Source organism: Roseovarius mucosus DSM 17069, assembly GCF_000768555.3.
GTDB lineage: Bacteria > Pseudomonadota > Alphaproteobacteria > Rhodobacterales > Rhodobacteraceae > Roseovarius > Roseovarius mucosus.
In genome coordinates, this window is the sequence record NZ_KN293980.1 from 263326 (window position 1) to 370399 (window position 107074).

Genomic DNA, 107074 nt, shown 5'->3' on the forward strand with positions numbered 1-107074 from the left:
AAACCCTGGGGACAAGGCAGTGCATCGCCCCCCATAGGTCGGGAGAAACCAAATGATCCAGATGCAGACCAACCTGGATGTTGCTGACAACTCCGGCGCTCGCCGAGTTCAGTGCATCAAGGTTCTGGGTGGTTCCAAGCGTCGATACGCATCCGTGGGCGACATCATTGTCGTCTCGGTCAAGGAAGCCATCCCGCGCGGTCGCGTGAAGAAGGGCGACGTCCGCAAGGCCGTCGTCGTGCGCACCGCCAAGGAAGTCCGTCGTGAAGACGGCACCGCCATTCGTTTTGACCGCAACGCCGCCGTGATCCTGAACAACGCAGGTGAGCCGGTTGGTACCCGTATTTTCGGGCCGGTCGTTCGCGAGCTGCGTGCCAAGAACTTCATGAAAATCATCTCGCTCGCCCCGGAGGTGCTGTAAGATGGCTGCCAAACTGAAAAAAGGTGACACCGTGGTCGTTCTGTCCGGCAAGGACAAGGGCCAAAAAGGTACGATCACCAATGTTGACCCGAAATCTGGCAAGGCCGTGGTTGAAGGCGTGAACATGGCGATCCGCCACACCCGCCAGAGCCAGACCAGCCAAGGCGGTCGCATCCCCAAGGCGATGCCGATCGACCTCAGCAATCTGGCGATTGTCGACAAGAACGGCAAACCGACCCGCGTTGGCTTCAAGATCGAAGGCGACAAGAAGGTCCGTTATGCCAAGACCACGGGGGACGTGATCGATGCTTGATACCGCAACCTATACCCCGCGCCTCAAGACGCATTTCCGCGAGGTCATCAAGCCTGCTCTGAAAGAAGAGTTCGGCTACAAGAACGACATGCAGATCCCGCGTCTTGAAAAGATCGTGCTCAACATCGGCTGTGGTGCCGAGGCTGTTCGCGACTCGAAAAAGGCGAAGTCGGCACAGGAAGACCTGAGCACGATCGCCGGTCAGCGCGCTGTCGTCACCAAGGCCCGCAACTCTATCGCCGGTTTCCGCGTTCGCGAAGACATGCCGCTTGGAGCCAAGGTCACACTGCGTGGCGACCGTATGTATGATTTCCTCGACCGTCTGATCACCATCGCGATGCCGCGTATCCGCGACTTCCGTGGGGTTTCGGGCAAGTCGTTCGATGGGCGTGGCAACTATGCCATGGGCATCAAGGAACATATCATCTTCCCCGAAATCAACTTCGACAAGGTCGACGAAGTCTGGGGGATGGACATTGTCATCGCAACCACGGCGAAGACCGACGCTGAAGCCAAGGCGCTGTTGAAGCAATTCAACATGCCCTTCAACAGCTGAGCCGGGGGAGGATAGATCTATGGCTAAGAAATCAATGGTCGAGCGCGAGAAGAAGCGCCAAGTGCTGGTGGATCGTTTCGCCAAGAAACGCGCCGCGCTGAAAGTGATCATCAATGACCAGAGCAAGCCGATGGAAGAGCGTTTCCGCGCCTCTCTCAAGCTTGCTGCACTGCCGCGCAACAGCTCGGCCACACGGCTGCACAACCGGTGCCAGCTTACGGGCCGTCCGCACGCGTATTACCGCAAACTCAAAGTGTCCCGGATCATGCTGCGCGAGCTCGGCTCGAGCGGGCAGCTGCCCGGCGTCGTGAAATCGAGCTGGTGAGGAGGTCAGAGATATGAACGATCCTATCGGCGATATGCTCACCCGTATCCGCAACTCGCAGATGCGTGGCAAGTCCACCGTGATGACCCCCGCCTCGAAAATGCGTGTGCGCGTTCTCGATGTTCTGGCATCCGAGGGCTATATCCGTGGCTATGAGATGACGCAGGATGCCAATGGCCATCCCGCTATCGAAATCAGCCTCAAATACTACGAAGGCACGCCTGTCATTCGCGAAATGAAGCGGGTTTCCAAGCCCGGTCGTCGCGTCTATCTGGGCGTCGATGACATTCCGCAGGTCCGTCAAGGTCTGGGTGTGTCGATTGTCTCCACCTCCAAGGGTGTGATGTCGGATGCAGCCGCGCGCGCAGCCAATGTTGGCGGCGAAGTGCTCTGCACTGTCTTCTAAGGAGACCTGGTCATGTCACGAATTGGTAAAAAACCCGTTCCCCTGCCCTCCGATGTCACTGTGACGCTGTCGGGACAGAAGATCGAAGTCAAAGGCCCCAAGGCAACCAAGACCTTTACCGCGACGGATGATGTCACCATCACCGTCGAGGATAATGAGATCTCGGTCACGCCGCGCGGCAAATCCAAGCGCGCGCGCCAGCAGTGGGGGATGACCCGTACGGTCATCGCCAATATGGTGCACGGCGCTCGGGATGTCTTCAAGAAAGAGCTGGAAATCCGCGGTGTGGGCTATCGTGCCCAGATGGCGGGCAACGTGCTCAAGCTGAACCTCGGCCTCAGCCATGATGTCGATTTCCCCATTCCGGACGGTGTGACCGTGACCGCGCCCAAGCAGACTGAGCTTGTGGTCGAAGGCACGGACAAGCAGCTCGTTGGACAGGTCGCGGCCAATATCCGCGACTGGCGGCGTCCCGAACCCTACAAGGGCAAGGGCATCCGCTACAAAGGCGAGTACATCTTCCAGAAGGAAGGCAAGAAGAAGTAAGGACGCGACAGATGGCAAACAGCAAAAGAAAACTGTTCCTCAAACGCCGCCTGCGCGTTCGGAACAAACTCCGCAAGGTCAATGCAGGGCGCGTGCGCCTCAGCGTTCACCGCTCCAACAAGAACATCAGCGTGCAGCTGATCGACGACGTCAACGGTGTGACGCTCGCCGCCGCCTCGACCCTCGAAAAGGATCTGGGCATGGTGGGCAAGTGCAATGTCGAGGCTGCCACCAAGATTGGCACCGCGATTGCCGAGCGGGCCCAAAAAGCCGGCATCACCGAGGCCTATTTCGATCGGGGCGGCTTTCTGTTTCACGGGCGTGTCAAGGCAGTTGCCGACGCCGCGCGTGAAGCTGGCCTGAAGATTTAAGGAGACGAGAGAATGGCAAGAGAAGACAACCGCCGCGACCGTCGCGAACGCGAGGAAGCCCCGGAGTTCGCCGATCGTCTCGTCGCGATCAACCGTGTGTCCAAGACGGTCAAGGGCGGTAAGCGCTTTGGCTTTGCGGCACTGGTGGTCGTGGGCGATCAAAAGGGCCGGGTAGGCTTTGGCAAGGGCAAGGCTAAGGAGGTCCCCGAGGCCATCCGCAAAGCCACCGAGGCGGCCAAGCGCGCAATGATCCGCGTGCCGCTGCGCGAGGGCCGCACCCTGCACCACGACATGGAAGGGCGTCATGGCGCCGGCAAGGTCGTGATGCGCACAGCTCCGCATGGTACTGGCATCATTGCCGGTGGCCCGATGCGCGCCGTGTTCGAGATGTTGGGAATTCAAGACGTAGTCGCGAAATCGACCGGCTCGCAGAACCCCTACAACATGATCCGCGCCACGCTCGATGGTCTCCGCAAAGAGACCAGCCCGCGTATGGTGGCGCAGCGCCGTGGCAAGAAGGTGGCCGACATCCTGAAAAAGGGTGACGAAGCGCCGGTTGCCGAAGCGGCAGAAGCGTAAGGAACGGGACAAATGGCAAAAACCATCGTCGTCAAGCAGATCGGCAGCCCGATCCGCCGCCCTCAGGATCAGCGCCAGACCCTCATCGGTCTGGGTCTGAACAAGATGCACAAGACCCGTGAGCTCGAGGATACCCCCTCGGTGCGTGGCATGGTCAACAAGCTGCCGCATCTGGTTAAGATCATCGAGGAGCGCGGTTAAACCGTCGCAGGCTGAGATATCTCAGCCAGTAAAAATCAGAACGCCCCGGTCCGTGAGGATCGGGGCTTTTTGCGTGATGCGGTGGGGTCATCCTTTAGTCGCGTCCGACCAGAATCAGCGCCGGGCTCTGGCATGGTGCGTGATAGGTTCAGAGCCGGGGTTGATCCGGGGGTTTGAATCCTCGATCACCCATCCGCATCGCTTTGAGGAGGAAGGCCGATGTCTGACCAATGTTCCGGTGGTTGCGACCACATCCATACCCATACCAAACATGCACCGATCGACAATCACACCTGTCACTGTTCCGTTTGCAAGAGTGTGACGGGCCAGGACACGACCCATGTGGTGTTCTACAACCACGGTGATGTCGTGGTGGATAACGAGGCGGGTTTGAAGCGCCAGCCATTCAACGCCAACAACCCCGATGGTCCGCTGGAGCTATGCACCTGCGGCACCTGCGGCGCGCCGATCATGCTTGATGACAAGCAGCACCGAATCCGCGTGATCGTGCCCAACCTCATGGGCTATGGCGACAAGATCGCCTCAGCCAGCTATCATGCGTTCTATGACCCGGCGACGGGCGTGCCCAAGCCCGATGATGGCCGCCCGGTCTATGTCGCGTTGCGTCCCGATTTCGTCTGGCCCAACCCGTCCTGACCCGACCCAAGGCCGGGGCGCAGGTCAGCCCCGGCCATGCGGCGTCTCGAGGTTCAGAACCGGGTTGATCGGAATGATCCGGTTGGGGTTTATCGTGTCATGGCTGTAATGATAGTGGCGTACGATATGGTCGAAATTGACCGTCTCTGCCACACCCGGCCATTGATAGAGCTCGCGCAGATATCCCCACAAGTTCGGGTAATCGACAATGCGCGCGCGGTTGCATTTGAAGTGCAGGTGATAGACCGGATCAAACCGGATGAGGGTGGTAAAGAGCCGCCAATCGGCTTCGGTCACGCGGTCGCCCATCAGGTAACGAGTCTGGCCCAACCGCTCTTCCAGCCAATCGAGGCTTGAAAAGAGGGGATGCACGGCACTGTCATAGGCCTCTTGGCTGGTGGCAAAACCGGCCTTGTAGACGCCGTTGTTGACGGTGTCATAGATGCGCTCATTCACCGGCTCAATCTCGGCGCGCAGGTCTTTAGGCCAGAAATCCAGAGTGTTGTCGGTGATCCCGTCGAAGGCGGAATTGAACATGCGGATGATCTCGGCGCTTTCGTTCGAAACAATGGTTTCGCGCTCTGTGTCCCAGAGGATCGGCACCGTCACACAGCCTGAAATCTCTGGGTCAGCCTTGAGATAGATGTCGCGCGCGTAGGGCAGACCATAGAGCCGGTCGCCAGTCGCGCCGGAGAAGTCGGTGCGGAATTCCCAGCCCTCCGAGAGCATGTCGGGATGTACGACAGAGACGTCTATGTGATCCTGCAAGCCCTTGAGCGCGCGAAAGATCAGCGTGCGATGCGCCCAGGGGCAGGCCAGCGACACATAGAGGTGATAGCGTCCGCTTTCCGCCTTGAAACCGCCATCGCCCGACGGTCCGGCGCTGCCGTCCGACGTGATCCAGCTGCGGAATTTCGCGGTCGAGCGCACGAATTTTCCGCCTGTCGAACTGGTGTCGTACCATGTGTCTTGCCATTTGCCGTTGACCAGTTGGCCCATGTCATCTCTCCTCTTTCAGGCCAATCTAGGGTCACTGGCATGGGCGGGTAAGCCGCAGCACCGCGCAGCGCCCGTGCAGAGCTGCACATGTCGCGAACGGGGTCGTGGGCTTCGTTTCTTCGTTTGCAGCACCGCGAGCCTACGCCTATAAGCAGTCCATGACGAAGCCCGCGACCGGGCCGGAAAGGTGTGCGACGATTGGCTGACCCATGTCGGGAGCGGATCGCGCATCGTCGGGGCCGACTGGTCCGTTCGCCCCTTTTCGCCCTGTCGCGCGACCGAGGAAAAGGGGACTGCCATGCGATTCGCCACGATTCTGACTGTGCTCTTGAGCGGCACCGCTGCCTATGCCCATCCGGGCCACCTGGCCGAGGTGGCGGGGCATGGTCACTGGTTGGGGGCCGCGGCCCTTGGGGCGGCGATTGCGATAGGCCTTTGGTCCGGGCTGCGCGCGCGTAAGGAGCGGGCAGAGACAGATGAAGCCGAAGAAGAGAGCACTGACGAAGCGCCGCAGGAGGCATGAGCATGGTCAAAACAGGTGTGATGATCTGCGGGCACGGCTCGCGGAGCCAATCGGCGGTCGATGAATTCAGCGTATTGGCGGATAAACTGCCGGGCTATCTGCCCGATGACTGGCTGATGGAATACGGCTATCTCGAATTTGCCAACCCGGTGATCCGCGACGGTCTGGACCGTCTGCGCGCGGCGGGCTGCGAGCGGATTCTGGCGGTGCCGGGGATGCTCTTTGCCGCCATGCATTCCAAGAACGACATTCCCACGGTCCTTAATACCTATGCCGCCACGCATGGGATCGAGGTGCGCTATGGTCGTGAACTGGGGGTGGACCCAAAGATGATCGCCGCTGCCGGGGCCCGCATTCGCGAGGCGATTGACCGCGCCAATGTGAAACATGGCGAGGTTGGCTTGCATGACACCTGCCTCGTGGTGATCGGGCGTGGCGCGTCGGATCCGGATGCCAATGCCAATGTCGCCAAGATCGCGCGGCTCTTGCACGAAGGCATGGGCTTTGGCTGGTGCGAGGTGGGCTATTCCGGTGTCACCTTCCCGCTGGTCGAGCCGTGCCTGCAGCATGTGGTCAAACTGGGCTACAAACGCGTGGTGGTATTTCCCTATTTCCTGTTTTCGGGCATTCTGATTGACCGCATCTACGGCTTTACCGACCGCGTCGCGGCCGAGCATCCGGGCATGCAATTCGTCAAGGCCGGCTATCTCGGGGACCACCCCAAGGTTCTGGAAACCTTTGCCGAACGTGTGACAGAGCAACTGAGCGCCGTGCCGCCGCCCAATTGCGGCACCTGTCAGTATCGCACGCAAATCCTCGCCATTGAAGGCGGGGCGGTGCAACGCATCACGCCTGAACAGCGCGCCGCCTTGGCCGAGGCGCGGGGCACCGGGCATCCGGCGTTTGGTGATGTGCCGCCGCCGACCTGCGTCATGTGCAAATACCGGACCCAGATTCTGGGCTTCGAGGCCGAGGTTGGGGCGGTGCAGGAAAGCCACCATCACCATGTCGAAGGGCAGGGCGCCTCTGCGCCCGGCTCGAACGTGGCCGATTGCATGCTCTGCGATACCTTCTGCACGGGGCTATGCCGGTTGGAGGCGCAGGCCAAGCACCACCATGATCACGGGCATCACCATCACCACGATCATGATCATGCACATGACCACGGGCATGATCACCATCATGATCACGACCACCACCACGCGCCCTATCCCCATGCCCGCCATCCGCATGGGCCAGAGAGCGCGCGGCGGACCAAGGCCTAGGCTCGGCTTCTTCTTGGTGAAAATACTCCCGCCGAGGGCTCTTACGCTCCCGGTATTTGCAAAGGCATGACAGTGCGCCCATATGAAAAAAACCCCTCTGCCATCTACGAGATGAGCTTTGCCACAGTGCGCCAAGAGGCGCGGCTCGATCGGTTTGGCCCCGGCATGGAGGCGCTTGCGATCCGGCTCATTCATGCCTGCGGTATGGTCGAGGTGGCGGATCGTCTGGCGTTTTCCAGCGGGGCCTATGCTGCGGGCCATGCCGCCTTGCAGGCCGGTGCGCCGGTGTTTTGCGATTGCGAGATGGTGGGCGCGGGCATCATCCGCCGCTACCTGCCGCAAGACAACGAGGTGATCGTCACGTTGAATGACCCGCGCGTGCCGGGAATCGCTGCGGGGATTGGTAATACGCGCTCGGCGGCGGCGGTGGAGTTGTGGGCGGAACGGCTGGAGGGTGCCGTGGTTGCGATCGGCAATGCGCCGACCGCGCTCTTTCATCTCCTCGAATTGCTCGACGAGGGCGCGCCGCGCCCGGCGCTGATTCTGGGTTTTCCGGTGGGGTTTGTTGGGGCCGCTGAGAGCAAGGCCGAACTGGCGGACAACCCGCGCAGTTGTGAATTCGTAGCGCTGCGCGGACGGCGCGGTGGATCGGCGATGGCGAGTGCCGCAGTCAATGCCCTTGCCGCAGGATTGCCAGAGGTGCGCGCATGACCGGCAACGTGGACCCTTGGCTGCATATCGTTGGCATCGGCGAGGATGGGATGGCCGGGCTCTTGCCCGCAACCCGCGCCATTGTCGAGGCCGCAGAGGTGATCGTGGGCGGCGAGCGGCATCACCAATTGTCAGAGTCTGTGACGGCAGAGCGCATCGCCTGGCCATCGCCGTTTGACGCGCTGACAGATCTCCTGACCGGATTGCGCGGTCGGCGTGTGGTGGTTCTGGCCACGGGCGACCCGCTGTGGTTCTCGGTCGGTGCGCGGATCGGTCGTTCTTTGGCCCCCTCCGAGATTGTTTATCATCCGCAGCTTTCGGCGTTTCAGCTTGCCGCGGCGCGGATGGGCTGGAGCATGGCGGACCTTGAGACGCTGACGGTGCATGGGCGCCCCGTCGAGCAGATGATCGCCTTCATTCAACCCGATGCGCGGCTCTTGATCCTGACCACGGGGGCCGAAACGCCCGGGCAGATCGCCAAGTTTCTGACCGAACGGGGGTTTGGGCAATCGCGGATGACGGTTCTGGCCAATATGGGCGGGGCCGAGGAGGCGCGATTTGACGGGTTGGCCGAAAGCTGGGCACATGTGGTGCCACCGTTTAACACGCTGGCCGTCGAGTGTGTGGCCGCCCCCGAGGCCGCGTTGTTGCCCCGCGTGCCGGGACTGGCGGATGATCTCTTTCAACACGACGGCACCATGACCAAGCGCGAGGTGCGCGCCGCCACGCTGGCCAAGTTGATGCCGATGCGTGGGGCGCTGTTGTGGGACATCGGCACCGGCTGCGGTTCGGTTGCGGTAGAGTGGATGCGCGGCGCGCGCTATGCGCGCGCGATTGGCATCGAGCCGCGCGCGGATCGCCGCGCGATGGCGGCAGCGAATGCATTGGCGCTTGGTGTGCCGCGACTGGAGTTGATCGAAGGTCGTGTGCCCGAGGCGTTGACCGGGCTTGAGGCCCCGGATGCAGTTTTCATCGGCGGCGGGCTGTCGGAGGCAGTGTTCGAGGCAGCTTGGGGCGCGCTGCGGCCTTTGGGACGTTTGGTGTGCAACGCCGTCACCTTGGAGAGCGAGGCGGTGTTAGTGGCGCTCTACAAGCAACACGGCGGCGAGTTGGTGAAATTGCAGGTCAATCGCGCAGAGCCAGTGGGGGGGCTGACGGGTTGGCGGCCACTCATGCCGGTCACGCAATGGAGCCTGGTGAAGCGATGAGCGGTGGGCGTCGGAATTGAGTATCTTTGGAACGATGAAAGGCGGGCGCGCGCATGGCCGGTAAGCTCTTTGGCGTAGGCCTCGGACCGGGCGACCCCGAGCTGATGACGCTCCGGGCGCATCGGCTGATTTCGGCTGCGCGCGTGGTGGCCTATCCGGCATTGGCGGGAGGTGAGAGTTTTGCCCGCGCGATTGCCGCCGGAGCGATTGCGCCGGGCACGCGCGAGATCGTGATGGATGTGCCGATGACGGTCGAGCGTGCGCCCGCACAGGCGGCCTATGATCGAGGCGCGGCCGAGATTGCCGAGGCCCTGGACGAGGGGCAGGATGTGGTATGCCTCTGTGAAGGGGATCCGTTTTTCTATGGGTCGTTCATGTATCTCTTTGCCCGCCTCAGTGGGCGCTATGAGGTCGAGGTTGTGCCCGGTGTCACCTCAATCGCCGCCTGCGCGGCGCGGGCGGGGCGGCCCTTGGTGGCGCGCAACGAGCGGCTGACAGTGCTGCCGGGCCCGCTGCCCGAGGCGGAGTTGCGGGCGCGGATCGAGGGGGCCGAAAGCGTAGCCATCATGAAGGTGGGGCGGCATCTCTCCAAGATCCGGGCGGTGATCGACGACCTGGGGCTGACTGCGCATGCCGTCTATGTCGAACGCGCGAGCCTGCCCGAAGAGGTGGTCTGCCCGCTGGCGCAAGCGCCTGAAAAGGCACCGTATTTTTCAATGATTCTGCTCACGAAAGGGGCCGATCCATGGCTGTGAGACCTGTTGTTCTGGCGCTGAGCCGCTCTGGTGAGGCGGTGGCACATCGCGTGGCTGATCTGATCGGCGGCGATGTGCATGGCCGCGAGGGGCGTGTGGAACAGGCGGCGGCCTGGTTTCCCAATGCACTCGATCATGCGCGGGACCTCTTTACTGCCGGGGTGCCGGTGGTGGGGGTCTGTGCCAGCGGCATCTTGATTCGGGCGGTCGCGCCGATGTTGAGCGACAAGCGGGGAGAGCCGCCTGTGGTTTCGGTGAGCGACGATGGGTCCGTGGTGGTGCCGCTCTTGGGGGGGCACCGGGGGGCCAACCGGCTGGCGGCGGTGATTGCCGAGGGTCTGGGCACAGTTGCGGCGGTGACGACGGCAGGCGATGTGGCGATGGGCGTGGCCCTCGATGCGCCGCCCATGGGCTACCGTCTGGCCAATGCCGAGGATGCCAAGGCGGCAATGGCGGCGATGTTGGCGGGTGAAGGTGTCAGCGTTACTGGGGAAAATATATTTAATATCAAAGATATGGGTGGATCGGTCGAATTGGTGGTGACCGAGGCTCCGGTTGCGGGCCATGATCGCAGGCTCGTCTATCATCCACAGCGTTACGCCCTCGGTTTGGGCTGTGCGCGGGGGTGCGAGACCGAGGAACTCTGGGATCTGGTCTGTCGGATCTTGGACGAGGCCGGGATTGCGCCGGGGGCGGTGGCCTGTGTGGCGTCGATTGACCTCAAGGCCGATGAAAGTGCCATGAATGCGGTCGCGCGGCGGTTGGGTGTGCCCTTCCGCCTGTTCAATGCGGCGGAGCTGGAGGCCTACGCAGGGCAATTGGCGAACCCGTCCGAGGTGGTCTTTGCCGAGGTTGGATGCCACGGCGTGTCCGAGGGTGCGGCCCTGGCCTGTGGTGGTCAACTGGTTGTAGAAAAACGAAAAACTGCCAATGCAACCTGTGCGCTGAGCCGGTCCGAGGCGGTCATTACCGAGATGCCGGGGCGGGCGCGCGGGCGTTTGAGCGTGCTGGGCATTGGCCCCGGACAGGCAAGTTGGCGGACGCCGGAGGTGTCGCGGCTTGTCGCTGAGGCTGACGAGTTGGTGGGGTATGGCCTTTATATTGACCTCTTGGGACCCTTGGCGGCGGGGAAGGCGCGCAGCGATTTTCCGCTGGGAGGCGAGGAGGCGCGGTGCCGTTATGCGCTGGAACAGGCAGGGCAGGGAAAGAACGTTGCGCTGATTTGTTCAGGAGATGCAGGTATTTACGCGATGGGGGCGCTGGTTTTCGAGCTCTTGGATCGCGGGCCGGAAGCGCAGGGGGTGAGTGACGCGGCGCGGCGGGTGGAGGTTGTGTGCTCGCCCGGTGTGTCGGCACTTCAGGCGGCGGCGGCGCGGGCGGGGGCCCCTCTTGGGCATGATTTCTGCACGATTTCGCTCAGTGACCTATTGACGCCGCGCGAAGATATCATTCGGCGATTGAATTCTGCGGCAGAGGGCGATTTCGTGATCGCTTTCTATAATCCGGTGTCCAAGACGCGGCGGACTTTATTGTCCGAGGCGCGGGATATTTTGCTCAAACACCGCCCGGCGGATACGCCTGTGCTGCTGGCAAGTTCGCTGGGGCGACCGGAAGAATCCTTGCGATACAGGCGCTTGGCCGATTTGCAGGTGGATGAGGTGGATATGTTAACGGTTGTTCTGGTCGGGTCGTCCAACAGCCGTCTGGCGCAGTTGGGCGAGGGGCCGCGCATGTTCACGCCGCGCGGCTATGCGCGCAAGATTGATGGCGATCTGGCCGAGGTCAGAACAGGGAAGGCATTGAAATGACTGTCTATTTCATCGGTGCAGGGCCGGGTGATCCGGAGCTTTTGACCAAGAAGGCAGAGCGCATCATCGGGCAATGCCCCGTGTGCCTTTATGCCGGGAGCCTTGTGCCCGCCGAGGTTGTGGCCGGTGCGCCCGAGGGGGCGCTGGTCATGGACACCGCGCCGATGACGCTGGAGGATACCCATGCGGTCATTTTAGATAGCCATAACAAAGGCTTGGACGTGGCTCGGGTGCATTCGGGCGATCCGTCACTCTATGGTGCGATTGCGGAACAAATTCGTAAACTTCGGGCTGATGGCATTGATTATCAGATCATTCCGGGGGTTCCGGCCTATGCGGCGGCGGCGGCGGCGTTGGGGCAGGAATTGACGGTGCCGGAAATCGCGCAAAGCATTGTTTTGACACGGGTTTCCATGAAATCCACGTCGATGCCCGAGGGCGAGACTCTGGAGAATTTCGCGCGCACTGGGGCGACGCTGGCGATTCATCTTGGTATCCGTAACCTACGGGAAATACATAGAATTCTGGCGCCCTACTATGGCGATGACTGCCCCGTCGTGGTGGCCTATCGGGTGGGGTGGCCGGATCAGATGTTTATCCGGGGCACGCTTGCGGACATTCACGCCAAGGTTCGCGCCGAGAAGATCACCCGTACAGCCTTGATTCTGGTGGGAAAAGTTCTGGGCGAGATCACTGATTTCAAGGATAGCGCGCTCTATGATCCGGGTGTGCCGCATGTGCTGCGGCCCAAGGTGGCGGCGAAGGTGTAGACCTTACGATTCGTAAGGTTTGTAAGGGGATTTTGTAAGGTCGGCGTTTTCTTCGCGCGGAGCAAGGCCGAAGGCCGCCGCGCGATCGCCGACCCGCCCCCCGGGGCGGCGATTGGCTGAGGTTCTGGCACCCACGGAGGTAGGGCAGGCTTTGCTGAGATAAACTGCCCCTCACACGCGTCGGATCGCCACCCCGCGGGTCGGCGACCGCGCGGCTTAAGGAAAGCTCGTGCGCCCGTGAAATTTCATTTGATTTTTTCACGGAATCGGAGCAGCGTGAAAATTGAGCGGAAATTTTCACGAGACCTTCCATGCAGCAGAGTCAGATCGACGGGATGCGCAGTCTTGGCGCGGACCTGCGCGCGTTGCGCAAGGCGCGCGGGCTGACGCTGGCGGCACTGGCCGAAATGCTGGGACGGTCGGTCGGGTGGCTGTCACAGGTCGAGCGTGATCTGTCGGAGCCGTCGATCAGCGATCTGCGGCAGGTGGCCGAGGTGTTGGGCGTGCCGATGTCGCTGCTGTTCGGTCACGCGAGCGCGCCCGCCGAGGAACAGGGCTATGTGGTGCGGGCAGGCGCGCGGCGACCGATGGGATCGGGCGAGGAAGGGTTGATCGAGGAGTTGCTCTCGCCGGACCTGACCGACGATTTCGAGGTGATCCATTCGACCTTTCGCCCCCGGTCCAAGATGCAGCGCTCGGCGCAGCGCCCGACGCAGGAGGTGGGCTATATCCTGTCCGGGCGGCTGGACCTGAGCATCGGCGGGCGGAAATTCACCGTTGGCCCCGGCGACAGTTTCCGGTTTCGCGGCGAGCACTATGCCTGGGCCAACCCCTATGACATCCCTTGCGTGGCGATCTGGGTGATCGCCCCGCCGGTCTATTGAGGGGCGCGCCATGAGCTATCACGCTTGGACCGTCTTTGCGCTCTTCTGGGTGGTGTTCGTCACCACGCCGGGGCCGAATGCGGTCAATTGCATCACCAATGGCATGACGATCGGGTTTCGGCGCAGCCTGTGGGGGGTGTTGGCGATTCTGACGCAGGCGACGCTGTTCCTGAGCCTGTCGGCAGCGGGGATCACGGCGCTGATTGCAGCCTCGCCGGTGGCGTTTCAGGTGGCCAAGCTGATCGGGGCGGGGTTCCTGATTTACCTGGGCGTGCGCGGTTGGATCATGGCGCGGCGACCTGTTGAGGCGGGGGAGGCCCCGAAAGGCTCGGTCTATTGGCGGGCGCTGGCGATTGCCACGATCAACCCCAAGAGCGTGGCGGGGTATCTGGCGGCGTTTAGCCAATTCGTGCAGCCCGATGTGCCGATTGGCGCGCAGATGTGGGTGATTTTCCCCACGGCGCTGAGCCTGACGACGCTGAGCTATGTGGGCTACACCGCGCTTGGGGCGGGGCTTGGCCGGGCGGCGCTGGGGGCTGTGTTCAATGTCTGGCTGCGGCGGGGGATGGCCGCCTGTTTCGTGATCTATGGCGTGGCGCTGGGCAGCGCCGTAACTCCGGGGAGAGGATGATGCACAAGGGATCGTGTCTGTGTGGAGATGTGACATTTACGGTCAACGCCGCGCCTGAAGGGGCGAGTGCCTGTCATTGCGGGCAGTGCCGCAAGCAATCGGGGCATGTCTGGGCCTCGGCCTATGTGGCGCGGTCGGATTTGAGCATTTCGGGACCCGTGAGCTGGTACGCGGCGAGCGACATCGCCAAGCGCGGCTTTTGCCCCAGGTGCGGCTCGTTCCTGTTCTGGGCCGCGCATGCGGAGGACACCATGAGTTTCGCGCTGGGGGCGCTGGAGGCGCCGACCGGGCTGCGCTTGGAGAAGCACATCTTTGTCAAGGACAAGGGTGATTATTACGACATCGCGGACGGCGTGCCGCAGAAGGACTGAGGGAGAGGGACATGGCGGAATTTCCGGGCACGGCGCGGGTTGTGATCATCGGCGGGGGCGTGGTGGGCGCGTCCTGCCTCTATCATCTGGCAAAGGCGGGGTGGCGCGATTGTGTGCTGCTCGAAAAGAACGAGTTGACCGCTGGCAGCACATGGCATGCGGCGGGCAATGTGCCGACGTTTTCGACAAGCTGGTCGGTGATGAACATGCAGCGCTATTCCACCGAGCTTTATGCACGCCTCGGGGCCGAGGTGGACTATCCGATGAATTACCACCAGACCGGCTCGATCCGTCTGGCGCATAGCCGCGAGCGCATGCAGGAATTTCAGCGCGCGCGGGGGATGGGCAAGTATCAGGGGATGGATCTTGATATCCTCGGGGTGGACGAGATCAAGGCGCGCTATCCGTTTCTGGAGACGCATGACCTGCAAGGCGCGCTCTATGATCCCAATGATGGCGATATTGATCCCGCACAGGTGACGCAGGCCTTGGCCAAGGGCGCGCGCGACATGGGGGCGACGATCCTGCGGTTCACGCCCGCCACGGGCGTGCGGCGTGAGAATGGGGAATGGATCGTCGAGACCGAGAAGGGCGAAATCCGGTGTGAGTATGTGGTCAACGCCGCCGGATATTATGCGCAGCGGGTGGGCGAATGGTTCAAGCCCTATGGCGGGCGCACGGTGCCGATGATGGTGATGAGCCATCAGTATCTTTTGACCGATGAAATCCCGGAACTGGAGGCGTGGAGCCGGGAGCAGGGGCATAAATTGCCGCTCTTGCGCGATGTCGACAGCTCTTACTACCTGCGGCAGGAAAAATACGGTCTGAACCTTGGGCCCTATGAGCGCAATTGCAAGGCGCATTGGGTGAAGCCCGAGGATCCGATGCCGGAGGATTTCAGCTTTCAGCTCTACCCCGACGATCTGGAGCGGCTGGAGTGGTATATCGAGGATGCGATGGCGCGGGTGCCGTTGCTGGGGCAGGCGGGGATTTCCAAGGTCATCAATGGCCCCATTCCCTATGCGCCCGATGGTCTGCCGCTGATCGGGCCGATGCCGGGGGTGCCCAATGCGTTCGAGGCCTGTGTCTTTACCTTTGGCATCGCGCAGGGCGGCGGTGCAGGCAAGGTGCTGGCGGAATGGGTGACGGAAGGCGCGACCGAGTGGGACATGTGGGCCTGTGACCCGCGCCGCTATACCGATTACACCGACCCGGACTATTGCATCGCCAAGGGGATGGAAGTGTATGGGCATGAATATGCCATGCATTTCCCGTGGCACAGATGGCCCGCGGCACCGGATCGCAAGGTGAGCCCGGTACATGACAAGGTGAAGGCATTGGGTGGCGTCATGGGCGTCTACAATGGTTGGGAGCGGGCCAATTGGTTTGCCAAGCCCGGCGACGACACCTCGGAGGCCGCGACGCAGACCTGGGACCGCGCGGGCCCGTGGGAGGCGCGCATTCGCGAGGAATGCGAGGCGGTGCGCGATGCCTGCGGCGTGCTCGATCTGCCGGGGTTCACCCGGCTCTGGATCGAGGGGGCGGGGGCCGATGACTGGCTGCGCGGCTTTGTGACGGGGGGATTGCCCAAGGTGGGGCGGATGAACCTGGTTTATGTGGCCGACACGCGAGGGCGGATCGTGACGGAGTTTTCCTGCATCCGGCTGAAAGAGGACAGTTTCGTGCTGATCACGGCGGCCACCGCGCAATGGCATGACGGCGAATTGGTGCGAAAGGCGCTGCCCGAGGGGCTGAGCCTGCGCGAGACCACGACGGAGCGCGATGCGCTGCTTCTGGCGGGGCCGAAAAGCCGCGAGATCCTGGCGGGGCTGACCGATGCCGATCTGAGCCTGCCGTGGCTGAGCCATCAGCATGCGACCGTCGCGGGGCAAAAGGCGTTTCTGATGCGGGTGAGCTTTACCGGCGAATTGGGCTGGGAAATCCATGCCGAGAATGCGGCGATCCCGGCGATCTATGAGGCGTTGATGGCGGCGGGGGTGAAACCCTTTGGCATGTTCGCGCTGAATTCCTTGCGGATCGAGAAGGGCTATCGCGCGTGGAAAGGCGATCTGAGCACCGATTATTCGATGCTGGAGGGAGGGTTGGACCGGTTCGTCAAACTGGACAAGCCGCAGGATTTCCCCGGCAAGGCGGCGCTCTTGGCCGAGAAGCAGCGGGGGGTGAAGAAACGCTTTGTCACGCTGATCGTCGACGCCAAGGCAGCGGATGCGCCCTATATGTCGACGCTCTGGCATGAGGGGCAGATCGTGGGCGAAACCACGAGCGGGGCCTGGGGCTACCGGGTGAAGGCCAGCGTGGCCCTGGGCATGTTGCGCAACGATCTGGCGGTGCCGGGAACCGAAATCGAGGTGGAGATTTACGGGGAACGCTGCCGCGCGGTGGTGCAGCCCGACGCGCCCCTCTGGGATCCGGAGAATGAGCGGTTGCGGGCATGACCCTGCCTGAGACCATGTGCGGCGTGTATCTCACCCGTCATGGTGGACCTGAGGCCTTGGCGTGGCGCGCGGATATTCCCGTGCCACGGCCCGGCCCCGGCGAGGTGCTGGTGCGGGTGCGGGCGGCGGGTGTCAACAACACTGACATCAACACGCGCGAAGGGTGGTATGCGGCGGCGGTGGCAGGGGCCACCGGCGAGACTGCGGACGGTGTGGAGAGCGGCGGCTGGGCGGGCGCGCTGGCGTTTCCGCGTATTCAGGGCGGTGATCTCTGTGGCGAGGTGGTGGCACGCGGCGCGGGGGTCGAAACGCCTGCGCTGGGTGCGCGCGTGACGTGCCCCATCAACATTTCGCGCCCGACCGAGGAAAATCCGGTCGGGTTCATCGCGCTGGGTTCTGAGATTGACGGGGCCTTTGCGGAATACTGCCTGATGCGCGCCGATGACCTCTATGACGTGAGCGATGTGCCGCTCTCGGATATCGAGATTGCGGCGCTGCCATGCGGTTTTGGCACGGCGCTGGGCCTCTTGGATCGGGCGGGGGTTGGGCCGGGGCAAGAGGTGTTGATCACCGGGGCGTCGGGCAATGTCGGCCTTGCGGCGGTGCAGCTTGCGGCGGCGATGGGCGCGCGCGTGACGGGGATGGCCGCCGCCGTCAAGGCGGCGGTGTTGCGCGAGGAAGGCGCGGCAGAGGTGATCGCGCGCGACGCGCCCTTGCCGCAGGACCGCTATGACGCGGTGATCGACCTTGTGGGCGGTGCGGGCGTTGCCGCGCTGATTGATGCGTTGCGCCCCGGCGGGCATTATGCCGTGGCAGGGGCCATTGCCGGACCGATGATCACGGTTGATCTGAGGCGCATTTATCTGCGCGACATCACGCTGCATGGCTGCACCTATCAGGCGCCTCAGGTCTTTGCCCGGTTGATCGAGATGGCGCGCGCGGGGCGCGTGCGCCCTCGCATTGCCGCCACCTACCCGTTGCGCGACATCGCCCGCGCGCAAGCCGATTTTCAGGCCAAGACCCATGCTGGGAAATTGGTGCTTTTACCCCCGGAGGACAAAGAATGACCGCAATCACGCTGCTCGATGGCTCTATCGGGCAGGAATTGGTGAAACGCTCGGGCGACCGGGCGACGCCGCTCTGGTCGACGCAGGTGATGATCGACCACCCCGGATTCGTCCGGTTGGTGCATGACGATTATTTCGCGGCGGGGGCCACGGTGGCCTCGACCAATACCTATGCGGTGCTGCGCGACCGGCTGACGCGCGTCGGATTGCAGGATGAGGTGGCGCAGCTGACCGATGTGGCGGTATCGGCAGCGGTGGCGGCACGCGATGCCCATGGCTCGGGCCGGGTGGCCGGAGCGATCGGGCCTCTGGTGCAGTCCTATCGGCCTGACCTCTGCCCGCCCGCCGTAGAGGCCGCAGCGCTCTATGCGGAGAATGTGGCGTTGCTCAGGGATCGGGTGGACCTGATCCTGCTGGAAACCATGGCCTCGGTCGATCAGGCGCGCGGCGGGTTGATGGCGGCGGGGCAGAGCGGCCTGCCGGTGTGGTTGGGGGTCACGGTGATGGATGACGACGGCACGCGGCTGCGCTCGGGCGAGGGCTTGGGCGATTTGGCCGCGTTGGTGGCCGAGTTTGCGCCCGAGGCGGTGTTGATCAACTGCACGCGGCCTGAATCCGTGGCGGCGGGGCTGGAGATCGTACGCGGGTTCGGCGTGCCTTCCGGGGCCTATGCCAATGGCTTTACCTGCATCAGCGCGGGCTTTCTGGGGGCGGCGCCCACGGTGGATGCGCTGGAGCAGCGCAGCGATTTGAGCCCGGACGCCTATGCCGATTTTGCCATGGGCTGGGTCGCGCAAGGGGCCAGCATCGTGGGCGGCTGCTGTGAAGTGGGGCCTGCGCATATCGCGGAACTGGCACGGCGGCTGCGCGCGGCCGGGCATGACATCGTCTGAGACTTTCATCGTTATATCATGGGGTTATGAATGACCGATCTTCCAACTCAGGCCCGTGTGGTCATCATCGGCGGCGGCGTCGTGGGCTGTTCCGTGGCCTATCATCTGACCAAGCTTGGTTGGCAGGATGTCGTCCTGCTGGAGCGCAAGCAATTGACATCGGGCACCACCTGGCATGCGGCCGGGCTGATCGGGCAATTGCGTGCCTCGGCCAATATGACACGGCTCGCGCGGTATTCGGCAGAGCTCTACACCGGGCTTGAGGCCGAGACCGGCGTTGCCACCGGGTTTCGGCAAGTGGGATCGGTGTCGGTCGCGCTGACGGGTGAGCGGCTGGAGGAACTCAAGCGCAATGCCGCGATGGCGCGCGCCTTTGGCGTGCCGGTCGAGGAAATGAGCCCGGCCGAGATCAACGCGCGCTATCCGCATCTCAACCTTGACGGGGTCACGGGCGGTGTCTGGTTGCCCACGGACGGGCAGGCGGACCCCGCGAATATCGCGCTGGCGCTGGCCAAGGGCGCGCGCAACCGCGGCGCACGGGTGCAGGAGCGGGTCAAGGTCACGGGGATTGCCCGCGCGGGGCGGCGCGTGACCGGGGTCGATTGGCAGGGCGAGGACGGCAGCGCGGGCCATATCGCCTGTGAGGTAATCGTCAATTGCGCGGGCATGTGGGGGCATGAGGTGGGCCGGATGGCGGGCACCAATGTGCCGCTGCATGCCTGCGAGCATTTCTATATCGTGTCCGAGCCGATCGCGGGCCTCACGCAATTGCCGGTCCTGCGGGTGCCCGATGAATGCGCCTATTACAAGGAAGATGCCGGCAAGATCATGCTGGGCGCATTCGAGCCGGTGTCAAAGCCCTGGGGGATGAATGGCATCCCCGAGAGTTTCGAATTTGACCAGCTGCCCGAGGATTTCGACCATTTCGAGCCGATCCTGGAAGCGGCGGTGAACCGGATGCCGATGCTGGCGGAGGCGGGAATTCACACCTTCTTTAACGGTCCGGAAAGTTTTACCCCCGATGATGCCTATCATCTGGGGCTCTGCCCCGAGATGGACAATGTCTGGGTTGCCGCCGGGTTCAATTCCATCGGCATCCAGTCGGCCGGGGGGGCGGGCCATGCGCTGTCGCTCTGGATGGATGCGGGAGAGCGGCCATTTGATCTGGGCGATGTGGATGTGGCGCGGATGCAGCCCTTTCAGGGCAACAAGCGCTATTTGTTCGAGCGCTCCAAGGAAACCTTGGGTCTGCTCTATGCCGATCACTACCCCTACCGGCAAAAGGCCACGGCGCGCGGTGTGCGGCGCACGCCGTTTCATGCGCAACTCTTGGCCCAAGGTGCTGTCATGGGTGAATTGGCGGGCTGGGAGCGGGCCAATTGGTATGCGGAGGCCGGGCAGGAGCGGGAGTATCGCTATAGCTGGAAGCGGCAGAACTGGTTTGAGAACAGGGCGGCGGAGGTGCGGGCCATTCGCGGGGCCGTGGGCATGTACGATATGTCGAGTTTCGGCAAGCTGCGGGTCGAGGGTCGCGACGCCGAGGCGTTTTTGAACCATGTCTGCGGGGCGGATATGTCGGTGGCGCCGGGACGGATCGTCTATACGCAGTTCCTGAATGCCAAGGGCGGTATCGAGGCGGATGTGACGGTGACGCGGCTGAGCGAGACCGCCTATCTGGTGGTGACACCGGCGGCGACGCGGCTGGCGGATGAAACATGGCTGCGGCGGCATGTGGGCGAGCGCGCGGTCGTGATCACCGATGTGACGGCGGGCGAGGGCGTGCTGGCCGTGATGGGGCCGAAGGCGCGCGACCTCATGCGCGCGGTCTCGCCTGACGATTTCTCGAACGCTGCGCATCCCTTTGGCCATGCCCGGCAGATCGAGATCGGGATGGGTGTCGCGCGGGCGCATCGCGTGTCCTATGTGGGCGAGTTGGGATGGGAGATCTATGTGAGTGCCGATATGTGCGGCCATGTGTTCGAGGTGCTGCATGCGGCGGGGGCGGACCACGGGCTGAAACTCTGCGGAATGCACGCGATGGACAGTTGCCGCATCGAAAAGGCGTTCCGGCATTTCGGCCATGACATCACCTGCGAGGATCACGTGTTGGAGGCGGGGCTTGGCTTTGCCGTGGCCACGGGCAAGGCCGATTTCATCGGGCGCGAGGCCGTTCTGGCCAAGCGCGAGGCGGGGTTGGAGCGGCGGTTGGTGCAGTTTCGCCTGACGGACCCCGAGCCGATGCTCTATCACAACGAGCCCTTGCTGAGGGACGGCGAGATCGTGGGCTATCTGAGTTCGGGCGCCTATGGGCATCATCTGGGCGGTGCGATGGGCCTCGGCTATGTGCCTTGCAAGGGCGAGAGCGCGGAGCAGGTTCTGGCCTCAAGCTACGAGGTCGATGTGGCCGGGGTCAGGGTGAAGGCGGAGGCGTCGCTCAGGCCGATGTATGATCCCAGATCCGAGCGCGTGAAGGCGTGAGCAGGGTGGGGGGCCAGCCCCCCACGCCCCCCGAGGTATTTCGGGCCAGATGAATGTGGGAGTGGTCATGGCGGGGCGAGTCGTGTAAGGCGCGGCCATGACTGATTATGATCCGCCGACCGATCCGCTTGAGGTGCTGCATGACGATCACGAGATCGTCGTGGTGAACAAGCCTGCGGGCCTCTTGAGTGTGCCGGGCAAGGGGGAGCATCTGGCCGATTGCCTGATGGCGCGGGTGCGCGATGTGTTTCCCACCGCGCTCTTGGTGCATCGGCTGGACCGCGATACGTCCGGCGTGATGATCTTTGCGCTGACGCCGCATGCGCAGCGGCATCTGGGGCTGCAATTCGAGAAGCGGCAGGTGCGCAAGACCTATGTGGCGCGGGTCTGGGGGCGGATGGAGCCGGAAACCGGCGTGGTCGATCTGCCGCTCATCGTGGATTGGCCCAACCGCCCGTTGCAAAAGGTCTGTCACGAGACCGGGCGCGCGGCCTTGACCGAATGGCGGGTGCTGCGCGCAGGCGACGAGGAGAGCCGGGTGCGGCTGAGCCCCAAGACCGGGCGGAGCCATCAGTTGCGGGTGCATATGCTGGCGCTGGGCCATGTGATTTTGGGAGATCCGCTCTATGCGAGCGGGGCGGCGCGGGATTTTCCGCGCCTGATGCTGCATTCCGAGGAATTGCGGCTGCGGCATCCCGATGGCGGGGCCGGCGTCAAGTTTCGGGCGGCGGTGCCGTTCTGAGGCCGATGTGGGTCACGGTGTGACATAGCTCCAATGCGGTGGCCAGATGCGCCGCCCGTCGATGAATCGGCCCCGCTTGGGTTTCGCGTGAACACGGTTTATGAAGGCCTCCGCGTCAAGAAAAAGGGCCGGGCAAAGATGCCCGGCCCGATCAAGAGAGGATGTTGCGAGGGGGTTAACCTTGCCATTCTTTCATGGTCTCGAAGTCCCCGACCGTGAGGCTGGTCGTGGCTTGGATGGACGACGTCACGCTGTCCGCGTCATGGCTGAGGGTGATGTCGTCAAAGTCTACGGCGACCGGCTTTTCGCCCAGCCCGAGAAAGCCGCCAACATCGACGATCACATGCTCGACCTGACCATCATCGGTCACGACAATGTCCGAGATTTCGCCGACATGCTCGTCTGCGCTGTCATAGAGTGCCACGCCTTGAAGATCCTCGGCGGTGAGGGCCGCGCGCTCGTCGCCGGACAGTTCCGGCATGGTTGCGGCGTCGGCAGTGGTGGTTGTGTCCGCCGTGGATCCAGCGTTGGCCTCTGGGTTCGCCTTGGTCCCCGACTGGCCGGTGGTCATGTCAGAGGACTCGGTCGCGCTTGGGGCGGTCTGATCGGTGGTGTCCGACTGCGCCAGAACCGGCATTGCGCTGAGTGCGACGATTGCGGTGGTTGCGAGAATGCGTTTCATGGATGAGCTCCTTTGTCCTGCATTGATGAGAGGCCGCAGAGAGGCGGCCCTCTGTCAATCCAACCGTCAGAGGCGCGCAAGGTTTCAAAAAATGGTCAAAATATACTTGTGAACCTGAAGGAACTTTGACGGCTGTCGCGCGTTTTCCGGTGACGTGCCCCCGCCTGCTGCGGGCTGGCCTCTGCGGGGTCCAGATGTGGCGCGCCCTGCAAGATTGGAGTTTGGAACATGCTTGAGATTACTGGCATTGGCGGGATCATTCTGTTGATCCTCGATATTTGGGCTATCATCTCTGTTGTGGGGTCGGGGGCGACCACGGGCAAGAAGGTGCTTTGGGTGGTGTTGGTCCTGTTGCTGCCGCTTTTGGGCTTTATTCTGTGGCTCTTGTTCGGGCCGCGCTCTGGTCGGGTGTAATGCCGTCCTTGTGCCAAGGCCGAGGGCATCTCGTCTTTGGTGTCGTCGCGCTTTTCAGGGAACCGAACGGGGGAAGGCGCGTTACAAGACCATGGTCAGCGTGATGCGCTGACCGTCCGGAGCCTGACTGTCATCCCCCAGATGCAAGCCAAGCTCTGCCGCACCCGGCCCGTGTCCCTGGGGTGCGTGCCCCCGCCTGTCCCGGCGGGGGCATTTACGACAGATCGTCCGGGAGACCGGCCTTGGATTCAACCTCTGATCGGCAGGACCATGACCCAGAGCAGGCCCGCGCAGGGTGATACAGCGGCAGATGCGATCACAGACCTCAAGGTTCTGATTACCGCGGAAGAGGCGTATCCGGCTTTGGAGCGCGCCTTTTTGCAGGCGCAAACCGAGATTTCGGCCTGTTTCCGGGTGTTTGACCTGCGGACGCGATTGCGCTCTGCCGAGGCGCGCGCAATCGGTGCCACGTGGTTTGATCTTTTCGTTCACACGCTTGATCGCGGGGTGTCGATCCGTCTGCTGGTCTCCGATTTCGATCCGATCGCGGCGGTGCATCTGCACCGGTTGGCATGGCAAACCCTGCGTCAAATCGCGGCGGTACGGGAAATGGCGCAGCCAGAGGCGCGGCTCGACTTTACCGTGGCGCTGCATGAGGCCAAGAGCGGGCTATTGCCGCGCGTGCTGTTCTATCCGTTGGTGCGGATGAAACTCCGCGAGATGGTGGACCGCTGGTGCCACATGACCAAACCGCAACGCGAGCGGTTCCGGGTCGAGACGCCGCGCTTGCGCAGCCTTTGCCGTGTGGATGCGCGGGATCAGCTCTGTTTTCCGCTGCGGTTGATGGACCTGCACCCGGCGACGCATCATCAGAAGCTGGCGGTGTTCGACCGCCGTCTGGTTTATATCGGCGGTCTCGATCTTAATGAGCGGCGGTATGATACCAAGCGCCATCGCCAAGAGCCGCACCAGACCTGGCATGATGTGCAGGTTCTTGCGACGGGCCCGGTTGCCGAGGCAGCACAGGCACATCTGGAGGGGTTTCTGGCGGCGGTTGCGCGTAAATCCGCGCCGCCGCCCTCTGTGCCGGGATTTTTGCGCACGCTGTCGCGCCGCCGGTTGAGCGCGCCGATGCGGTTGTCACCGCATACGGTGCTGCGCGAGATAGAGCGCGCGCATATCGCGGCGATCGCCAAGGCGGAGCGGCTGATTTATCTGGAAACGCAGTATTTTAGGTATGTGCCGCTGGCGCGGGCCTTGGCGCGGCGGGCCCGGCAATGCCCGGACCTGCGCCTGATCCTTGTGCTGCCAGCGGCCCCTGAGGAGGTGGCGTTTTCGAGTGATCCGGGGCTGGATGGGCGGTTTGGCGAGCATCAGCAGGCGCGCGCGCTGGCCTATCTCAAGGCGGCGTTCGGGCCTGAGCGGTTGGTGATCGCGTCGCCGGTGCAGCCACGCGCCAGCGACAGCGCCGCGCGTGATGCGCTGGAGGGCGCGCCGCTGATCTATGTGCATTCCAAGGTTTCGATCTTTGATGAGGCGGAGGCGATAGTTTCTTCTGCCAATCTCAACGGACGCAGCATGAGATGGGACACCGAAGCGGGGCTGCATGTAACCCGGAGCGATCAGGTGGCCGAGCTTCGGGCAAGGGTCATGGGCTGTTGGTTGCCAAAGGAGGCGGATGCATCGTTTCTGGATCTCGAAACGGCCTTTGGTGCGTGGCAGGACATGGTCGGTGGAAATAGTGTGTTGCCGCCCCGGCATCGTGCGGGATTTCTGGTGGATTACGATTCCGATGTTGCCAAGGCGATTGCCATGCCCTTGCCGGGCATGCCCGAAGAGGTGGTTTAAGGCCCGCTCTCGTGTGGTTTGCCGTCAACTGCGAAGATGTCGAGCAGGGCCAGGGCGATGACCAGAACCGGAATGGCGATGATGCCGCCAATGGGACCCCACAGCCAGAGCCAGAATACCAGCGATACGAAGATCAGGAGCGGGTTTACAGAAATGTGGCGTCCGACGAGGGCGGGCGTTGCGAACTGGGCCTCAAGCATGTTGAGCGCCAGAAAGATCGCAGGCGGCGCCAGAACCATCAGGTCGTCAAAGGCCACGATGCCCGCCACGAGCAGCCCCGCAGTTACGGTCATTGGCCCCACGTAGAGCACGAAATTAAGCAAGGCCGCGACCATGGCCCAGACGAAAGGCCCCGGCAGGTTGATCAGCAAGAGCGCCCCGCCCAAGGCCGCGCCAAGGCCGGCATTTATACTGGAAATCGCGAGAAAATAGCGGGCCACCAGCCGCTCGGCATTGGTAAAACGGCGGAGAAGGTCGGCGGTATCGTCCGGAGTGCCGATCCAGAGCGACAGCCACGCATACATGCCTTTACGGGTCAGCAAAAAGAAGAAAAGCGTGCCGCAAAAGACCAGCACCTGCGCCAGAACCAGAGGGGCCATGAAGAGCGCACTTGTGATACTTGGTATGCTGCCGCCTTCTCCGGTGTCCTTTGCGGGGTTTGGAGCGGCCCCAAGTGCGGCCTCGACCTCTCGGTTGATTTCTTGCAGGCCGCGAATGAGGTTGCTGAATTCTGCGATGATCGAGCGGAGTTCGTATTGGATGCGCGGCAGTTCTTCGGCGATCTGCCAGATCACGGGTTCGGCCAGGATGGCGAGGATGCCAATGGCCGAGACCCCGAGGATCAACACGGTCGAGGCGGCAAGACCTGGGGAAAAGCCGATCCGTTCGAAGACATCCGTGACAGGGGCGAGCATGACCCCGGTGACGATGGCCAAGGTCATCGGTGCGAAGATATCAGCGCCGATCTTGAGGGCGGCAAAGCTTAGGATGAGTGCGATCACGATCACCGCCATGCGAAGAGTCGGATCATCGTTGACGGATAATCTGTGCATGACGATGAGAACGCATGAGCGCGCGATTGGTTCCGTGGCGCAGGAAATTGACCCTGTGACGGTGTTAGATCAGCGGGCGGGTCATTGGCGTGCGGTCGCGGTCAAGTTGCGCAATAGCGCAAAGACGGTCACGGTCATGGACCGTCAGACGACCGTTCTGCCATGTGGCGGCCCCCTGTTCGCGCAGGCGTTTGAGCATCTTGTTGACATGCACCACCGAGAGGCCAAGTGCGTCGGCGAGATCCTGTTGCCGGTAGGGCAGGGGCATGTCCGCGCCACGGGTCAGGCCAATCGCCGCGCCGCGATCGAAGAGACGCACAAAGGCGCGCGCGATGCGCTCGATCCCGCTCATATGCCCGAGGATCGCGAGGCTCTCGCCCAGGAGGTGCTCTTCGACGGCGGCAATCCAGGTCAGGTCATAGGCGCGGTCGGGATGGTCGCGAAAGAGCGCCCAGAGGCGTTTGCGGTCAAAGACGCAGAGTTTCATATCTGTTGTCGCCTCGACGGAATGTTGCATTTCCTGCATCACCCCCGCTTGTAACCCGATGAAATCGCCGGGCATCACGAAGTTGATGACTTGTCGTTCGCCCGAGAGCAGGGTCTTGTAGCGCAGGCCCATGCCGCGCAGGGCGGTGTAGAGCTGCGGGCTGTTGGAGGCCTCCATCATCAGGGTGGAGCCGCCTTCAACCTCAAGCTCGCCGGTTTTGAAACCCTGCATGAAGGCCACCTCAGTGTCCGTCATTGGCGCAAAGATGGCGCGGCTGCGCAGCGGGCAATTCTGACAATCTGTAACCATGCGAAAACTCCGTCGAGATGTCATAGTTTAATGCAGAAGGTCGGATTATGTTCCAGAATGAGGGATGTTTGGACCTGATACGATGAAAGAGCCCCTTATGCCCTATGATGAGACGACGCAGCCGGAGCCGCCGGTCTATATCGTCTTGGACAGCAACATATTGATTGCAGAGGATCTTTGTGGCGCGCTTCAGGCAGTGGGCCCCTGTCGTGTTCTCAATGTGCCGCACCCGGATGAGTTGATTCGCGTGCTCGACGGAGAGGCGCGTATTTCGGCGGCGTTTCTTGAAATGCGTTATGATCAGGTGGTGGAGGCGGCGCTTGACCGCGCGCTCGCCCGGCGGGGTGCACGGATCGTGCTGACCATGGGCGAAGACGACGAGATCAAAGTTGCCAAGCAAGGCTGGGCCATGCTTGTGCGTCCCTTTACCGATGACATGGTGCGCGGTGTGTTGCCCCCCTTGGTCAAGGGTGCGTGACGCGCTGAGGTCTGGTAAAGGGTCTTAGGAGCGTGGCGCGCGTGCGGCGCGACCGGCCTGCAAGCCGACGGCAAAGGCCTCGGCGACCTGCAGCAGCGGTTCTCTGGCAGCGGGGGGCGGCGGGGCGGTCTCTGCGTCGGTTGAGTGACTGCCAAAGGCCAGGAAGCACATGCCAAGGAGCAGATAGAGCCCCCCAATCACGGCATGGGCGATAAGCGCGCTCTGATATGTGGCGATCAGAATCCAGAGCGCCACGGTCAGAAAGGCCAAGCCCGCCATACCAAATATGACACCTGCCACGGTAAAGGCCGCCGCACGCGCCGTATGGCGCGCCCGACGGCGGATGTCAGAGACAAGGCCGCTCATCGGTTATTTCCGGCCTGTCAGGAACCCGAGCAAAAAGCCCACCCCCACCGCAAGGCCAACTGCGGCCGCGGGCTGGTTGCGCACGGCATCGGCCGCCTGTTGGCCCATGTCCTCGGCGCGGTGTTGTGCTGCGTGCAGCTGTTCGGAGCTGGCGTCGCGCAGCTGTGACACCTTGCGGCGTGCGCCATCCACCGCCGCATCGCGGGTGGTTCCGCCAAGGCCTGCGAGGGTTTTCGAAATGGCCGAAATATCCTCTCGCAGTGTCGAAATCTGCTGGGAGAGGTGATCCATCTCGTCTTGCGGCGATGTGTCGGCGGATTTTGCCTGTGCCATTGGGGCGTCCTTTCATGTTGTTTCATAATGCTCAACGCAGGCGGGCGCGCGATGTTCCGGGCATTCTGGAAAAAAGCGTTTTTGAGGGAAAAGACGGTGCTGCGGGAACCAAACAGGGCTGTGCCCGTTGGGTTAGCAATCGAAACCTTGTTGCTTTGAAAGGAGATTCCGATGCTTTATTGGGCACTTGTCTTTTTGGTGGTCGCGCTGATCGCCGGTGTTTTGGGGTTTGGCGGCGTTGCCTCGGCCTCGGCGGGGATTGCGCAGATCCTGTTCGTGATCTTTCTTGTGTTGTTTGTCGTGGCGATGATCGCACGCGCCTTGCGTGGCCGCGCGCCGTGAGTGAGACGGCATAGGACCCCGCGCCCATCGCGCGGGGTCTTTTTCTGGCCAGATCAGCCCTGAAGTGTTTCGGTGCTGGCAAAAAACATGGCTTGGCTCACGGCGGATTGCACCTGTTCCTCGCTATAGGGTTTGGTGATCAGAAAGGCCGGTTCCGGCCGTTCGCCGGTCAACAGGCGCTCGGGGAAGGCGGTGATGAAGACGATAGGCCGATCGCCAAGCTCTTTGAGGATGTGATTGACCGCGTCGATACCGGACGATTTATCGGCCAGTTGGATATCGGCCAGGATCATATCGGGCGGGTCGCGGCGGGCGAGTTTCACGGCCTCATCGCGGGTGCGGGCAATGCCGGTGACGTCATGGCCCATGTCTTCGACAATGGCGCGAATATCCATGGCGATGATCGCCTCATCCTCGATGATCATGATCCGCCCGCTGATCGCATTGGTCATTTCGGTGCGCGCGATGGTCAAGAGCGTGCTGACCTCGTCTGCCGTGGCGCCGATGATCTGGGCGATGTCAGACACGCGAAACCCCTCGATGCTGTGCAGCAACAGCGCCTCGCGGGTGTTCGGGGTGAGGGTGGACAGCCGCCATTGCGCGCGCGCCTCGGGGGAAGAGGCACCGTCGGCCTCGGCAATGGGGGCACCGGAGGACATCCATATCTGATGAAAGGCGTGGAAGAGCGCAGGTTTTGGCGCAAGTCCGGTGTTGAAGACAGTGCGATCCTCGAGCAAGGCCTCGAGCGTGGCGAGCGCGTAGTGATCGCCTGTCTGCTGATTGCCGGTCAGGGCGCGTGCATAGCGCCGCAGATAGGGGAGGTGTTCGGCGATCTGAGTGCTCAGGTCCGGCTGGCGCGGTGTGTCCATCATGTCTGTCCTCAAAAAAGTGTCCTTTGAGGGAACCAAACGCCGAGCTGCGTGTTATGTTCCCGACCGGGTGCAGAAAAGTGCCGTTCTCTTAGTGGCAGATGAATAGGCGAAATGGAAAAGAATCGCAGGACCAAGAAATTGACTGAAACGATCGACGAGAATCTCCGGCGTGCCTATGCGGACACGGCCAAGGAGCCCGTACCGGACCGCTTTATCAAGCTGCTGGAGCAGTTGCGCGAGCAAACGGACGAGAAGCAAAAGCCGTCTGGTGACGACTCGTGATGGATGATCAGACGCCCCGAATGGACCCGCGCGACGAATTGATCGGGCATTTGCCTGCAATGCGCGCCTTTGCGTTGAACCTGACGCGCAATTCCGCGACGGCGGATGATCTGGTGCAGGACGCGGTGGTCAAGGCCTGGGGAAATTTTGACAAGTTCAAGCCCGGCACCAATCTGCGCGCGTGGCTGTTCACCATTCTGCGCAACACCTATTATTCCCTGTATCGCAAGCGTCGCCGCGAGGTTGAGGACCCCGATGGCAAGATGGCTGGTCAATTGTCGGAGAAGCCCGCGCATGACGGGCATCTGGCAATGACGGATTTCCACGCGGCCTTTGCGCAATTGACGGATGAGCAACGCGAGGTTCTGATCCTGGTGGGGGCCGAAGGGTTTTCCTATGAGGAGGCCGCCGAAATGTGCGGCTGTGCGGTGGGCACGATCAAGAGCCGAACCAATCGCGCGCGCAAGCGGTTGGCGGAGTTGATGCATCTGGATGATGAGGACGAGTTGGAACTGACCGATTCCGCGACGATGGCCGTCGTAACCGGAACCTCTGTTGCATGAGGTCGCGCCTGGCCGCGCTGAGCGGGCTCTGGACGCCTAATCTGGCGCTGCAATTGGGTATTGGGCTGAGCCTTGCCATTCTGCCGCTTGGGTTTGTGTCGGTCTATCAGACCTACAAGGTTCTGGAAGAACGGCAGGCCCTGTCGGAAACCGCGCTCTTGGAGCAGACCCAGCAGGCGGTGTCGGAGAGCCGCGACATCATCCAATCCGCGCTGAGCACGGCCGAGACCCTGGCGATCACGGTGTCGGTCTTTGATACCGAGGAGGAGACCTGCGATGCGGTGATGGCGCGGGTTGTGGAAGAGAGCCCGATCTATAGTTTTGCGGGGTTTGTCGATGACACGCTCTCGCTGGTCTGTGCGTCGAATGGCGGGCGGCAAGATCTGAGCAATCTGGCGTCCATCCGTTCCGAGCTTACGGGGCGGCGGACCGAAATTCTGATGCATCCGCTGGAATTCATCGGGGGGATTGCCACGGTCAGTGTTGCGGTGCCGGTATTCGCGGCGGGGCAATTTCGTGGAACGGTCTGGATCGCGGTGCCGATCAGTGCCTTGAATGACCAACTGTCGACGGTGGTGCCCGATGTCGATCTGGTGCTGTTTCAATCCGAGGGCGAGATTGTCGCCACCGCGGAATTTTCGGATTTTCGGCGCTCGGTTTTGCCTGCCTCACATGGGCTAGAGGATCTGGCCGACAGCGGGCGGCAGACGTTTCGCGACGTGAATCAGGATGGTATTACCCGCGATTTTGCGGTGGTGCCGATTGTGGGTGACCGGGTGCTGGCGCTGGGCAGTTGGGAGCCGCGACACAAGAGCGGATGGCTGCCGGGATATGAGGGCACCTTTGCGCTCTATCTGCCGCTGGCGATGTGGGTGATCACGATCATCGTGGCCTATATTGGGGTCAATCATCTGGTGATCCGGCATGTGCGCCGTCTGCGATCCTGGATGCGGCTATATGCGGCGGGACGCGGTGACCTGGACAAGGCCCGGCTCGACAATGCGCCCGAAGAGTTGGAGGTGGTGGCCGAGGCATTTCGGGCGATGACGCGGCGGCTGTCAGAGCAGGAGCGGCGGCTGGAGGAAGACCTGAACGAAAAGACCGTGCTGTTGCGCGAGGTGCATCACCGGGTCAAAAACAATCTTCAGCTGATCTCAAGCATGCTCAACATGCAGATTCGCGCGACGGGCAGTCTTGAGGCCAAGCATCTCTTGCGGCGGGTGCAGGATCGGGTGATGGCGCTGTCGGCGATTCACCGATACCTTTATCTGGCGCGCAAGCTGTCGCTGGTGCGGGCCGACACGCTGCTTGAGGATATCATTCAGCAATTGGTTATCGTCGGAACCTTGGACGACAGGGGGCGGCAGATCGCGGTGACAACCGCGCTGGAGCCTGTGGAAATCAGTCCGGATCAATCGGTGCCCCTGTCCCTCTTGACGACAGAAGCCGCGATCAACGCCGTGAAATATTGCGGCATGTCGCGTGGCACCGATGCCTGGATCAACATTGCGTTGAAATCGGTCTCGGAGGACAGTTTTTGCCTGAGCGTCGTAAACTCGCGTGCGCCAGATGGGCACCCTGCGGAGGAGGCTGAGGTCACGCCGATTGATGGGTCGGGGCTGGGATCGAAGCTGATCGAATCCTTTGTGGCTCAGTTGAACGGCACGCTTGAGATTTCCCCGCAACCGGACCGGTATGAGTTGCATGTTGTCTTTCCGATGACATGGCCCACGCAGGACGAGGACGACGCCTGAGTTTGCCGGAAATATGCGTGGCGGACGGAACCTAATAGGGTGTTCTGCGTTGTCTTAGCACAAGAAATCAAACGGAGATCGCAATGACACGTGCAAAACTTTCCCTCATTTCGCTGCTCTTCATGGGCGTTCTGGCAGGCTGCGAGACGGTCGAGGGTGCCGGTCGCGATATCGAGGATGCCGGACAGGCGGTGACGGGTGCATCGCAGGATGTGCAGAGCTAACCGTTTGATCCGACCCTGTGAGACATATGAGGCGCGCATCTGGTGGATGGGCGCCTCAGTTGCATTCAGGGGGGGGCACGGTCAAGTAATCACGAGCGTTGCGACGCCGGTCGCAGCCCCGATGGCCAAGAGCATCCCGAGCAAGACCAAGAGACCGTCGCCGACAAACATGCCGACGGCGAGGGCGGTAATCACCACGCCCAAGATCGAAGAGGTGAAGGGGATCAGTTCGAGAAAAGGCATCACCGCGCCGAGGATCAGGCAGAAAAGCTGTGGCAGGATCACCAGCGGTTCTGTCACCAGAATGTGCAGACGCCGGCGCGTGACCCGGTCAAGCCAACGCGCGGGGATGCGAAACCAGCGATAGACCTCTCGCACCCGGCTTGTGCGCAGGCGGGCGGCGCGGCCCCAGTGTGGCAGCCAGAGCGATGAGCGGTGGACCATCTGCTGCAAAGAGACCGCCGCGATGATGAGCCCGCACAGGGTGGTAAAGCCCGGCACCCCGCTGAGCGGCGAAACCAGCGCCAAGGCAGGCAGGATCAGCAGGGGTGCGAAATTGGCCCGTCCGAGCGTATCCACGATATCCCCCACGCTGGTGTAATCCCCGGTCAGGGCATCCCATCCCTGCTCGACCAGATCGGCCGCTGTTTCATGATCTGGCGCTGCGTTCTTTGGCATGTTTGGCGCGGTGCTCCTGCTCTGGCCCGTATCGGGCCCGTATCTGACCCGTCGTCGTTGCCCGGTAGAATAACGCCGTAATGGCCATGTGGTTCCGGCGTTGGGGTGAGTTCGCGCGGCGCAGGTCCTGGCGGAGTATTCAGGTTTTTGGGAACCATACCAGAGGGCGCGCGTTCTTAGACCACATCACGCCACAAGGGCGTGCGTGTCACCGGCCCGCCGCATCTGATGCATTGCGGGTTTGATACGACCCATAGAAGGAGACTTTGCAATGAAACGGCTTCTCACGACAGCACTTTTCACCGGGATGACCTTGGCCAGCGTTGGCCCAGTTCTGGCCATGGACAAGACCCTCTCGGGCCTTGATGTCAAGGTTGATCTCAGCGCCTACGCGGACAACAATGTCCTGAAATACTGGCCGACCCTAGAGGCGGACCTGGCCACGGCAATTGCGTCGAAAGTGACGCTGGACGATGCCGCCGACGCGCCAAGAATCGCGGTTGAGATCAACAAGGTGGCGATTGATGGCGATACAATCCTGCCGGATACCGGCGAGTTCAACCAGCTGGAGGGGACGGTTTCGACCTTTGAAGGGCTCAACGATGCCGTTGCCGTCAATGCCGATAGTCTGGAGAACCCCGACAAACAGATCGGCAGCTATGCGTTGCAAATGACGGCTGTCACAGGTGATGCCCCGGCCCCCGAAGGCTGGGTCACGATCGAGCCGTCGCAGGATGATTTCTATGCGGCGCTGGTCGATGCCTATGCAACAACCGTGGTCGAGCGTCTGGACGATTGATCCGGTCTATACCGGCAATAAGGGTCGTGGCGCAGGTCTGCGCCCCGGTTTGAGCCGGTAGGCCAAAAGCAAAAAGGGCGGCGGCATATCAGTCGCCGCTCTTGACCATATCGGCACTGTTGCACGCGCCGTGCACAGCCCATGGCATCGGGTTTCTTGAACCCATTTTCTGAGTAGTGGTGAGCCGTGCAGGATTCGAACCTGCGACCCACTGATTAAAAGTCAGTTGCTCTACCAACTGAGCTAACGGCCCACTAGACGCGCTATCTAGAAAGAGCGGGGCGGGGGGTCAACCCCGAAAGTGCAAGATAATTCTGCGATCTGCTGGATTCGTCTCTCGGGCCGGTTTATATGCGCGAGCATGAGCCAAGCAGACAACACCGGATTGCCCTTTTTCAAGATGCATGGGCTGGGAAACGATTTTGTCGTGCTGGATGGGCGTGGCCGCGATCTGGGGCTGACACCTGCGTTGATCATGGCCATCGCCGACCGGCATCGGGGAATCGGGTTCGATCAGTTGGCGGTGATAACGCAGGGCATGGGTGATGCGCATCTGACGTTCTACAATGCCGATGGCTCGACCTCGGCCGCCTGTGGCAACGCCACGCGCTGTATCGCGCGGCATCTGATGGAGGAGAGCGGCAAGACGCGGCTCGATCTGAGCACGGCGCGGGGTGCGCTGGTGGCGGTGGATGCAGGCGGCGGCCTGACCTCGGTCAATATGGGACAGCCGCAGCTTGACTGGGCCGAGATTCCGCTGGCTGAGGCAATGGATACGCTGGAACTGCCCATCGAGGGCGGGCCGGTGGCCACGGGCATGGGCAATCCGCATTGCACGTTTTTTGTCGCGGATGCCGAGGCGGTGACGCTGGAGCAATTCGGGCCGCGCTATGAGCATCACCCGCTCTACCCTGAGCGGACCAATGTGCAGGTGGCCACGGTCATTGGCGCGGATCACATTCGCATGCGCGTCTGGGAGCGGGGGGTTGGCGTGACGCTGGCCTCTGGCTCGTCGTCCTGTGCAACGGCGGTGGCGGCGGCGCGGCGGGGTCTGACGGGGCGTGCGGTGCGGATTGATCTTGATGGGGGCACGATCCATGTCGACTGGCGCGAGGATGGCGTCTGGATGACCGGAGAGACGGCGCATGTGGCAAGCGGCGTTTTCACGCCTGCGTTTCTGGTGGCCCACCGATGAGCGCAGCGCCGAAATTCACCACGCTGGGCTGTCGGCTCAACGCCTATGAAACCGAGGCGATGAAGGAATTGGCGGGCCAAGCTGGCCTGGGCAATGCGGTGATTGTCAACACCTGCGCGGTGACATCCGAGGCGGTGCGCAAGGCGCGGCAGGAAATCCGGCGCTTGCGGCGCGAGAATCCGGGCGCACGGTTGATCGTGACCGGCTGTGCCGCACAGACCGAGCCCGAGACCTTTGCCGCGATGGCGGAAGTGGATGCGGTGATCGGCAATACCGAGAAGATGGCGGCGGATACATGGGCGCGGCTGGCCGGGGATTTCATCGGCGAGACCGAACGGGTGCTGGTCGATGACATCATGTCGGTGCGCGAGACGGCGGGGCATCTGATCGACGGGTTCGGCAGCCGCAGCCGCGCCTATGTGCAGGTTCAGAACGGCTGCGATCATCGCTGCACCTTTTGCATCATCCCGTTTGGCCGGGGCAATTCGCGCTCTGTGCCTGCCGGTGTCGTGGTCGAGCAGATAAAGCGGCTGGTGGGGGCGGGCTATAACGAGGTCGTGCTGACCGGCGTGGACCTGACAAGCTGGGGGGCGGATTTGCCCGCCGCGCCGAAACTCGGCGATCTGGTGATGCGGATTCTGCGCCTGGTGCCGGACCTGCCGCGCCTGCGGATTTCGTCGATCGATTCCATTGAGGTGGATGACAACCTGATGCAGGCGATTGCCACCGAGCCGCGTCTGATGCCGCATCTGCATCTGAGCCTGCAACATGGCGATGATCTGATCCTCAAGCGGATGAAACGGCGGCATTTGCGCGAGGACGCCATTCGCTTTGCCGAAGAGGCGCGACGCTTGCGTCCCGAGATGACCTTTGGCGCGGATATTATCGCAGGCTTTCCGACCGAGACCGAGGCGGCATTCGAGAACTCGCTGCGGCTGGTGGAGGAGTGTCACCTCACGTGGCTGCATGTCTTTCCCTATTCCCCGCGCCCCGGCACGCCAGCCGCCCGGATGCCGCAGGTCAAAGGCCCGGAGATCAAGGCGCGGGCCGCGCGGTTGCGCGCGGCGGGTGAGGCGCGCGTTGCCGCCCATCTGGCCGAACAGCAGGGGCGCGCCCACGCGGTGCTGATGGAGGCCCCGCGCATGGGCCGTACCGAGCAATTCACCGAGGTGGTTTTCGAGAGCGACCGCCCCGAAGGACAGATCGTGCAGGCGCGTGTCACGGGCTGGCAGGGCGGACACCTGACCGCGGCCTGAGCGCGCAAGCCCAAGCCAGAGCGCGCGGGGCAGGGTGGCGCCGGGTATTTGCAGAACAAGGAAAGCCGGGGGCCTTGCCAAAAATGCCACAATTCGGGGGCTAGGCCCTTGGTTTTGCTGGACCTGAGGGCAGGGCTTAGTTAGATTTGAGGAAACGGGACGCGAATGATCCCGAACCTTGAGGCAGTATCAGATGTTTCCCGAGCGGTTTGCGAACCTACCGGCCTATGCGTTTCCGCGCCTGCGGAGCTTGCTCGACGCCCATGCGCCGGGGGGCGAGGTCGTGCATATGACGATTGGCGAGCCGAAACACGCGTTTCCGCGCTGGATCGTTGATGTCATTGCGGAAAATGCCGATGGGTTCGGGTCCTATCCGATCAACGAGGGCATGCCCGCGCTGTTGCAGGCGGCAAGCGACTGGGTGGGGCGGCGCTATGGCGTGACGCTTGATCCGGCGAGCCGGATCATGGCGCTGAATGGCACGCGCGAGGGGCTCTATAACGCGATGATGGCGCTCAGCCCGGAACTGAAGGGCGGCAAGCGCCCGGTCGTGCTGGCGCCAAACCCGTTTTATCAGGTCTATATGGTGGCGGCGCTGAGCGTGGGGGCGGAACCGGTTTTCCTGAACGCCACCCATGAGACCGGGCATTTGCCGGATTTCGCGGCGCTGCCCGAAGAGGTTTTGAACCGGGTCACGGTGGCCTATCTGTGTTCGCCCGCCAATCCGCAAGGCACGGTGGCAAGCCGGGAGTATTGGGCCGATCTGATCCGGCTGGCGGAGCGGTATGATTTCCGCATTTTCGCCGATGAATGTTATGCCGAGATCTACCGTGACACGCCCCCGGTGGGTATTCTGGAGGTCGCGCAGGAGATGGGTGCGGACCCAGAGCGGATCGTGGCCTTTCACAGCCTGTCGAAGCGGTCGAACCTGCCGGGGCTGCGCTCGGGCTTTGTCGCCTCTGGCCCCAAGAACATCGCGCAGATGAAGCAGTTGCGCAATTATGCCGGATCGCCCTTGCCGATGCCGTTGCAGCATGCGGCGGCACGGCTCTGGGCGGATGAGGCGCATGTGATCGAAAATCGTCGTCTCTATGGCGAGAAATACGCGATTGCCGATGAGATTCTGGGTAATCTGCCCGGCTATCGCAGCCCGGAGGCTGGATTCTTCCTTTGGCTGCCGGTCGAGGATGGTGAGGCGGCGACGCTGCGGCTCTGGCAGGAAACCGGCGTGCGGGTGCTGCCGGGGGCCTATCTGAGCCAGGAGGCGGGGGGGGTTAACCCCGGTCAAGGCTATATTCGGGTCGCGATGGTGGCCCCCAAGGATGAGATGGCAGATGGTTTGAGACGGCTGCGTGCCTGTCTCTATGGATGACTGAGGACGAGGGACGAGATGGCATATCAGACGCGCGGGCGCGACCCCTTGCTGGACAGCAACATGGCTGAGGCAATCGAGAAACGCGGCAAGGAATTGCTGGGTCTCGTGCTGATGGCATTGGCGCTGATGGTGGCGGCGATGGTGGTCTCGTATACCCCCGACGATCCAAGCTGGATGTCGGCCACGGATGCGCCGGTGCAGAACTGGATGGGGCGGTTGGGCGCGTCGGTGGCGGCCCCGCTGTTCATGATCATCGGCTGGGGGTCTTGGGGCTTTGCCATCGTTGCCGGGGTTTGGGGCGCGCGGCTGGCGCTGCACCGGGGCCAGGAGCGGGCCATGGGGCGGCTCATTTTCGCGCCGATCTGGCTGGCGGTTCTGTCGCTCTATGCCGCGTCGCTGACGCCGGGGGCGGAGTGGGCGCAGACCCATAGTTTCGGTCTGGGCGGTCTTTTTGGCGATACGGTTCTGGGCGCGTTGCTGGGTATTCTGCCGGTGGGTGCGAGCGTGGGGCTCAAGCTCTTGTCGCTGGCGCTGGGTGTGGGCGTGCTGGTGATGGGGGCCTTTGTGCTGGGCTTCACGCGGTTGGAATTGCACCGGGTGGGCCGGTTTCTGCTGGTTGGGGTGATCCTGAGCTATGCCACTGTGATGAAGGCCATGGGCCGGGGTGCTGGCGGCGCGGCGCAGGCCGGGCAGGCCGTGCAGGCGATGATGGCCGAGCGGCGTGCGCGCCGGGGCGAGGCGGCTGTTGAGCGGGCGGCGGTGCCGTTGCGGGCCGAGCCCGTGCTGGAGGGCGCGCGGGTGCGTCGGTCGGATGCCGTGCCCCTCGTGGCGGAGCGGGCTGCGCCGGTCGCGCCCAAGCCCGCGCAACCGGTGGAAAAACCGGGTGGATTGCTGGCGCGGATGCCGATGCTGATGCGCAAGCCCGAGGTCATGCCCGAGCCAGAATTAGTGGAGGCCGCGACCTATGAGGGCGAGGCCGAGATGCCCGGCGATGATCGCATCCGGGCCAAGATTTCCGATGTGATCAAGGCGCGGGTGCGCCAGAGCCCGGCGATGCGTATCGAGTCGGTGGCCCCGTTGACCAAGGGCCGGGGCCGTGGTCCTGATCCGCTGATCCTGAATACTGCGCCGCGCGGCGAGTTGCCGCCCGAGCCGCCGTTGACGGCGCGGCATGTGGTGCAAACGCCGCTGCGGGCCGAGCCGCTGTTGCGCGCTGCGGCACCGGGGAGCATGGCCGCACCCATGGTGGATTTGACCGAGGACGACGATTTCGACGCGATGATCGAGGCACTCGGGCAGGACGGATGTGCCCGAAATGACCGCGCCCGCGCCGCGGATTCCCGTGCCAGAGCCGCGCAAGGTGGTGCAGCACGCGCCGCGCAAGCCCATGCAGCCGTCTTCGCGGGCCATGGCCGAGGCGCAGCCGACGCTGAAGTTCGATACCCCGGCACAGCCGGTTTATGAATTGCCGCCGCTCAGCCTGTTGGCGGACCCCGAGCAGATTCAGCGCCACCATCTGAGCGACGAGTCGCTGGAAGAGAATGCGCGGATGCTGGAAAACGTGCTCGACGATTACGGCGTCAAGGGCGAGATCGTAAGCGTGCGCCCGGGCCCCGTGGTTACGATGTATGAGCTGGAGCCGGCACCGGGCCTCAAGGCGAGCCGGGTGATCGGCCTGGCGGATGACATTGCGCGGTCGATGTCGGCGCTGAGCGCGCGGGTGTCCACGGTGCCGGGGCGGTCGGTCATTGGCATCGAATTGCCCAATGACAACCGCGAGATGGTGGGCTTTCGCGAAATCCTGTCGAGCCGGGCTTATGGCGATGGCAATCAGAAGCTGCCGCTTGCCCTTGGCAAGGACATTGGCGGCGATCCGATTGTGGCCAACCTTGCCAAGATGCCCCACCTGCTCATTGCAGGGACGACCGGCTCGGGCAAATCGGTGGCGATCAACACGATGATCCTGAGCCTGCTCTACAAGCTGACGCCCGAGGAATGCCGGTTGATCATGATCGACCCCAAGATGCTGGAACTGAGCGTTTATGACGGGATTCCGCATCTGTTGTCCCCCGTCGTGACAGACCCGAAAAAGGCGGTGGTCGCGCTCAAATGGGTGGTGGCCGAGATGGAGGACCGCTATCGCAAGATGTCCAAGATGGGCGTGCGTAACATTGACGGCTATAACGGCCGGGTCGATGAGGCGCTGAAGAAAGGCGAGATGTTCAGCCGGACGGTGCAAACCGGGTTTGACGACGACACCGGCGAGCCGGTATTCGAGACCGAAGAATTCGCGCCCGAGAAGATGCCCTATATCGTCGTGATCGTCGACGAGATGGCCGACCTGATGATGGTCGCGGGCAAGGAGATCGAGGCCTGTATTCAGCGTCTGGCGCAGATGGCGCGGGCGAGCGGTATTCACCTCATAATGGCCACCCAGCGCCCGTCGGTCGATGTGATCACCGGCACGATCAAGGCGAATTTCCCGACGCGGATTTCGTTTCAGGTGACATCGAAAATCGACAGCCGCACCATTCTGGGCGAGATGGGGGCCGAGCAGCTTCTGGGTATGGGCGACATGCTATACATGGCCGGGGGCGGCAAGATCACGCGCTGTCATGGGCCGTTCGTGAGCGATGAAGAGGTGGAGGAGGTGGTCAATCACCTCAAGGCCTATGGCCCGCCGACCTATGTGGGATCGGTGCTGCAAGGCCCCGATGAGGACAAGGCCGAGAGCATCGATGCGGTGCTGGGTCTCTCGTCAGGCAGCGGGGCAGAGGGTGATGACCTGCTCTATGATCAGGCGGTGGCGATCGTGATCAAGGATCGCAAATGCTCGACCTCTTATATCCAGCGGAAACTGGCGATTGGCTATAACAAGGCCGCGCGTCTGGTCGAGCAGATGGAAGATGAGGGCGTGGTCAGCGCCTCGAACCACGTCGGCAAGCGCGAGGTGCTGGTGCCGGAGCCGCAGTAGGCGGCGGCAGGTCGCTCAGCCACGAAAATTTTACGCCCCGCGCAGGTGCAATCCCGCGCGGGGCGTCTTATCTGAAGGGTATGAACAGGATGCGTTTTCTCATGGTCCCCGTCCTCTGGGCGGCGATGGCCCTCCCGGCGGCGGCGGAAAAGCTGTCCTTGCCGGAAATCTCAAATTACCTGAACGGTCTGCGGACGGCCCAAGGCGCGTTTACCCAGATCAACGAGGATGGCACGATCAGCACGGGGCGGATTCTGATCAAGCGCCCCGGTCGGGTGCGGTTCGAATATGACCCGCCCGAAGAGGCGCTGGTTGTGGCCGATGGCGATACGGTGGGTGTCATTGATCCGCGGTCGAATGACGGGCCGGTGGGGTATCCGCTCAACCGCACACCGCTCAAGATCATCCTTGCGCGCAATGTGGATCTCACGCGCGAGCGGATGGTGGTGGGGCACGCGAGCGATGGCACCTCGACCACGGTGCGCGCGCAGGACCCGGCCAACCCCGAATATGGCAGCATTGATCTTGTCTTTACCGGCAGCCCGGTCGAGTTGCGCCAATGGGTGATCCATGACGGCAGCGGCAGCCAGACCACGGTTGTTCTAGGGGATATGGAGCGCGATGTACGGCTGAATGACGAGAATTTCGTCATTCCGGGCAAAGAACGGATGCGGGTAGATCGCTGAGCCCGCGCCGCAGGCCCAGCGGTTCTCAGATCAGGCCACGCCCCAGAGAACAGGTGCCAAGCTGTGCGCGGTAGGTCTGCGACCGGCTCTCGACACTGTCGGCGACGCGCAGGAGCCACGGCTTGCTGTTGTGGCTGCCGCGGGCAAAGCCCGTGCGACCGTCATGGTAGGCAAGATACTGGTTGCGCGCATCCGTGAGCGGGATTCCAAGGCTCTGATTGGATTTGGCCATATACCAGCCCATGAAATCCGTGGCATCGGCGATATCGGTGCGGCGCGCGCCAAAGCGGCCCGTCTCGCGCTGATATTCTTCCCATGTGCCATCAAGCGCCTGGCTATAGCCATAGGCAGAGCTGACGCGACCCGTGGGAATCACCCCAAGGGTCCAGCGGAACGGCGTGCGCGCGTCGCTGATGAATTTGCTTTCCTGATAAATGGTGGCCATCTGCACATGCGCGGGCACGCCCCATCTGCGCTCTGTCGCGCGGAAGGCGCGGGCGTATTCGGGGCGCTCATTCAGAATGGCGCATGCGTGGTCCAGATTGCGCGGCGCGGTGCCATAGCCATTGCCGCCGCCACAAGACGCCAGCACAAACAACACCATCAACGCGCGAAGAGTTCTGCTCATTTGCCTCTCGCTCTCTTTTTTTCAGGCAGTTTACCGGAAACTCTGGCCGGGGGAAATCACGAATTCGCAGGGTTTTGGGGGGTGGCGCTGTCACGCCTGCGTTCACAGACTGTTTCTCGCATGTTTCAGCCGACTGTTGGACAAACCACCCTTGAAAGGTTTACAATCCATAGGTAGGGGCAAACGCGATATGATTAAAACACGTGCAAAATATCATCTGGGCCAGGTGGTCCGTCACAAGAAGCACCCGTTTCGCGGGGTGATCTTTGATGTCGATCCGCAATTCTCGAATACCGAGGAATGGTATGCCTCGATTCCCGAGGATAGCCGCCCATCCAAGGAACAGCCGTTCTATCACCTGCTCGCGGAAAATGAGCAGAGCTATTACGTGGCCTATGTGAGCGAACAGAACCTGGTGGCGGATTATTCCGGAGAGCCGGTGGGGCATCCCGATATTCCCGATCTCTTCGGGCCGTTCGAGGATGGGCATTACCCGCTGCATTTTCAGCTGAATTGAGCGGGAAAAGGGTGGGTTTGCACCCACCCCAGAGGTCAATCAATAGCCAAGCGCGCAGCCATCCTTGCGCGGGTCGCTGCCCCCTTCGAGTACGCCGTCCTCGTGGATGAAGATGGCCTGCGCGCCGCCGATGGGGCCGGGCATCCGCAGGATTTCGTGCCCCATATCGGCAAGGGTTTGCGCCACATCCTCGCCATAGCCGCGCTCGAGGTTGAGGCCGAGAGGATCGGCAAAGGCGCGCGGCGCGTCGATGGCGGATTGCGGGTCCATCCCGAAATCGCGCAGGTTCGAGACAAGCCGCGCATGACCCGTCGACTGATAAGAGCCCCCCATCACGCCAAAGGGCATGGTCACGCGGCCATTCTCGGCCAACATGCCGGGGATGATCGTGTGCATCGGGCGTTTGCCGCCGCCGAATTCGTTGGGATGTCCCTCTTCCAGCGTAAAGCCCGCGCCGCGGTTTTGCAGCAGCACGCCGAATTTCTCGGAGGCAATGCCCGAGCCGAAGCCGTGGAAGATCGAGTAGATCAGCGACACTGCCATGCGGTCGCGGTCGACTACGGTGATGTAAATCGTGTCGCGGTGCACCGCCTCGGTCAGGGGTTTGGCGGCGGCCATGGCGCGCTTGGGATCAATCAGCGCGGCCAGTTTCGTCGCTGTTTCCGGCGAGAGCATGTGATCCAGTTTGCGCATGTGATCGGGGTCGGCAATGAAGCGGTTGCGCGCGTCATAGGCCAGTTTGGTGGCCTCGGCCTCGATATGCACACGCTCTGTGCCAAACGGGTCCATACCTGCAATATCGAAATGTTTCAGGATGTTGAGCAGCAGGATCGCGGTGGCGCCTTGGCCGTTTGGCGGATGCTCGACCAGGTTGGCACCTTTGTAATCGCCGCGGACGGGTGTTGTGTAATCGCAGCGCTGGCCTGCGAAATCGGCAGCCTGATGGGTGCCGCCCAAGGCATTGAGCGTGGCGATGATGTCGTCGGCCACTTCGCCTTCGTAAAAGGCGGCGCGCCCGTCGCGGGCGACGCGGCGCAGCACCTCGGCCTGGCCGGGGGCGCGGAACATCTGGCCCGCCTTGAGGGGCGTGCCCGCGGGCATGAAATGGGTGAGGCCATGCCCCTGAAGCGCAGCGCCAGCGGTGGGCCAGTCAAAGGCCACGCGGGGGGCCACTGGCACGCCCTCTTCGGCGTAGCGGATGGTGGGGGCGAGCAGGGTATCGAGGCCAAGCCGGCCGTGATCGGCGCTGAGTTGGCAAAAGGCGTCGACGGCACCGGGGACCGTGACGGCATGCGCGCTCTGGAGCGGCACGGTCTCATGGCCTGCGGCGCGCAGAGCGGCGGCAGAGGCCCCAGCGGGCGCGCGGCCAGAGCCGTTGAGCGCGTGGATGGTGGGATCGCCCGGTTTGGTGAAGAGGACAAAGCAATCGCCGCCGATGCCGGTCATTTGTGGTTCGCAAATGCCCAAGAGGACCGCGCCTGCAATCGCCGCGTCCATGGCGTTGCCGCCGCGTTCGAGAATGTCGATGGCGGTCTTGGCCGCGAGCGGGTGCGAGGTGGCGCACATTCCGTTGGTGGCGAAGGTAGCCGAGCGGCCGGGCGTGTGAAAGTCGCGCATGGGGAGTCCTTGTGTCCGTGATGGGCGGACACTAAAGCGTTTCGGCTTTTCGTTGAAACACCAAAACGCTCTGAGAGCTTGAGTTGGCTCAATTTATAACAGAAAAATCGCGGGCCTTTTTCTGTAATCGCCTTGGGCCGCGCTCGCCGTTTTGTCTATCGGGGGGGGGAGGTAAGCCTCGACGCCGCGCGCTGGGTGGGGGCAATTACACGCGACGCCGAGGGAAGCCATATGCAGCTACAGGTTTTGTTATGCAGGGTCTCTGCGGCGTGAGTTGGCCGGGAATAAGGTAAGATTGCGGCGGCCTTTTCCTAGGGTTGTATCAGAGCCGGGAATGGCGGAGTTCCAGGCTCAGGTGGTTCCACCCTGCTGCGCGACGATAGTCGATCCGGTCGGCAAGATCGCGAATCAGGAACCAGCCAAATCCGCCCTCGGGCAAGGCGTCGCGCGCGACGTCATGCGCGGGCAGGGTGCCATCGGGGGGGCGTAGACCGGGCAGGGCCGTGCCGTGGTCGCTGAGCACACAGACAAGCCGGGCCTGGTCAAGCGCAAGGTCGAGGCGAATCTCGCCGGGGGCATCAGCCGGATAGGCATGTTCGACGATATTATTCAGCGCCTCGGCCAGTACGATTTCGACGGTGCCACGGTCCTCGTCCGTCAGGGCGCTGGCGTGCAGCCAGCTACGGATGCGCGCCAGCACGTCGCGCACCGCGAGATCCGATGCCGGGGTGCTGAGCGAGAGGCGCTGTGCTGCGGTCTCGGGGGTCACCGCGCGCGGCCTTTGACGGGGGACAAGGGGTGCTCCATCTTGGCGCATTATCCTGTCGCGCGGGAATTGAGCCTGCGCAGATCGTCATGGATGGTGAAAACCGTATCCATCCGCGTGAGGCGAAACACCTTGGCCACATCGGGGGTGAGGCAGGCAAGATCAAGCCGCCGGTCGCCGCCCATCTGTTTCATCGCGGCGACGATGGCGCCAAGACCGCTCGAGTCGACAAAGGTGACATTGCCCAGATCAAGCACAACCGGCCCGGCCCCCGCGGCGGTGGCGGCGCGCATGGCGTCCTTGAAACGAATGGCGGCGGCGGCGTCGATACGCGCCTCGGCCACGGTGATGATGGTCAGGTCAGGATGGTGAGTGGCGTGCAAGTCCATGGTGCCTCCGGCGCGATACGTAGTAATACAGGGCACGCTAGACCCAATTCCTTACCATTCGGTATGCAGGATCAGGATTTGCGAGGAGGCAAAGATGCATGATGTGGTGATCGCAGGGGCGGCGCGCACGCCCATGGGCGGATTTCAGGGGGATTTCGATGGGGTGCCCGCGGCGGAGCTGGGGGGCGCTGCGATTCGCGCCGCGCTGCTGGATGCCGGGGCCGAAACCGTCGACGAGGTCTTGATGGGCTGTGTGCTGCCTGCGGGGCAGGGGCAGGCCCCGGCGCGGCAGGCGGGATTTCTGGGGGGCTTGGGCGAAGAGGTGCCCGCCACCACGCTCAACAAGATGTGCGGATCAGGGATGAAGGCCGCGATGATGGCGTTTGACCAGATCGCGCTGGGCCACGCACAGGTGATGCTCGCGGGTGGGATGGAATCGATGTCAAGCGCACCCTATCTCTTGCCCAAAATGCGCGGCGGCGCGCGGCTGGGCCATGCGCAGGTGGTCGATCACATGTTTCTCGACGGGCTCGAGGATGCCTATGACAAGGGGCGTCTGATGGGAACCTTTGCCGAGGATTGCGCCGAGGCGTTTCAATTCACCCGCGAGGCGCAGGATGCCTATGCGCTGGCCTCGTTGCAGGGCGCGCTTGACGCCCAAGCCTCGGGGGCGTTCGCGCGCGAGATTGCCCCGGTCACGGTGCGGGGGCGCAAGGGCGAGGTGGTGATTTCCGCAGACGAACAACCCGCCAAGGCGCGGCCCGAAAAGATCCCGACGCTGAAACCGGCGTTTCGCGCGGAGGGCACTGTGACGGCGGCCAATTCCAGCTCGATCAGCGATGGTGCTGCGGCATTGGTGCTGGCCTCGCGCGCGGCGGCAGAGGCGCAGGGCTTGCGCATCCGCGCGCGGATCATGGGGCATGCCAGCCATGCACAGGCGCCCGGCCTTTTTACCACCGCGCCGGTGCCTGCGGCACGCAAGCTCTTGGACCGTCTGGGTTGGGACGTGAATGATGTCGACCTGTGGGAGGTGAACGAAGCCTTCGCCGTGGTGCCCATGGCGTTCATGCACGAGATGGGCGTGGCGCGCGAGCGGCTCAACGTCAATGGCGGTGCCTGTGCGCTGGGTCATCCGATTGGCGCCTCTGGCGCGCGGATCATGGTGACGTTGCTCAATGCGCTTGAGACGCGCGGGCTACGGCGTGGCGTGGCCGCCATCTGCATCGGCGGCGGCGAGGGCACGGCGATTGCGATTGAACGGATGTGATCCGGTTCACGCCGCTTCGAGATCGCGCCGCATCGTGGCCATGCCCCTGCGGCGCGACAGTTCCTCGTATCCTGCCTTGCGGTAGAGATTGAGGGCCGGCGCGTTGTCGAGTTCGACCTTGAGCGTGATGGTCAGCGCGTTGAGTTGACGCGCGGCATCCTCGGCCATGGACAAGAGCACCTCGCCGGTGCCACCACGCATGCTTTCTTCGACAAAGACATAGGTGAGGTGGCGCACCTCGGGGCCAATGCCCACGCGCAGCGCGAAAAAGCCGACGTCGCGCCCGTCCTCATCCCGCAGATAGAAGGTCTCGTCTTCGAGATCGCCCACCCATTTCAGCGCCCATTCGCGCGCGTCAAAGGGATGGCTGGCCTGCGGATTGATAAGCGCGAGATCGTCCTTGTCGGTCAAAAGGCGCGCCAGCGGTTCCAGATCACGGGTCACGTTTCGGTGCAGACTCAGCCGGGGCATGTGTCGTTTTCCTTATAGTCTATGTCGGATTCCTATTCGGGGCGCGTCTCTGCCATGGCAGGACCGGGGATGCAACCCGATGGCGTCACGCAGCCTCTGGCCTTGGCGTGCGGGGCGTGGCATATGGCTGCCATGCGGATCGACTATGACCATATCGCCCGAACCATCGCCGCGCTCACCGACGGAGAGAGCGACGCCGTTGCGCTGATGGCCACGGTGGTGTGCGAGGTGCATCACGCCGATGACCGGTTCGACTGGACCGGGTTCTACCGTGTCACAGCCCCCGAAATGCTCAAGATCGGGCCCTATCAGGGCGGGCATGGATGCCTGAGCATCCCGTTTTCACGCGGGGTGTGCGGGGCGGCGGCGCGCACGGGCACGGTGCAATTGGTGCCGGATGTGGATGCCTTTCCGGGGCATATCGCCTGCGCGAGCTCCACGCGCTCGGAGATTGTCCTTCCGGTGCGCGACGGGGCGGGCCGACTGATCGCAGTCTTCGATATCGACAGCGATCAACCGGATGCCTTTACGCAAGAAGACGCGGCGCGTCTGGAAGAGATTCTGGCGGCTGTGTTCGGGCGGATTTGAGGCACGTTACCTGCGCGTCAAACACCCGCCCTCAGCGCCCCTTCCATACCGGATCGCGTTTTTCGGCAAAGGCGCGCGCGCCCTCTTTCTGATCCTCCGAGGCGTAGAGGATATCCACCGTCTCGAACTGTCGCCGGGTGATGCGGTTCATTGCATCCTGAAAACGCATCGCCTCGGCTTCGCGCACGATTTCCTTGATCGCGGCATAGACGAGCGGCGGGCCGTCGGCGATGGTCTGGGCCATGGCGCGGGCTTCGGCCATCAAGCGGTCTGCGGGGTGGATGTGGTTGATGAGGCCCCAATGCGCAGCCTCTTTTGCATCGAACCAGCGGCCCGTGATCAAAAGCTCCATGGCGATGTGGTAGGGGATGCGCTTGGGCAGCTTGAGGCTGGCGGCATCGGCCACGGTGCCCGAGCGGATTTCGGGCAGGGCAAAGGTGGCATGTTCTGCGGCCAGAATGATGTCTGCTGACAGCGCCAGTTCAAGCCCGCCGCCGCAGGCGATGCCGTTGATGGCGGCAATCACCGGCTTGTTCAGCCCGCGCAGCTCCTGCAGCCCGCCAAAGCCGCCGACGCCGTAATCGCTGTCGGGCGCCTCGCCTTCGGCGGCGGATTTGAGATCCCAGCCGGGGCAAAAGAATTTCTCACCCGCGCCGGTCAGGATCGCCACGCGCAGGGTGGGATCGTCGCGAAAGTCGCGGAATACCTCGCCCATGATGCGGCTGGTGGCGGCGTTGATGGCATTGGCGCGGGGGCGATCCAGTGTCACCTCGAGCACGGCGCCGTGGCGCTCTGTCTTGATGGGGGTGTCGGTCATGGTCTCTCTCCCTTGGTGATGAGCGCGTCCACGGCAACCGCATCTGAAGCGGTGCAGAGGAGCGGGTTGATTTCCACCTCTTCCAGACAGGAGGCATGGGTGATGACATAGTCCTGCACGGCCATGACGGCCCGCAGGATCGCGGCGCGGTCTGCCGCTGGCTGGCCCCGATAGCCATGAAGCAGCGGCGCAAGGCGCAGGTGGTTCAGGGCCCTGTCAATCTCGGGTTCCGCGACGGGCAAGAGCAGGCAGGTGGTATCGCGCAGGATCTCGGTGAGGATGCCGCCCGCGCCCAGCGTCAGCACGAACCCATGCGCCGGATCGCGCAGCACGCCGATCAAGAGTTCGGCGACGGGGCCTGCAACCATTTCTTCGATCAGCCAGCTTTGACACGGCATGGCGGTTGCCTTGGCCAGCGCCTCGGGGGTCTCCCCGGCGTCGCGGAGAAATAGCACGCCGCCGGCTTCGGTCTTGTGCGCCAGCCCCTCGGCCTTGATGACCAGCGGGAGGGGCATGGCGGTGAGGATTTCCGAGAGTTCGGCGGCAGAGGTGGCGCGGCGGGCTTGCGGGATGCGCAAACCGTGGGCGGCGAGCGCGGCCTTGGCCTCGGCCTCGGTCAGGGTGTGGGGCCGCGTGGGGGGGCCGGGCAAAAGCAGGGGGGCCGGTGTGGCGCGCGCCTGTCCCAGCCATGCGGCATGAGCGATGGCGGTGAGGCCGTCATCCAGCCCCAAGAGTGGGATCAAACCGCTTGCGATGGCGCGCTCGGCCATAGCCTCGGACAGGCAATCCGGCAGGGTCGCGATGAGCGCGAGCGGCTTGCCCACCCGGCGTCGCGCCTCTGCGCCCGCCTCGAATATGCAGTCCCAGGCGGCGGGATCGCATCGGTCGGGGCGCGGAAAATCTGCAATCATCACACCGATGTCGGCGGGGCCCTCCAGCGCGGCAGCAAAGGTGGCGGTCATGGCGGGCACGTCGCCCCAGATGAACGTGTGGTAGTCGAGCGGGTTGGCGAGCGCCACCCGTGGCCCGAGTGCGGCGCGCAGGGCGCTGGCCTGAGAGGGGGTGAGCGGTGGCAGGGTGATGGCATGGTCAAGGGCTGTGTCGGCCATCAGGCTTGCCTCGCCGCCCGAGCACGAGATCGAAGCCACGGCATTGCCGGGCAGGGGGCCTGCGAAATGCAGGAGTTTCAGGGTTTCCAGCATCTGAGGCAGGGAGGTAACCTGTGCGATGCCCAGCCGCGCCAAGAGCGCCGCCGCCCCGGCGCCGCTCCCCGCCAAAGAGGCCGTATGCGATTGCGTGGCGGCGCGCGCCTGATCCGAGCGCCCGGATTTCAGAGCGACGATGGGCTTGCCAGCCGCGCGTGCGGCCTCGGCCAATGCCTCGAAGGCGCGCAGATCGCCCACGCCTTCGATATGCAGGCCAAGGGCGGTGACGCGCGGATCAGCCAAGAGCGCGCGGCCGAGGTCCGCAAGGCCAAGCTGCGCCTGATTGCCCGCCGTCATGAGGTAAGCAATCGGCAGACCGCGCGCCTGCATGCTGAGGTTGATCGCGATGTTCGAGCTTTGCGTGAGAATGGCCACTCCGCTCGCGCAGCGCCGGCCGCCATGTTGATCGGGCCAGAGAAGCGCGCCATCGAGATAATTGACGAAACCATAGCAGTTGGGGCCGATGATCGGCATATCGCCCGCAGCCTCCAGGAGCCGCGCCTGCATGGCCGCGCCGTCGCCCAGCTCTGCCTCGGCCTCGAGAAAGCCCGCGGCAAAGCAGACCGCCCCGCCTGCGCCCATCGCGCGCAGCTCTGCCACGGTGGCAATCGTCGCGTCGCGGTTGACGCCGACAAAGACCGCATCAGGCACGCCGGGCAGAGAGGCCAGCGTGGGATAGGCGCGCGCGCCGCCGATATCGGGTTTGCTGGGATGCACCGGCCAGACCGGCCCGGCAAAACCCATGGCCGCGCATTGCGCGATGAGATTGGCGCACCAGGTGCCGCCGCCGATCACGGCGATGGAGGCGGGGCGCAGCAGGCGGGAGAGGTCTTGGGTCATGTGCGGGCACTCTGGAAAGGCAAGGGGCGCTGCCCCTCTGGCCCTGCGGGCCATTCACCCCGAGGTATTTTGGGCCAGATGAAGGGTTTGGTTAACGTTTCTGCGACAAGCTGGTACGGCGGTACAGGCTGAGGAGCCGATGACCGCGCCAGGTGAAGCCCCCTGCTCTCTTCGGGCAGGGGGTGCGCCTCATTCATCTGGCTTAAAATACCTCGGGGGGTCCGGGGGGCGGCGCCCCCCGACGGTTCGACGCCGCAGGCGGCGATACCGTTCATGCGCCCAGGGGCCGCAGCATCTCGCGGCTGATGATGTGGCGTTGGATCTCGGACGTGCCGTCCCAGATACGCTCGACCCGTGCATCGCGCCAGAAGCGTTCTATCGGCAGGTCGTCCATCAGCCCCATGCCGCCATGGATTTGCAGCGTGGCATCGGTGACGCGGGCCAGCATTTCGGAGGCATAGAGCTTGGCGCTGGCGATCTCGCGGTTGGCGGGCAGCCCCTGATCGAGCCGCCACGCGGCGTTGAGGGTCAAGAGGTCGGCGGCGTCGATCTCGGTGATCATATCGGCCAGTTGAAAGCTGATGCCTTGGAACTTGCCAATCGCCTGGCCGAATTGCTCGCGCTCTGCCGCGTAGCTGAGCGCGTGGTCGAAACAGCGGCGCGCGCGGCCCACGGCCATGGTGGCCACGGTGATGCGTGTGGCGTAGAGCCATTCGTTCATCACCGCGAAACCGCCGTCGACCTCGCCCAGAACCTGGGCATCGGGCAGGCGGCAGTCGTCGAATTCGAGCACCATGTTCTTGTAGCCCCGGTGGCTGACAGATCTATACCCGTCACGGATGGTGAAGCCGGGTGTGCCGCGATCCACGAGGAAGGTGGTGATGCGCTTTTTCGGGCCCTTGTCGGTCTGATCCTCGCCGGTGGCGACAAAGACGATGACGAAATCGGCATGATCGGCGCCCGAGATGAAATGCTTGGTGCCGTTCAGCACCCAGTCGCCGCCATCCCGTCGCGCCGCGCATTGCATGCCGCGCACATCCGATCCGGCGCCCGGTTCGGTCATGGCGAGGGCATCCATCCGCTCGCCGCGCACGGCGGGGTGCAGATAGCGCTCGATCTGTTCTCCCTTGCAGGCCATCAGAATATTCTGTGGGCGGCCAAAGAAATGCGTGAGCGCCATGGAGCCGCGCCCGAGTTCGCGCTCGACAAGGGCGAATTCGAGATGGCTCAGCCCCGCGCCGCCCGCGGATTCAGGAAAGTTGCAGGCGTAGAATCCAAGGTCGATGGTTTTCTGCTTGATGGCTTGGGCCACCTCGGGCGGCACCTCGCCGGTGCGCTCGACGAGGGCTTCATGCGGATAGATCTCGTTCTCGACAAAGCTGCGCACGGTCGAGACGATCATTTCCTGTTCGTCGGTCAGTCCGAAATGCATGTCACGCCTCCTGGTGCAGCTTGGCCAATGCTTCGACCCGCGCCAGAACATCGGCGCGTGGAGCGCAGGATTTGCGGGTTTGCAGATCGACATGCAGCATGAACTGGTCGGAGGTGGCCAGAAGCGCGCCGTCGCTCTCGCGTTTCATTTCGTGAAAGCAGCGGAGTTTCTTGCCTTCGCCTTGGGTCACGCGCGTTTCGACCCGGACACGCTCCCCCGCATGGGCCTCGGCCAGAAAGCTGATGGTGTTCTCGACGGTGAAATAGCTGAGACCGCCCGCGATATAGTCGGCATCGGCCCCTACATGGGTCATCACCGCGTCGGCGGCATCGCTGAAAAGCTGGCCAAAGCGCCCCTCGTTCATGTGACCGTTGTAATCGGTCCAGTCGGCGGGGATCACGCGGCGGGCGCTGGTGATGGGCGGGCCGTCGGTGAGGGTAGTCTTGATCGTTTGCTGATGCGCGTTGATCAGCCGTCCCGCCGCATTGCCCTGTTGCCGCAGGGCGCGCAGCATGGCGACAAGGTTGTTGTCGCGCTTGCGTTCCAATTCGCGGATCGTCAGATGGCCCGATTGCGCGTCGGACTGATCGGCGATCATCTGGGCCAGTTCTTCGGTCAGTTCCGGCACGTCCATGAGTTTTGTCCAGGGCCAGGAGAGGCAGGGGCCGAACTGGTCGATGAAATGTTTCATCCCCGCCTCGCCGCCCGCGATGCGGTAGGTTTCAAACAGGCCCATCTGCCCCCACCGCAGGCCAAAGCCGTAGCGGATGGCGTTGTCGATTTCCTCGGTCGTGGCGATGCCATCCTTGATGAGCCAGAGCGCCTCGCGCCACACGGCCTCGAGAAAGCGATCCGCGATATGGGCGTCGATTTCCTTTTGCACATGCAAGGGAAAATGGCCGAGCGAGGTGAGAATGTCCTTGGCGCGCGCGATGAGGGCGGGGGTGTTTTTCTCGGTCGTGACCAGTTCGATCAGTGGCAAGAGATAGACCGGGTTGAACGGATGCGTCACGACGATCTGCTCGGGGCGGGTCGCGCAGCCCTGCAGTTCCGAGGGTTTGAAGCCGGAGGTGGAGGAGCCGATGATCGCGGCCGGGTCGCAATGTTCCTGAAGGGTCTGAAAGACCTTGCGCTTGAGTTCCAGCCGTTCGGGCACGCTTTCCTGGATCCAGTCCGCGCCCTTGACGGTTTCGGACATGGTGGGATGAAAGCTGAGCTTGCCCTCTGGGGGGAGGGCCACGTCATAGAGCATGGGCAGGGCGTGGCGGGCGTTGGCCAAGACCGCGTCGATTTTGCGCGCGGCCTCGGGATCGGGGTCGAACACCCGCACATCCCAGCCGTTGAGAAGAAAGCGCGCGGCCCAGCCGCCGCCGATCACACCGCCGCCGATGATTGCTGCTGTTTTCGTCATCACACCATGCTCTCCGTATGTCCGTCCACGGCCAGGATCTGGCCCGTTACTTTGCTTGCGGCGGGGGAGGCGAGGAAAAGCGCCATATCCGCCAGATCATCCGCCGTGACCCATGTGCGCAGGCTGGTGCCACGCGCATAAAGGTGGCGCACCTCATCCTCGGTCCGGCCCGAGGCGCGGGCCTCCATTTCCACGACACGCTCCATCCGGGGGCCTTCGACCGCGCCGGGGGCAATGGCGTTGACGCGCACGCCTGCGGGGCCAAGCTCCATCGCCAGTGTCTTGGTCAGCCCCACCAGCCCCCATTTTGCGGCCACATAGGGCGTGCGGTAGGGCACGCCGTGGAGGCCGGAGGTGGAGGTGGTGATCAGGATCAGCCCAGATCCTTGCGCCCGCATCACCCGCGCCGCCCAGCGACAGGCGAGGAAGGCACCAAAGAGGTTGACGCCGACGCAGCCCTGCCACGCGGCATAGTCCAGATCCTCGATCCGGCCTGCGGGGCCGCCGGTGCCGGCATTGGCGCAGAGCACATCGGCCCCGCCCCATGTGGCCTCGACATCGCCCAGAAAGGCGGACATCTGCGCCTCGTCGGTCACATCGGCCTGTTGCGCGATCATGGCGGGGTGGTCGGCCTGCATCCGCGCCACCGCCGCGCCATCGGCATCGCAAATCGCCACCCGGTCACCGCGCGCGGCAAAGCGTTCGGCCAGGCGCCGCCCGATCCCCGACGCGCCGCCGGTGATCACAACGCGCTGGTTCATCCGCGCGGGGCCCGTTTGGTGAGGCGCAGTTTTTGGCGCACCTCGGCGGGGGTCATGAGGCGCGCGCCCAAGCCCTCGATGATGCCCTTTGCCTTTTCCACGAGTTGCGCATTGGTGGCCAGAACGCCACGGTCGAGCATGAGATTATCCTCGAGCCCCACGCGCACATGCCCGCCCGCCAGCACCGAAGCGGCGACATAGGGCATCTGGTGGCGACCCAGCGAAAAGGCGGAAAAGGTCCAGTTTTCCGGTACGTTGTTGACCATCGCCATGAAGGTGTTGAGATCGTCGGGAGCCCCCCACGGCACGCCCATGCAAAGCTGCACCAGCGCGTCCGGTTCCAGAATGCCATCCTTGACCAGTTGCTTGGCGTACCAGAGGTGGCCGGTGTCAAAGGCTTCAATCTCGGGTTTTACTCCCAATTCGGTCATCATCCGGCCCATGGCCTGCAACATGCCGGGGGTATTGGTCATCACGTAATCGGCTTCGGCGAAATTCATCGTGCCGCAGTCGAGCGTGCAGATTTCGGGCAGGCATTCGGCAACATGGGCCACACGCTCGGTCGCCCCTGCCATATCGGTGCCCTTGGGCGAGAGGGGCAGGGGGGATTCGACATCGCCAAAGATCATGTCGCCGCCCATGCCCGCCGTCAGGTTGAGCACAACATCGGTGTCGCTGTCGCGGATGCGGTCTGTCAACTCGCGAAAGAGCCTGGGATCGCGCGACGGTGCGCCGGTTTCGGGGTCGCGCACATGGCAATGCACGATTGCCGCTCCGGCCTTGGCGGCGGCAATCGCGCTCTCGGCGATCTCTTTGGGCGAGCGGGGGACATGCGGGCTTTTGTCCTGCGTGGCCCCCGATCCGGTAACGGCACAGGTGATGAAAACCTCGCGGTTCATGGTGAGCGGCATGGCATCCTCCGGTTTTGGTGTTGGCCCGAGCCTAGCGCGCTGGCAGACCGATTGAGTGTGCGGTATAAGACAATAATCATGCCGGAATGGACAAAATCATCAGGCGCCCCTGTGCGCATCGCGCTCCTGCTCTTTGACAGGTTCTCGAACCTGTGCCTTGCCAATTGCCTAGAGCCGTTGCGCGCCGCCAATACGCTGGGGCCGCGGCGTGGGTTTGACTGGCAGATTCTCACGCTGGATGGGGGGCCTGCCCGCTCGTCCAGCGGAATCGAGGTTCTGGCGCATGGCGGGCTGGGGGCGCAGACCGCTTGCGATTACCTCTTCGTGCTGGCGAGTTACGATCACGACCGGCATGACAGTGCCGCCACCCGGCGCGCGTTGCAGGGCGCGGCGCGGCGGGCGGGGGTGACGGTGGGGCTGGATGCCGGTCCATGGCTGCTGGCCTCTGCGGGGCTATTGGACGGGCGGCGGGCGACGGTGCATTGGGACCTGCTCGATGCCTTTACCGAGCGATTTCTGGCGGTAACACCGGAACGCGCGCGGGTGCTGCGCGACGGGGCGCGGATGACCTGTGCGGGGGCTATGTCGGCGCTTGATCTCACGCTGGGGCTGATCAGCGATCATCTGGGGATGGCGGTGCGGCTGGATGTCGAGGCGCTGTTTCTGCATGGCGATCCGCCTGTGACCCCGGCGCGCGAGGATGCGGCGGTGGGCGATCCGCTCTTGCGGCGGGCGTTGGGGCTGATGCGGGACCATGTCGAGCGGCCCCTGTCGCTGAGCGATCTGGCGCGTCGGCTGTCGTGCCAGCCGCGCACGCTGGATCGGCGGTTTCGGGCGGGCCTTGGCGCACCGCCGGGGGCGGTGTATCGCCATCTGCGATTGGCAGCCGCGCGCAAACTGGTCGAGAATACGCGGCTGGGCATGGCGGAAATTGCGCTGCGGTCGGGCTATGAATCGCCTGCGGCGCTGACCCGTGCACTGCGTCGGCAGTATGGCACCACGCCGCGCGCCTTGCGGCGCGGCTAAGGGGTTTCAGTCCTTCATGTGTTTCTCGCGTTTGGCGCGATACTCGGCAATCTGCGCCTCGAGCCGGTCGGCATAGGCGGCACGGTCGGCATCGGACATGGCGGCAAGATGCGTCAAGAGCACCTCTTGGCCCATCTCGAACCGTGCGGCAAAGCCGTCGCGTTGCGCGCGCATCTGTGCTGCCACGCGGTCCGCGTCAAAAGGCACGGCGCGCAGGTCGATGACGAGCGCGTCGAAACTTTCCCCGATACCGGGGGCCGTGTCAGCGCGCGCGCGCCACTTTTCGCGCATGGCGCGGCCAATCTCGCGGCGGTCCGCGTCCGAGAGTGCGCGGGTGAGAGGCCCCCCCGCCATGTCTAGCCGCGAGGGGTGATGCCCTGCGTGATCGCCGCCATGGCGCAGCGCCCAGCCCGCCGCCAGCCCCGCCACCGCGAGGTTGAGCGCCAGAGAGGCCACCAGTAGCGCCCGCACCCAAGGTTTGGGTCGGCTCATGCTCTGCTGCTCTGCCATCAGAAATCCCCCGCCAGTTCAAACACCGCTTCGGGTGTGATATCGACCAGATAGGCCGCCTCGGTGCTACCTGACACGCCCTCGGGCAGCGCGGTGCCGATCCAGACACCCGCCACAATGGCCGTGGTCAGCCCCGCCATCGCGGGCCAGCCGCCCAAGAGGCGGTAGAGTTGCTCCAGAAGACCGGCGCGCGGCGCCTCTGCGGCGGGCTGTGCGCGGCGGGTGATCCAGATCTGTTCGGCCTCGGCATCGCCAAGGACGCGCGCCAGCAAGTCCGGTGAGGGCGCGGGCGGATGGGCGCGGGCGGCGTCGAAGAACGCGCCAAGCCCGCCAAGATCCTGATCCTTATCGCTCATCGGCATATCCCAACTCCTCTTGTCGCCCCGCCAGAAGCGCGCTGAGCGCGCGCTTGCCGCGTGAGGTCAGACTTTCGACCGCCTCGACGGTCACGTCCATGATGTCGGCGATTTCGGGGTTCGCCAACCCTTCGATATGGCGCAGAACCACCGCTTGCCGCTGCCGTTCGGGCAGCTGATTCAGCGCGGATTGCAGCGCGTCGGCGCGGGCGCGGTCCTGCATCCGGTCGGCGGCGCTGGCCTGCCCATCCGCAGGCTCGGGGATGGCGTCAAGCGGCACGGAGCCGCCGCGCGCGCGCCTGCGCCGGTCGATGCAGAGATTGGCCACCACGCGGTAGAGCCAGGTGCTGACCTTGGCCTCGCCGGGCCGCCAATCGGGGGCCTGCCGCCAGAGCCGCAAGAGCGCCTCTTGGGCCACATCCTCGGCCTCGGTGCGGTTGCCCAAGAGGCGGTAGGCATGCGCCATGACGCGCGGTGTGAGGCGCAGCGTGAGGAGGCGCGCGGCCATGGCGTCACCTTCCGCGAAGCGCGCCAAGAGCGCGTCGTCAGGCAGGTCTTCCATGGCGTCGAATGGCATGCGCATCGCCCTCTAGCGTATCCTTCAGACCGGCCCCTGACCAGAGGTCCGGCGCGGGGGTCGCCCGCGCCGACCGATGTCACTCGCTTGTTTTCTTGTCCTTCATCATGCCGTGGTGCTGGCCATGTTTGCCGCGCATTTCCGTGAATTCTTCCTCGGAGATCGCGCCGTCGCCATCGGTGTCCATCTTCTTGAACATCTTGCCCTTGTTGCGGGCCTGCATTTCGTCGGGGCTGAGCTTGCCATCCTTGTTGGCGTCATGCCGCTCGATCATGTGATCGGCATAGGCGGCCATGCGCTCTGCCTGACGTTCGGTCATGCGGGCGACCAGCTCGTCCTTGGACAGGGCCCCGTCGCCGTCGCTATCGGCACCTTCGAAGCGCGCCTGCATGTGGTTGGCCATTTCTTCGGGTGTGATCTTGCCATCGGCGTCGGCGTCCAGCTCTTGAAAGCTGTGTTGCATGCCCATGCCTTTGCCCATCTTGCCCATGTGGCTGTCGGCCTGTGCCACGCTCAGCCCACCGGTCAGAATTGCGGTTGTCAAGCCCACCATCAGAACTGTCTTGTGCATTGTCGTCTCTCCCTTGGGGATGTGTTTGCATCTCGCGAAGCGCCCCATCTGCGGGGTGTTTCCGAGGTCTCTAACGCGGGGCGCTGCCCGCTCCGTCGCGAAAGCTGAAATTATTTGCAGGCGTGATGCCGTCTTTGCGACATCGCGCCGCAAGGACGGTCTGTCACCTTTCCTCTATGTCGCGCTTGCGCCATGTTTGCGCAAACGCTTAGCGAGGCCCTTATGCGCGATACGACTGTAGTTCCCACCGAACGTGACCTCTGGCCCGCGCTGCGCCGGGGATTCGCGCGCAAATGCCCGAATTGCGGCAGTGGTCCGCTCCTGAGCAGCTATCTCAAGCTGCGCGATACCTGCCCGGTGTGCCGCGAAGACCTGAGCCATGCGCGCGCCGATGATGGCCCGGCCTATCTGACGATTCTGATCGTGGGGCATCTGATGGCACCGCTGCTGCATATTGCGTTTGTGCAATTCCGGCCCGAACCATTGGTGCTCTTCACGATATTCGCTATTGGCACCATCGCGCTGTCGCTCTACCTTTTGCCGCGATTGAAGGGGGCCATTGTGGCCTTTCAATGGGCGCGGCTGATGCATGGGTTCAAAGAGAGCCACTAGCCCCGCTACAAAGGGGCAGGCATGACCGTGATAGACAAGACCGCCATTCGCGACGCCGCGACCGTGATCGTATTGCGCGACCCTGAGCGCCCGCATGTCCTGATGGGGCAGCGCGGGGCCGAGGCGGCGTTTATGCCCAATAAATTCGTCTTTCCCGGTGGGGCGGTGGATGCGGGCGACGCGGATATTCCGCTGGCGCGTCCATTGCCGCCGCTTTGCGCCGCGCGTCTGACCGAGGATTGCGACCGCGATCTGAGCCATGCGCTTGCCGCAGCAGCCATCCGGGAGCTGTGGGAGGAAACCGGGCTGGCGTTGGGCATGCCCGGTGCCTGGCCGGGGGCGGTTCCCGACGATTGGGCGGGCTTTGCCGCGCGCGGTCTGTTGCCGGTGGCCGATCCGCTGCAATTCGTGTTTCGCGCCATCACCCCGCCGGGGCGACCGCGCCGGTTCGATGCGCGGTTCTTTCTGGTGCATGCAGAGGCCTTGGCCGGGGACCCCGACGATTTTTCCGCCGCCTGCGAGGAATTGAGCCATTTGCAATGGATCCCGCTGGAAGAGGCGCGCGGGTTTGACCTGCCGTTCATCACCGAGGTGGTGCTGGCCGAGGTCACGGCGCGGGCCCATGACCGCAATCCGCCCACATCGGTGCCATTCTTTCGCAATGACGACGAAGAGAGCCTGTTTTTGCGGCTGAAGGGTGCGGCGGCTGGGTGAAGGGGGGCTGCCTGAGGTTCCCTTTGCGCGGAATCAAGGTGCCGCAGGCACCGCCGCGCGGTGCCCGACCGCCCCCCGGGCGGGCGCCTTTGCAACGGCTCATCTCATTGAAAACGCGGAAGACTTGGCTGGCATAAATTGCCCACCACTTCTGTCGGAGCGCCCTCCCGCGGTCGGGCCCCGCGCGGCTCAGCGTGAGAGGCCATAGCCCCCTACCTAAGCGCCACCACTGCAATCACCGAGAGGGTGATCAGCGCAATCCCCCACCCTTCGCGCCGGGTAATCCGCTCGCCAAAGAAGAGCACCGAGGCGAAGAGCGAAAAGATGACCTCGACCTGTCCGACCGCAAAGACCATCGCCGCGTTTTGAAGCGTGAAGGCGGTAAACCAGCACAGGCTGCCCGCCATGCCGGTCAAGCCCATCCAGACCGCCGTGCGCCGGGCCGCGATGACACGCCCGACCTGTCCGGGTTCGCGCCACATCAGCCAGAGCGTGAGCGCCACGGCCTGCATCACCGTCACCATCATCAGCGAGAGACCGGCGCGCAGGAGCGGGTCCGCGCTGGCAATCTCAAGTGTGGCGCCGCGATAGCCCACCGCCGAGACTGCAAAGAACGCGCCTGAGGCCAGCCCAAGCGCTGCGGCGCGATTGCCAAAGCGCCGCCACCAGCGGCCCTCGAATCCCGGCGTCTCTGACAGGATCAGCACCCCGATCAGCCCTAGTAGGATCGCGCCGAGGCCTAGCCATGTGATCCGGTCGCCCAGAATGACGAGGCCGACAAGGGCGGTCTGCACCACTTCGGTTTTCTTGAAGGTGATACCCACCGCGAAATTACGCTCGGCAAAGAGCGCGACCACGCACCATGTCGCGAGAATCTGCGCGAGCCCGCCCGCCACGGCATAGGCCCAGAAGAGCGGGGTGTAGCCCGGCCAAGTGGCACCGGTTGCAGCCAGATAGCCCATCGAGAGCGCCACAACGAAGGGTGCGGAGTAGAAGAACCGCGCCAGCGTTGCACCACCGGCGCTGAGCGCGCCCATGCTGAGATGCTTTTGCAACATGAAGCGCAGCGTTTGAAACGCTGCCGCCGCGATGGAGAGAAAGATCCAAGGCTCCATGCCGGTCACGCGCCGCGCGTGGGCGCGGGGAGCTTAGCCGCCAAACTGACCTTCATAGACCGGCTCAAGCGTCGGCGTATCAAAGAGTGAGGACACGCTGGTGCCGTTCCAGATGTTGAGGATGGCCTGAGCAAAGACGGGCGCCGTCGGAATGATGCGGATGTTGGGCGTGGCTTTGACCGCCTCGGTGGGCAGTATCGTGTCGGTGATGACCATGGATTTGAGGACTGATTTGGTGATCCGTTCGACCGCCGGGCCGGACATGACGCCGTGGGTGGTATAGGCATGCACCTCGCGCGCGCCATTTTCCAAGAGCACCTCGGCGGCCTTGCACATGGTGCCGGCGGTGTCGCACATGTCATCGACGATGATGCAGATCTTGTCGGTCACATCGCCGATCACGGTCATTTCCGCCACTTCGCCCGCCTTTTCGCGGCGCTTGTCCACGATCGAGAGGGGGGCGGTGATGCGCTTGGCCAATTCCCGCGCCCGCGCCACACCGCCCACATCCGGCGAGACGATCATCACATCCTGCATCCGGCCCTTGAACTGGGTCATTATGTCCAGCGCAAAGATCGGCGAGGCATAGAGGTTATCCACGGGAATGTCGAAAAACCCCTGAATCTGGGCGGCGTGCAGATCCATGGTAAGCACTCGTTCGATCCCCGCCTCGACGATCATATTTGCCACCAGCTTGGCCGAAATGGGCGTGCGTGCCTTGGAACGGCGATCCTGACGGGCATAGCCGAAATAGGGGATCACGGCGGTGATGCGCGCCGCAGACGACCGGCGCAGCGCATCGGCCATAATGAGCAGTTCCATCAGGTTGTCATTGGCCGGGTTCGACGTGGGCTGGATGATGAACATATCCTCGCCGCGCACATTCTCGTAGACCTCGACAAAGATTTCCTGATCGTTGAAGCGTTCGATCCGGGCGTCGACCAGACCGACATTGACGCCGCGATGCATCGACATCCGCCGGGCAATCGCCGTGGCAAGCGGCAGGTTGGCATTGCCCGAAATGAGCTTGGGTTGCGATGTGGCTGGCATGATGGGGTCCCCGGCTGTGCAATATGACAGATTCGTGATGTTGACACCGCTTAGCATGTGGTCATGCTCAGGCAAAGCGATGCAGCAAGGGAACGCGCCGAAATGGCTCATATCGACTATTATTTTTCGACCCTCTCCCCCTACGCCTATCTGGCGGGCACGGGGCTTGAGGAGATTTCGGCACGGCATGGGGCCAGCATCACCTACAAACCGCTCGATATCATGGCGCTTTTTGCGCGTACGGGGGGCACGGCGCCTGCGGACCGGCATCCGGCGCGCACTGCCTATCGCGCTCAGGAATTGCCGCGTCAGGCCAAGCGGCGCGGCATGGCGCTGACGCTCAAGCCCGCCTTCTGGCCCACCAATCCTGCGCCCTCGTCCTATGCCATTATCGCGGCGCAGGCCGCGGGGGGTGGTGATCTGGGAGGGCTGGTGCAGTCCATCCTGCGCGCCTGCTGGGCCGAAGAGCGCAACATCGCCGAGGATGAGGTGATCCGCGATTGCCTGACACGCGCCGGGTTCGATCCCGCCCTGGCCGACAAGGGTCTTTTGAGCGGCGCGGAAACCTATGCCGCCAATCTCGAAGAGGCGGTCGCGGCGGGCGTCTTTGGCTCGCCCTTCTATGTGGTGGACAGCGGTCAGAACTTCTGGGGTCAGGACCGGCTTGAGGATCTCGACCTGCATCTGGCGGGCAAGCTCTGATCCCATGCCGGCGGGGCTGAGGGGCGGGTTTCCGACCCATTGGACAGAGTTGGGCAGCGGGTCGCGCCGCGCCTTGGCGATCCACTGCTCACTGTCGCATGGTGGCAGCTGGGGGCCTTTGGCGCGCGAATTGAGCGGCGCGCTGCGGCTGACGGCGTTCGATCTGCCGGGGCATGGGCAGAGCGGGGCATGGGCGGGCACGGGCGAGATTCAGGCGGTCAGCACCGCGATGGCGGCGGATTTTCTCGACAGGCCCACGGATGTGATCGGTCATTCCTTTGGCGCGACGGTGGCGTTGCGGCTGGCGGTGGAGCGCCCCGATCTGGTGCGCTCGCTGATTCTCTACGAGCCGGTGTTCTTTGCCGTGGCCTTGCATGATCAACCGGCATTGCGCACAGGTCACGAGGCCGAGATGGCCGACTATGCGGCAGGCATGGCGACGGGGGATTTTCTGCGGGCGGCCGAAGGGTTTACCCGCGTTTGGGGCGACCGGCGCGGCTGGACGGCGTTGCCTGAAGGGGCGCGGATGGCAATGGCGGCGCAGATGCCGTTGATCGAGGCCGCGACCGATGCGCTCTACGGGGATTCCGGCGGGATGCTGTCGAGCGGTGCTTTGGAGAGGATCGGCGTGCCGGTTCTGCTTATGGAGGGTAGCGCCTCGCCGGCGATCATTTCCGCGATCAACGCGGGTCTGGCGGCGCGCATACCCGAGGTGCTGCGCGTGGTGGTGCAGGGCGCGGGGCATATGGGGCCGATCAGCCATGCGCGGGTGGTCGCGGAAGAGATTCGGGGATTTCTTGGTGGGATGAAGGGTTAAAACCGGGTTTTAAATCGCGCGGCGACGCTCCGCGCCCTGTGCCGCGCTGTGGCTACATCAAATCACTGAGCGCCACAGCCTGACCCGGCGCATCGGCGAATTCGACCGCTTCGACATCGACCAGCACGACCGCGCCTTGCGGTCCCTCAAGGATCACCCGCGCGCCGTCGCGCCCGATTCCGTATGCGTCCCGCCCCCCCGGCAGAATGGCCAGATCGCGGCCCGCGCCGCCGTGTATGCGGTCAGCGCCACCGCGGCCCACGAGCGTATCATCGCCCGCACCGCCCAGCAGGATATCGGCCTTGGCCGTGCCCTCAAGGCGTGCGCCCTGCGGTCCGGCGCTGCGCGTCACGCCGTGCAGGAACGCATCCGTTGGCCGCCCGGTATCCCACTGGGGCGCCAGCGCATTGGCGCGCATCAGCGCGGCCCAGCGGGGGGTCGTGTCGTCGAGATGCCTGAGCGCGCCCCAACTGCCCCATTTTGACGGGGCCGCCACATCAACGAACGCGTTGAAGAGCGTGCCGCCTGCCACTGTCCACCCCTCCAGCAATTCGTCATAGAGCGCGCCCATCTGCGGGCTGTAATTGAATCCGACAAAGAACTCTGTCAGCGTGTCATTCTCGACCGCAGCGCCCTGGCCCACCACATGCGTGCCGCCCTCATACATCACCAGCCGCAGGTCGTGCCGGTCCGCCACCCCGGCGTGATAGGGCAGGGTGTCGCGCAGCAACTCGCCCAAGGAGCCCTGTCGCAGCGCCTCGGCGGCCAGATCATAGGCCAGATCATAGCGATGCGTGGCAAGATATGTTTCAGGGTCCGCGCCGGTTTCGGCCGCCTTGGCGCGGGCGATGGCTGCGCTCGTGGCGATCCAGCCCAAGACGGTGTCTTGCTGATCCTCGCCGCCCAACTCATAGCCGAAATAGCCGGTGACGGCATAGGCATCAAAGCGATCGACCGGAGGCGCGGTCAGTTGCCCGTGCTCAAGCGCCAGAGGGGCCATCAACAGCGGCTCTTCCAGCCCCGGCCAGCCGGTATGGGTGCCGACCACGATCTGCAAGCGGTTCTCTTGCCCCGCGAATTCCGCGCGCCAGATGTCGGCCATTTGCGCCGCGCGCAGGCCCGCGAACTGCATCCAGGCGTCGTCGCCCGCGTCATCGCCCCAGAGGGCCAGCGCCTGATCTCGGACCCAAGCGGTCTGGGGAAACATGAAATTCCATACCTCGTTGGAATATTCCACATGCGCGTGCAGTTCGGGGGCCAGATGGTCGCGCAAATAGGCGGCAAAGCCTTGGATATAGCCGTCATCGGCCATATGCGGCATGTTCACCCATGGGTCGGCCCCGATTTGATTGGCGAGGGCAACCATCACCTCGACCGGCACGCCGCGCCAGACATAAGTGGCATCCTGCGGCAGGGGGCGATCCTGCCAAGTGATCTGAGGCGCGCCATTGGTGAACATCCAGTCCATGAAGCGGATTACGCGCAGGTCTGCGACTTTGTCGATCCAGAGCGGGTTGAAGATCACGCCAAGCTCATGCAGCGCCAATTGATCCTCGCGCACGACCGTAATGTTGCGAAGTGGATCGGCGGGATCGGTTTCCAAGAGGCTGAGCGCCACCGGGCCATCGCCCGGCGTCACATCGAAGCGCACCTCGCGCTTGCCATAGTCATAGCGCACGTTATCGGCCCGTCCCACCACCCGGATCACGCCGGTGCCGGTGTAGCGCAGCACATAGCGGCCCCTCAGATGGGTGGCCCCCTCGGGCTGGTCGGTGAGAATGAACGCCTCGAGCGCCTTGGCCCCGTCGGGCAGCGCGAGCGGCCAGCCGTATTCGTCGAGATAGCCGCCCGCCAGAAGCGCCTCGGTCGAAAACGCGCCCCATTGATCGGAGGTGTGACCGACCCAGGGCCGCGCGGTCTTCATCAAATCGACGAAAGGGTGCTGGCTCGACCAGTCCGCGATGCCGTTCAGCCCCATGCCGAGGCTGGGGTTTGGCAGACCGACGCCGGGGGCGATGTCTGCCTTGGCCTCTTGCGCCGTGGCCGCCGCCGCTGCGGTATCGCGCAGGCCGAGAGCTTGGGCGATTTCCTCGGTGAGGCGGACGTACTTCTCTCGCAGGGCTGGATGCAGGCTCTCGGGCAGGTCAAACGCCGACGGCGCGGCGGTCTCGTAGAGCGCGGTATAGGTGACGAGAGCGGCCAGAAAATATTGCGTGGCGGTGCCGTGCGGCGCCTCGTCGGAATAGAGCGCCTCGACGGGGATATCCTCCAAGAGGCCGGTTTGCAGGCCTGAGAGCACGGAGGACACCGGCAAAAGCGTGATCTGGACATCCGGCCGCGCTGCCTGCAACGCCGATACATAGGCGCGGAACCAGTCGTGATAATCGCTGAGGGCATAGCCATGCCAGCGCCGCAGGTTGCGGTTCGAGGGGGGAAAGCCCCGGCTAAAGCCGCCCATGTCGGGCCAGCCTTCGTAGATCACGATACGCGCGCCAGGCCAGTCCGTCATCGCGCCGTCGATCACGTCGAGTGTCATCGACACCGGGCTGGCATTGGTGGGATTATCGCCTTCAAAGGCCGCATCAGGCGCTTGATACTGAATGAAATTCGCGGGCGTGATGAGGACGGTATCGGCGGCGCCGCGTCGCGCAGTCACGCCCTCGAAGGACCAGTTGGGGGCCACACCCTGCGCCGCGAAATCCCGCAAGAACCCCCATTGACCCGAGAGCGCCAGATCCCGCCCGCCCGCCCGCGCCAGCCGCGCCAGCCAATAGGGCACATTGGTGGCCGGATCGTCGCTGAGGTGATGCACCAGCGAATTGCCGAAAACATGCGCTGAGAGCGCCGCGCGCTCGGCCTGGGCCGGGCCAGTGCCCTGAGCGCCCATGATGAAAAGCGCCCCGATGAGGCCAATCAGATGTCGCACGGTTCGTTCCCCCTGTCTTTGCCCCAATATAGAGGCGGGGCGCGCATCTTGCCACTCTCTGCGGTGGCATGGGGGAGGGGCGGGGTTTTGAGTATTTTTGCCAAGAAGAAGGCAAGGTTCGGCACTTCCCGCTTTGACTGCGAAACGGGATCGGGCAAAAGAGGGCATGACGCCCGATGATCTGGTTCTCACCCCTCTTGGCCTGCGGTTTCGCGGGCGGCGCTATCCCTGCACCTTGGGGCGTGGCGGGGTGTCGGCGCGCAAGCGAGAGGGGGATGGGGCAACGCCGCAGGGCGAACATCGCATCGTGGGCCTCTTGTATCGTCCGGACCGCATGGCGCGGCCCACCGATTGGGCGGTGCCGATCCGGCCCGGTGATCTGTGGTCGGATGACGCGGGCGATGAGGATTACAATCTCATGGTGCGCGCGCCCTATCCGCATAGCCATGAGGTGCTGCGCCGCGCCGATCCGCTCTATGATCTGGTGTTGATCACCGATTGGAACTGGCCGCAGGCGGTGCGGGGGCGCGGATCGTGCATCTTTGTCCACCGCTGGCGGCGGCCCGGCTATCCCACGGCGGGCTGTATCGGGCTGCGCCCCGACCATCTGCTGCATATCGCGCGCCAGATTACCTATGGCGCGCGGTTGATCGTGCCGCCGCGCTGAGGCTTATTCGGGATATTTTCGCGTTGCGGTGGCGCGGGCCAGAACCTTTCTGTCGGCGCGGGCCGTGGCGGTCCAGACATAGGTGTGCACACCGCCCGGCGGACAGGGGCTTTTGTATTTGAAGGCTCCGAAAGGTAATTTTCCGTCACTCCCGACCTTCAGGCGACCACCGCCGTGGCTATAATTGGGCGCATCGCGATCCTTGAGGGTGAATTCGATCGAGGTGGTGCCAGCGGGAACGCCGCGTAGAACAAAGGCGGGGCTGCCGACGGTATTGGGATTGCCTGTGCGGCAGGATGGAATGTCGCCCCACTCAAACGAGATGGTAAATTCTGCGGCGGCCGTGGTTGCGGACAGGGCAAGCGCGGCAAGGGACAGGGAGAAAAGGCGCATGAATTTCACTCCGGATGGATGACTGTCTGAAATGCTAGACGAACTCACCCAATCTGGCAAATTTCCAATGTCGTTGCCTCAGCCGTAATCGCGTTCGCCAAAAATGGCAGAGCCCACGCGGATATGCGTGGCACCTTGGGCAATCGCGCGCTCAAAATCGCCACTCATGCCCATCGAGAGGCCCGAGAGGCCGTTGCGTGCCGCCATTTTGGCCAGAAGCGCGAAATGCAAGGAGGGTTCCTCTTCGACCGGGGGGATGCACATCAGCCCCTTGACCGGCAGATCGAGCGCGCGGCAATCCGCCACGAAGCCATCCACATCGCCGGGCAAAACGCCCGCCTTTTGCGGTTCTTCGCCGGTATTGACCTGCACGAAGAGGTCCGGACAGTGCCCCATTTCCTGTGCCAGTCGTGCGATGGCCTGAGCGATCTTGGGGCGGTCGACGGAATGGATGGCCTGAAACATCTCCATTGCCTGCCGGGCCTTGTTGCTCTGCAGGGGGCCGATGAGGTGCAGGATGATGCCGGAATAGCGCTCTTGAAAGGCGGGCCAGCGGCCGGCCGCCTCTTGCACGCGGTTCTCGCCAAAGACCCGATGCCCTTGGTCAAGAACGGCGGCGACGCGATCCTCGGGTTGCACCTTGGAGACAGCGATCAATTCCACATCCCCTAGCGCGCGCCCTGCTGCGGCGCAGGCCTTGTCCATCCGTGCCCTGATTTCGCTCAGACCCATGACCGTCCTCTTTCATTGCCTTGGCTCTTGCATGCCACAGGGGCCGCCCCCGGCACAAGTGCGCGACAGGCTGTCAAACGGCTTGCCCCTTGGCCCCGCCTTGGATAGTAGAGATGGAAACAATCCCGGACGGTGCCATGACCCTTTCGCGTTTCAAGATCTTCGGCCTGACGGCGGCCTGTCTCGTGCTTCTGAGCGGGTGCGGCGGGTTCAAGAACGCCACGCTCGATGACGAGGCGATGCGCGTCAAGGGCGGGCGCGAGCGGCAGGTTGCCGCCGACGATGGCTCTTTGCTCGATGCGTTTCGGGGGGCCAAGGACACGGTCAAGGTCAATCGCTTTCTCTGGACGGCGTCGCTTCAGGTGCTGGATTTCCTGCCGATCGAGGCGGCAGATCCCTTTACCGGCGTGATTTCCACTGGATATGGCACGCCGCCGGGGGGTGGTCAGGCGTATCGCGCCACGATTCTGATCAGCGATCCGGCGCTGGATGCGCGGGCCCTCAATGTCGCGTTGCAGACCCGGGGTGGCCCGGTCGATGCCGCCACCGAGCGCGCCGTCGAGGATGCGATCCTCAACCGCGCGCGGCAATTGCGGATCAACGCGGCGAAGTTCTGAGGCTCGCGTCAGGCTGACGGCGCTCTTGCAGCGCCTGTCGGATGATCTGTTGCGATGAATTGACAAATAGTGCGGCCATGAGGCCGGCCACGATCAAGTCGGGCAAGCCAGTGTCCGTGCCCCAAACCGCGAGCGCGGCGAGCATCACCGCAACATTGCCGATGGCATCGTTGCGCGAGCAGAGCCAGACCGAGCGGACATTGGCATCGCCGTCCTTGTAACCCATGAGCAAAAGCACGCTGGCCACATTGGCGCCCAGCGCCAGAACGCCGATGGCCCCCATGATCCCGGCCTCGGGCACGCCCAGATAGAACAGCCGGTAGACCGTGCTGCCCAGCACCCATAGCCCCATCGCCATGAGGCTGAGACCCTTGAGCAGCGCCGCCGTGGCGCGCACGAGGAGGGTTGCACCGATCACGGCAAGCGAGAGCCCATAGGTCAGCGCATCGCCGAGAAAATCCAAGGCGTCGGCCTTGAGCGCCTGCGATTGCGCGGTCTGGCCTGCGATCATTTCCACCGCGAACATGGCCGCATTGATGGCGATCACCATCCAGAGCCGCCGTTTGTAGGCGGATGAAAGCCCATCGAACCGGGCCTCATGGCCACAACATCCCGCCATGCCGCACCTCCTTTGCATTTGCGTCAGGGGCAATGTAATCTCTCTAGTCACTAGAGGTTCAAGAGGGTTTTGCGATGTTTCTCTCGATTGGCGACCTGGCTGCGCGCACGGGTGTCAAGGTGCCAACCATCCGCTACTACGAATCCCGTGGCCTGCTTGCGGCCCCGGTGCGCAGCGCGGGCAATCAGCGCCGCTATGGGCGGGCAGAGTTGGAGCGGCTGGGGTTCATTCGCCATGCCCGCGATCTGGGCTTCTCGCTCGAGGCGATTGGCGCGCTGATCGAGTTGCAGGATCACCCGGACCGCGCCTGCGCGAGCGCCACCCGAATCGCACAAGGCCAGCTTGGGGCCGTGCGGGAGAAAATCCGCCGGTTGCGCGCGCTCGAATCCGAGTTGGCGCGCATCGTGGAGGGGTGCACAGGTGACGGGGCGGCGCGCGATTGTTATGTGCTGGCGTCTTTAGCAGATCACGACCTGTGCAGCCGGGATCACCCGGCCGATGCCAAATCCTCGACCCAGCTGAGCTGACGCGGCAGGCAGATGCTGCGCAGGTCATAGTGCGCGCGGATCAGGTCGCGGGCGTTTCGGCCCAGTCGTGCCCGCTCGCCCTCATCCTCCAACAGCGCGCAAATCTCGTCCACAAGGGCCGTGCGGTCGAAGAAATCCACTAGCCGCCCGGTTTCGTTCTGGGTGATGACCTCGCGCACAGGTTCGGTATCGCCCGCGACAATCGCCGCCTCGCAGGACATCGCCTCCATCAGCGACCAACTGAGGACAAAAGGATAAGTCAGGTAGACGTGCACCCGGCTGACCTGCAAGAGCCGCAGGAATTGATCATAGGGAATACGCCCGAGAAAACGCACCCGCGCCCAATCGGCATCCGAAATCTGACCGCGGACCTCGTCGATGAAAATCTGTTTCCATGTCTGCGCCTTGGGGGGGCGTGCGCCATAGCTCACTTCGTCCCCACCTACGATCAACACCGTGGCATTGGGACGCTCGCGCAAGAGGCGGGGAAGCGCGCGCATGAAGACGTGATAGCCGCGATAAGGCTCTAGGTTGCGGTTGACGAAGGTGATCACCTCATCCGCGCGGGTCACATCGCACAGGCCCTCGATGGTCAGGCGCACATCGGGCAGGGGGGCGGCCTGAACCGTGTCGATGCCATCGTGGCTGACCGTGATCCGGTCGCGGAAGGGCTGGGGAAAGGTATCGGCCTGAAAGCGGGTTGGGCTGATCCCGGCATGTCCGGTCTCGAAATGCAGATGGTTGTTGATGTTCTTCATCCGGATGCGCAGCGCCTCGGCCTCGGTGTTCTTGGCCGCGAATTCGGGATCGAAGTTGAGATGCGGATACCCTGCGAGGTGATACAGCTCGCAATAGAGGCCCAGTTTCGCATTTGGCCAGACGTCGCGCAGGAAGAGCGACTCGCCCCATCCCGGATGCGCGAGGATGAGATCGGGGGTATAGCCCTGTTCGCGCAGGGCCACCGCCGCGCGCCAGCACGCTTCGCCGCGCGTGACCTTGGTATCGAGGTCGACCAGCCAGGGATGCAGGCTCTGCGCGTCGCGCTTGGGCAGGGCATAGGGGATCACCTGCACGCCCTGCCATTTGGTTGCCTCTTTGACCCGCAGGGTGAGGGCGACGCAATGATGCCCCTGGCCTGCCAGAAGCGGCGCCAGATGTTTGTATTGGCCGGGGAAATTCTGATGAATGAAAAGGATTTTCATGGGTATCCGCATGTCAAAGGTCAGGTGCCGTTATAATCAGACGTTCCGCCCGCGCAAACCCCTTGCATTTTTGCGCGCGCCCACTGGACCCGCGCGGCCCAACCGCCTATCACCCCCTGCAACAACCCTATCAGCAAGAGGTGCGCCCCATGTCGCGCTATGCCGCCAGTGACGTCGAAAAGAGATGGCAAACCGAGTGGGACGCCGCCGGGATATTCCGGGCGCGGCGCGATGAGACGCGCCCGAAATATTACGTGCTGGAAATGTTCCCCTATCCGTCGGGGCGCATCCACATGGGCCATGTGCGTAATTACACCATGGGTGACGTGGTGGCGCGCTACAAGATCGCGACGGGGCATAACGTGTTGCACCCGATGGGCTGGGACGCCTTTGGCATGCCTGCCGAGAATGCCGCCATGGCCAGCGGCGGCCATCCCAAGGATTGGACCTATGCCAATATTGCGGATATGCGCGCGCAGATGAAGCCCTTGGGCCTGAGCATCGACTGGTCCCGTGAATTTGCCACCTGTGATCCGGAATACTACGGCCAGCAACAGGCGCTTTTCCTCGATTTTCTCGAGCACGGGCTGGTTTACCGCAAGAATGCGGTGGTGAACTGGGACCCGGTCGACATGACGGTTCTGGCCAATGAACAGGTGATCGACGGCAAGGGCTGGCGTTCGGGCGCGGAGGTGGAGCGGCGCGAGTTGACGCAGTGGTTCTTCCGCATTTCGGATCACGCCGAGGAATTGCTCGAGGCGCTGGACGGTCTTGATAACTGGCCCGCCAAGGTACGGCTGATGCAGGAAAACTGGATCGGCAAATCGCGCGGGCTGCAATTCGCCTTTGGGCTGATTGATGGGCCTGAGGGGCATGACCGGGTAGAGGTTTACACCACGCGGCCGGATACCTTGATGGGGGCGTCGTTCGTCGGGATTTCGCCGGATCATCCTCTGGCCAAGACGCTGGAGCGCGAGCGCGCCGATGTGGCGGCGTTCTGTGCCGAAGCGCGCAAGGGCGGCACCACCGCCGAGGCGATTGAGAAGGCCGAGAAGCTGGGTTTTGACACCGGGCTGCGTGTGCGCCATCCCTTTGATACTGCATGGGAATTGCCTGTCTATATCGCCAATTTCATCCTTATGGATTATGGCACGGGGGCGATTTTCGGCTGTCCGGGGCATGATCAGCGCGACCATGATTTCGCGCGCAAATATGATTTGCCCATCGTCGATACCTTTCTGCCGGTCGAGGGCGATCACGACATTCAGGCGGCCCCCTATGTGCCGCTCAAATCGGAATCCGTGCGTTACACGCGACTGGTAGCCGGGGACGAGGTGCAGACCGGCGATGCGGGGGTCAACGCCGCGATTGATTTCTGCGAGGCCAATGGCGTGGGACAGGGCGTGACCAAGTTCCGCCTGCGCGATTGGGGGTTGAGCCGCCAACGTTATTGGGGATGCCCCATTCCGGTGGTGCATTGTGATACCTGCGGTGTGGTGCCGGAGAAGAAGGAAAACCTGCCCATCCGCCTGCCGGATGACGTGAGTTTCGATGCGCCGGGCAATCCGCTGGATCGCCATCCGACATGGCGCGATTGCGCCTGCCCGCGCTGTGGCGCGCCCGCACGGCGCGAGACGGACACGATGGATACGTTCGTCGATTCAAGCTGGTATTACGCCCGCTTTACCGCGCCCCATGCCGCCACGCCCACGGATATGGCAGAGGCCGAGTATTGGATGAACGTGGACCAGTATATCGGCGGTATCGAGCACGCGATCCTGCATCTGCTCTATTCCCGCTTCTTCGCGCGGGCGATGCAGATTTGCGGCCATTTGCCCGCCAAGGCGATCGAGCCCTTCGATGCGCTCTTCACGCAGGGGATGGTGACGCATGAGATTTACCAGACCCGCGACGGGGCGGGGCGGCCGGTTTATCACCTGCCGGAAGAGGTGACAGACGGCAAACTCTCGGATGGAACGGAGGTCGAAATCATCCCCTCCGCCAAGATGTCGAAATCCAAGAAGAACGTGGTCGATCCCTCGACCATTATCGCGCAATACGGGGCCGATACCGCGCGTTGGTTTGTCTTGTCTGACAGCCCGCCCGAGCGCGATGTGGAATGGACCGCGTCGGGTGCTGAGGCCGCGCACCGGCATCTGAGCCGCGTTTGGCGCATTGCCGCCGAGATCGCGGCGAGCGACACGCCCGCCACGCCGGAAGATGACACGCTCTTGCGCGAGATGCACAAATGCATCGACGAGGTGACCAAGGGCATCGACAGCTTCGGCTTTAACGCCGCGATTGCGCGGCTCTATGCCTTTACCAACACGCTGGCCAAATCGCAGGCGGGGACGGGGGCGAAGACCACCGCCGCGTGCACACTGGCGCAGCTCATGTCGCCCATGACCCCGCATCTGGCCGAGGATATTTGGACCATGTTGGGGGGTGAGGGGCTGGTCACGACCGCACCTTGGCCTGTGGCCGATGCCGAGATGTTGATTGACGAAACGGTCATTCTGCCCATCCAGATCAACGGCAAACGCCGGGGCGAAATCAGCGTGCCCGCCGATATGCCGAAATCCGAGGTTGAAAAACTGGCGCTGGCCCACAATGCTGTGGTCAAGGCGCTGGAGGGGGCCCAGCCCAAGAAGATCATCGTCGTCCCCGGACGGATCGTCAATGTCGTGGTGTAATCGCCGGTTTCTTTTGCTGTCAGCGCTCGCCCTCGTTGCGGGATGCGGCTTTGCGCCCGCCTATGCGCCGGGCGGGGCGGGATCGGCGCTGATGGGACGGGTGGCGGTCGAGGCCCCCGATACCCGCGCGACCTATCTCTTGACGCAAGAGATCGAGACACGGTTGGGTCGGCCCGCCAATCCACGTTACGCGCTGATCCCGGTCGTCACGCTGAACACGCAGGCCATGGCGATCAACCGCAACAACGTGGCGTCGCGGTTTAACCTGTTGGGAACAGTCGCCTATAGCCTGCGCGATCTGGAGACGGGGGCGATTGTCACCTCGGGCGATGTCACAAGCTTTACCGGCTATTCCGCGACCGGCACGACAGTGGCCGTGCAGGCCGCAGAGCGCGACGCCGAGGCGCGGTTGATGGCGATTCTCGCCGATCAACTGTTGATCCGCCTTCTGGCTGCAGACCTGCCCAAGCCCGAATGAAGCTCTCGCCGCGCGATGCTGTCCGCTACTTTGCCAAGCCAGAGGCGCAGCGCACGGGCATTTTGATCTATGGTGCTGATGCGATGCGGGTGGCGCTCCGGCGTCAGGAGCTGCTGGCGGCGCTGCTTGGTCCTACGGCCGATGAAGAAATGCGCCTGAGCCGGATGCCGGCGGGCGATCTGCGCAAGGACCCCGCCGCGCTGATGGATGCGGTCAAGGCGCAGGGATTTTTTCCCGGTCCGCGCGCGGCCTTTGTCGAGGACGCCAATGACACCGCCGCCGATGCCATTCTGGCCGCGTTGGGCGATTGGCGGGAGGGCGATGCGCAGATCATCGTGACCGCAGGTGCGCTCAAGGCGACATCGCGGATTCGCAAGGCGTTCGAGGGCCATCCGAATGCCTATGCCGTCGGTATCTATGACGATCCCCCAAGCCGCGAAGAAATCGAGGCGACATTGGCCCGCGCCGGTCTGCGGGATGTGCCGGGGCCGGTCATGTCCGATCTGACGGCACTTGCGCGCGATCTCGATCCCGGCGATTTCCGTCAGACCATCGAGAAACTGGCGCTCTATAAATTGGGCGATGCCACGCCGCTGAGCGCCGCGGACATCGCCGCCTGTGCGCCTGCCTCGACCGAGGCGGACTTGGACGACATCCTCAATATCGTGGCTGAAGGACGCTCGGCCGAAATTGGCCCAGTGATGCGGCGGTTGAAGGCGCAGGGCACGCAGCCTGTCGGTCTGTGCATCGGGGCCACCCGGCATTTCCGGGCGCTTTACACTGCTGCGTCGGATCCCGGAGGCGCGGCGCAGGGCATCGCCCGGATGCGCCCGCCCATTTTCGGGCCGCGCCGCGACCGGATGCTGCGGCAGGCGCAGGGCTGGGGCGCGGAGCGGTTGCAACAGGCGCTGACGATCCTGACCGATACCGACCTCACGCTGCGCTCTGCCGGACAGCGGGCCCCCGAGATGGCGCTGGTCGAGCGGGCGCTGATCCGGTTGGCGATGCTGGCCGGGGCGCGGTGATCCGGGCGAATCTGGGTGAACAGACGGAAATTTAAGAAAATTACGGAGCGGTATCGCGGCGGCATTCCGTCGGTATTGCGTCGGTGCGGGTTTGGGGGAAGTGTAGGGTTAATTCAGCGGGCGCTGGACAGCGGGTGAAAGGCGGGGCAGGTTTCGGGACATGAGTGAGAGTGTGGATATTAAATTCACAGACAGCCTTAGAGCGTGGCTGGAGAGAAGGCCGTGTGAGGTAGCCGTCTGGATCGCATATCGTGCTGCGGCGCGGGTCCTGCCTGTTTGGTGGGATGGCGTTTTAAGTGACACGTTAGCGCGCAAACGTCGTTTGACGGCATTGCCGGTCTTGCGAAGTACCTTGATATCATCGGTTGCAGTCAAATCGCCAACCGACGCTATCAACGCAGCTATTGTCGACGCAACCCGCGCTGCTAGTACCGTCCCTGTTGACCGAGCCATTCACGCTGCCGACTCCGCTGCCCACGCAGCAAATGCAGCTGCTGCGAATAACGCGGATTTCGCCGCCGATGCCGCCGACGCGTGCGGTCTTGCTGCGCTCGCCATCTCCGCCAAGGTATCCTGGCCTGCGGTCAGAGCAGATGTGAACGTGGTTGCAGATGGTGAATTTCCCGATGCCCGCCCGCTGTGGCAAGAGGGGGCGGGGCCGCTCGCGGAGCAATGGCGCGCGATTAAGTGGCAGGTGGATCAATCCGAGGGTGCCGGGGACTGGCAATTCTGGATCGCGTGGTATGATGCCCTGTTAGAGGGTCGACCAATGTTGGCGGATGCGGGGCGCACTTGGGAGATGCTGGAAGAAATCGCGCTTATCAATCCCGAGATATGGGGCGAGGGGCCAGAGGTCGTGAACCCGGTGATCCGGGGGATTTGGGAACTACACCGTTTGCGTGCGGAGGTGGCGGCACTGCAAGCCGAAAAGGAGATGTTTCTGGCGGTGCAGGCATCTGCGGCGCATCGGGGGCACAATCAACCGCCCGAGGGGTTGGTCGATGATGCGCCAGAAGTGGCGCGGCAGATCATTATCATCTGGGATGGTTTGGACGAGGCACGCGACGAGTTGGAGCGGGACGCGCCGGACAAGGGCGTGTTGTGCGCTATCGCGGAGCGGATGTTGGCAGCGCTGAACGCAGTTGTCGCCTATTGCGGCAAAGTTGGCGACAGGATGATCATGGCGGTCGCTGCCACAATCGGCACGGGGGGAGGCGCGGCCTTGCTCGATCACTTCGTTATAAATGGCCGACTGTCCCAATTCGTCAAGGATTTGATATCATTTGGGATCGGTGGATAATTGGTGCTAGGCGACAATTCGGCCTAACAGGCTGGACGCGTTCCGAATTGGGACAATTTCCCCACGCGATGAGCCGCGTGGTGCTCGTCCGCCGGGTGGGCGCTGGCACTTGGTTGGCTGGCACTTTATGCCAGCCAAACACGTTCGCGTTTTCAGTTCAAGGAGACGTTGCAAGAGCGCCCGCCCGAGGGGGCGGGTCATGCCAGAGGCATGCCTTTGGCATGACCGCTGCGCGGCGGTGCCTGCGGCACCTTGATTCCGCGCGGGGTATCAGGGGCGACTGTGTTCGCTCTCCCCCCGAACACGAGCGCGTGATCTCCAGCCGCTTGTCGTCGTCGTCCCCGTTGCCTTGACCGGACCTTTGGGCAATGGTGCCGCAATACAAATCAAAGGGGGGAAATCGCCATGTATGATGTCATCGGTTCGCGGGCCAGTCGGGCCTTTCGTGTGCTGTGGTTGCTCGAGGAAATGGGGGTGGCGTACACTCACCTGGCCGTTGCCCCCCGCTCGCCCGAGGCGTTGGCGGCCAACCCGTCGGGCAAGATCCCGGCGCTGCGGGATGGCGATGCCGTGCTGACCGATTCCACCGCGATCATGACCTATCTTGCCGATAAGCATGGGCAGTTCACCCATGCCCCCGGCACCGTGGCACGAGCGCGTCAGGATGCATTGACGCATCAGATTCTCGATGAGATCGACGGCACCCTCTGGACGGCCGCGCGGCATAGTTTCGTGCTGCCCGAGGAGCAGCGCGTGCCGGCGGTCAAGGAGTCCCTGAAATGGGAATACGAGCGCAACGTCGCGCGGATTTCCGAGGCGCTGACTGGTCCGTATTTACAGGGTGAGACCATGACCATCGCGGATATTCTGCTCGCGCATTGCCTGATGTGGGCGGGCAAGGCGGGGTTTCCCGATTCCGGCGAAAAGCTGAATGATTACATGGCGATGATGTTCGCGCGCCCGGCCTGTCAGCGGGCTGCCGCACTCCCCTGAGCGTAAGCGGCGGCGTGCTGCCCCGCCCAAACCCCGGTGGCAAGGCAGGCGGTCAGCAGGTAGCCGCCGGTTGTCGCCTCCCAATCGAGCATTTCCCCGGCGGCGAACACGCCGGGGCGGGCGCGCAGCATGAGGCCCGCATCCAGCGCCTCGAACCGAAGCCCTCCGGCAGTTGAGATGGCCTGATCCATAGGGCGCGGTCCGGTGAGGGGCACCGGCAGGCCTTTGAGCAAGGCAGGCAGATCGCTGGCCCCTCGGCCAAATTCCATCACCAGCGCCAGTTTTACGGCATCAAGGCGGAACGCCTTGCGCAGCCGGTTTTTGAGACTGTCGCTGGTTTTGGTGCGGGCTAGGCGGTTCGTGACCTCTGGCAGCGTCAAGTCGGGCAAGAGATCGAGCATGAGAGGCGCGCCATCGCGCAAGGCTGCGCTGACCTCATAGAGGCCGCCCCCCTCAAGCCCTTGGTTGGAAATGATAAACTCCCCGCGCGAGCGCATGGTCCCGGCGTGCAGTTCCACGCCCTTGACCGGCTGGCCGAACTGCGCCGTCATATGGGATGACCACGCGATCAGAAAACCCATGTTGGCGGGGCGGAAGGGGGTGATTGTTGCGGAGTCGAGATGTGCCGCCCATGCCCCGTCCGAGCCAAGCCGCGCCCAGCTTGCACCGCCACAGGCCAACACCGTCACGGTGGGATGCAGGCACTGCACGCCCTCTGGTGCATCGAACATCGCGCCGCCGTCCCAGCCGCACCAGCGCCAACGGGTGCGAATCTCGACGCCCAAGCCGCGCAGTTCAGACAGAAAACTGCGCAGGAGCGGCGAGGCCTTCATCACGCGCGGAAAGACCCGGCCGGTTGATCCGGTGAACACCTCTTGCCCAAGGTCGCGCGCCCATGCCTGCACCGCGTCGGGGCCAAAGGCACTGAGCATCGGGCGCAGGGTGTCGGCGCGGGGGCCATAGGCGGCCAGAAAGGTCTCGAACGGTTCGACCTTGGTCAGGTTCAACCCGGATTTGCCTGCCATGAGGAACTTGCGACCGACCGAGGGCTTGGCCTCGGCCACCAGCACGCGCAACCCGACCCGAGCGAGTTCGCGCGCAGCCATGAGACCCGCAGGCCCAGCCCCGATGACGAGCGCATCGGTCATGCCGCTGGGGTTGCCGGGGCGGGCAGCCCCCGGTGATGGACCACACGTTGCGGATAGGGCATTTCGATCCCCTCGGCGCGCAGCACATTCCAGATCGCGAACAGAACGTCGGACTGATACTTTCCGGTCACGTCCTCGATCCCGTCGACCCAGTATTCGACCGAGAAATCCACGCCGCTTTCGCCAAAGGCCTTGAGTTCACATTCGGGGGCGAATTTTCCCGTGGTCTGCACCTCGGGCACGGCGGCGACGGCAGGTTCCACGAGGGCCGGAATCCGGGTGATGTCGGTGTCGTAGCTGACCGAGAAGGCGGCCTCGTAGCGGTGCCGCTTGCCCGCGTCGGAAAAGTTGACCACGCGGGAGGTAATGAAATCCTCGTTCGGCACCACGATCCAGCGGCCATCCACGGTTTCGAGAATGGCGGCGCGGGCGGTCATCTTGACGATGGTGCCTTCGGAGCCGTCATCGAGCACGACATAATCACCCACCGTGGTCTGCCCCTCCAAGAGCAGGATCACGCCCGAGACGAAATTGGCCGCGATCTGTTGCAGGCCAAGGCCGATGCCCACACCAAGCGCGCCGCCCAGAACGGCAATCGCCGTAAGGTCGATCCCCATGATCGACATCAAGAGCAGGAAGGCCGCGCCAAAGATCACGATCTGACTGGCCTTGATCGCGAGTTCACGGGTGGCGGGGCGCAATTCCTCGCGGCGCTTGATGAAATCCTCGGATTGGCTGTTGGACCAGCGCCCGAGCCAGAAGAGAAGCGCGCCAGAGACAGCACCACGGATCAGGGCAAGGGCGGAGAAGCTGATATTGCCCAGATCGACCGAAATCGCCGCAAGCCGTTCGTTGGCCAGACCGAGAAGATCAAAGAGATAGAGCAGCGCCACGGGCATGAGCACGAAGCGTCCCAGAACCCGCAAGAAGGGATCGGTCAGGATGTCGCGCACGAACAGGCGGGCGGCGAGAACCATGAACAGCCGCTTGCCGAAGGCGATGACATCGCCCGAGCCAAAGAGCGAGCGTGTCACGCTCTCGCCCATGCCGGTGAGGCCATAGGCGAGCAGCGGCATCAGAAGTGGCAGGAACATGAGGATAAAGCGCCGCGCCGAGGCTAGGATGTTGTCCTGGTCGGCGGGGGGCGTGAGCACGCGGGCGATGGTCGGGCGGATGCGACGGGTGATCATCACCGCCAAGAGCCATGCCACCACCAGAAGACCGAATTGCGACCAGGCGGCGGGGCTGAGCAGCCAGCCTTTCGCCAGATCCCAGCCCTGCATTGCATAGCCCAGTGCCTGTCTGATGATCTCTGGCTGACCGTCCATCACACACCCCTTGCCTTTTGACCCGCTCGCGTCATCCTCTTGCCCGCAGCCAGCAAAAGGATCAAGTCAAACTGTCGGAACACCCAATTTGCCCGCTTTGCCAGCGCCCGATCCCGCCCGAGGTGCGCCAGAGCCTGCATCACCTTGTGCCCAAGCTGAAAGGCGGCAAGGGTGGCCCGGTGGTGCGCCTGCACCAGATTTGCCACAACGAGATCCATGCGACGCTGACGGAGGGTGAACTGGCGCGCGATTATGCCACTGTCGAGGCTTTGCGCGCGCATCCGCGTCTGGCGAAATTCATCGCCTGGGTGGCGCAGCGGCCGCCGGGGTTTCATTCAAGATCCCCCGGCGCGCGGCGCAAGCGGTAGCGATCAATACGGCATCGGATGCGCCTTGTGGGTGGCGTCGAGATCGCTCAGCACCTCCGGGCTAAGCGTGATGTCCGCCGACCCAAGCGCCAGGTCGAGCTGAGCCATGTCGGTGGCCCCAAAGATGGCAGAGCAGAGGAAGGGGCGCGTTAGGCACCAGGCAAGCGCCATTTGCACGGGGTCGAGGCCGTGTTTCTGCGCGACCGCGTGATAGGCTGCGACGGCCTCGAACGCGCGCGGGGTCTTGCGCCCGCCCAGATCGCCGTTGATCGCCATGCGCGAGCCGGTGGGCAGCGCGCCATTCTGGTATTTGCCACTGAGCAACCCCGCCGCAAGGGGAGAAAAAGCCAGCAGGCCCACATCCTCGTTGACGCTGAGTTCCGCGAGGTCCGTGTCGTAGAGGCGGCACATGAGCGAGTATTCATTCTGGATCGAGGCGGCGCGGGGGCCGTGGCCCGCCTCGGCCAGCCTGAGCCATTGCGCCATGCCCCACGCGCTCTCGTTCGAGAGGCCGAAGGCGCGGATGGTGCCGCGCGTCACCTCGCGTTGCAGGGCCTCGAGCGTCTCCTCCATATGGGCGATTGTCTCGGCGCGGTTCTGGGCTGAGGGGTCATAGGCCCAGTTCTGGCGGAACATATAGCTGCCCCGGTTGGGCCAGTGGAATTGATAGAGGTCGATATGATCGGTCTTGAGGCGGCGCAGCGATCCCTCAATGGCCTGCGGGATGGACCCCGCCGTGATCGGCGCGCCGTCGCGGGCGTGTTTGAAGCCCTTGCCGGAATGTTTGGTGGCGAGGATCACGTCGGCCCGCCGCCCTGAGGCCGCGAACCACTCGCCGATGATTTCCTCGGTGCGGCCGGTGGTTTCGGCACTGATGGGGGTGGTGGGATACATCTCGGCGGTGTCGATGAAGTTCACGCCGCGCTCCAGCGCGCGGTCAATCTGGGCATGGCCCTCTGCCGGGGTGTTCTGAGAGCCCCATGTCATCGAGCCAAGGCAGAGCGCGCTCACCTCGATCCCGGTCCGGCCCAAGGGTCTTTTCTGCATGGTGTCTCCTGAGGTTTGGGTATTGGGATGGGGATACGGGAGGAAGGGGGGCATTGGACCTTAGTGAGGAGCCGCGCGGTGCCCGCCCGAGCGGGCGGACGGGCGCTGCGCGGCGGCACCTGCGGTGCCTTGATTCCGCGCTTGGGGGCATCCCCAAAAGCCAGTCCATTTCCCCCAAGCCCTCTCAGTGATTGTGCCCATGCCCATGCCCATGGTCATGATCGTGCCCGTGGTCGTCATCCAAGCTGCCGTGCAACGCGAATTGTTCCAGCCCCGCGTCTTGGGCCTCGATCACGCTGAAGGTTTCGCGCACGCCCGCCTCGGTCAGTTCGCGGATCACGGTGAGGAGGGTGTTGGGGGTGTGATCTTCGCAGAGGTCGGCCATTTGTGCCACTTCCTCGCGCGCGACGGGGAGGGCTGCGGCGAGGTCCGGCGCGCCGTAGATGTCGACAAAATGCTGGGCCAGCGCCTGTGTCAGGGTGGCAATCTCGGCCTCTTCGACTTGGGTCACGGCGACAAAGGTCACGCGGCCAAAGGTTTCGACCCCGAGCCAGCCATTGGCAAAGGCCTGTCGGGATTTGCCCGTGAGGTCCGCCTCGGACCAGTTGGAAAACTCGAACCCGCCCGAGATACACCATTCGCCGGTGCGCGCGGGGCTGTGGTAGACGCGCTGATCGCTCTCGTCGAAATGGATGGCGCGGGCGAGTTTCATGGCTGGGTCTCCAACAAAGTGGTGAGCGGGATGAGATGGGTGGTGTCGGGGCAGCGCAAGAGCATGCCAAAGCGGTCGTCCACGCCCTGAAACGTGCCGGTGAGGCCATTTTGCGTGACCTCTTCGCCCATGCGCCAGGCAAGGCCGCGCCATTCGGCATGGAGCGCGCGGGGGCCTGCGTCCTCCCATGTGTTGATCCAGACGAGGCTGTGACGCGCCCAGGCCTCTAACAATTCCACGGGGTCCATCTCGGCGCAGCCCTCGTCATAGAGCGTGGTCTGGTCGGGTTGGTCACCGGGACGCTCGGTGATTTGCAGGAGGGGCAGATCGAGGCCGATCACGAGCCAGTCGGGTTCGGCTTCGGGATCTGTGCCGCCTGCGGCCACGCGCAGCCGCCCGCAAGAGGCCCCGTTGAGGCGGATGCCGCCCGACCATTCCAGTTGCACCGCCACCTCGGGCGGGGCGAGCGCACCAAAGGCGTTCTGAAAGCCGACGCCGCAGGTGGGCAGCATCACCATCGCCTCGGCCAGCGGCACCTCGGGGGCGAGGACAATGGCGGCCATCAGGTGATTGGCGGTGACATTATGCACGATGAGGCCCGCGTCGCAGCCCTCAGCGGCCAGATCGCGGGCCACATCAAAGGGATGGGTCGCGCCGGTGACGGCGCGCCCCGACATCAGGGGTGGAAAGCTGGGCGCGGTCATGCCAGCCCTGCGTTGATGAGGTGGCGGGCCACCTCGCGGAAGGCCTGCGCCTGTGGGCTGTCGGGTTTCGAGACCACGATGGGCGCGCCGCCATCCGAGGCCACGCGAATGTCGAGATGGAGCGGTATTTCCGCCAAGAGCGGCACGCCCAGTTTCTCGGCCTCTGCCCGCACGCCGCCATGGCCAAAGACATGCTCTTCATGGCCGCAGTTGGAGCAGATATGCGTGCTCATGTTCTCGATCATGCCCAGCACCGGCACATGAAGCTGGTTGAACATATCAATCCCCTTGCGGGCATCGAGAAGCGCCACATCCTGCGGTGTCGAGACGATGATCGCGCCATCCACCTGCGCCTTTTGCGCCAGTGTCATCTGCACGTCACCGGTGCCGGGCGGCAGGTCCACCAAGAGCACATCGAGCGCGCCCCATTGCACCTGCATCAGCATCTGTTGCAGCGCGCCCATCAGCATCGGGCCGCGCCAGACCACGGCCTGACCTTCGTTGGTCATGAGGCCGATGGACATCATCGTCACGCCGTGATTGCGCATGGGCAGGATGGTCTTGCCATCGGGGCTGGCGGGGCGGCCCGAGACGCCCAGCATGCGCGGCTGGCTGGGGCCATAGACATCGGCATCCAAGAGGCCCACGCGCCGCCCCTCAGCGGCAAGGGCACAGGCGAGATTGGCAGAGACGGTGGATTTGCCGACCCCGCCCTTGCCAGAGGCGATGGCGATCAGGTGATTGACGCCGGGCACTTTTTCCGGCCCCTTCGGCTCTGCCTTGCGGGAGGGTTTGAGATCGGGCGGCGCCTTGGTCGAATGACCGGTCAGCACGACCGACACAGACTCCGCGCCTGAGAGCGCCTTGACCGCCGCCTCGGCGGCATCGCGCACCGGGGTATAGGCCTGCGCCTTGGCCGGGTCGATTTCCAGCACGAAGCGCACGGTGCCGCCGTCGACCGTGAGGGCGCGCATCACGCCTGCGGCCACGATGTCCGATCCGCTGACCGGATCGGTGATATTTTTGAGCGCCTCAAGGACGCTCTCTCTTGTCAATGCCACGTCAGTCCTGCCCTTTGATGATGCCGGTCACGGTATGCTCGATCTCCAGCCCCTCGACGGTCAGAACCACCTTGGCGGTGAATTCCTGTCCGGCGGTGGCCCCCTTCTTGCGCAGGCCGTCTTCGATGGCCTGTTGCGAGGTGACGCCCACCTGTTTGAGGAATTTGCGCATCGACATGTTGAAATCGTCACTCATCGGTTTCTCCCTTTGCTGATCTGAATGCTTGACGCCGATATAGGCGGTTTTCTAGGCTTGGGTATGCGCCTGTTGATGACCCTCTGCGATCGGCTGTCCCGGACCGCGATGCTGTGGCTTGCGGTGGTCCTGTTGCTGCTGCCCGGCATGGGCCGCGCCGATGACAAGCGGTTTCGCCTGAGCGCGCCCGAGGCCTTGGTGCAGAGCGGGCTCTTGCAGTATATCGTGCCGCGTTTTGCGCTCAAGGTCGGGGTGCGGGTCGAGGTGGTGGACGAGGGGACCGAGGCCGAGATCACGTTGGGCCAACACGAGGGCCGCGCGGTATTCGAAGGGGCGGGCGCAGTCTGGCGCATGGGCGTGAGCGGCACGCATCCGGGGGCGGCACGGTTTGCCGACTGGCTGACATCCGAGATCGGGCAGCGCACGGTGACAAGCTATGAGGTGGCCGGAGTGGCCCCGTTTCGCCTGCCGCAGGTTGTGGAAGAGGCCGAGGCGACGGTGGTCTTTGAGGGCGATCCCGCCGTGGGCAAGCGGGTGTCCTTGCTGCAATGTGGACGCTGTCACGTGGTGGCCCCCGAGAACCGGATGGGGGCTATCGGTTCGACCCCGTCCTTCGCCGTGTTGCGGACCTTTGCCGATTGGGATGCGCGTTTCCAGAGCTTTTTTGCGCTCAAGCCGCATCCTGCCTTTACCCAAGTGGCCGGTGTGACCCAGCCCTTTGCCCACCATCTGCCCTCGCCGATTTCGCCCATCGAGGTCACGCTCGATGAGTTGGAGGCGATCATCGCCTATGTGGCGGGGCTGGCCCCCGCCGATCTGGGCGCGCCGATCCAAGTTCAATGATCCTTGCGCTTGGTCAGGTAATCCTCGGTACGGCGCACGCGCGGCCGCTGACCCAGGGCAAAGGGATTGTCGGCCGAGTTGAACTGCGCGTTGATGCGGCAACCCTCGCACATCTGGATCATGCGCGCCGCATCTGACGTGGCAAACATCGCGTGCTTGCCCGCGAGTTTCTCGGTGATGCGCTCAATCGTGGCCTTGGAGCCAAAGAGCGTGCCGCACTCGATGCAGGCAAAGGGTTCTTCTTCGTTCAACACCACTTGGGTGAGCGCCGTGTCGTCGAGGTTCATGCGCGGCTCCAGCGTAATCGCCTTTTCCGGGCAGATCGTGGCGCAGATGCCGCATTGCAGGCAGGCATCCTCTTGAAAGCGCAATTGCGGTTTGTCCTCGTTGTCCATCAACGCGCCCGAGGGGCAAAGCGAGACGCACGACAGGCAGAGCGTGCAGGCGTCGGTATTGACCAGCACTGCGCCGTATGGTGCGGTGGCGGGAAGGGGCAGGGTGCCGCCCGAGGGATTGAGGGATTTGGCGGCGAGGCGCGCCACCTGCCTGCGGCTGCCCATGGGTAGAACCGGGGTCGCAATGGGGGCGGGTGGTGTGGCACCGTATAGCGCATCGCAGAGCGCGTCGGGGTCGCCGAGGTCAAGAAGATGCACAGTGTCCGCCCCTGACATGGCCTGTGCCAGCGGCACCTCTTGATCGAGCGCGTCGCGTTCTGTGGTGGGGGCGAGCAGGATCGCCACATCGGCAAAGCCCGAGGCGAGAGCTGCGAGGATTTCGGCATGGCCAAAGCCCGCAAGCGCCGAAACCTCCAGCGGGATCACATCGGCGGGCAACCCGCGCCCGTGGCGGGCGGCAAGGCGGATCATCTCGGCCCCGTGGGTGGCGTCATGGACCAACAGGCGAGGGGCGGTGCCGCCAGCCTTGCGATAGGCCTGCGCCAACGTTTGAATGCGGCGAAAGATCATGTCAGGCGGCGGCGAGTCATAGGTGATGGCCCCCGAGGGACAGCGTGCGGCGCAGGCCCCGCAACCCGCGCAGATCATCGGATCAATGCTGACGTGATCGCCATCCGGGCTTATCGCGCCAGTGGGGCAGATATCGAGACATTTGCTACACCCGGTCTGTTCGGCGCGGGAATGGGCGCAAATGAGCGGCTCAAGCGCCACGTAAAGCGGCTTTTCGAAGGTGCCGATCATCTGGGCGGCCTGAAAGACCGCGTCGGAGACCGCATTCAGGCTGCCGGGATCGGCGCGCAGGTAGCCTTCGCGCTTTTCCGGGGCGGGAAAGAGCGGCGTGCCGCCGCGCAGGTCAAGCAGGACGTCGCATTGCGTCTGTCCACCGTCGCGCGGCGCAGTCCAACGCAGCGCGCCGCGCCCGGCGGGATTGACTTGTTGCAGCGCGTCGATGCGCAGCTCGAACTGGCCGAGCGTGCCGCTGGCCTGCGTGATCCGGCCCCGGATCGCGTCGAAATCGCGGCTCTCGGGCGGGTCGGTCTCGTCCGTCAAAAGCACCGTGACCCCAAGGAGTGGGGCCAGTTTTTCGGCGGCAGGCAGCGCGACATCCGAGGCCCCAAGGATCAGGCACAGTCCCTCGGAAATGACATCCACGGTCTTTTGCGGCGGGCTGGGCAGGCTGGCTTCGGCCAGGAGAGCGGCCATTTTGGGTAGTTTTGAGGCCGGATCATCCGACCAACCGGCCCTGTCGCGCAGGTCGATGAGGGGGGGGCTGTCCACCTCCAGATCGGCGGCCAGATCCTCGAACATGCGGGCCTCTTGGGTGCAGCAAATAATTGCCTCGCCGGTAGCAATGGCCTTGGCTGCGGCCTCGATTTCATCGGTGCAGAGCGCACTATGCCGCCGCGAACAGCCCAAGCCGGTGGCCTTGGAGAGCCCCTCTGGGTCGAGCGTTTGGGTTGCGGAACAATCGCACAAAATCAGGTGTTTAGGCATGTTTACCCCGGTGTTTGACACGTCTGGGAAGCGGACCGCACGGGCCAGTTTGGTCAGAGATTAGGCATGATTCGAAGCCCCCGTAAACCGCTATTCGAATCGTTTCATCCGCGAGGATGGGGTGTTTGGGCGCGGATTTAAACCCGATTGATTCTATTTGTTTTCAGTGTCTTGTCATGCGGCAGTGCAGCATCGAAAAGGGCCAAGTGGACATTCTGTCCATCGGTGCCGCTTGCGCGTTTCGGGGTGGTTCAAAATGTCCGGTTCGGACTTTTTGTGGACGGTTGCACACAAAAAAGGCTTTGCGCGGTCAGGAAACCAAACCAATCTGGCACTACGCAGCAAAGGATGCACCATCGCGTGACCTATCGCCACGAACCAAAGACGCTGGACAAGCAGATGATTGTGCCTTTGGGCATTGTCGTGCGCCGCACGCCGGGCGTGACGCGCTGGGCGGCTTGGGCTTGGCGGGCGGTGGCCGTGCTGCCGGGGGGCGCCGCAGGCGGATTGGCGCGAATTGCGGCGCGATGGGGAGGCCGTGGATTTCCACGCCGCAACCGTTCTTCTCGATCTGCATCACACCCAGACAGAGGCGTATTTGCAGGGGCTTTCGGCGCGCGTGCCGTCGGTCTTTGTGATCCTGCGCAACCGGCCCAATGCAGATGCGGAACGCGCGCCCTATGAGGTGGTGCTGGTCACGGCCTCGCCATTCGAGGCGCAGGACTATGCCGACAATGGCGATGATATCGTGGAAAAGGTGCCGATGCCCGAGGGTCTGGTAGCGCTGATCCGCGATTTCGTCGAGGCGCATCATGAGGAAGAGGCGTTTCACAAGCGCCGCCGCGACAAGCAGGCCGACGGACCGGCGCAAGATGGGATCGGGGACGCGCGCATCGTTCAGCCGCGTGACGTCTTTGCCACGCCCGAACGGATGCGCCGGGGGAGGCTAAATTGAGCCGGGGTGCAGATTTCTGGTCCCGTCGCAAAGCACGGGTCGAGGCGGAGGCGCGGGAAGAGGCGCGGCTTGAGGAAGAGCGTGCGCTTGCGGCTCGTGAGGCCGAGCTTGAGGAAAAGACCGACGCCGAGTTGTGCGAGGAACTGGGTCTGCCTGATCCCGACGCGTTGCAGATGGGCGATGATTTTCGCGCCTTCATGGACAAGGCCGTGCCCGAGCGTTTGCGGCGGCGGGCGCTGCGGCGGCTCTGGGTCAGCAATCCGGTTCTGGCCAATCTCGACGGTTTGGTCGATTACGCCGAGGACTACACCGATGCCGCCATGGTGGTGCCTGATATGAAGACCGCTTATCAGGTGGGTAAGGGTATGCTGGCGCATGTGCAGGAAATGGCGCGCCAAGCCGAAGCGCTGGCCAAGGGCCCCGAAGAGGCGGAGGCGGTAGCCGAAGCCGTGGTCGAAGAACCCGACAGCGCAGAGGTTGAAGCTGAGGCCTCGCAAGAGATGGCCGTTGCCGAGGTCGAGGTCGAGACAAATACGGCGCAGGACGATACCTCGCTGCCGCCACGCCGCAGGATGCGGTTTCAATTCGATGATCAGCCCGGAGTATCCGCATGACCCAATCTGAGGCGCTCATGACCCAAGAGGCCGTCTTGCCCGAGATTGCCGCAGAGGACGCGCTGCGCGCTGATCTCTACGATTTTCTCGCGGCCATTCTGGCCCGCCCGCCGGGCGAGGCGCTGTTGGCGCAGACGGCCGCGCTGAGCGGTGATGCCACAAGATTGGGTGAGGCTGTCACCGCTCTGGCCCGCGTGGCTGGGGTGAGCAAGCCTGCCGGGGTCGAGCGCGAGTTCAACGCGCTCTTTATTGGCCTCGGTCGGGGCGAATTGCTGCCCTATGCGAGCTATTATCTTACCGGGTTTCTCAATGAGAAGCCTTTAGCCGGGTTGCGCCGCGACATGGCCGCGCGTGGCATGACCCGCGCGCAGAATGTCTATGAGCCCGAGGACAACATTGCCTCGCTCATGGAAATGATGGCGGGGATGATCCGGGGGCGCTTTGGCAAGCCCGCGACGCTGATCGAACAACAGGCGTTCTTTGGCAAGCATATCGGCCCTTGGGCCGGGCATTTTTTCACGGATTTGGAGGCTGCGAACAGTTCGGTTCTCTATGCCTCGGTCGGCGCGGTCGGTCGGGTGTTCATGGAGATCGAGGCGCAGGGCTTTCGAATGAGCGGGGCGTAAGCCCGTATCGCAACCGGCGGAGCGATCCGTCACAACGAGGGGAGGGAGACCTTCATGACCCGGAAGACCGAGGCTGGCAGCAGCCGCCGTGATTTCCTTAAACTGGCCGCCACCGGTGCGCCCGCTGTCGCGGTCGCGACCGTGGTCTCGGCTGGCGACGCGCAGGCCGCAGAGCCTGACCTGACATCGGATCGGATGCAGGACACCGCGCATACCCGCGCCTATTTCGAGAGCGCCCGCTTCTAGGACCGGACGCCCGTCAACACTGGCACGGGGCATAGTGCCCGCAATGTCAGGGACAATCGCAGTACCCAGCCCAAGAGGGCCCAGGGAGGAGAGAGAAACATGTTGAGGAAAAAGACCAACGGGGTTGCACGTCGCCCCCAGCGGACCAGTATCCTGTCCGAGGTCGCCGGAACCTCGGTTGACCGTCGCGCGTTCCTGCGCGGCAGCGGGTTGGCCATCGGTGGCCTTGCCGCGATCGGTGCCATGGGTGGCACTGTCACCCGTGCCAATGCGCAGAGCGCGGCCAGTGCGGCGGTTCAGACGGTGAAATCTGTCTGCACGCATTGCTCGGTCGGTTGCACGGTCGTGGCCGAGGTGCAGAACGGTGTCTGGACGGGGCAGGAACCCGGCTGGGACAGCCCGTTCAACCTGGGTTCGCATTGCGCCAAAGGGGCCGCCGTGCGCGAGCATGCCCATGGCGAGCGCCGCCTGAAATACCCGATGAAGAAAGAGGGTGGCGAGTGGAAGCGCATCAGCTGGGAGCAGGCGATCAACGAGATCGGCGACGGCATGATGAAGATCCGCGAAGAGAGCGGCCCGGATTCGGTCTATTGGCTGGGCTCTGCCAAGCACAATAACGAACAGGCGTATCTGTTCCGCAAGTTCGCTGCCTATTGGGGCACGAACAACGTCGACCATCAGGCGCGGATCTGTCACTCGACCACAGTGGCCGGTGTGGCGAACACATGGGGCTACGGCGCCATGACCAACAGCTACAACGACATTCACAATTCCAAGGCGATTTTCATCATTGGCGGCAACCCCGCAGAGGCGCATCCCGTGTCGCTGCTTCATGTGCTGAAAGCCAAGGAAGAGAACAACGCGCCGCTGATCGTTTGCGACCCGCGCTTTACCCGTACCGCAGCGCATGCCGACGAGTATGTGCGGTTCCGTCCGGGTTCGGACGTGGCGCTGGTCTGGGGCATCCTGTGGCACATCTTCGAGAATGGCTGGGAGGACAAGGAATTCATCCGCACCCGCGTCTGGGGCATGGACCAGATCAAGGACGAGGTGAAGAAGTGGACGCCGGAAGAGACCGAGCGCGTGACCGGCGTGCCGGGCGAGCAACTGCGCCGCGTGGCGCGCACGCTGGCCAATAGCCGTCCGGGCACAGTGATCTGGTGCATGGGTGGCACACAGCACACCAACGGCAACAACAACACCCGCGCCTATTGCATCCTGCAACTGGCATTGGGCAACATGGGCACCTCCGGTGGCGGTACCAATATCTTCCGTGGCCATGACAACGTGCAGGGCGCGACGGATCTTGGGGTTCTGGCCGATACGCTGCCCGGCTACTACGGTCTGGCGGAAGGGTCCTGGGCCCATTGGGCGCGCGTCTGGGGTGAGGATCTGGACTGGCTCAAGAGCCGGTTCTCGGATGCGTCCTATGGCGACAAGAAGATGATGAACCTCAACGGCATCACCGTGTCGCGTTGGATTGACGGTGTGCTTGAGGACAACGAGAACATGGATCAGCCCAATAATGTGCGGGCCATGGTTCTCTGGGGGCATGCGCCCAACAGCCAGACACGCGGCAAGGAAATGAAAACCGCGATGGAAAAGCTGGACATGCTGGTTGTGGTCGATCCGTTCCCGACGGTTTCTGCCGTCATGAACGACCGTACCGACGGCGTGTATCTGCTGCCTGCGACCACGCAATTCGAGACGCGCGGCTCTGTCACCGCCTCGAACAGGTCACTGCAGTGGCGTGACAAGATCATGGACCCGCTCTTTGAATCCAAGGTCGATCACGAGATCCTCGCGCTCTTTGCGCAGAAGTTCGGGTTCCATGACCGGATCTTCCGCAATATCGCGATTGAAGAAAGCGGCGAGCCCAACGTCGAAGACATCACTCGCGAGTTCAACCGCGGCATGTGGACAATCGGCTATACGGGTCAGTCCCCGGAACGGCTCAAGCTGCATATGGCGAACCAGCATACCTTTGATCGCACCACGTTGCGCGCAAAGGGTGGCCCGGCCGATGGCGATTACTACGGTCTGCCCTGGCCCTGCTGGGGAACCGCCGAGATGAACCATCCGGGCACGGCCAATCTCTATGACATGTCGCTGCCGGTTTCCAAAGGTGGTTTGACCTTCCGTGCGCGTTTCGGCGTGGAGCGGGATGGCGACAACCTTTTGGCCGAGGGTGTCTATTCGGCGGGGTCCGAAATTCAGGATGGTTATCCGGAATTCACCATGCAGATGCTGATGGACCTGGGCTGGGATGGCGATCTGACCGCAGAAGAGCGCGCCGCTATCGACGCGGTGGGCGGTCCTGCGGCCAACTGGAAGATCGACCTTTCGGGCGGGATCCAGCGGGTGGCGATCAAGCACGAATGCGCGCCCTTCGGCAATGCCAAGGCGCGGGCTGTCGTGTGGACCTTCCCTGATCCGGTTCCGTTGCACCGCGAACCGCTCTACACGAGCCGTCGTGATCTGGTGGCGGACTATCCGACCTACGAGGACCGCAAGGCTTGGCGTCTGCCGACCATGTATGCCTCGATCCAGAAGAATGACTTTTCTCAGGACTATCCGATCATCCTGACCTCTGGCCGTCTGGTCGAATATGAGGGCGGCGGCGACGAGACCCGGTCAAACCCTTGGCTGGCCGAGTTGCAGCAGGATATGTTCGTCGAGATCAACCCGCGTGACGCCAACAACATCGGCGTGCGGGATGGCGCTCAGGTCTGGGTCGAAGGCCCAGAGGGAGGCAAGGTCAAGGTCATGGCGATGGTGACAGAGCGGGTGGCGGAAGGTGTGGCCTTCATGCCCTTCCACTTTGGCGGTCATTTCGAGGGGCGCGACCTGCGCGAGAACTATCCCGCCGGGGCCGATCCCTATGTCTTGGGTGAGAGCACGAACACCGCTCAGACCTATGGCTATGACTCGGTCACGCAGATGCAGGAGACCAAGGCGACTCTCTGCAAGATCATGCCAGCGTAAGGAGGAAAGAGAATGGCAAGAGCAAAGTTTCTCTGCGACGCCGAGCGCTGCATCGAATGCAACGCCTGTGTCACGGCCTGTAAGAACGAGCACGAGGTGCCGTGGGGGATCAACCGCCGCAAGGTGGTGACGATCAACGACGGCAGCCCCGGTGAACGCTCGATCTCGGTGGCCTGCATGCATTGTTCGGATGCGCCCTGCATGGCCGTCTGCCCGGTGGATTGCTTCTATCAGAACGAGGAGGGCATCGTGTTGCACTCCAAGGATCTGTGCATCGGTTGTGGCTATTGCTTCTATGCGTGCCCGTTCGGTGCGCCGCAATTCCCGCAGGCGGGCAATTTCGGCAGCCGGGGCAAGATGGACAAGTGCACCTTCTGCGCCGGTGGTCCGGAAGAGAACCACTCGGAGGCCGAGTTCCAGAAGTACGGGCGCAACCGGATCGCTGAGGGCAAGCTGCCCATCTGCGCCGAAATGTGCTCGACCAAGGCGCTCTTGGCGGGGGATGGCGACGTGGTGTCGGCCATCTACCGCGAGCGCGTCGTGGCCCGCGGCTTTGGCTCGGGCGCTTGGGGCTGGGGTTCTGCTTACGGCCAGCAGAGCGGCGGCTGAGATCGGGGTGGGGTGACACCCACCCTACGGATCGCTGCGGGGATCACACCCGCGCAATGCACAGGGTGGGCGGCTGACAGGCCGCCCACAGCGACGTATAGACATTTTCCAGACAGGATGACCGCCATGCCCCGCATGATCATGACGCTGTTGCTTTCCTTGTTCCTTGCAGCGCCCCTGGCGGCGCAAGAAGCCACGGGGGCCGCCGGGATTGACCGCTCTGCCACAGGTGGCGCGCAGACATTGGAGGATATCCTGGCCCGGCAACGCGGCGAAGTCGTTGCCCCAAAGGGCGGCGATGCCGCCTCGGACGGGGAAGGTGCCGCTGCCATGGCCGGACAGTTGGGCACTCTGGGCGGGGCATCGGATGCCGAGGTGTGGCGCGCGCTGCGCTATGGGCTGGACGATGTAAAGGTTTCTGCCGGAGGCCCGGAAGCGCGCGTTCTCATTCAGGATGGTGGCATGACCTGGCTTGAGTTCCGCAAGGGGCCGCTGGCCACTTACGGGGCCGGGCTGTTGGGGGGCACGCTGGCGCTCTTGGCGCTGTTCTACCTGGTCCGGGGCAAAATCCGGATCGACGGGGCCAAGACAGGCCGCACCGTCACACGATTTCAAGCGGTTGAGCGGTTTGGTCATTGGCTGATGGCGGGGTCGTTCGTGGTGCTGGCGATCACGGGGCTTGTGGTGCTCTTTGGCCGGATGGTGGTGATCCCGCTCTTGGGGCACGAGGCCTTCTCGACCATCGCTGTCGCCTCGAAATGGGTGCATAACAACATCTCTTGGGCCTTCATGCTGGGGCTTGTGATGGTGTTCTTCATGTGGGTGCTGCACAATATTCCCAATCGGACGGACCTGAAATGGCTGGCTGTGGGGGGCGGAATTTTCACCAAGGGCGTGCATCCACCTGCCAAGAAATTCAACGCCGGGCAAAAGATGATCTTTTGGTCGGTGATCGTGTTTGGTGCGTCTATCTCGGCCTCGGGCCTGTCGCTGCTCTTTCCGTTCGAATTGCCGATGTTCGCCAAGACCTTTGCCATTCTCAACCAGACGGGATTGCCGCAGGCGGTGGGTTTCGGCGAGTTGCCGGTAATGCTGGCCCCACATGAGGAAATGCAACTGGCGACGCTTTGGCATTCGATCATGGCCTTTGTTCTGACGGCAATCATTCTGGCGCATATCTACATCGGCTCGGTCGGTATGGAGGGTGCGTTCGATGCCATGGGGTCGGGCGAGGTCGAAGAACAATGGGCGCGCGAGCATCATGGCCTGTGGCTCAAGGAGTTGCAGGAAAAGGGCCACGCACCCGATCCCGGCAAGGCCGCGCATCCCGCGGAGTAGTCATGGGGGCGCGTGCCTTTGGTCTCTGGCTCTGGGCGCTGGTGGGGACAAGCCCGCTGGCGGCCCAAGAGTTTACCACGCTCAAGGGACATGGTGGGCCTGTCATGGGCTTATGCGTGCTGCAGACGAGTGGCGAGGTGGTTTCGGCCAGTTTCGACAATTCCGTCGGTGTCTGGCAGGGGCGCATGCCACGCTGGTTTGAAGGGCATGCGGCCGCAGTGATCGCGGTGGCAGAGCTGGGCGAGGGGCGACTGGTGTCGGGGGGCGATGATTTCGCGCTGATCGTCTGGAACCGCGCGACCGGGCAGGGCACGCGGCGCGAAGGACACAAAGGCAAGGTTGCGGCGCTGGATGTGTCGCCGGATGGAGACTGGATCGCGTCAGCGAGTTGGGACGGGTCGATTGGCATCTGGCCTGTCGCGGGAGGGGCCGCGCGGTTTTTGACGGGCCATGACGCGGCGGTGAGCGATGTTGCGTTCAACCACGATGGCACGCTTTTGTATTCTTCCTCTGCCGATGGGACGTTGCGCGAATGGCGCTGGCAAGAGGTGGATGCCCCGCCGCGTGAATTGCTCAATCAGGGGTTTGGCATAAACCGGATTGTGCTGGGGCCTGAGGATGCGTGGCTCGCCTATGGTGCGGTCGATGGGGCGACGCGGGTGATTGACCCGGCAAGCGGTCGGCAGATTGCCGATTTCACGCTGGAGCGCCGCCCGGTGCTGTCGCTGGTTCATCACGCGGAGACCGCGCAGTTGGCCGCCGGGGATGGGCAGGGCTATATCATGGTGATCGACACGCAGGAGTGGCGGATCACCCGCGATTTTCAGGCCATGGCGCGCGGCCCGGTCTGGGCGTTGGATTTTTCACCCGACGGGCGTATGATTTACGCTGGTGGGCTAAGCGAGGTCGTCTATGGCTGGCCGGTCGAGATGCTGGGCGACTATGACCCGGCGGGTGAGACAGAGCATAGTTTCCTGCGCCCGCCCGAAGAGATGGAGAATGGCGAGCGGCAATTCATGCGCAAATGCTCGATCTGCCATGCACTGACACCGCCGCCCTCGCGCAAGGCCGGGCCAACGCTCTATGGGCTGTTTGGGCGTCAGGCGGGAACGGTGCCGGGCTATCCCTATTCCGAAATCCTCGATGGATCGGGTATCGTGTGGAATGACACAACGATTGACGCGCTCTTCGACCTTGGGCCGGATCACTATATCCCCGGCTCCAAGATGCCAATGCAACGGATCACAGCGGCAAAGGATCGGCAGGATATGATCGACTATCTGCGTCGGGCCACCGCAACAGAAGGGAACTGAGAGAATGAAAGCGATGATTGCGGCCTTTGTGGCCTGTGCGGTGATTGCCGCCGCTGCCCCCACCGTGTTGCGCGAATTGGGCTATACCTCAGAGGCCAAGCGCGCGGGTGATGCTGTTCGGCTGGGTGACGCGGCCGAATGACGCCGCAACCCGCGCCCGAAGAGACAGCTGAGGACTATGGCCAGAACCTCGCGCATGCGTCGGTGCTCATCATCGACGATGAGCCAGGGATGCGCAATTTCCTCATCAAGACGCTGGGCGCGCGGTGCCGTCATGTTGAGCAGGCGCGCACCTGTGAAGAAGGGGCGATGATCCTCGATCAGGTGCATTTCGATCTGGTCATTCTTGACAATATCATGCCGGGCAAGACGGGTCTGGATTGGCTGGAGGAGCAGCGGCGCGTCGGCCTCTTTGCTGATACGATCCTGATCACCGCCTATGCCGATCTGGATACTGCGATCAAGGCGCTGCGGGCGGGGGTCACGGATTTCGTGCTCAAGCCGTTTCGCGCCAATCAAATCCTCAATTCTGTGGCGCGGGCGCTCGACCGCAAGTATCTGGCGCGCGAGAATTACCTGTTGCGGCATGAATTGTCTGCGGGAGGGCAGGCGGCGCGTGGGCGGCTGCTGGGCCATTCCCCGGCAATCCAGAGCGTGCGCGCGATGCTGGGCAAGCTGGCCCCTGCGCCCACGTCGGTTCTGTTCACCGGGGCAAGCGGGACCGGCAAAGAGATTGCCGCGCGCACGCTGCATGGCCTGTCGAACCGGGTTGAGAAACCCTTTGTCGCGGTCAATTGCGCCGCGATTTCAGCGGATAGGATCGCCGAGGAATTGTTTGGCGTGGTCGAGGATGGGCGCGCACGAAAGGATGGGCTGTTGCTGCATGCCGATGGCGGCACGCTCTTGCTCGACGAGGTGGCGCAACTGCCCGAGCATGTGCAGGCGGCGCTGCTGCGCGTGTTGGAGGACAAGCGCATTCGACCTATCGGATCCGAACGGGAAATCCCACTGAACCTGCGGTTTCTCTTTGCCACCAATGCCGATTTGAAGGCGGCGGTGAGCGAGGGGCGGTTCCGCGCTGACCTCTACCACCGGATCAATATCGTCAACGTGGAAATGCCCAATCTCAAGGAGCGTCAGGAGGATATTGTCGAACTGGCGGCGCTCTTCATGAGCGAATTCGCCGGGGCGTTGGGGATGCCCGCGCTGGATCTCGATGCGGATGTCCTGCTCAAGCTGAGCCGCTACGACTGGCCCGGCAATGTGCGGGAGTTGCGCAATCTGATTGAACGATCGGTGATCCTTGGGGCCTTTCCAGAAGAATTCGCAGGCTCTGGCCGGGGCGGAGGCGAGGCCGCACTGGAGACGCTCGAATATGTGGAGCAGCGCCATATCATGGCGGTGCTTGATGCCTGTGGCGGCAACCGGGCCGAAGCGGCGCGGCGTCTGGGCGTGGCGCGCAAGACGATTGACCGCAAGTGCGCGGCTTGGGGTGTCTGAGATCAGCTATTTCGGCGCACGCGCAGCCATGACATCGCGGCCGAGGGTCAACGTGTAAGCCTCCAGCTCGGTCAGGGCGGTTTGCGCGGCTTCCGCATCCGAACTGGAAAGCGCATCGGCGATACGGGTGTGAAAACCCACGATGGCCTCGCGCGAGCGGGCGGTGAAAGTGATCATGTTCATCAAGGGCTGCATGGCCTCGACCGCGCCCGCGAGTTGATAGCTGAGCACCGGGTTGCCGGCGCTATCCACCAAGGCCCGGTGAAAGGCCACGTCGGAGGCGCAAAAGCTTTCGTCCGTCAGTCCCGGTTGCCCCTGGCGATGGATTTCTGCGCGCATCGTGGCCAGCGTGTCGGGTGTGCGGCGCAGGGCGGCAAGCGGCGTGCAGGCGCGTTCCAGCGCGTAGCGCGCCTCGCAGGCGACATCAAAGCTGATGGCGTTCATGCTGAGGAGGAGTGTGGCGGTGGTGATCTGCTGGCCATAGGCCTCGGGATAGCTGAGGCGGTTGACGAAGGCCCCGCCAAAGGCCCCGCGCTGGGTGCGGATGAGCGATTGCGCGGCAAGGCGTTTCAGCGCCTCTCGCACCGTGGGGCGCGACACCGCGAAGTGATCCGCCAGTTCCGCCTCGGAGGGCAGGCGTTCATCGACAATGAGTTGGCCTGAGACAATCGCGTCGCGGATCGCCTCGGCTATCTGGGCCGAAAGATCGGCCTTGTTATCCGGATCAATTTTCATTTGTCTTACATTTAAATGTCTGACAATTTAAACGCAAGAGGTGAGTCGCGGGGATGAGGCGATGATTGCGGCACAGGTCAGGCGAATGGGTGGGGGGCACTGGTTGGTGCTGTTTTGCCTTATTCTCGGGGCTTGGGGTCTGCTTTACGCCATGGCGCTGCCGCAGGACTTGCGCGATGGCGCGGTGATTTTCGGGGCCGATTTCCTGCAAAGCCTGTGCATCGTGACCCCTGATGCGGCCGGATTTGGCCGGATCATCTTGATGTGGGCGCTGATGTCGGCGGCGATGATGGCACCCACGGCGCTTCCGGCCTTTGCCACTTATGAGGAGTTGAGCCACACTGGCGAGACGCGTTTCGGGTCATTGGTGGCGGGGTATCTGACGGTCTGGCTCGGGTTTTCGATCCTTGCGGCGGGGGCGCAAATGGCGCTCTTTCAGGCGGGGATGCTGACGGCATTTGGCGATAGCCGCTCTGGCGTTTTGTCGGCGGTGTTGCTGGCCGTGGCGGGGGTGTATCAGTTCAGCCCGGTCAAGGAGGCATGCCTGTCGAAATGCCGCCGCCCGCTGTCGTTCTTCATGCAGCATTGGGATGAAGGTGCGCTGCGTAACGGCGTGCGGTTGGGGTTGGTTTGTCTTGGCTGCTGTTGGGCGCTGATGGCGCTGGCCTTTGTCGGCGGGGTCATGAACCTTGCCTTCATGGGGCTTGCGACTGTGATCATGGTCCTGGAGAAACTGCCTGATCTGGGCCGTTATCTGACCCGGCCCTTAGGGGGTGTGTTGATGGTGGCGTCGGTGTGGGTTCTGTTCACGTCAATCTGAGAGAGGAGGCCGTAACATGGCTCTGGATACATTGGGCACAGTGCCCTGGGCGATCAAGGGGGAGTTGATCCTCAACTGCAACTGCACGGTATTCTGCCCCTGCGTGGTCTCTTTGGGCAAACATGCGCCCACTGAGGGCTATTGTCAGGCATGGTCGGGCGTGCGCATCGACGAGGGCCATTATGGCGATGAGGATCTGAGCGGCCTCAACGTGGGTCTCATGCTGGAAATCCCCGGCCTGATGGCGCGTGGCAACTGGAAGGCGGCGGCCTTTATCGACGAGCGCGCGAGCGAGGATGCCTATGAGGCGCTGGTCAATATCTTTTCGGGCAAGGCACGCGGCACGACCGGCCTGTTCGGCGTGCTGGTCAGCGAGTTTCTGGGGGCAGAGCGCGCGCCGGTCATCTTCGAGACCGAAGGCAACGCGCGCCGCCTGATGGTGGGCAAGAAGATCCAAGGCGAGGTGGTGCCGGTGCCGGGCCACAAGGGCGAGGACATTGTCGTCACCAACACCGAATACTGGATGGGTCCGGATATCACCGTCGCCACCGCCACCAAGGGCCGGGTGCGCGCCTTTGGCCGGGTGTGGGATTTCGACGGGCGCAGCGCGGAAATCTGCCAGATTGATTGGAAAGGCCCGCGCTGATGCTCTTGGCGGCGGATCATGTGCGCCTGTTGGCGCGCTATAATGCGTGGCAGAACGCGCAAGTGATGCGCGCGGTGGATGGTGTGAGCCTGAAGCTCTTGACCGAGGATCACGGGGCCTTCTTCGGCTCGATCCTCGGCACGCTCAATCACATCCTTTGGGCCGACCGTCTCTGGCTTCATCGGTTCGGGGCCAAGGTGGCTACCCCCGAGGGGAGCATGGAGGCGAGCACCACGCTCACCCCAACAGGGGCCGCGTGGAGCGCGGAGCGGTTCGCCACCGATGGCGCGCTCCGTCTTTGGGCGCGCGATCTGCACAGCATTGACCTCACCGGCGACCTCAGATGGTTTTCCGCCGTCAAGGGTGCGGAGGTCAGCCGCCCGATGGCGCTTTGCGTCACCCATTTTTTCAACCACCAGACCCATCACCGGGGGCAGGTCCACGCGATGCTGACGCGCGCAGGCCTTCCTGCGCCTGTCACCGACCTTGTATTCATGCCTGAGGAGGCCCAATGAACGCTCCGCTTCTGTCCCCGTCGCGCCGGTTGCGCCGCACGCCATTTTCCCAAGGGGTCGAGGCGGCGGGTGTCAAGGCCTATACGGTCTATAACCACATGCTCTTGCCGACCGTATTCCGCTCGGTCGAGGAGGATTATCGCCATTTGAAAGAGGCGGTGCAGGTCTGGGACGTGGCCTGCGAACGGCAGGTCGAACTGCGCGGTCCGGATGCAGGCCGGCTGATGCAGATGCTGACGCCGCGAGACCTGCGGGGTATGACGGCGGGCCAGTGTTTCTATGTGCCCATCGTCGATGAGACAGGCGGCATGCTCAACGATCCGGTGGCGGTAAAACTGGCCGAGGATCGCTGGTGGATTTCGATTGCCGACAGTGACCTGCTCTATTGGGTCAAGGGTATCGTGCAGGGCTGGCGCCTGGATGTTCTGGTGGATGAGCCGGACGTGAGCCCGCTGGCCATTCAAGGTCCGCGCGCCGATGACCTGATGGCGGCGGTCTTTGGCGATGCGGTGCGCGATGTGCGATTCTTCCGCTTTGGGCACTTTGATTTCCAAGGCCGGGATATGGTGATTGCGCGCTCTGGCTATTCCAAGCAAGGTGGGTTCGAGATCTATGTCGAGGGTGGCGAAATCGGCATGCCGCTCTGGAATGCGCTGATGGAGGCCGGCAAGAGCATGGATGTCCATGCAGGATGCCCCAATCTGATCGAGCGGATCGAGGGCGGATTGCTGAGCTATGGCAATGACATGACCGATGACAACACGCCGCATGAATGTGGTTTGGGCAAGTTTTGCAACACCCACACGGCGATTGGCTGTATCGGGCGCGATGCGCTGCTCCGTGTGGCCAAGGAAGGGCCGGTGCAGCAAATCCGTGCCATTGCCATCGAGGGGACAGCGGTGCCACCCTGTCGCGAGTGGTGGCCGGTTCTGTCCGACAAGGGGGATCGCGTCGGCAGGGTGAGTTCGGCAACATGGTCGCCGGATTTCGCCACCAACGTGGCCATTGGCATGGTGCGTATGACCCACTGGGATGCGGGCACGCAGTTGCGGGTGGTGACGCCCGAGGGAGAGCGGCGCGGCGTGGTGCAGGCGGGGTTCTGGGCCTGAGAAGCGTGGGGGCGCTGCCCCCGCCGCCCGTGCCGGGCGGCCCCCCCGAGGTATTTTGGGCCAGATGAAGCGGGGCGTGGGCGTCCTGCAGGAAAGAGGAGTAGAGAAATGTTCAAGGCATTGGTCGTCGAGAAGGACGCGGAGAGCGGCAAGACGCAGGCGGGGGTCAAGACCCTGACGCTGGACGATTTGCCCGAGGCCGAGGTGACGGTAGCGGTCGAATATTCCACGGTGAATTACAAGGATGGCCTTTGCATCGGGCCGGGTGGCGGTCTGGTGCGCACCTATCCCCATGTGCCGGGAATTGATTTCGCGGGCACGGTCGAGGCGAGCAATGATGCCCGCTACAAGCCGGGTGACAAGGTGGTCTTGACAGGCTGGCGCGTGGGTGAGGCGCATTGGGGCGGCTATTCCCAGAAGGCGCGGGTCAAAGCCGATTGGTTGGTGCCTTTGCCGGAGGGGCTGGATACGCGGGCCGCGATGGCGGTGGGCACCGCCGGGTTTACCGCGATGCTGGCGGTGATGGCGCTGGAGGATCACGGGCTGAAACCGGGGCATGGCGAGGTGCTGGTCACGGGCGCTGCAGGTGGTGTCGGATCAGTAGCCACGGCCATTCTCGCGCATCTCGGGCATGAGGTGGCCGCCGTGACAGGGCGACCCGAGCAGGAGGGGTATCTGCGCGGGCTTGGGGCGAGCCGCATCGTGCCGCGCGAGGATCTCGCCGAGACGGTCAAGCGACCACTCGAGAGCGAGAACTGGACAGGCTGTGTCGATGCTGTTGGCGGCGCGATGCTGGCGCGGGTGCTGGGCCAGATGAAATACGGCGCAAGCGTCGCAGCCGTGGGCCTGGCGGGTGGCGCGAACCTGCCTGCCACGGTCATTCCGTTCCTGTTGCGCGGTGTCAACCTCCTAGGGATCGACAGTGTGATGCAGCCCTATGCCAACCGGCTTCGCGCATGGGAACGTATTGCTACGGATTTGCCGATGGACAAGCTGGAGGCGATGATCACACCCGCCAAGCTGGAGGATCTGCCGCGCTTGGGCGCGGATATTCTCAAAGGACAGGTCAAAGGCCGGGTTGTGGTCGATCTGAACGCCTGAGACTTGCCAAAGGCGGCGCCCCCCGCTAGCCATGGCTGGCGGGGGAGTGTGCTATGACAGAACAGGCGGGCATCACCATCAGGCTGGCGCGCGAGGCGGATTTCGCAACGCTCTGGCCCATCGTGCGCGATGTGATCCGGGCGGGTGACACCTATGCCATCGAGCCGGGGCTGACCCGCGAAGCGGTGCGCGCGCTCTGGATGGAGGCGCCGCGCGCCACCTATGTGGCCGAACGTGGCGGCGAGGTTCTGGGCACCTACTATCTCAAGACCAATCAGGCCGGGGGTGGGGCGCATGTGTGCAACGCCGGGTACATGGTCGCCGAGGCCGCGCGCGGGCAGGGGATCGCACGGGCCATGTGCCTGCATTCGCAGGACGAGGCGCGCGAATTGGGCTATCTTGCGATGCAGTTCAATTTCGTGGTCGAAACCAACCGGGGGGCGATCGCGCTATGGCAGAGCCTTGGGTTTGAAACCGTGGGACATCTGCCGCGCGCCTTTCGCCATCCGCAGGCCGGATTGGTGGATGCGCGGGTCATGTATAAATGGTTGGGCGAGGCACCTGCGTAAGGTCACGCATGCAGGCTGAGAAACTGTGTGAGCCTGCCCGCAAAGCTCTGCGGGGCCTCGATGAGGCCCAGGTGGCGCAAACCGGGCAGGATGTGGCACTGGCTGCGGGTGATTTCCGAGGCGATGGCCTGAGCCATGGCGGGGGTAGAGCCGCTGTCGTTTTCGCAGGTGACCACGAGGGCGGGCAGCGTCAGGGGCGGCTTGGGCCGGATCAATTCGGTCACACCCTCTGCCAATACCCGCCGATGCGCCGCATAGCTGGCGGGGTCGGTGGCGAGGACGGTTGCGCGGATGGACTCGACCTTTTCGGGGCTTGAGGCGCGGAACTCGGGGGGTGAACCACCGCTCCAGCGCAGCGTCTATCGTGGCAACCGGGCCGCCCGCTGCGGCATCGCGGGCCTGCGTCGCAACCCGCGCCTGAAGGTCGGGCGCGCGTTCATGGGGCGAGTTGAGAATGGCCAAGGCCGAGACACGGGCCGGGTGATCGAGCGCCGCGCGCCGGTTGATCATGCCGCCAAGCGAAAACCCCACGAGGGCCGCGTGCGGCAGGGCCAACCGGTCCATAAGGGTGACGAGTTGCTCTGACAGGATAGTCAGGGTGAGTGGGCGGATGTGCGGCGCGCTCTGACCATGGCCCGGCAGATCGTAGCTGAGCACGCGAAAATGACGCGCCAGAAGCGGCGCGATCACGCCCCATGTGCTGTGCCGTGATAGGCCAAGACCGTGGATCAGCACCACGGCGGGGGCCTCCTCGGGGCCGCTCAGGTCATAGGCCGTACCCTCGGGCGTCCGCGCCATTCAAACGCCCGCCGGATTGTCGACGTCATGGCCCATATCGCGCAGGTCCTCGTAGCGGTTGCCGATGCGGTGATGCGGATGGCCGCCAACCGACGCGCCGAGGGCGAGGATGATTTCATCCTCGGCGGGCGCGTCCGGCACGGTGGTATGGATCGTCTGGTAATGCGAGCGCCGCCCGGCGTCGTCCTTGTCCATCAGGGGGATCATCAGGGATGTGCCCGCAGCACCGCGCGTATTGGTGAAGGCGAGATAGGTCTTGGCCTTGACCGCATCGCGGAACTGGTTGCCGAACCAGAGTGTATGCGTCAGCGCCATCGCATGTTCCAGCTCGCCCCCCATGCCGACGACGCTGGCCTTGCCATAGCCTTCCAGACGGTCGCCGGTGACATCGAGGATCATGTCGGTCAGCAGACGGCCCAGAACCGGGCCCTGAGCGCGAATTTCGGGGCCGAGGTCCTCGACATGGCCGCGCCCGAACCAGGGGTTGCGGATGATCGCCATGGCGGCGACGAGCAGCGTGGGATCGGCCACATCCTTGCCGCCTTCGCGGTGGGTGCGTTGCACGAGGGTGAGGCTGCGGCGAAGCTCTAGGGTCATGGGCTGTCCTTGGTTATCTGAGGCGGGCCGGGGGAAAGTGACACAAAGGGAGCATTCTTGAAAACGAATTGTTTTGCTGCAAACATGCGGAAAATTCGAATTGAGAGGGCTCGATGAACATCACCGCCTTGCAGACCTTTCTTGCCATCGTCGACACCGGCAATCTGGTGCGCGCCTCGCAAAAGTTGAACGTGACGCAGTCGACGGTCACGGCGCGCCTCAAGTCGCTGGAGGATGAGCTGGGTCAGCAGCTTCTCAATCGGCAGAAATCTGGCACGACCCTGACGCCGGCGGGCACCAAGCTGTTGCGCTATGCGCGGATCATGACCGGGCTGTGGCGGCAGGCGCGCTATGAGACGGGGTTGCCGGCGGGCCTCAGTTCGGTCTGCACATTCGGCTGTGATCGCGAGTTGTGGCACGGGCCGGGGCGGGCGTTTTTCGACGGTGTTGTCCAGGGCCATCCCGATATGGCTGTCTCGGTGCAACAGGGCGGCGGGCGCGAGTTGGAGGAATGGTTGGCGGCGGGGTTGGTGGATGTGATCCTGACCTACGGAGCCTCGGCGCGGGGCAATCAGACGGTCTATGCGTTGCCGCCGGAAGAGTTGGTGCTTTACTCCGACCGCGAAGTGACCTCGATCCGGGCTGATCCCAAGTATATTTTCGTGGATCATGGCGAGGAGTATCGCCGCGCCCATGGTGAGACCTACCACGATGCAGGCATCGCGCGGGTGAGTTTCGACAGTTCATTTTGGGCGCTGCAATTCCTGCTGGAGCGGGGGGGATCGGCCTATCTGCCGCGTGCCCTCGCGGCGCCACTGGTGGCGGAGGGACGGCTTTATGAGTTGTGCGAGGCGCCGATCTATAGCCGCAAGAAGATGCTGGTGGTCAATGACAGTGCTGCGGCCAATTGGGACTGGTTCGCGCCCTTGGTGGGGGCGCTCAGGGCACGGTCGGCGGATTGGCTGGACCGTCCTGATCGCCGGTTTGTGATTCCGGGGTAGGGACCTTGCCCCCGACGCGGCGCGCTATTTCAGCAAGGCGCGCTCCTCCTCGGGTGTCATCGGCTGGCCTGCGCCCGTGGAGGTGTAGAAGGCATCCAGCATTTCGAGGGATGAGGCGGGCGCGTATCCGGCCTCGGCCCCGGCGTTACCGGCCTGCGCCACGGCGAACTGCAACTGCCAATCGTCCTCCGCGCGACAGGCCACAGCGACATAGCTGCCGCCTGCGGGGTTTGACGCCTCATATTCCCGGCAAAACTGGCCGGCTGCATCAGTAAAGGACGCCACCACCGTCAGGGCGGTGCCATTCGGCAATTGCGTGGCCTTGCCCGACGGCAAACTGTCCAATTGTTCTGTCATGGCCGTGTTGAAGGGCGCGCCAAGCGGGGCCTCGGCCCCGCCCGACAGCATCAGCCCCGCGCCCAGACCCACGGCAAGCGCAAGACTGGCGGCAAGCGCCATCGGCTGCCAGCGTTTCGGTTCGGCGGGGGCGGGGGCGGCGCGAAGGGGCACGACATTGGTGATCTCTGGCGGCGCGCTGGCCTCGCCCATCGCGCGGATGCGCGCAACCAGCGCGTCGGACACTTGCGCCTCTGGCATATCCTGCATCGCCTGCCGTGCCAGATCTGCGGTCTCGACAAAAAGCGCGTAGCGTTCGGCCAAATCCACATCGGCGGCAATGCGCGCATACAGCGCCTCGGCCTGGGGTCCGGTGATCTCGCCATCGGCGAGGGCCATCAATCTGTCGTCGTCAATGTGCATCTGTTCGATCCTTCCCCTGACATGGGGTTAACGGCTGGAGACGCGATCTATTCCCACGGATTTTGCAAGCGCGAGACGGGCGCGGCTGAGGCGGCTCATCACGGTGCCTTGGGGAATGTCGAGCGTGGTGGCGGTTTCGGCATAGCTGAGCCCTTCTATGCAGACCAGATGCAGCACCATGCGCTGATCTTCGGGCAAGTGGTTCATGGCGTTGCGCACCGCGTTGAGGGTCAGGCGATCATCGGTCTGGGCGGCGCTGTCGATGGGGTCAGGTTGCGGGCTTTCGTGGATGTCCACCACCTCGCCGCGGGTGGCATCGCGGCGCAGCGTGTCGATCCAGGCATTGCGCAGGATGCGAAAGAGCCAAGATTGCAATTGGGTTGCGGGGTCAAACCGGTCGCGGGCGCGAAATGCCCGTTCTGCGGTGATCTGCACGAGGTCTTCGGCAAGATCGCCTTGACGGCACAGTGAGAGGGCAAATCGCTTGAGTGCGGGCAGCAGGGCCAAGACATCCTCGGTAAACTGGTCAGACATCGGTGAAAGGCCCTTGAAACAATCTACGGGAATAAAACCGGGGTTACAGCGTTTCCTCTAGCATGGCATGTTGATGCAGGGCGACAAAAGGAGAATTTCCGTGCGCGTGTTACGAGCGATACTGGTGTGGGTTCTGATCCTTGGGATCGTGCCGCTTGGACCATGGCCCGAGGGGACAAACCCAGCGAGCATGGCCTGGGCGCGCGGCGGCGACGGCGGCGGTGATGGCGGAAGCGATGGCGGCAGTGATGGCGGCAGTGATGGGGATGGCGGAAGCGATAGCGACGGGGCCGGTGACGATGGAGGCAGCAGCAGTAGTAGCGACGGTAGTAGCAGCAGCAGCGACCAAGACAGCAGCGAGGCTGGGGGTGTTGGAGGCGGCGAGGCCAAAGGTCGCGAATTTCGTCGCAGCCTGCGCACGATCTTCGGTCGGCCTTCGCCTGAGCCTGCCCCCCGTGCGGCTCGCGCCCGCACCCCCGCCCCACGTCCTGCTCCGCGACCGACTGAAGCCCCCCGCGAAATCATCGCGCGCGGTTTGAACGAGGCGGATGCGGCCGCATTGGTGGCGCAGGGCTATGGCGTGATCGACCGGATTGATCTGGCCAGCCTCGGTGTGAATATTCAGCGCCTCTCGGTGCCCGAAGGCACAACGCTGGCAGAGGCGCGCGCGGCGGTGCAGGCGCTGCCCACCGGCGAGACGGCGGATTTCAACCATTATTACCGTGCCGAGGCTGAGAAAATCGCCGACGCGACCGAGGACGCGGCCCCTACGGTCCCCTGCGAGGGGCTGCATTGCCCGGCGAGGGCGCAGATTGGCTGGCCAGATATGCTTGGGCCGCAGGGATGCGGTGCGCCTGTGACCATCGGAATGATCGACACAGGGATCAACACCGATCACACCGCTCTTGCCGCCGCGCAGGTGACGCTGACGCGGGTGGCACCCGAGGACTACAGCGCGTCGGGTGCCATTCACGGCACGGCGGTGGCTGCGATCTTGGTGGGCGATGCAGGATCACGTACGCCGGGGCTTTTGCCGGGGGTGCCACTGGTGGCGGTGGATGCGTTTCACAAGGCGTCGGGCGATGAGCGCGCCGATGTCTATACGCTCGTGCAGGGCTTGGATCAGTTGATCGGTGCCGGGGCGACGGTGATCAACCTTAGCCTTTCAGGGCCGCCAAACACGGTGCTTGAGGATACGCTGGCGGCCATCGAGGCGGCCGAGACGGCCGTGGTGGTGGCTGCGGCGGGCAATGGCGGGCCAAGCGCGCCGCCCGCCTATCCCGCCGCCTATGACAGCGTGATCGCCGTGACGGCGGTGGACAAGGCAAGCGGGGTGTATCGTCGCGCCGGGCGGGGGCCGCATGTGGATCTGGCAGCACCGGGGGTCGAGGTCTGGACCGCGGCCTCGGTCGAGGGGGCAAAGTGGAAAACCGGCACCTCCTTTGCCGCGCCCTATGTCACGGCGGCGGCGGCGCTCTGGCGACAGGCCAATCCCGTCATGACTCCGGCGCAGATCCGCGCTGCCCTCACCCAGAGCGCGGCCGACCTGGGCGCGCCGGGGCCGGATGAGATCTTTGGTTACGGATTGCTTGATCTGGGGG

116 protein-coding genes, 1 tRNA gene and 3 pseudogenes (1 of these 120 cut by a window edge) are annotated in these 107074 nt (G+C 63.6%); 75 read left to right on the forward strand and 45 right to left on the reverse strand.

What is annotated here, in order from left to right; translation table 11 throughout:
• The first annotated feature begins 52 nt into the window (after positions 1-52).
• From rplN to ROSMUC_RS12420, 10 genes are all read left to right on the forward strand, one after another.
• Positions 53-421 (forward strand): 50S ribosomal protein L14, encoded by a 369-nt coding sequence (gene rplN / locus ROSMUC_RS12375; RefSeq protein ID WP_008281882.1) that lies wholly within the window; start codon positions 53-55, stop codon positions 419-421.
• A 1-nt stretch (position 422) separates the two neighbouring features.
• Entirely contained in the window at positions 423-734 is a 312-nt protein-coding gene (rplX, locus tag ROSMUC_RS12380) for a 50S ribosomal protein L24 (protein ID WP_008281883.1), read from the forward strand.
• A complete protein-coding gene (gene rplE, locus ROSMUC_RS12385; RefSeq protein WP_037273485.1) occupies positions 727-1290 on the forward strand; it encodes a 50S ribosomal protein L5 in 564 nt (187 codons plus the stop codon). The genes rplX and rplE overlap by 8 nt, the downstream gene beginning before the upstream one ends.
• A gap of 19 nt (positions 1291-1309) precedes the next feature.
• Positions 1310-1615: a 30S ribosomal protein S14 gene (gene rpsN, locus ROSMUC_RS12390; protein WP_037273488.1), complete on the forward strand. Its 306-nt coding sequence runs from the start codon at positions 1310-1312 to the stop codon at positions 1613-1615.
• Positions 1616-1628: 13 nt separating this feature from the next.
• A complete protein-coding gene (gene rpsH / locus ROSMUC_RS12395; protein ID WP_037273490.1) occupies positions 1629-2021 on the forward strand; it encodes a 30S ribosomal protein S8 in 393 nt (130 codons plus the stop codon).
• Between the two features lie 12 nt (positions 2022-2033).
• Positions 2034-2567: a 50S ribosomal protein L6 gene (gene rplF / locus ROSMUC_RS12400; RefSeq protein WP_037273493.1), complete on the forward strand. Its 534-nt coding sequence runs from the start codon at positions 2034-2036 to the stop codon at positions 2565-2567.
• Between the two features lie 11 nt (positions 2568-2578).
• The gene (gene rplR, locus ROSMUC_RS12405; protein ID WP_037273494.1) at positions 2579-2938 is read left to right on the forward strand and encodes a 50S ribosomal protein L18; all 360 of its coding nucleotides are present in this window, start codon (positions 2579-2581) and stop codon (positions 2936-2938) included.
• Between the two features lie 12 nt (positions 2939-2950).
• Complete coding sequence (gene rpsE, locus ROSMUC_RS12410; protein ID WP_037273496.1) at positions 2951-3517, forward strand: 30S ribosomal protein S5; 567 nt, start codon at positions 2951-2953, stop codon at positions 3515-3517.
• A gap of 12 nt (positions 3518-3529) precedes the next feature.
• On the forward strand, positions 3530-3718 hold the full coding sequence (gene rpmD, locus ROSMUC_RS12415; protein WP_008281890.1) for a 50S ribosomal protein L30: 189 nt from the start codon (positions 3530-3532) through the stop codon (positions 3716-3718).
• Positions 3719-3937: 219 nt separating this feature from the next.
• The gene (locus ROSMUC_RS12420; RefSeq protein WP_037273500.1) at positions 3938-4375 is read left to right on the forward strand and encodes a GFA family protein; all 438 of its coding nucleotides are present in this window, start codon (positions 3938-3940) and stop codon (positions 4373-4375) included.
• Positions 4376-4399: 24 nt separating this feature from the next.
• On the opposite strand, the gene ROSMUC_RS12425 is transcribed toward ROSMUC_RS12420, so the two are convergent.
• The gene (locus ROSMUC_RS12425; RefSeq protein WP_037273501.1) at positions 4400-5374 is read right to left on the reverse strand and encodes a glutathione S-transferase family protein; all 975 of its coding nucleotides are present in this window, start codon (positions 5372-5374) and stop codon (positions 4400-4402) included.
• A 298-nt stretch (positions 5375-5672) separates the two neighbouring features.
• On the opposite strand from ROSMUC_RS12425, the gene ROSMUC_RS12430 reads away from it, so the two are divergent.
• The 15 genes from ROSMUC_RS12430 (at position 5673) to ROSMUC_RS12500 (ending at position 21936) form a co-directional block, all read left to right on the forward strand.
• On the forward strand, positions 5673-5897 hold the full coding sequence (locus ROSMUC_RS12430) for a DUF6732 family protein (protein WP_037274064.1): 225 nt from the start codon (positions 5673-5675) through the stop codon (positions 5895-5897).
• Positions 5894-7162, forward strand: coding sequence for a sirohydrochlorin chelatase (locus ROSMUC_RS12435; RefSeq protein WP_037273503.1), 1269 nt, complete (start codon positions 5894-5896; stop codon positions 7160-7162). Before ROSMUC_RS12430 ends, ROSMUC_RS12435 begins: the two co-directional genes overlap by 4 nt.
• Positions 7163-7228: 66 nt before the next feature.
• Positions 7229-7873 carry a precorrin-8X methylmutase gene (locus ROSMUC_RS12440; protein WP_037273506.1) on the forward strand — a complete coding sequence of 215 codons (645 nt, stop codon included), beginning with the start codon at positions 7229-7231 and terminating at the stop codon, positions 7871-7873.
• Positions 7870-9081 (forward strand): bifunctional cobalt-precorrin-7 (C(5))-methyltransferase/cobalt-precorrin-6B (C(15))-methyltransferase, encoded by a 1212-nt coding sequence (locus ROSMUC_RS12445; protein WP_037273508.1) that lies wholly within the window; start codon positions 7870-7872, stop codon positions 9079-9081. The genes ROSMUC_RS12440 and ROSMUC_RS12445 overlap by 4 nt, the downstream gene beginning before the upstream one ends.
• Positions 9082-9134: 53 nt before the next feature.
• Positions 9135-9836: a precorrin-2 C(20)-methyltransferase gene (cobI, locus tag ROSMUC_RS12450; RefSeq protein ID WP_037273510.1), complete on the forward strand. Its 702-nt coding sequence runs from the start codon at positions 9135-9137 to the stop codon at positions 9834-9836.
• Positions 9827-11644, forward strand: a complete 1818-nt coding sequence (gene cobJ / locus ROSMUC_RS12455; protein WP_037273513.1) for a precorrin-3B C(17)-methyltransferase — start codon at positions 9827-9829, stop codon at positions 11642-11644. The genes cobI and cobJ overlap by 10 nt, the downstream gene beginning before the upstream one ends.
• Positions 11641-12414: a precorrin-4 C(11)-methyltransferase gene (gene cobM / locus ROSMUC_RS12460; protein ID WP_037273514.1), complete on the forward strand. Its 774-nt coding sequence runs from the start codon at positions 11641-11643 to the stop codon at positions 12412-12414. Before cobJ ends, cobM begins: the two co-directional genes overlap by 4 nt.
• Before the next feature lie 311 nt (positions 12415-12725).
• On the forward strand, positions 12726-13298 hold the full coding sequence (locus tag ROSMUC_RS12465; RefSeq protein ID WP_102105949.1) for a helix-turn-helix domain-containing protein: 573 nt from the start codon (positions 12726-12728) through the stop codon (positions 13296-13298).
• Between the two features lie 10 nt (positions 13299-13308).
• Complete coding sequence (locus tag ROSMUC_RS12470; RefSeq protein WP_037273517.1) at positions 13309-13929, forward strand: LysE family translocator; 621 nt, start codon at positions 13309-13311, stop codon at positions 13927-13929.
• The gene (locus ROSMUC_RS12475) at positions 13929-14300 is read left to right on the forward strand and encodes a GFA family protein (protein WP_206018450.1); all 372 of its coding nucleotides are present in this window, start codon (positions 13929-13931) and stop codon (positions 14298-14300) included. The genes ROSMUC_RS12470 and ROSMUC_RS12475 overlap by 1 nt, the downstream gene beginning before the upstream one ends.
• Before the next feature lie 11 nt (positions 14301-14311).
• Positions 14312-16756 carry a GcvT family protein gene (locus ROSMUC_RS12480; RefSeq protein ID WP_037273522.1) on the forward strand — a complete coding sequence of 815 codons (2445 nt, stop codon included), beginning with the start codon at positions 14312-14314 and terminating at the stop codon, positions 16754-16756.
• Positions 16753-17823, forward strand: coding sequence for a zinc-binding dehydrogenase (locus ROSMUC_RS12485; RefSeq protein WP_037273524.1), 1071 nt, complete (start codon positions 16753-16755; stop codon positions 17821-17823). The genes ROSMUC_RS12480 and ROSMUC_RS12485 overlap by 4 nt, the downstream gene beginning before the upstream one ends.
• Positions 17820-18716 (forward strand): homocysteine S-methyltransferase family protein, encoded by an 897-nt coding sequence (locus ROSMUC_RS12490; RefSeq protein WP_037273527.1) that lies wholly within the window; start codon positions 17820-17822, stop codon positions 18714-18716. Before ROSMUC_RS12485 ends, ROSMUC_RS12490 begins: the two co-directional genes overlap by 4 nt.
• A 30-nt stretch (positions 18717-18746) precedes the next feature.
• Complete coding sequence (locus ROSMUC_RS12495; RefSeq protein WP_037273530.1) at positions 18747-21194, forward strand: GcvT family protein; 2448 nt, start codon at positions 18747-18749, stop codon at positions 21192-21194.
• Positions 21195-21291: 97 nt separating this feature from the next.
• Positions 21292-21936 (forward strand): pseudouridine synthase, encoded by a 645-nt coding sequence (locus tag ROSMUC_RS12500; protein WP_037273532.1) that lies wholly within the window; start codon positions 21292-21294, stop codon positions 21934-21936.
• A 175-nt stretch (positions 21937-22111) separates the two neighbouring features.
• On the opposite strand, the gene ROSMUC_RS12505 is transcribed toward ROSMUC_RS12500, so the two are convergent.
• Positions 22112-22618 carry a PRC-barrel domain-containing protein gene (locus ROSMUC_RS12505; RefSeq protein ID WP_052115336.1) on the reverse strand — a complete coding sequence of 169 codons (507 nt, stop codon included), beginning with the start codon at positions 22616-22618 and terminating at the stop codon, positions 22112-22114.
• 228 nt (positions 22619-22846) lie between these two features.
• Between ROSMUC_RS12505 and ROSMUC_RS12510 the strand changes: the two genes are divergently transcribed.
• Entirely contained in the window at positions 22847-23032 is a 186-nt protein-coding gene (locus tag ROSMUC_RS12510) for a PLDc N-terminal domain-containing protein (protein WP_037273534.1), read from the forward strand.
• A gap of 270 nt (positions 23033-23302) precedes the next feature.
• Positions 23303-24880 (forward strand): phospholipase D family protein, encoded by a 1578-nt coding sequence (locus ROSMUC_RS12515; protein ID WP_037273537.1) that lies wholly within the window; start codon positions 23303-23305, stop codon positions 24878-24880.
• Here ROSMUC_RS12515 and ROSMUC_RS12520 read toward each other — a convergent pair.
• Both ROSMUC_RS12520 and ROSMUC_RS12525 read right to left on the reverse strand, forming a co-directional pair.
• Positions 24877-25932 (reverse strand): AI-2E family transporter, encoded by a 1056-nt coding sequence (locus tag ROSMUC_RS12520; RefSeq protein ID WP_037273539.1) that lies wholly within the window; start codon positions 25930-25932, stop codon positions 24877-24879. The genes ROSMUC_RS12515 and ROSMUC_RS12520 overlap by 4 nt on opposite strands.
• A gap of 64 nt (positions 25933-25996) precedes the next feature.
• Positions 25997-26728, reverse strand: coding sequence for a Crp/Fnr family transcriptional regulator (locus ROSMUC_RS12525; protein ID WP_037273541.1), 732 nt, complete (start codon positions 26726-26728; stop codon positions 25997-25999).
• An 82-nt stretch (positions 26729-26810) separates the two neighbouring features.
• Between ROSMUC_RS12525 and ROSMUC_RS12530 the strand changes: the two genes are divergently transcribed.
• On the forward strand, positions 26811-27206 hold the full coding sequence (locus ROSMUC_RS12530) for a hypothetical protein (RefSeq protein ID WP_245875172.1): 396 nt from the start codon (positions 26811-26813) through the stop codon (positions 27204-27206).
• A gap of 24 nt (positions 27207-27230) precedes the next feature.
• On the opposite strand, the gene ROSMUC_RS12535 is transcribed toward ROSMUC_RS12530, so the two are convergent.
• Together ROSMUC_RS12535 and ROSMUC_RS12540 are read right to left on the reverse strand one after the other, a co-directional pair.
• Positions 27231-27572 (reverse strand): phage holin family protein, encoded by a 342-nt coding sequence (locus ROSMUC_RS12535; protein WP_037273546.1) that lies wholly within the window; start codon positions 27570-27572, stop codon positions 27231-27233.
• 3 nt (positions 27573-27575) lie between these two features.
• Positions 27576-27905 carry an ElaB/YgaM/YqjD family protein gene (locus ROSMUC_RS12540; RefSeq protein WP_037273548.1) on the reverse strand — a complete coding sequence of 110 codons (330 nt, stop codon included), beginning with the start codon at positions 27903-27905 and terminating at the stop codon, positions 27576-27578.
• A 171-nt stretch (positions 27906-28076) separates the two neighbouring features.
• Between ROSMUC_RS12540 and ROSMUC_RS12545 the strand changes: the two genes are divergently transcribed.
• Complete coding sequence (locus tag ROSMUC_RS12545; RefSeq protein WP_009817562.1) at positions 28077-28247, forward strand: DUF1328 domain-containing protein; 171 nt, start codon at positions 28077-28079, stop codon at positions 28245-28247.
• Positions 28248-28300: 53 nt separating this feature from the next.
• Here the strand turns inward: ROSMUC_RS12545 and ROSMUC_RS12550 are convergent, their stop codons facing one another.
• On the reverse strand, positions 28301-29116 hold the full coding sequence (locus ROSMUC_RS12550; protein WP_037274073.1) for a response regulator: 816 nt from the start codon (positions 29114-29116) through the stop codon (positions 28301-28303).
• Positions 29117-29257: 141 nt separating this feature from the next.
• Between ROSMUC_RS12550 and ROSMUC_RS12555 the strand changes: the two genes are divergently transcribed.
• The 4 genes from ROSMUC_RS12555 (at position 29258) to ROSMUC_RS12570 (ending at position 31942) form a co-directional block, all read left to right on the forward strand.
• The gene (locus tag ROSMUC_RS12555) at positions 29258-29401 is read left to right on the forward strand and encodes a NepR family anti-sigma factor (protein WP_425442807.1); all 144 of its coding nucleotides are present in this window, start codon (positions 29258-29260) and stop codon (positions 29399-29401) included.
• Positions 29401-29964, forward strand: coding sequence for an RNA polymerase sigma factor (locus ROSMUC_RS12560; protein ID WP_052115337.1), 564 nt, complete (start codon positions 29401-29403; stop codon positions 29962-29964). Before ROSMUC_RS12555 ends, ROSMUC_RS12560 begins: the two co-directional genes overlap by 1 nt.
• Complete coding sequence (locus ROSMUC_RS12565) at positions 29961-31718, forward strand: sensor histidine kinase (RefSeq protein ID WP_037273554.1); 1758 nt, start codon at positions 29961-29963, stop codon at positions 31716-31718. The genes ROSMUC_RS12560 and ROSMUC_RS12565 overlap by 4 nt, the downstream gene beginning before the upstream one ends.
• An 83-nt stretch (positions 31719-31801) precedes the next feature.
• Complete coding sequence (locus ROSMUC_RS12570) at positions 31802-31942, forward strand: entericidin A/B family lipoprotein (RefSeq protein WP_008283225.1); 141 nt, start codon at positions 31802-31804, stop codon at positions 31940-31942.
• 81 nt (positions 31943-32023) lie between these two features.
• Here the strand turns inward: ROSMUC_RS12570 and ROSMUC_RS12575 are convergent, their stop codons facing one another.
• On the reverse strand, positions 32024-32620 hold the full coding sequence (locus tag ROSMUC_RS12575) for an exopolysaccharide biosynthesis protein (protein WP_037273559.1): 597 nt from the start codon (positions 32618-32620) through the stop codon (positions 32024-32026).
• A gap of 271 nt (positions 32621-32891) precedes the next feature.
• Here ROSMUC_RS12575 and ROSMUC_RS12580 point away from each other — a divergent pair, with 271 nt between their 5' ends.
• Positions 32892-33419 (forward strand): hypothetical protein, encoded by a 528-nt coding sequence (locus tag ROSMUC_RS12580; protein ID WP_037273562.1) that lies wholly within the window; start codon positions 32892-32894, stop codon positions 33417-33419.
• A gap of 177 nt (positions 33420-33596) precedes the next feature.
• On the opposite strand, the gene ROSMUC_RS12585 is transcribed toward ROSMUC_RS12580, so the two are convergent.
• A tRNA-Lys gene (locus tag ROSMUC_RS12585) sits at positions 33597-33672 on the reverse strand.
• A 108-nt stretch (positions 33673-33780) separates the two neighbouring features.
• Between ROSMUC_RS12585 and dapF the strand changes: the two genes are divergently transcribed.
• The 5 genes and pseudogenes from dapF (at position 33781) to ROSMUC_RS12610 (ending at position 40905) form a co-directional block, all read left to right on the forward strand.
• Positions 33781-34614, forward strand: a complete 834-nt coding sequence (gene dapF, locus ROSMUC_RS12590; RefSeq protein WP_037273564.1) for a diaminopimelate epimerase — start codon at positions 33781-33783, stop codon at positions 34612-34614.
• Entirely contained in the window at positions 34611-35870 is a 1260-nt protein-coding gene (gene mtaB, locus ROSMUC_RS12595; RefSeq protein ID WP_037273566.1) for a tRNA (N(6)-L-threonylcarbamoyladenosine(37)-C(2))-methylthiotransferase MtaB, read from the forward strand. Before dapF ends, mtaB begins: the two co-directional genes overlap by 4 nt.
• 193 nt (positions 35871-36063) lie before the next feature.
• On the forward strand, positions 36064-37242 hold the full coding sequence (locus ROSMUC_RS12600; protein ID WP_037273567.1) for an aminotransferase class I/II-fold pyridoxal phosphate-dependent enzyme: 1179 nt from the start codon (positions 36064-36066) through the stop codon (positions 37240-37242).
• 18 nt (positions 37243-37260) lie between these two features.
• Positions 37261-40219: pseudogene (locus tag ROSMUC_RS12605) on the forward strand (DNA translocase FtsK).
• 80 nt (positions 40220-40299) lie between these two features.
• Entirely contained in the window at positions 40300-40905 is a 606-nt protein-coding gene (locus ROSMUC_RS12610; RefSeq protein WP_037273569.1) for a LolA family protein, read from the forward strand.
• Between the two features lie 25 nt (positions 40906-40930).
• On the opposite strand, the gene ROSMUC_RS12615 is transcribed toward ROSMUC_RS12610, so the two are convergent.
• On the reverse strand, positions 40931-41533 hold the full coding sequence (locus tag ROSMUC_RS12615; RefSeq protein ID WP_037273575.1) for a transglycosylase SLT domain-containing protein: 603 nt from the start codon (positions 41531-41533) through the stop codon (positions 40931-40933).
• 190 nt (positions 41534-41723) lie between these two features.
• Between ROSMUC_RS12615 and hspQ the strand changes: the two genes are divergently transcribed.
• Positions 41724-42050: a heat shock protein HspQ gene (gene hspQ / locus ROSMUC_RS12620; protein WP_008283234.1), complete on the forward strand. Its 327-nt coding sequence runs from the start codon at positions 41724-41726 to the stop codon at positions 42048-42050.
• A gap of 39 nt (positions 42051-42089) precedes the next feature.
• Here the strand turns inward: hspQ and ROSMUC_RS12625 are convergent, their stop codons facing one another.
• The 3 genes from ROSMUC_RS12625 to ROSMUC_RS12635 all read right to left on the reverse strand — a co-directional run bounded on the left by ROSMUC_RS12625 (position 42090) and on the right by ROSMUC_RS12635 (position 44822).
• Positions 42090-43667 carry a gamma-glutamyltransferase family protein gene (locus tag ROSMUC_RS12625; RefSeq protein WP_037273579.1) on the reverse strand — a complete coding sequence of 526 codons (1578 nt, stop codon included), beginning with the start codon at positions 43665-43667 and terminating at the stop codon, positions 42090-42092.
• A 322-nt stretch (positions 43668-43989) separates the two neighbouring features.
• On the reverse strand, positions 43990-44436 hold the full coding sequence (locus ROSMUC_RS12630; RefSeq protein WP_245875173.1) for an ATP-binding protein: 447 nt from the start codon (positions 44434-44436) through the stop codon (positions 43990-43992).
• A gap of 47 nt (positions 44437-44483) precedes the next feature.
• The gene (locus ROSMUC_RS12635; RefSeq protein WP_037273583.1) at positions 44484-44822 is read right to left on the reverse strand and encodes an STAS domain-containing protein; all 339 of its coding nucleotides are present in this window, start codon (positions 44820-44822) and stop codon (positions 44484-44486) included.
• A gap of 94 nt (positions 44823-44916) precedes the next feature.
• Here ROSMUC_RS12635 and ROSMUC_RS12640 point away from each other — a divergent pair, with 94 nt between their 5' ends.
• On the forward strand, positions 44917-46089 hold the full coding sequence (locus ROSMUC_RS12640; protein WP_037273585.1) for a thiolase family protein: 1173 nt from the start codon (positions 44917-44919) through the stop codon (positions 46087-46089).
• 6 nt (positions 46090-46095) lie between these two features.
• Here ROSMUC_RS12640 and ROSMUC_RS12645 read toward each other — a convergent pair whose 3' ends face one another.
• Positions 46096-46560: a GNAT family N-acetyltransferase gene (locus tag ROSMUC_RS12645; protein ID WP_037273586.1), complete on the reverse strand. Its 465-nt coding sequence runs from the start codon at positions 46558-46560 to the stop codon at positions 46096-46098.
• A 132-nt stretch (positions 46561-46692) separates the two neighbouring features.
• Between ROSMUC_RS12645 and ROSMUC_RS12650 the strand changes: the two genes are divergently transcribed.
• The gene (locus ROSMUC_RS12650) at positions 46693-47148 is read left to right on the forward strand and encodes a GAF domain-containing protein (RefSeq protein ID WP_037274078.1); all 456 of its coding nucleotides are present in this window, start codon (positions 46693-46695) and stop codon (positions 47146-47148) included.
• 31 nt (positions 47149-47179) lie between these two features.
• Here ROSMUC_RS12650 and ROSMUC_RS12655 read toward each other — a convergent pair whose 3' ends face one another.
• From ROSMUC_RS12655 to bcoG, 6 genes are all read right to left on the reverse strand, one after another.
• Entirely contained in the window at positions 47180-47965 is a 786-nt protein-coding gene (locus tag ROSMUC_RS12655; protein ID WP_037273589.1) for a carnitinyl-CoA dehydratase, read from the reverse strand.
• The gene (locus ROSMUC_RS12660) at positions 47962-50010 is read right to left on the reverse strand and encodes an acetate--CoA ligase family protein (protein ID WP_037273590.1); all 2049 of its coding nucleotides are present in this window, start codon (positions 50008-50010) and stop codon (positions 47962-47964) included. The genes ROSMUC_RS12655 and ROSMUC_RS12660 overlap by 4 nt, the downstream gene beginning before the upstream one ends.
• A 271-nt stretch (positions 50011-50281) precedes the next feature.
• The gene (locus ROSMUC_RS12665) at positions 50282-51442 is read right to left on the reverse strand and encodes an acyl-CoA dehydrogenase family protein (protein ID WP_037273591.1); all 1161 of its coding nucleotides are present in this window, start codon (positions 51440-51442) and stop codon (positions 50282-50284) included.
• 1 nt (position 51443) lies between these two features.
• On the reverse strand, positions 51444-52853 hold the full coding sequence (locus ROSMUC_RS12670) for a carnitine 3-dehydrogenase (RefSeq protein WP_037273593.1): 1410 nt from the start codon (positions 52851-52853) through the stop codon (positions 51444-51446).
• Positions 52853-53614: an SDR family oxidoreductase gene (locus ROSMUC_RS12675; RefSeq protein WP_037273595.1), complete on the reverse strand. Its 762-nt coding sequence runs from the start codon at positions 53612-53614 to the stop codon at positions 52853-52855. The genes ROSMUC_RS12670 and ROSMUC_RS12675 overlap by 1 nt, the downstream gene beginning before the upstream one ends.
• Positions 53611-54525 carry a 3-dehydrocarnitine:acetyl-CoA trimethylamine transferase BcoG gene (gene bcoG / locus ROSMUC_RS12680; protein WP_037273596.1) on the reverse strand — a complete coding sequence of 305 codons (915 nt, stop codon included), beginning with the start codon at positions 54523-54525 and terminating at the stop codon, positions 53611-53613. The genes ROSMUC_RS12675 and bcoG overlap by 4 nt, the downstream gene beginning before the upstream one ends.
• Before the next feature lie 78 nt (positions 54526-54603).
• Here bcoG and ROSMUC_RS12685 point away from each other — a divergent pair, with 78 nt between their 5' ends.
• Complete coding sequence (locus tag ROSMUC_RS12685) at positions 54604-55551, forward strand: GlxA family transcriptional regulator (protein WP_037273598.1); 948 nt, start codon at positions 54604-54606, stop codon at positions 55549-55551.
• Between the two features lie 6 nt (positions 55552-55557).
• Here the strand turns inward: ROSMUC_RS12685 and ROSMUC_RS12690 are convergent, their stop codons facing one another.
• The 4 genes from ROSMUC_RS12690 to ROSMUC_RS12705 all read right to left on the reverse strand — a co-directional run bounded on the left by ROSMUC_RS12690 (position 55558) and on the right by ROSMUC_RS12705 (position 57565).
• Positions 55558-56043 (reverse strand): periplasmic heavy metal sensor, encoded by a 486-nt coding sequence (locus tag ROSMUC_RS12690; protein WP_245875174.1) that lies wholly within the window; start codon positions 56041-56043, stop codon positions 55558-55560.
• A gap of 17 nt (positions 56044-56060) precedes the next feature.
• Positions 56061-56423 (reverse strand): hypothetical protein, encoded by a 363-nt coding sequence (locus ROSMUC_RS12695; RefSeq protein ID WP_245875175.1) that lies wholly within the window; start codon positions 56421-56423, stop codon positions 56061-56063.
• Positions 56407-57000, reverse strand: a complete 594-nt coding sequence (locus ROSMUC_RS12700; protein ID WP_037273604.1) for an RNA polymerase sigma factor — start codon at positions 56998-57000, stop codon at positions 56407-56409. Before ROSMUC_RS12700 ends, ROSMUC_RS12695 begins: the two co-directional genes overlap by 17 nt.
• A gap of 73 nt (positions 57001-57073) precedes the next feature.
• A complete protein-coding gene (locus ROSMUC_RS12705) occupies positions 57074-57565 on the reverse strand; it encodes an EF-hand domain-containing protein (RefSeq protein ID WP_037273606.1) in 492 nt (163 codons plus the stop codon).
• Between the two features lie 222 nt (positions 57566-57787).
• Here ROSMUC_RS12705 and ROSMUC_RS12710 point away from each other — a divergent pair, with 222 nt between their 5' ends.
• Together ROSMUC_RS12710 and ROSMUC_RS12715 are read left to right on the forward strand one after the other, a co-directional pair.
• Complete coding sequence (locus ROSMUC_RS12710; RefSeq protein ID WP_037274080.1) at positions 57788-58177, forward strand: DUF983 domain-containing protein; 390 nt, start codon at positions 57788-57790, stop codon at positions 58175-58177.
• A 21-nt stretch (positions 58178-58198) separates the two neighbouring features.
• The gene (locus ROSMUC_RS12715) at positions 58199-58891 is read left to right on the forward strand and encodes an NUDIX hydrolase (RefSeq protein ID WP_037273608.1); all 693 of its coding nucleotides are present in this window, start codon (positions 58199-58201) and stop codon (positions 58889-58891) included.
• Between the two features lie 212 nt (positions 58892-59103).
• On the opposite strand, the gene ROSMUC_RS12720 is transcribed toward ROSMUC_RS12715, so the two are convergent.
• Entirely contained in the window at positions 59104-60006 is a 903-nt protein-coding gene (locus tag ROSMUC_RS12720) for an EamA family transporter (protein WP_037274083.1), read from the reverse strand.
• A gap of 33 nt (positions 60007-60039) precedes the next feature.
• Positions 60040-61056, reverse strand: a complete 1017-nt coding sequence (locus ROSMUC_RS12725; protein WP_037274086.1) for a ribose-phosphate pyrophosphokinase — start codon at positions 61054-61056, stop codon at positions 60040-60042.
• A 102-nt stretch (positions 61057-61158) separates the two neighbouring features.
• Here ROSMUC_RS12725 and ROSMUC_RS12730 point away from each other — a divergent pair, with 102 nt between their 5' ends.
• On the forward strand, positions 61159-61758 hold the full coding sequence (locus ROSMUC_RS12730; protein WP_037274089.1) for a 2-hydroxychromene-2-carboxylate isomerase: 600 nt from the start codon (positions 61159-61161) through the stop codon (positions 61756-61758).
• Positions 61759-61762: 4 nt separating this feature from the next.
• On the forward strand, positions 61763-62575 hold the full coding sequence (locus ROSMUC_RS12735) for an alpha/beta fold hydrolase (protein ID WP_052115338.1): 813 nt from the start codon (positions 61763-61765) through the stop codon (positions 62573-62575).
• Positions 62576-62627: 52 nt separating this feature from the next.
• Here ROSMUC_RS12735 and ROSMUC_RS12740 read toward each other — a convergent pair whose 3' ends face one another.
• Positions 62628-65501, reverse strand: coding sequence for a calcium-binding protein (locus ROSMUC_RS12740; RefSeq protein WP_037273610.1), 2874 nt, complete (start codon positions 65499-65501; stop codon positions 62628-62630).
• Positions 65502-65667: 166 nt separating this feature from the next.
• On the opposite strand from ROSMUC_RS12740, the gene ROSMUC_RS12745 reads away from it, so the two are divergent.
• Positions 65668-66168, forward strand: coding sequence for a L,D-transpeptidase family protein (locus tag ROSMUC_RS12745; protein ID WP_037273614.1), 501 nt, complete (start codon positions 65668-65670; stop codon positions 66166-66168).
• 3 nt (positions 66169-66171) lie between these two features.
• On the opposite strand, the gene ROSMUC_RS12750 is transcribed toward ROSMUC_RS12745, so the two are convergent.
• Together ROSMUC_RS12750 and ROSMUC_RS12755 are read right to left on the reverse strand one after the other, a co-directional pair.
• Positions 66172-66561, reverse strand: coding sequence for a YbhB/YbcL family Raf kinase inhibitor-like protein (locus ROSMUC_RS12750; protein WP_037273616.1), 390 nt, complete (start codon positions 66559-66561; stop codon positions 66172-66174).
• Positions 66562-66639: 78 nt separating this feature from the next.
• Complete coding sequence (locus ROSMUC_RS12755; RefSeq protein ID WP_037273619.1) at positions 66640-67293, reverse strand: YggS family pyridoxal phosphate-dependent enzyme; 654 nt, start codon at positions 67291-67293, stop codon at positions 66640-66642.
• 113 nt (positions 67294-67406) lie between these two features.
• On the opposite strand from ROSMUC_RS12755, the gene ROSMUC_RS12760 reads away from it, so the two are divergent.
• On the forward strand, positions 67407-67910 hold the full coding sequence (locus tag ROSMUC_RS12760) for a DUF3576 domain-containing protein (RefSeq protein ID WP_037273620.1): 504 nt from the start codon (positions 67407-67409) through the stop codon (positions 67908-67910).
• Here the strand turns inward: ROSMUC_RS12760 and ROSMUC_RS12765 are convergent.
• Complete coding sequence (locus tag ROSMUC_RS12765) at positions 67891-68529, reverse strand: cation efflux transmembrane domain-containing protein (RefSeq protein ID WP_037273622.1); 639 nt, start codon at positions 68527-68529, stop codon at positions 67891-67893. The two genes, ROSMUC_RS12760 and ROSMUC_RS12765, sit on opposite strands and share 20 nt — an antisense overlap.
• Before the next feature lie 74 nt (positions 68530-68603).
• On the opposite strand from ROSMUC_RS12765, the gene ROSMUC_RS12770 reads away from it, so the two are divergent.
• Positions 68604-69056, forward strand: a complete 453-nt coding sequence (locus ROSMUC_RS12770) for a MerR family transcriptional regulator (protein WP_037273624.1) — start codon at positions 68604-68606, stop codon at positions 69054-69056.
• On the opposite strand, the gene ROSMUC_RS12775 is transcribed toward ROSMUC_RS12770, so the two are convergent.
• Positions 69017-70258, reverse strand: coding sequence for a glycosyltransferase (locus tag ROSMUC_RS12775; protein ID WP_037273625.1), 1242 nt, complete (start codon positions 70256-70258; stop codon positions 69017-69019). The two genes, ROSMUC_RS12770 and ROSMUC_RS12775, sit on opposite strands and share 40 nt — an antisense overlap.
• Positions 70259-70407: 149 nt before the next feature.
• Here ROSMUC_RS12775 and leuS point away from each other — a divergent pair, with 149 nt between their 5' ends.
• From leuS to ROSMUC_RS12800, 5 genes are all read left to right on the forward strand, one after another.
• Positions 70408-72951 (forward strand): leucine--tRNA ligase, encoded by a 2544-nt coding sequence (leuS, locus tag ROSMUC_RS12780; protein ID WP_037274095.1) that lies wholly within the window; start codon positions 70408-70410, stop codon positions 72949-72951.
• On the forward strand, positions 72938-73429 hold the full coding sequence (gene lptE / locus ROSMUC_RS12785) for an LPS assembly lipoprotein LptE (protein ID WP_037273627.1): 492 nt from the start codon (positions 72938-72940) through the stop codon (positions 73427-73429). The genes leuS and lptE overlap by 14 nt, the downstream gene beginning before the upstream one ends.
• Entirely contained in the window at positions 73426-74454 is a 1029-nt protein-coding gene (gene holA, locus ROSMUC_RS12790; protein ID WP_037273628.1) for a DNA polymerase III subunit delta, read from the forward strand. The genes lptE and holA overlap by 4 nt, the downstream gene beginning before the upstream one ends.
• Before the next feature lie 601 nt (positions 74455-75055).
• On the forward strand, positions 75056-75754 hold the full coding sequence (locus ROSMUC_RS12795; RefSeq protein WP_102105953.1) for a hypothetical protein: 699 nt from the start codon (positions 75056-75058) through the stop codon (positions 75752-75754).
• 405 nt (positions 75755-76159) lie between these two features.
• The gene (locus tag ROSMUC_RS12800) at positions 76160-76747 is read left to right on the forward strand and encodes a glutathione S-transferase family protein (protein ID WP_037273633.1); all 588 of its coding nucleotides are present in this window, start codon (positions 76160-76162) and stop codon (positions 76745-76747) included.
• Here the strand turns inward: ROSMUC_RS12800 and ROSMUC_RS12805 are convergent.
• Together ROSMUC_RS12805 and ROSMUC_RS12810 are read right to left on the reverse strand one after the other, a co-directional pair.
• A complete protein-coding gene (locus tag ROSMUC_RS12805) occupies positions 76723-77895 on the reverse strand; it encodes a TIGR03862 family flavoprotein (protein ID WP_037273635.1) in 1173 nt (390 codons plus the stop codon). The genes ROSMUC_RS12800 and ROSMUC_RS12805 overlap by 25 nt on opposite strands.
• Positions 77892-79223 carry a mechanosensitive ion channel family protein gene (locus ROSMUC_RS12810; RefSeq protein WP_037273637.1) on the reverse strand — a complete coding sequence of 444 codons (1332 nt, stop codon included), beginning with the start codon at positions 79221-79223 and terminating at the stop codon, positions 77892-77894. Before ROSMUC_RS12810 ends, ROSMUC_RS12805 begins: the two co-directional genes overlap by 4 nt.
• Before the next feature lie 122 nt (positions 79224-79345).
• Here ROSMUC_RS12810 and ROSMUC_RS12815 point away from each other — a divergent pair, with 122 nt between their 5' ends.
• Positions 79346-79591: an HNH endonuclease gene (locus ROSMUC_RS12815; protein ID WP_245875176.1), complete on the forward strand. Its 246-nt coding sequence runs from the start codon at positions 79346-79348 to the stop codon at positions 79589-79591.
• Between the two features lie 3 nt (positions 79592-79594).
• Here ROSMUC_RS12815 and ROSMUC_RS12820 read toward each other — a convergent pair whose 3' ends face one another.
• The 5 genes from ROSMUC_RS12820 to ROSMUC_RS12840 form a co-directional block, all read right to left on the reverse strand.
• Positions 79595-80638 (reverse strand): aldo/keto reductase, encoded by a 1044-nt coding sequence (locus ROSMUC_RS12820; protein ID WP_037273640.1) that lies wholly within the window; start codon positions 80636-80638, stop codon positions 79595-79597.
• Between the two features lie 184 nt (positions 80639-80822).
• Positions 80823-81350, reverse strand: coding sequence for a DUF6505 family protein (locus ROSMUC_RS12825; RefSeq protein ID WP_037273642.1), 528 nt, complete (start codon positions 81348-81350; stop codon positions 80823-80825).
• Positions 81347-82054, reverse strand: a complete 708-nt coding sequence (locus ROSMUC_RS12830) for a biotin/lipoate--protein ligase family protein (RefSeq protein ID WP_037273645.1) — start codon at positions 82052-82054, stop codon at positions 81347-81349. Before ROSMUC_RS12830 ends, ROSMUC_RS12825 begins: the two co-directional genes overlap by 4 nt.
• Positions 82051-83115: an iron-sulfur cluster carrier protein ApbC gene (apbC, locus tag ROSMUC_RS12835; RefSeq protein ID WP_037273647.1), complete on the reverse strand. Its 1065-nt coding sequence runs from the start codon at positions 83113-83115 to the stop codon at positions 82051-82053. Before apbC ends, ROSMUC_RS12830 begins: the two co-directional genes overlap by 4 nt.
• Before the next feature lies 1 nt (position 83116).
• Entirely contained in the window at positions 83117-83311 is a 195-nt protein-coding gene (locus ROSMUC_RS12840) for a DUF6494 family protein (protein ID WP_037273650.1), read from the reverse strand.
• 24 nt (positions 83312-83335) lie between these two features.
• Between ROSMUC_RS12840 and ROSMUC_RS12845 the strand changes: the two genes are divergently transcribed.
• Positions 83336-84154 carry a hypothetical protein gene (locus ROSMUC_RS12845; protein WP_102105954.1) on the forward strand — a complete coding sequence of 273 codons (819 nt, stop codon included), beginning with the start codon at positions 83336-83338 and terminating at the stop codon, positions 84152-84154.
• Here the strand turns inward: ROSMUC_RS12845 and ROSMUC_RS12850 are convergent.
• On the reverse strand, positions 84148-86103 hold the full coding sequence (locus tag ROSMUC_RS12850) for a 4Fe-4S binding protein (RefSeq protein ID WP_037273653.1): 1956 nt from the start codon (positions 86101-86103) through the stop codon (positions 84148-84150). The genes ROSMUC_RS12845 and ROSMUC_RS12850 overlap by 7 nt on opposite strands.
• Before the next feature lie 348 nt (positions 86104-86451).
• On the opposite strand from ROSMUC_RS12850, the pseudogene ROSMUC_RS12855 reads away from it, so the two are divergent.
• The 10 genes and pseudogenes from ROSMUC_RS12855 to ROSMUC_RS12895 all read left to right on the forward strand — a co-directional run bounded on the left by ROSMUC_RS12855 (position 86452) and on the right by ROSMUC_RS12895 (position 96289).
• Positions 86452-87058 (forward strand): annotated as a pseudogene (locus ROSMUC_RS12855) (DUF3305 domain-containing protein).
• Positions 87055-87672, forward strand: coding sequence for a DUF3306 domain-containing protein (locus ROSMUC_RS12860; protein ID WP_037273655.1), 618 nt, complete (start codon positions 87055-87057; stop codon positions 87670-87672). Before ROSMUC_RS12855 ends, ROSMUC_RS12860 begins: the two are co-directional and overlap by 4 nt.
• Positions 87669-88298 carry a TorD/DmsD family molecular chaperone gene (locus ROSMUC_RS12865; RefSeq protein ID WP_037273658.1) on the forward strand — a complete coding sequence of 210 codons (630 nt, stop codon included), beginning with the start codon at positions 87669-87671 and terminating at the stop codon, positions 88296-88298. The genes ROSMUC_RS12860 and ROSMUC_RS12865 overlap by 4 nt, the downstream gene beginning before the upstream one ends.
• A gap of 54 nt (positions 88299-88352) precedes the next feature.
• Positions 88353-88544: a ubiquinol-cytochrome c reductase iron-sulfur subunit N-terminal domain-containing protein gene (locus ROSMUC_RS12870; protein ID WP_037273661.1), complete on the forward strand. Its 192-nt coding sequence runs from the start codon at positions 88353-88355 to the stop codon at positions 88542-88544.
• 99 nt (positions 88545-88643) lie between these two features.
• A complete protein-coding gene (locus ROSMUC_RS12875) occupies positions 88644-91529 on the forward strand; it encodes a formate dehydrogenase subunit alpha (RefSeq protein ID WP_037273663.1) in 2886 nt (961 codons plus the stop codon).
• A gap of 12 nt (positions 91530-91541) precedes the next feature.
• Entirely contained in the window at positions 91542-92138 is a 597-nt protein-coding gene (fdh3B, locus tag ROSMUC_RS12880; RefSeq protein WP_008279844.1) for a formate dehydrogenase FDH3 subunit beta, read from the forward strand.
• Between the two features lie 126 nt (positions 92139-92264).
• The gene (locus tag ROSMUC_RS12885) at positions 92265-93476 is read left to right on the forward strand and encodes a formate dehydrogenase subunit gamma (RefSeq protein ID WP_037274101.1); all 1212 of its coding nucleotides are present in this window, start codon (positions 92265-92267) and stop codon (positions 93474-93476) included.
• Positions 93477-93478: 2 nt separating this feature from the next.
• Positions 93479-94789 (forward strand): c-type cytochrome, encoded by a 1311-nt coding sequence (locus ROSMUC_RS12890; RefSeq protein WP_037273666.1) that lies wholly within the window; start codon positions 93479-93481, stop codon positions 94787-94789.
• A 4-nt stretch (positions 94790-94793) separates the two neighbouring features.
• Entirely contained in the window at positions 94794-94931 is a 138-nt protein-coding gene (locus ROSMUC_RS21030; RefSeq protein ID WP_170062566.1) for a hypothetical protein, read from the forward strand.
• A complete protein-coding gene (locus ROSMUC_RS12895) occupies positions 94928-96289 on the forward strand; it encodes a sigma-54-dependent transcriptional regulator (RefSeq protein ID WP_037273669.1) in 1362 nt (453 codons plus the stop codon). The genes ROSMUC_RS21030 and ROSMUC_RS12895 overlap by 4 nt, the downstream gene beginning before the upstream one ends.
• A 6-nt stretch (positions 96290-96295) precedes the next feature.
• Here ROSMUC_RS12895 and ROSMUC_RS12900 read toward each other — a convergent pair whose 3' ends face one another.
• A complete protein-coding gene (locus ROSMUC_RS12900) occupies positions 96296-97024 on the reverse strand; it encodes a FadR/GntR family transcriptional regulator (protein WP_037273671.1) in 729 nt (242 codons plus the stop codon).
• A gap of 85 nt (positions 97025-97109) precedes the next feature.
• Here ROSMUC_RS12900 and ROSMUC_RS12905 point away from each other — a divergent pair, with 85 nt between their 5' ends.
• The 6 genes from ROSMUC_RS12905 to ROSMUC_RS12930 all read left to right on the forward strand — a co-directional run bounded on the left by ROSMUC_RS12905 (position 97110) and on the right by ROSMUC_RS12930 (position 101784).
• Entirely contained in the window at positions 97110-97844 is a 735-nt protein-coding gene (locus tag ROSMUC_RS12905; protein ID WP_037274104.1) for a DUF2182 domain-containing protein, read from the forward strand.
• 16 nt (positions 97845-97860) lie between these two features.
• Positions 97861-98490, forward strand: coding sequence for a DUF1326 domain-containing protein (locus ROSMUC_RS12910; RefSeq protein ID WP_037273673.1), 630 nt, complete (start codon positions 97861-97863; stop codon positions 98488-98490).
• Positions 98490-99005: a DinB family protein gene (locus ROSMUC_RS12915; protein ID WP_037273676.1), complete on the forward strand. Its 516-nt coding sequence runs from the start codon at positions 98490-98492 to the stop codon at positions 99003-99005. The genes ROSMUC_RS12910 and ROSMUC_RS12915 overlap by 1 nt, the downstream gene beginning before the upstream one ends.
• Entirely contained in the window at positions 99002-100114 is a 1113-nt protein-coding gene (locus tag ROSMUC_RS12920; RefSeq protein ID WP_037273678.1) for a dimethylsulfoniopropionate demethylase, read from the forward strand. The genes ROSMUC_RS12915 and ROSMUC_RS12920 overlap by 4 nt, the downstream gene beginning before the upstream one ends.
• A 108-nt stretch (positions 100115-100222) precedes the next feature.
• Positions 100223-101215 carry an acryloyl-CoA reductase gene (gene acuI, locus ROSMUC_RS12925; RefSeq protein WP_037273681.1) on the forward strand — a complete coding sequence of 331 codons (993 nt, stop codon included), beginning with the start codon at positions 100223-100225 and terminating at the stop codon, positions 101213-101215.
• Between the two features lie 53 nt (positions 101216-101268).
• On the forward strand, positions 101269-101784 hold the full coding sequence (locus tag ROSMUC_RS12930) for a GNAT family N-acetyltransferase (RefSeq protein WP_037273683.1): 516 nt from the start codon (positions 101269-101271) through the stop codon (positions 101782-101784).
• A gap of 2 nt (positions 101785-101786) precedes the next feature.
• Here ROSMUC_RS12930 and ROSMUC_RS21675 read toward each other — a convergent pair whose 3' ends face one another.
• The 3 genes and pseudogenes from ROSMUC_RS21675 to ROSMUC_RS12940 all read right to left on the reverse strand — a co-directional run bounded on the left by ROSMUC_RS21675 (position 101787) and on the right by ROSMUC_RS12940 (position 103179).
• On the reverse strand, positions 101787-102008 hold the full coding sequence (locus ROSMUC_RS21675) for an alpha/beta fold hydrolase (protein WP_342748362.1): 222 nt from the start codon (positions 102006-102008) through the stop codon (positions 101787-101789).
• Between the two features lie 109 nt (positions 102009-102117).
• A pseudogene (locus ROSMUC_RS21750) lies at positions 102118-102582 on the reverse strand (alpha/beta fold hydrolase); the annotation flags it as partial.
• Positions 102583-103179 (reverse strand): amino acid synthesis family protein, encoded by a 597-nt coding sequence (locus ROSMUC_RS12940; RefSeq protein WP_037273686.1) that lies wholly within the window; start codon positions 103177-103179, stop codon positions 102583-102585.
• Between the two features lie 113 nt (positions 103180-103292).
• Here ROSMUC_RS12940 and ROSMUC_RS12945 point away from each other — a divergent pair, with 113 nt between their 5' ends.
• Positions 103293-104180 carry a LysR family transcriptional regulator gene (locus ROSMUC_RS12945; protein WP_037273688.1) on the forward strand — a complete coding sequence of 296 codons (888 nt, stop codon included), beginning with the start codon at positions 103293-103295 and terminating at the stop codon, positions 104178-104180.
• 24 nt (positions 104181-104204) lie between these two features.
• Here ROSMUC_RS12945 and ROSMUC_RS12950 read toward each other — a convergent pair whose 3' ends face one another.
• Together ROSMUC_RS12950 and ROSMUC_RS12955 are read right to left on the reverse strand one after the other, a co-directional pair.
• Positions 104205-104939, reverse strand: a complete 735-nt coding sequence (locus ROSMUC_RS12950) for a hypothetical protein (RefSeq protein WP_037273690.1) — start codon at positions 104937-104939, stop codon at positions 104205-104207.
• A gap of 27 nt (positions 104940-104966) precedes the next feature.
• Entirely contained in the window at positions 104967-105473 is a 507-nt protein-coding gene (locus ROSMUC_RS12955) for an RNA polymerase sigma factor (protein WP_037273694.1), read from the reverse strand.
• 100 nt (positions 105474-105573) lie between these two features.
• Here ROSMUC_RS12955 and ROSMUC_RS12960 point away from each other — a divergent pair, with 100 nt between their 5' ends.
• A protein-coding gene (locus tag ROSMUC_RS12960) for a S8 family serine peptidase (RefSeq protein WP_245875177.1) crosses the window boundary here: on the forward strand, positions 105574-107074 show its 5' portion. The gene runs 53 nt beyond the window's last position; the window shows 1501 of its 1554 coding nt (coding positions 1-1501); its start codon is at positions 105574-105576; its stop codon lies beyond the right edge, outside the window.

What these genes read in the sequence shown, in the direction of transcription:
- ROSMUC_RS12830 (WP_037273645.1), bottom strand. Translation starts at nt 82,054, where the DNA reads ATGACCGCGCCCAGCTTTCCACCCCTGATGTCGGGGCGCGCCGTCACC.
- ROSMUC_RS12650 (WP_037274078.1), top strand. Translation starts at nt 46,693, where the DNA reads ATGCGGATCGACTATGACCATATCGCCCGAACCATCGCCGCGCTCACC.
- ROSMUC_RS12485 (WP_037273524.1), top strand. Translation starts at nt 16,753, where the DNA reads ATGACCCTGCCTGAGACCATGTGCGGCGTGTATCTCACCCGTCATGGT.
- ROSMUC_RS12635 (WP_037273583.1), bottom strand. Translation starts at nt 44,822, where the DNA reads ATGGACTTGCACGCCACTCACCATCCTGACCTGACCATCATCACCGTG.
- ROSMUC_RS12715 (WP_037273608.1), top strand. Translation starts at nt 58,199, where the DNA reads ATGACCGTGATAGACAAGACCGCCATTCGCGACGCCGCGACCGTGATC.
- ROSMUC_RS12840 (WP_037273650.1), bottom strand. Translation starts at nt 83,311, where the DNA reads ATGAGTGACGATTTCAACATGTCGATGCGCAAATTCCTCAAACAGGTG.
- ROSMUC_RS12805 (WP_037273635.1), bottom strand. Translation starts at nt 77,895, where the DNA reads ATGACCGATGCGCTCGTCATCGGGGCTGGGCCTGCGGGTCTCATGGCT.
- bcoG (WP_037273596.1), bottom strand. Translation starts at nt 54,525, where the DNA reads ATGCCGCTCACCATGAACCGCGAGGTTTTCATCACCTGTGCCGTTACC.
- ROSMUC_RS12500 (WP_037273532.1), top strand. Translation starts at nt 21,292, where the DNA reads ATGACTGATTATGATCCGCCGACCGATCCGCTTGAGGTGCTGCATGAC.
- hspQ (WP_008283234.1), top strand. Translation starts at nt 41,724, where the DNA reads ATGATTAAAACACGTGCAAAATATCATCTGGGCCAGGTGGTCCGTCAC.
- ROSMUC_RS12545 (WP_009817562.1), top strand. Translation starts at nt 28,077, where the DNA reads ATGCTTTATTGGGCACTTGTCTTTTTGGTGGTCGCGCTGATCGCCGGT.
- ROSMUC_RS12810 (WP_037273637.1), bottom strand. Translation starts at nt 79,223, where the DNA reads ATGGACGGTCAGCCAGAGATCATCAGACAGGCACTGGGCTATGCAATG.
- lptE (WP_037273627.1), top strand. Translation starts at nt 72,938, where the DNA reads ATGTCGTGGTGTAATCGCCGGTTTCTTTTGCTGTCAGCGCTCGCCCTC.
- rpsE (WP_037273496.1), top strand. Translation starts at nt 2,951, where the DNA reads ATGGCAAGAGAAGACAACCGCCGCGACCGTCGCGAACGCGAGGAAGCC.
- ROSMUC_RS12600 (WP_037273567.1), top strand. Translation starts at nt 36,064, where the DNA reads ATGTTTCCCGAGCGGTTTGCGAACCTACCGGCCTATGCGTTTCCGCGC.
- ROSMUC_RS12730 (WP_037274089.1), top strand. Translation starts at nt 61,159, where the DNA reads ATGGCTCATATCGACTATTATTTTTCGACCCTCTCCCCCTACGCCTAT.
- ROSMUC_RS12435 (WP_037273503.1), top strand. Translation starts at nt 5,894, where the DNA reads ATGAGCATGGTCAAAACAGGTGTGATGATCTGCGGGCACGGCTCGCGG.
- rplR (WP_037273494.1), top strand. Translation starts at nt 2,579, where the DNA reads ATGGCAAACAGCAAAAGAAAACTGTTCCTCAAACGCCGCCTGCGCGTT.
- ROSMUC_RS12870 (WP_037273661.1), top strand. Translation starts at nt 88,353, where the DNA reads ATGACCCGGAAGACCGAGGCTGGCAGCAGCCGCCGTGATTTCCTTAAA.
- rplE (WP_037273485.1), top strand. Translation starts at nt 727, where the DNA reads ATGCTTGATACCGCAACCTATACCCCGCGCCTCAAGACGCATTTCCGC.
- ROSMUC_RS12530 (WP_245875172.1), top strand. Translation starts at nt 26,811, where the DNA reads ATGAAAGAGCCCCTTATGCCCTATGATGAGACGACGCAGCCGGAGCCG.
- ROSMUC_RS12745 (WP_037273614.1), top strand. Translation starts at nt 65,668, where the DNA reads ATGACGCCCGATGATCTGGTTCTCACCCCTCTTGGCCTGCGGTTTCGC.
- cobJ (WP_037273513.1), top strand. Translation starts at nt 9,827, where the DNA reads ATGGCTGTGAGACCTGTTGTTCTGGCGCTGAGCCGCTCTGGTGAGGCG.
- ROSMUC_RS12900 (WP_037273671.1), bottom strand. Translation starts at nt 97,024, where the DNA reads ATGAAAATTGATCCGGATAACAAGGCCGATCTTTCGGCCCAGATAGCC.
- ROSMUC_RS12760 (WP_037273620.1), top strand. Translation starts at nt 67,407, where the DNA reads ATGGAAACAATCCCGGACGGTGCCATGACCCTTTCGCGTTTCAAGATC.
- ROSMUC_RS12520 (WP_037273539.1), bottom strand. Translation starts at nt 25,932, where the DNA reads ATGCACAGATTATCCGTCAACGATGATCCGACTCTTCGCATGGCGGTG.
- ROSMUC_RS12705 (WP_037273606.1), bottom strand. Translation starts at nt 57,565, where the DNA reads ATGCACAAGACAGTTCTGATGGTGGGCTTGACAACCGCAATTCTGACC.
- ROSMUC_RS12670 (WP_037273593.1), bottom strand. Translation starts at nt 52,853, where the DNA reads ATGACGAAAACAGCAGCAATCATCGGCGGCGGTGTGATCGGCGGCGGC.
- ROSMUC_RS12625 (WP_037273579.1), bottom strand. Translation starts at nt 43,667, where the DNA reads ATGCGCGACTTTCACACGCCCGGCCGCTCGGCTACCTTCGCCACCAAC.
- ROSMUC_RS12490 (WP_037273527.1), top strand. Translation starts at nt 17,820, where the DNA reads ATGACCGCAATCACGCTGCTCGATGGCTCTATCGGGCAGGAATTGGTG.
- ROSMUC_RS12695 (WP_245875175.1), bottom strand. Translation starts at nt 56,423, where the DNA reads ATGCCGATGAGCGATAAGGATCAGGATCTTGGCGGGCTTGGCGCGTTC.
- ROSMUC_RS12875 (WP_037273663.1), top strand. Translation starts at nt 88,644, where the DNA reads ATGTTGAGGAAAAAGACCAACGGGGTTGCACGTCGCCCCCAGCGGACC.
- ROSMUC_RS12615 (WP_037273575.1), bottom strand. Translation starts at nt 41,533, where the DNA reads ATGAGCAGAACTCTTCGCGCGTTGATGGTGTTGTTTGTGCTGGCGTCT.
- ROSMUC_RS12865 (WP_037273658.1), top strand. Translation starts at nt 87,669, where the DNA reads ATGACCCAATCTGAGGCGCTCATGACCCAAGAGGCCGTCTTGCCCGAG.
- rpsH (WP_037273490.1), top strand. Translation starts at nt 1,629, where the DNA reads ATGAACGATCCTATCGGCGATATGCTCACCCGTATCCGCAACTCGCAG.
- ROSMUC_RS12580 (WP_037273562.1), top strand. Translation starts at nt 32,892, where the DNA reads ATGAAACGGCTTCTCACGACAGCACTTTTCACCGGGATGACCTTGGCC.
- ROSMUC_RS12735 (WP_052115338.1), top strand. Translation starts at nt 61,763, where the DNA reads ATGCCGGCGGGGCTGAGGGGCGGGTTTCCGACCCATTGGACAGAGTTG.
- ROSMUC_RS12570 (WP_008283225.1), top strand. Translation starts at nt 31,802, where the DNA reads ATGACACGTGCAAAACTTTCCCTCATTTCGCTGCTCTTCATGGGCGTT.
- ROSMUC_RS12845 (WP_102105954.1), top strand. Translation starts at nt 83,336, where the DNA reads ATGCTTGACGCCGATATAGGCGGTTTTCTAGGCTTGGGTATGCGCCTG.
- ROSMUC_RS12495 (WP_037273530.1), top strand. Translation starts at nt 18,747, where the DNA reads ATGACCGATCTTCCAACTCAGGCCCGTGTGGTCATCATCGGCGGCGGC.
- ROSMUC_RS12755 (WP_037273619.1), bottom strand. Translation starts at nt 67,293, where the DNA reads ATGGGTCTGAGCGAAATCAGGGCACGGATGGACAAGGCCTGCGCCGCA.
- ROSMUC_RS12480 (WP_037273522.1), top strand. Translation starts at nt 14,312, where the DNA reads ATGGCGGAATTTCCGGGCACGGCGCGGGTTGTGATCATCGGCGGGGGC.
- ROSMUC_RS12895 (WP_037273669.1), top strand. Translation starts at nt 94,928, where the DNA reads ATGACGCCGCAACCCGCGCCCGAAGAGACAGCTGAGGACTATGGCCAG.
- mtaB (WP_037273566.1), top strand. Translation starts at nt 34,611, where the DNA reads ATGAGCGCAGCGCCGAAATTCACCACGCTGGGCTGTCGGCTCAACGCC.
- ROSMUC_RS12940 (WP_037273686.1), bottom strand. Translation starts at nt 103,179, where the DNA reads ATGACCCTAGAGCTTCGCCGCAGCCTCACCCTCGTGCAACGCACCCAC.
- acuI (WP_037273681.1), top strand. Translation starts at nt 100,223, where the DNA reads ATGTTCAAGGCATTGGTCGTCGAGAAGGACGCGGAGAGCGGCAAGACG.
- rpmD (WP_008281890.1), top strand. Translation starts at nt 3,530, where the DNA reads ATGGCAAAAACCATCGTCGTCAAGCAGATCGGCAGCCCGATCCGCCGC.
- ROSMUC_RS12915 (WP_037273676.1), top strand. Translation starts at nt 98,490, where the DNA reads ATGCTCTTGGCGGCGGATCATGTGCGCCTGTTGGCGCGCTATAATGCG.
- ROSMUC_RS12430 (WP_037274064.1), top strand. Translation starts at nt 5,673, where the DNA reads ATGCGATTCGCCACGATTCTGACTGTGCTCTTGAGCGGCACCGCTGCC.
- ROSMUC_RS12660 (WP_037273590.1), bottom strand. Translation starts at nt 50,010, where the DNA reads ATGACCCAAGACCTCTCCCGCCTGCTGCGCCCCGCCTCCATCGCCGTG.
- ROSMUC_RS12725 (WP_037274086.1), bottom strand. Translation starts at nt 61,056, where the DNA reads ATGCCAGCCACATCGCAACCCAAGCTCATTTCGGGCAATGCCAACCTG.
- ROSMUC_RS12770 (WP_037273624.1), top strand. Translation starts at nt 68,604, where the DNA reads ATGTTTCTCTCGATTGGCGACCTGGCTGCGCGCACGGGTGTCAAGGTG.
- ROSMUC_RS12665 (WP_037273591.1), bottom strand. Translation starts at nt 51,442, where the DNA reads ATGCATTTCGGACTGACCGACGAACAGGAAATGATCGTCTCGACCGTG.
- ROSMUC_RS12675 (WP_037273595.1), bottom strand. Translation starts at nt 53,614, where the DNA reads ATGAACCAGCGCGTTGTGATCACCGGCGGCGCGTCGGGGATCGGGCGG.
- ROSMUC_RS12505 (WP_052115336.1), bottom strand. Translation starts at nt 22,618, where the DNA reads ATGAAACGCATTCTCGCAACCACCGCAATCGTCGCACTCAGCGCAATG.
- ROSMUC_RS12560 (WP_052115337.1), top strand. Translation starts at nt 29,401, where the DNA reads ATGGATGATCAGACGCCCCGAATGGACCCGCGCGACGAATTGATCGGG.
- ROSMUC_RS12445 (WP_037273508.1), top strand. Translation starts at nt 7,870, where the DNA reads ATGACCGGCAACGTGGACCCTTGGCTGCATATCGTTGGCATCGGCGAG.
- ROSMUC_RS12950 (WP_037273690.1), bottom strand. Translation starts at nt 104,939, where the DNA reads ATGCACATTGACGACGACAGATTGATGGCCCTCGCCGATGGCGAGATC.
- rplX (WP_008281883.1), top strand. Translation starts at nt 423, where the DNA reads ATGGCTGCCAAACTGAAAAAAGGTGACACCGTGGTCGTTCTGTCCGGC.
- dapF (WP_037273564.1), top strand. Translation starts at nt 33,781, where the DNA reads ATGAGCCAAGCAGACAACACCGGATTGCCCTTTTTCAAGATGCATGGG.
- ROSMUC_RS12945 (WP_037273688.1), top strand. Translation starts at nt 103,293, where the DNA reads ATGAACATCACCGCCTTGCAGACCTTTCTTGCCATCGTCGACACCGGC.
- cobI (WP_037273510.1), top strand. Translation starts at nt 9,135, where the DNA reads ATGGCCGGTAAGCTCTTTGGCGTAGGCCTCGGACCGGGCGACCCCGAG.
- ROSMUC_RS12850 (WP_037273653.1), bottom strand. Translation starts at nt 86,103, where the DNA reads ATGCCTAAACACCTGATTTTGTGCGATTGTTCCGCAACCCAAACGCTC.
- ROSMUC_RS12820 (WP_037273640.1), bottom strand. Translation starts at nt 80,638, where the DNA reads ATGCAGAAAAGACCCTTGGGCCGGACCGGGATCGAGGTGAGCGCGCTC.
- ROSMUC_RS12920 (WP_037273678.1), top strand. Translation starts at nt 99,002, where the DNA reads ATGAACGCTCCGCTTCTGTCCCCGTCGCGCCGGTTGCGCCGCACGCCA.
- ROSMUC_RS12905 (WP_037274104.1), top strand. Translation starts at nt 97,110, where the DNA reads ATGGGTGGGGGGCACTGGTTGGTGCTGTTTTGCCTTATTCTCGGGGCT.
- ROSMUC_RS12700 (WP_037273604.1), bottom strand. Translation starts at nt 57,000, where the DNA reads ATGCGCATGCCATTCGACGCCATGGAAGACCTGCCTGACGACGCGCTC.
- ROSMUC_RS12800 (WP_037273633.1), top strand. Translation starts at nt 76,160, where the DNA reads ATGTATGATGTCATCGGTTCGCGGGCCAGTCGGGCCTTTCGTGTGCTG.
- ROSMUC_RS12655 (WP_037273589.1), bottom strand. Translation starts at nt 47,965, where the DNA reads ATGACCGACACCCCCATCAAGACAGAGCGCCACGGCGCCGTGCTCGAG.
- ROSMUC_RS12890 (WP_037273666.1), top strand. Translation starts at nt 93,479, where the DNA reads ATGGGGGCGCGTGCCTTTGGTCTCTGGCTCTGGGCGCTGGTGGGGACA.
- ROSMUC_RS12645 (WP_037273586.1), bottom strand. Translation starts at nt 46,560, where the DNA reads ATGCCCCGGCTGAGTCTGCACCGAAACGTGACCCGTGATCTGGAACCG.
- ROSMUC_RS12720 (WP_037274083.1), bottom strand. Translation starts at nt 60,006, where the DNA reads ATGGAGCCTTGGATCTTTCTCTCCATCGCGGCGGCAGCGTTTCAAACG.
- rplN (WP_008281882.1), top strand. Translation starts at nt 53, where the DNA reads ATGATCCAGATGCAGACCAACCTGGATGTTGCTGACAACTCCGGCGCT.
- ROSMUC_RS12690 (WP_245875174.1), bottom strand. Translation starts at nt 56,043, where the DNA reads ATGAGCCGACCCAAACCTTGGGTGCGGGCGCTACTGGTGGCCTCTCTG.
- ROSMUC_RS12765 (WP_037273622.1), bottom strand. Translation starts at nt 68,529, where the DNA reads ATGGCGGGATGTTGTGGCCATGAGGCCCGGTTCGATGGGCTTTCATCC.
- ROSMUC_RS12640 (WP_037273585.1), top strand. Translation starts at nt 44,917, where the DNA reads ATGCATGATGTGGTGATCGCAGGGGCGGCGCGCACGCCCATGGGCGGA.
- ROSMUC_RS12610 (WP_037273569.1), top strand. Translation starts at nt 40,300, where the DNA reads ATGAACAGGATGCGTTTTCTCATGGTCCCCGTCCTCTGGGCGGCGATG.
- ROSMUC_RS12465 (WP_102105949.1), top strand. Translation starts at nt 12,726, where the DNA reads ATGCAGCAGAGTCAGATCGACGGGATGCGCAGTCTTGGCGCGGACCTG.
- ROSMUC_RS12420 (WP_037273500.1), top strand. Translation starts at nt 3,938, where the DNA reads ATGTCTGACCAATGTTCCGGTGGTTGCGACCACATCCATACCCATACC.
- ROSMUC_RS12515 (WP_037273537.1), top strand. Translation starts at nt 23,303, where the DNA reads ATGACCCAGAGCAGGCCCGCGCAGGGTGATACAGCGGCAGATGCGATC.
- ROSMUC_RS12425 (WP_037273501.1), bottom strand. Translation starts at nt 5,374, where the DNA reads ATGGGCCAACTGGTCAACGGCAAATGGCAAGACACATGGTACGACACC.
- cobM (WP_037273514.1), top strand. Translation starts at nt 11,641, where the DNA reads ATGACTGTCTATTTCATCGGTGCAGGGCCGGGTGATCCGGAGCTTTTG.
- ROSMUC_RS12685 (WP_037273598.1), top strand. Translation starts at nt 54,604, where the DNA reads ATGCCGGAATGGACAAAATCATCAGGCGCCCCTGTGCGCATCGCGCTC.
- fdh3B (WP_008279844.1), top strand. Translation starts at nt 91,542, where the DNA reads ATGGCAAGAGCAAAGTTTCTCTGCGACGCCGAGCGCTGCATCGAATGC.
- rpsN (WP_037273488.1), top strand. Translation starts at nt 1,310, where the DNA reads ATGGCTAAGAAATCAATGGTCGAGCGCGAGAAGAAGCGCCAAGTGCTG.
- rplF (WP_037273493.1), top strand. Translation starts at nt 2,034, where the DNA reads ATGTCACGAATTGGTAAAAAACCCGTTCCCCTGCCCTCCGATGTCACT.
- ROSMUC_RS12825 (WP_037273642.1), bottom strand. Translation starts at nt 81,350, where the DNA reads ATGAAACTCGCCCGCGCCATCCATTTCGACGAGAGCGATCAGCGCGTC.
- ROSMUC_RS12510 (WP_037273534.1), top strand. Translation starts at nt 22,847, where the DNA reads ATGCTTGAGATTACTGGCATTGGCGGGATCATTCTGTTGATCCTCGAT.
- ROSMUC_RS12525 (WP_037273541.1), bottom strand. Translation starts at nt 26,728, where the DNA reads ATGGTTACAGATTGTCAGAATTGCCCGCTGCGCAGCCGCGCCATCTTT.
- leuS (WP_037274095.1), top strand. Translation starts at nt 70,408, where the DNA reads ATGTCGCGCTATGCCGCCAGTGACGTCGAAAAGAGATGGCAAACCGAG.
- ROSMUC_RS21030 (WP_170062566.1), top strand. Translation starts at nt 94,794, where the DNA reads ATGAAAGCGATGATTGCGGCCTTTGTGGCCTGTGCGGTGATTGCCGCC.
- holA (WP_037273628.1), top strand. Translation starts at nt 73,426, where the DNA reads ATGAAGCTCTCGCCGCGCGATGCTGTCCGCTACTTTGCCAAGCCAGAG.
- ROSMUC_RS12955 (WP_037273694.1), bottom strand. Translation starts at nt 105,473, where the DNA reads ATGTCTGACCAGTTTACCGAGGATGTCTTGGCCCTGCTGCCCGCACTC.
- ROSMUC_RS12710 (WP_037274080.1), top strand. Translation starts at nt 57,788, where the DNA reads ATGCGCGATACGACTGTAGTTCCCACCGAACGTGACCTCTGGCCCGCG.
- ROSMUC_RS12475 (WP_206018450.1), top strand. Translation starts at nt 13,929, where the DNA reads ATGCACAAGGGATCGTGTCTGTGTGGAGATGTGACATTTACGGTCAAC.
- ROSMUC_RS12910 (WP_037273673.1), top strand. Translation starts at nt 97,861, where the DNA reads ATGGCTCTGGATACATTGGGCACAGTGCCCTGGGCGATCAAGGGGGAG.
- ROSMUC_RS12775 (WP_037273625.1), bottom strand. Translation starts at nt 70,258, where the DNA reads ATGAAAATCCTTTTCATTCATCAGAATTTCCCCGGCCAATACAAACAT.
- ROSMUC_RS12575 (WP_037273559.1), bottom strand. Translation starts at nt 32,620, where the DNA reads ATGCCAAAGAACGCAGCGCCAGATCATGAAACAGCGGCCGATCTGGTC.
- ROSMUC_RS12750 (WP_037273616.1), bottom strand. Translation starts at nt 66,561, where the DNA reads ATGCGCCTTTTCTCCCTGTCCCTTGCCGCGCTTGCCCTGTCCGCAACC.
- ROSMUC_RS12885 (WP_037274101.1), top strand. Translation starts at nt 92,265, where the DNA reads ATGCCCCGCATGATCATGACGCTGTTGCTTTCCTTGTTCCTTGCAGCG.
- ROSMUC_RS12930 (WP_037273683.1), top strand. Translation starts at nt 101,269, where the DNA reads ATGACAGAACAGGCGGGCATCACCATCAGGCTGGCGCGCGAGGCGGAT.
- ROSMUC_RS12440 (WP_037273506.1), top strand. Translation starts at nt 7,229, where the DNA reads ATGACAGTGCGCCCATATGAAAAAAACCCCTCTGCCATCTACGAGATG.
- ROSMUC_RS12470 (WP_037273517.1), top strand. Translation starts at nt 13,309, where the DNA reads ATGAGCTATCACGCTTGGACCGTCTTTGCGCTCTTCTGGGTGGTGTTC.
- ROSMUC_RS12550 (WP_037274073.1), bottom strand. Translation starts at nt 29,116, where the DNA reads ATGGACACACCGCGCCAGCCGGACCTGAGCACTCAGATCGCCGAACAC.
- ROSMUC_RS12565 (WP_037273554.1), top strand. Translation starts at nt 29,961, where the DNA reads ATGAGGTCGCGCCTGGCCGCGCTGAGCGGGCTCTGGACGCCTAATCTG.
- ROSMUC_RS12535 (WP_037273546.1), bottom strand. Translation starts at nt 27,572, where the DNA reads ATGAGCGGCCTTGTCTCTGACATCCGCCGTCGGGCGCGCCATACGGCG.
- ROSMUC_RS12540 (WP_037273548.1), bottom strand. Translation starts at nt 27,905, where the DNA reads ATGGCACAGGCAAAATCCGCCGACACATCGCCGCAAGACGAGATGGAT.